The sequence below is a fragment of the Burkholderia sp. ABCPW 11 genome (genome assembly GCF_001523445.1).
Taxonomy (GTDB): domain Bacteria; phylum Pseudomonadota; class Gammaproteobacteria; order Burkholderiales; family Burkholderiaceae; genus Burkholderia.
Window position 1 is genome coordinate 284,649 of record NZ_LOVM01000002.1, and the last position, 109,726, is coordinate 394,374.

Annotated in this window: 93 protein-coding genes, 5 tRNA genes and 1 pseudogene (1 of these 99 running past the window's edge); 35 read left to right on the plus strand and 64 right to left on the minus strand. The window is 65.1% G+C overall.

Features of this window, described 5'->3' with window-relative positions; translation table 11 throughout:
• A protein-coding gene (locus tag WS61_RS02015; RefSeq protein ID WP_006484207.1) for an amino acid ABC transporter permease crosses the window boundary here: on the plus strand, nt 1-127 show its final stretch. The gene continues 566 nt to the left of window position 1, outside the view; 127 of the gene's 693 nt are visible here — the last part of the coding sequence; the start codon falls outside the window, past its left edge; its stop codon occupies nt 125-127.
• A 52-nt stretch (nt 128-179) separates the two neighbouring features.
• Here WS61_RS02015 and WS61_RS02020 read toward each other — a convergent pair whose 3' ends face one another.
• The 6 genes from WS61_RS02020 to rnr form a co-directional block, all read right to left on the minus strand.
• Nucleotides 180-1,166, minus strand: a complete 987-nt coding sequence (locus WS61_RS02020) for a Gfo/Idh/MocA family protein (protein ID WP_059499008.1) — start codon at nt 1,164-1,166, stop codon at nt 180-182.
• 98 nt (nt 1,167-1,264) lie between these two features.
• Nucleotides 1,265-1,981 (minus strand): FadR/GntR family transcriptional regulator, encoded by a 717-nt coding sequence (locus tag WS61_RS02025; protein ID WP_059499009.1) that lies wholly within the window; start codon nt 1,979-1,981, stop codon nt 1,265-1,267.
• A gap of 280 nt (nt 1,982-2,261) precedes the next feature.
• Complete coding sequence (gene rpiA, locus WS61_RS02030; protein ID WP_059499010.1) at nt 2,262-2,957, minus strand: ribose-5-phosphate isomerase RpiA; 696 nt, start codon at nt 2,955-2,957, stop codon at nt 2,262-2,264.
• 92 nt (nt 2,958-3,049) lie between these two features.
• Entirely contained in the window at nt 3,050-3,922 is an 873-nt protein-coding gene (locus WS61_RS02035) for an N-acetylmuramoyl-L-alanine amidase (RefSeq protein WP_059499011.1), read from the minus strand.
• Between the two features lie 109 nt (nt 3,923-4,031).
• Nucleotides 4,032-4,775: a 23S rRNA (guanosine(2251)-2'-O)-methyltransferase RlmB gene (rlmB, locus tag WS61_RS02040; RefSeq protein WP_059499012.1), complete on the minus strand. Its 744-nt coding sequence runs from the start codon at nt 4,773-4,775 to the stop codon at nt 4,032-4,034.
• A gap of 148 nt (nt 4,776-4,923) precedes the next feature.
• A complete protein-coding gene (gene rnr, locus WS61_RS02045) occupies nt 4,924-7,395 on the minus strand; it encodes a ribonuclease R (protein WP_059499013.1) in 2,472 nt (823 codons plus the stop codon).
• A gap of 252 nt (nt 7,396-7,647) precedes the next feature.
• On the opposite strand from rnr, the gene WS61_RS02050 reads away from it, so the two are divergent.
• Nucleotides 7,648-7,734, plus strand: a tRNA-Leu gene (locus tag WS61_RS02050).
• Nucleotides 7,735-7,962: 228 nt separating this feature from the next.
• Here WS61_RS02050 and WS61_RS02055 read toward each other — a convergent pair.
• Complete coding sequence (locus WS61_RS02055) at nt 7,963-8,535, minus strand: bacterioferritin (protein ID WP_034207163.1); 573 nt, start codon at nt 8,533-8,535, stop codon at nt 7,963-7,965.
• A 181-nt stretch (nt 8,536-8,716) separates the two neighbouring features.
• Here WS61_RS02055 and WS61_RS02060 point away from each other — a divergent pair, with 181 nt between their 5' ends.
• Nucleotides 8,717-11,074 (plus strand): AsmA family protein, encoded by a 2,358-nt coding sequence (locus WS61_RS02060; RefSeq protein ID WP_059499014.1) that lies wholly within the window; start codon nt 8,717-8,719, stop codon nt 11,072-11,074.
• A 373-nt stretch (nt 11,075-11,447) separates the two neighbouring features.
• Here the strand turns inward: WS61_RS02060 and WS61_RS02065 are convergent, their stop codons facing one another.
• Nucleotides 11,448-13,226 (minus strand): SulP family inorganic anion transporter, encoded by a 1,779-nt coding sequence (locus WS61_RS02065; RefSeq protein WP_059499015.1) that lies wholly within the window; start codon nt 13,224-13,226, stop codon nt 11,448-11,450.
• A 545-nt stretch (nt 13,227-13,771) separates the two neighbouring features.
• Here WS61_RS02065 and WS61_RS02070 point away from each other — a divergent pair.
• Nucleotides 13,772-15,304: a CYTH and CHAD domain-containing protein gene (locus WS61_RS02070; RefSeq protein WP_059499016.1), complete on the plus strand. Its 1,533-nt coding sequence runs from the start codon at nt 13,772-13,774 to the stop codon at nt 15,302-15,304.
• Nucleotides 15,305-15,473: 169 nt separating this feature from the next.
• On the opposite strand, the gene WS61_RS02075 is transcribed toward WS61_RS02070, so the two are convergent.
• The gene (locus WS61_RS02075) at nt 15,474-15,995 is read right to left on the minus strand and encodes a DUF6496 domain-containing protein (protein ID WP_059499017.1); all 522 of its coding nucleotides are present in this window, start codon (nt 15,993-15,995) and stop codon (nt 15,474-15,476) included.
• 290 nt (nt 15,996-16,285) lie between these two features.
• On the opposite strand from WS61_RS02075, the gene WS61_RS02080 reads away from it, so the two are divergent.
• The 8 genes from WS61_RS02080 to WS61_RS02115 all read left to right on the plus strand — a co-directional run bounded on the left by WS61_RS02080 (nt 16,286) and on the right by WS61_RS02115 (nt 23,967).
• A complete protein-coding gene (locus WS61_RS02080; protein WP_059499018.1) occupies nt 16,286-17,275 on the plus strand; it encodes an aliphatic sulfonate ABC transporter substrate-binding protein in 990 nt (329 codons plus the stop codon).
• Nucleotides 17,276-17,392: 117 nt separating this feature from the next.
• A tRNA-Leu gene (locus WS61_RS02085) sits at nt 17,393-17,479 on the plus strand.
• Between the two features lie 190 nt (nt 17,480-17,669).
• Nucleotides 17,670-17,756: transfer RNA gene (locus WS61_RS02090), tRNA-Leu, on the plus strand.
• Between the two features lie 241 nt (nt 17,757-17,997).
• On the plus strand, nt 17,998-19,245 hold the full coding sequence (locus WS61_RS02095) for an ROK family protein (protein ID WP_034207157.1): 1,248 nt from the start codon (nt 17,998-18,000) through the stop codon (nt 19,243-19,245).
• Nucleotides 19,232-20,785, plus strand: a complete 1,554-nt coding sequence (locus WS61_RS02100) for a sugar ABC transporter ATP-binding protein (protein WP_059499019.1) — start codon at nt 19,232-19,234, stop codon at nt 20,783-20,785. The genes WS61_RS02095 and WS61_RS02100 overlap by 14 nt, the downstream gene beginning before the upstream one ends.
• A gap of 40 nt (nt 20,786-20,825) precedes the next feature.
• On the plus strand, nt 20,826-21,863 hold the full coding sequence (locus tag WS61_RS02105) for a ribose ABC transporter permease (RefSeq protein WP_034207155.1): 1,038 nt from the start codon (nt 20,826-20,828) through the stop codon (nt 21,861-21,863).
• Nucleotides 21,864-21,950: 87 nt separating this feature from the next.
• Nucleotides 21,951-22,895, plus strand: coding sequence for an ABC transporter substrate-binding protein (locus WS61_RS02110; RefSeq protein WP_059499020.1), 945 nt, complete (start codon nt 21,951-21,953; stop codon nt 22,893-22,895).
• Between the two features lie 133 nt (nt 22,896-23,028).
• Nucleotides 23,029-23,967 (plus strand): carbohydrate kinase, encoded by a 939-nt coding sequence (locus WS61_RS02115; protein ID WP_059499021.1) that lies wholly within the window; start codon nt 23,029-23,031, stop codon nt 23,965-23,967.
• Nucleotides 23,968-23,989: 22 nt separating this feature from the next.
• Here WS61_RS02115 and WS61_RS02120 read toward each other — a convergent pair whose 3' ends face one another.
• The 3 genes from WS61_RS02120 to WS61_RS02130 form a co-directional block, all read right to left on the minus strand.
• Nucleotides 23,990-25,720 (minus strand): SulP family inorganic anion transporter, encoded by a 1,731-nt coding sequence (locus WS61_RS02120; protein WP_059499022.1) that lies wholly within the window; start codon nt 25,718-25,720, stop codon nt 23,990-23,992.
• Between the two features lie 17 nt (nt 25,721-25,737).
• Complete coding sequence (locus WS61_RS02125; protein WP_059499023.1) at nt 25,738-26,364, minus strand: ParB-like protein; 627 nt, start codon at nt 26,362-26,364, stop codon at nt 25,738-25,740.
• 136 nt (nt 26,365-26,500) lie between these two features.
• Nucleotides 26,501-27,043: a GNAT family N-acetyltransferase gene (locus WS61_RS02130; RefSeq protein ID WP_059499024.1), complete on the minus strand. Its 543-nt coding sequence runs from the start codon at nt 27,041-27,043 to the stop codon at nt 26,501-26,503.
• A 281-nt stretch (nt 27,044-27,324) separates the two neighbouring features.
• On the opposite strand from WS61_RS02130, the gene WS61_RS02135 reads away from it, so the two are divergent.
• The 4 genes from WS61_RS02135 (at nt 27,325) to WS61_RS02150 (ending at nt 32,441) form a co-directional block, all read left to right on the plus strand.
• Nucleotides 27,325-28,545 (plus strand): MFS transporter, encoded by a 1,221-nt coding sequence (locus WS61_RS02135; protein ID WP_059499025.1) that lies wholly within the window; start codon nt 27,325-27,327, stop codon nt 28,543-28,545.
• A 215-nt stretch (nt 28,546-28,760) separates the two neighbouring features.
• Entirely contained in the window at nt 28,761-29,582 is an 822-nt protein-coding gene (locus tag WS61_RS02140; protein WP_059499026.1) for a TetR/AcrR family transcriptional regulator, read from the plus strand.
• A gap of 157 nt (nt 29,583-29,739) precedes the next feature.
• Nucleotides 29,740-31,494, plus strand: coding sequence for an AMP-binding protein (locus tag WS61_RS02145; protein ID WP_059499027.1), 1,755 nt, complete (start codon nt 29,740-29,742; stop codon nt 31,492-31,494).
• 29 nt (nt 31,495-31,523) lie between these two features.
• The gene (locus tag WS61_RS02150; protein ID WP_059499028.1) at nt 31,524-32,441 is read left to right on the plus strand and encodes a DUF1571 domain-containing protein; all 918 of its coding nucleotides are present in this window, start codon (nt 31,524-31,526) and stop codon (nt 32,439-32,441) included.
• A 27-nt stretch (nt 32,442-32,468) separates the two neighbouring features.
• Here WS61_RS02150 and WS61_RS02155 read toward each other — a convergent pair whose 3' ends face one another.
• Nucleotides 32,469-32,753, minus strand: a complete 285-nt coding sequence (locus tag WS61_RS02155) for a hypothetical protein (protein WP_059499029.1) — start codon at nt 32,751-32,753, stop codon at nt 32,469-32,471.
• A 295-nt stretch (nt 32,754-33,048) separates the two neighbouring features.
• Here WS61_RS02155 and hfq point away from each other — a divergent pair, with 295 nt between their 5' ends.
• Complete coding sequence (gene hfq, locus WS61_RS02160; RefSeq protein WP_059499030.1) at nt 33,049-33,588, plus strand: RNA chaperone Hfq; 540 nt, start codon at nt 33,049-33,051, stop codon at nt 33,586-33,588.
• Nucleotides 33,589-33,669: 81 nt separating this feature from the next.
• Here the strand turns inward: hfq and WS61_RS02165 are convergent, their stop codons facing one another.
• The 14 genes from WS61_RS02165 to WS61_RS02225 form a co-directional block, all read right to left on the minus strand.
• Nucleotides 33,670-34,395 (minus strand): DUF2968 domain-containing protein, encoded by a 726-nt coding sequence (locus WS61_RS02165; protein WP_059499031.1) that lies wholly within the window; start codon nt 34,393-34,395, stop codon nt 33,670-33,672.
• A 54-nt stretch (nt 34,396-34,449) separates the two neighbouring features.
• Complete coding sequence (locus WS61_RS02170) at nt 34,450-35,841, minus strand: sigma 54-interacting transcriptional regulator (RefSeq protein ID WP_059499032.1); 1,392 nt, start codon at nt 35,839-35,841, stop codon at nt 34,450-34,452.
• A gap of 108 nt (nt 35,842-35,949) precedes the next feature.
• The gene (locus WS61_RS32425) at nt 35,950-37,971 is read right to left on the minus strand and encodes a pilus assembly protein TadG-related protein (protein ID WP_257126227.1); all 2,022 of its coding nucleotides are present in this window, start codon (nt 37,969-37,971) and stop codon (nt 35,950-35,952) included.
• Nucleotides 37,972-37,982: 11 nt separating this feature from the next.
• Nucleotides 37,983-38,309 carry a DUF3613 domain-containing protein gene (locus tag WS61_RS02175; protein WP_059499033.1) on the minus strand — a complete coding sequence of 109 codons (327 nt, stop codon included), beginning with the start codon at nt 38,307-38,309 and terminating at the stop codon, nt 37,983-37,985.
• Between the two features lie 20 nt (nt 38,310-38,329).
• On the minus strand, nt 38,330-39,175 hold the full coding sequence (locus WS61_RS02180) for a tetratricopeptide repeat protein (protein WP_059499034.1): 846 nt from the start codon (nt 39,173-39,175) through the stop codon (nt 38,330-38,332).
• A 17-nt stretch (nt 39,176-39,192) separates the two neighbouring features.
• Nucleotides 39,193-40,188 (minus strand): type II secretion system F family protein, encoded by a 996-nt coding sequence (locus WS61_RS02185; RefSeq protein WP_059499035.1) that lies wholly within the window; start codon nt 40,186-40,188, stop codon nt 39,193-39,195.
• A gap of 4 nt (nt 40,189-40,192) precedes the next feature.
• Nucleotides 40,193-41,188 (minus strand): type II secretion system F family protein, encoded by a 996-nt coding sequence (locus WS61_RS02190; protein WP_059499036.1) that lies wholly within the window; start codon nt 41,186-41,188, stop codon nt 40,193-40,195.
• Entirely contained in the window at nt 41,181-42,551 is a 1,371-nt protein-coding gene (locus WS61_RS02195) for a CpaF family protein (protein ID WP_059499037.1), read from the minus strand. Before WS61_RS02195 ends, WS61_RS02190 begins: the two co-directional genes overlap by 8 nt.
• 3 nt (nt 42,552-42,554) lie before the next feature.
• Nucleotides 42,555-43,829, minus strand: a complete 1,275-nt coding sequence (locus WS61_RS02200) for a fimbrial protein (protein WP_059499100.1) — start codon at nt 43,827-43,829, stop codon at nt 42,555-42,557.
• Between the two features lie 54 nt (nt 43,830-43,883).
• On the minus strand, nt 43,884-45,212 hold the full coding sequence (locus WS61_RS02205; protein ID WP_059499101.1) for a type II and III secretion system protein family protein: 1,329 nt from the start codon (nt 45,210-45,212) through the stop codon (nt 43,884-43,886).
• Between the two features lie 65 nt (nt 45,213-45,277).
• Nucleotides 45,278-46,204, minus strand: coding sequence for a Flp pilus assembly protein CpaB (cpaB, locus tag WS61_RS02210; RefSeq protein ID WP_059499038.1), 927 nt, complete (start codon nt 46,202-46,204; stop codon nt 45,278-45,280).
• An 86-nt stretch (nt 46,205-46,290) separates the two neighbouring features.
• A complete protein-coding gene (locus WS61_RS02215) occupies nt 46,291-46,737 on the minus strand; it encodes a TadE/TadG family type IV pilus assembly protein (protein ID WP_059499039.1) in 447 nt (148 codons plus the stop codon).
• Nucleotides 46,734-47,234: a prepilin peptidase gene (locus WS61_RS02220; RefSeq protein WP_059499040.1), complete on the minus strand. Its 501-nt coding sequence runs from the start codon at nt 47,232-47,234 to the stop codon at nt 46,734-46,736. Before WS61_RS02220 ends, WS61_RS02215 begins: the two co-directional genes overlap by 4 nt.
• 115 nt (nt 47,235-47,349) lie before the next feature.
• The gene (locus WS61_RS02225) at nt 47,350-47,559 is read right to left on the minus strand and encodes a Flp family type IVb pilin (protein WP_059499041.1); all 210 of its coding nucleotides are present in this window, start codon (nt 47,557-47,559) and stop codon (nt 47,350-47,352) included.
• 677 nt (nt 47,560-48,236) lie between these two features.
• Between WS61_RS02225 and WS61_RS02230 the strand changes: the two genes are divergently transcribed.
• The 4 genes from WS61_RS02230 (at nt 48,237) to WS61_RS02245 (ending at nt 53,781) form a co-directional block, all read left to right on the plus strand.
• Entirely contained in the window at nt 48,237-49,925 is a 1,689-nt protein-coding gene (locus tag WS61_RS02230; RefSeq protein ID WP_059499042.1) for a collagen-like triple helix repeat-containing protein, read from the plus strand.
• Nucleotides 49,926-49,965: 40 nt separating this feature from the next.
• The gene (locus tag WS61_RS02235; protein WP_059499043.1) at nt 49,966-51,315 is read left to right on the plus strand and encodes a collagen-like triple helix repeat-containing protein; all 1,350 of its coding nucleotides are present in this window, start codon (nt 49,966-49,968) and stop codon (nt 51,313-51,315) included.
• A 144-nt stretch (nt 51,316-51,459) separates the two neighbouring features.
• Nucleotides 51,460-53,145, plus strand: a complete 1,686-nt coding sequence (locus tag WS61_RS02240) for a ShlB/FhaC/HecB family hemolysin secretion/activation protein (protein WP_059499044.1) — start codon at nt 51,460-51,462, stop codon at nt 53,143-53,145.
• A 174-nt stretch (nt 53,146-53,319) separates the two neighbouring features.
• Complete coding sequence (locus WS61_RS02245; protein WP_059499045.1) at nt 53,320-53,781, plus strand: DUF2147 domain-containing protein; 462 nt, start codon at nt 53,320-53,322, stop codon at nt 53,779-53,781.
• A 102-nt stretch (nt 53,782-53,883) separates the two neighbouring features.
• On the opposite strand, the gene WS61_RS02250 is transcribed toward WS61_RS02245, so the two are convergent.
• The 6 genes from WS61_RS02250 to typA all read right to left on the minus strand — a co-directional run bounded on the left by WS61_RS02250 (nt 53,884) and on the right by typA (nt 63,570).
• Entirely contained in the window at nt 53,884-54,327 is a 444-nt protein-coding gene (locus WS61_RS02250) for a transposase (RefSeq protein WP_156440514.1), read from the minus strand.
• A gap of 116 nt (nt 54,328-54,443) precedes the next feature.
• Nucleotides 54,444-55,541, minus strand: coding sequence for a cell division protein ZapE (zapE, locus tag WS61_RS02255; RefSeq protein ID WP_059499047.1), 1,098 nt, complete (start codon nt 55,539-55,541; stop codon nt 54,444-54,446).
• A 98-nt stretch (nt 55,542-55,639) separates the two neighbouring features.
• On the minus strand, nt 55,640-57,070 hold the full coding sequence (gene lpdA / locus WS61_RS02260; RefSeq protein WP_059499048.1) for a dihydrolipoyl dehydrogenase: 1,431 nt from the start codon (nt 57,068-57,070) through the stop codon (nt 55,640-55,642).
• A gap of 80 nt (nt 57,071-57,150) precedes the next feature.
• Nucleotides 57,151-58,428: a 2-oxoglutarate dehydrogenase complex dihydrolipoyllysine-residue succinyltransferase gene (odhB, locus tag WS61_RS02265; RefSeq protein ID WP_059499049.1), complete on the minus strand. Its 1,278-nt coding sequence runs from the start codon at nt 58,426-58,428 to the stop codon at nt 57,151-57,153.
• Between the two features lie 136 nt (nt 58,429-58,564).
• Nucleotides 58,565-61,429 carry a 2-oxoglutarate dehydrogenase E1 component gene (locus WS61_RS02270; RefSeq protein ID WP_059499050.1) on the minus strand — a complete coding sequence of 955 codons (2,865 nt, stop codon included), beginning with the start codon at nt 61,427-61,429 and terminating at the stop codon, nt 58,565-58,567.
• A 314-nt stretch (nt 61,430-61,743) separates the two neighbouring features.
• Nucleotides 61,744-63,570 (minus strand): translational GTPase TypA, encoded by a 1,827-nt coding sequence (typA, locus tag WS61_RS02275; RefSeq protein WP_059499051.1) that lies wholly within the window; start codon nt 63,568-63,570, stop codon nt 61,744-61,746.
• A 329-nt stretch (nt 63,571-63,899) separates the two neighbouring features.
• Between typA and WS61_RS02280 the strand changes: the two genes are divergently transcribed.
• The 4 genes from WS61_RS02280 (at nt 63,900) to WS61_RS02295 (ending at nt 68,830) form a co-directional block, all read left to right on the plus strand.
• Nucleotides 63,900-64,391 carry a MarR family winged helix-turn-helix transcriptional regulator gene (locus WS61_RS02280; RefSeq protein ID WP_059499052.1) on the plus strand — a complete coding sequence of 164 codons (492 nt, stop codon included), beginning with the start codon at nt 63,900-63,902 and terminating at the stop codon, nt 64,389-64,391.
• An 87-nt stretch (nt 64,392-64,478) separates the two neighbouring features.
• Nucleotides 64,479-65,975, plus strand: a complete 1,497-nt coding sequence (locus tag WS61_RS02285) for an efflux transporter outer membrane subunit (RefSeq protein ID WP_059499053.1) — start codon at nt 64,479-64,481, stop codon at nt 65,973-65,975.
• A 52-nt stretch (nt 65,976-66,027) separates the two neighbouring features.
• On the plus strand, nt 66,028-67,242 hold the full coding sequence (locus WS61_RS02290; protein ID WP_059499054.1) for an HlyD family secretion protein: 1,215 nt from the start codon (nt 66,028-66,030) through the stop codon (nt 67,240-67,242).
• A 28-nt stretch (nt 67,243-67,270) separates the two neighbouring features.
• A complete protein-coding gene (locus WS61_RS02295) occupies nt 67,271-68,830 on the plus strand; it encodes a DHA2 family efflux MFS transporter permease subunit (RefSeq protein ID WP_059499055.1) in 1,560 nt (519 codons plus the stop codon).
• Between the two features lie 108 nt (nt 68,831-68,938).
• Here WS61_RS02295 and truB read toward each other — a convergent pair whose 3' ends face one another.
• The 9 genes from truB to WS61_RS02340 all read right to left on the minus strand — a co-directional run bounded on the left by truB (nt 68,939) and on the right by WS61_RS02340 (nt 81,082).
• The gene (gene truB, locus WS61_RS02300; protein ID WP_059499056.1) at nt 68,939-69,871 is read right to left on the minus strand and encodes a tRNA pseudouridine(55) synthase TruB; all 933 of its coding nucleotides are present in this window, start codon (nt 69,869-69,871) and stop codon (nt 68,939-68,941) included.
• Nucleotides 69,872-69,884: 13 nt separating this feature from the next.
• Nucleotides 69,885-70,283, minus strand: a complete 399-nt coding sequence (rbfA, locus tag WS61_RS02305; RefSeq protein WP_053525271.1) for a 30S ribosome-binding factor RbfA — start codon at nt 70,281-70,283, stop codon at nt 69,885-69,887.
• Between the two features lie 114 nt (nt 70,284-70,397).
• Nucleotides 70,398-73,319, minus strand: a complete 2,922-nt coding sequence (gene infB, locus WS61_RS02310) for a translation initiation factor IF-2 (protein ID WP_059499057.1) — start codon at nt 73,317-73,319, stop codon at nt 70,398-70,400.
• A gap of 91 nt (nt 73,320-73,410) precedes the next feature.
• Nucleotides 73,411-74,886 (minus strand): transcription termination factor NusA, encoded by a 1,476-nt coding sequence (gene nusA, locus WS61_RS02315; protein WP_059499058.1) that lies wholly within the window; start codon nt 74,884-74,886, stop codon nt 73,411-73,413.
• On the minus strand, nt 74,886-75,344 hold the full coding sequence (gene rimP, locus WS61_RS02320; RefSeq protein ID WP_059499059.1) for a ribosome maturation factor RimP: 459 nt from the start codon (nt 75,342-75,344) through the stop codon (nt 74,886-74,888). Before rimP ends, nusA begins: the two co-directional genes overlap by 1 nt.
• 456 nt (nt 75,345-75,800) lie before the next feature.
• The gene (gene rluB, locus WS61_RS02325) at nt 75,801-77,552 is read right to left on the minus strand and encodes a 23S rRNA pseudouridine(2605) synthase RluB (RefSeq protein WP_059499060.1); all 1,752 of its coding nucleotides are present in this window, start codon (nt 77,550-77,552) and stop codon (nt 75,801-75,803) included.
• 60 nt (nt 77,553-77,612) lie between these two features.
• Nucleotides 77,613-78,638, minus strand: a complete 1,026-nt coding sequence (gene scpB, locus WS61_RS02330; protein WP_059499061.1) for an SMC-Scp complex subunit ScpB — start codon at nt 78,636-78,638, stop codon at nt 77,613-77,615.
• 271 nt (nt 78,639-78,909) lie between these two features.
• Entirely contained in the window at nt 78,910-80,112 is a 1,203-nt protein-coding gene (locus WS61_RS02335; RefSeq protein WP_059499062.1) for a pyridoxal phosphate-dependent aminotransferase, read from the minus strand.
• Between the two features lie 67 nt (nt 80,113-80,179).
• On the minus strand, nt 80,180-81,082 hold the full coding sequence (locus WS61_RS02340; protein ID WP_059499063.1) for a LysR family transcriptional regulator: 903 nt from the start codon (nt 81,080-81,082) through the stop codon (nt 80,180-80,182).
• 430 nt (nt 81,083-81,512) lie between these two features.
• Between WS61_RS02340 and WS61_RS02345 the strand changes: the two are divergent.
• Nucleotides 81,513-81,908, plus strand: a pseudogene (locus WS61_RS02345) (transposase); the annotation flags it as partial.
• Nucleotides 81,909-82,109: 201 nt separating this feature from the next.
• Entirely contained in the window at nt 82,110-82,361 is a 252-nt protein-coding gene (locus tag WS61_RS35515) for a hypothetical protein (RefSeq protein ID WP_027784266.1), read from the plus strand.
• A 194-nt stretch (nt 82,362-82,555) separates the two neighbouring features.
• On the opposite strand, the gene WS61_RS02350 is transcribed toward WS61_RS35515, so the two are convergent.
• Nucleotides 82,556-82,873 (minus strand): hypothetical protein, encoded by a 318-nt coding sequence (locus tag WS61_RS02350; RefSeq protein ID WP_006495354.1) that lies wholly within the window; start codon nt 82,871-82,873, stop codon nt 82,556-82,558.
• Nucleotides 82,874-83,033: 160 nt separating this feature from the next.
• Here WS61_RS02350 and WS61_RS02355 point away from each other — a divergent pair, with 160 nt between their 5' ends.
• The 3 genes from WS61_RS02355 to WS61_RS02365 all read left to right on the plus strand — a co-directional run bounded on the left by WS61_RS02355 (nt 83,034) and on the right by WS61_RS02365 (nt 84,625).
• Nucleotides 83,034-83,750: a YdcF family protein gene (locus tag WS61_RS02355; RefSeq protein ID WP_059499064.1), complete on the plus strand. Its 717-nt coding sequence runs from the start codon at nt 83,034-83,036 to the stop codon at nt 83,748-83,750.
• A gap of 208 nt (nt 83,751-83,958) precedes the next feature.
• Nucleotides 83,959-84,231 carry a hypothetical protein gene (locus WS61_RS02360; protein ID WP_034207109.1) on the plus strand — a complete coding sequence of 91 codons (273 nt, stop codon included), beginning with the start codon at nt 83,959-83,961 and terminating at the stop codon, nt 84,229-84,231.
• A gap of 136 nt (nt 84,232-84,367) precedes the next feature.
• Nucleotides 84,368-84,625: a hypothetical protein gene (locus WS61_RS02365; RefSeq protein ID WP_059499065.1), complete on the plus strand. Its 258-nt coding sequence runs from the start codon at nt 84,368-84,370 to the stop codon at nt 84,623-84,625.
• 46 nt (nt 84,626-84,671) lie between these two features.
• On the opposite strand, the gene WS61_RS02370 is transcribed toward WS61_RS02365, so the two are convergent.
• The 4 genes from WS61_RS02370 to WS61_RS02385 form a co-directional block, all read right to left on the minus strand.
• Nucleotides 84,672-84,962 carry a putative quinol monooxygenase gene (locus tag WS61_RS02370; protein ID WP_059499066.1) on the minus strand — a complete coding sequence of 97 codons (291 nt, stop codon included), beginning with the start codon at nt 84,960-84,962 and terminating at the stop codon, nt 84,672-84,674.
• A 531-nt stretch (nt 84,963-85,493) separates the two neighbouring features.
• A complete protein-coding gene (gene bamC / locus WS61_RS02375) occupies nt 85,494-86,702 on the minus strand; it encodes an outer membrane protein assembly factor BamC (protein WP_059499067.1) in 1,209 nt (402 codons plus the stop codon).
• A gap of 140 nt (nt 86,703-86,842) precedes the next feature.
• Nucleotides 86,843-86,919, minus strand: a tRNA-Pro gene (locus tag WS61_RS02380).
• A gap of 131 nt (nt 86,920-87,050) precedes the next feature.
• The gene (locus WS61_RS02385) at nt 87,051-87,764 is read right to left on the minus strand and encodes a bifunctional 2-polyprenyl-6-hydroxyphenol methylase/3-demethylubiquinol 3-O-methyltransferase UbiG (protein ID WP_059499068.1); all 714 of its coding nucleotides are present in this window, start codon (nt 87,762-87,764) and stop codon (nt 87,051-87,053) included.
• 386 nt (nt 87,765-88,150) lie between these two features.
• Here WS61_RS02385 and WS61_RS02390 point away from each other — a divergent pair, with 386 nt between their 5' ends.
• Entirely contained in the window at nt 88,151-90,361 is a 2,211-nt protein-coding gene (locus WS61_RS02390) for a hypothetical protein (RefSeq protein ID WP_059499069.1), read from the plus strand.
• A gap of 81 nt (nt 90,362-90,442) precedes the next feature.
• Here the strand turns inward: WS61_RS02390 and WS61_RS02395 are convergent, their stop codons facing one another.
• The 13 genes from WS61_RS02395 to WS61_RS02455 all read right to left on the minus strand — a co-directional run bounded on the left by WS61_RS02395 (nt 90,443) and on the right by WS61_RS02455 (nt 103,396).
• Nucleotides 90,443-90,856, minus strand: a complete 414-nt coding sequence (locus tag WS61_RS02395; protein WP_059499070.1) for a MerR family transcriptional regulator — start codon at nt 90,854-90,856, stop codon at nt 90,443-90,445.
• Between the two features lie 58 nt (nt 90,857-90,914).
• Nucleotides 90,915-91,301 carry an integration host factor subunit alpha gene (locus tag WS61_RS02400; protein WP_006486093.1) on the minus strand — a complete coding sequence of 129 codons (387 nt, stop codon included), beginning with the start codon at nt 91,299-91,301 and terminating at the stop codon, nt 90,915-90,917.
• 73 nt (nt 91,302-91,374) lie between these two features.
• Entirely contained in the window at nt 91,375-93,804 is a 2,430-nt protein-coding gene (pheT, locus tag WS61_RS02405; protein ID WP_059499071.1) for a phenylalanine--tRNA ligase subunit beta, read from the minus strand.
• Nucleotides 93,805-93,900: 96 nt separating this feature from the next.
• Nucleotides 93,901-94,914, minus strand: coding sequence for a phenylalanine--tRNA ligase subunit alpha (pheS, locus tag WS61_RS02410; protein WP_006486107.1), 1,014 nt, complete (start codon nt 94,912-94,914; stop codon nt 93,901-93,903).
• Nucleotides 94,915-95,062: 148 nt separating this feature from the next.
• Nucleotides 95,063-95,422, minus strand: coding sequence for a 50S ribosomal protein L20 (gene rplT / locus WS61_RS02415; protein ID WP_004192938.1), 360 nt, complete (start codon nt 95,420-95,422; stop codon nt 95,063-95,065).
• 29 nt (nt 95,423-95,451) lie between these two features.
• On the minus strand, nt 95,452-95,649 hold the full coding sequence (gene rpmI, locus WS61_RS02420) for a 50S ribosomal protein L35 (RefSeq protein ID WP_004191477.1): 198 nt from the start codon (nt 95,647-95,649) through the stop codon (nt 95,452-95,454).
• Between the two features lie 190 nt (nt 95,650-95,839).
• Nucleotides 95,840-96,364, minus strand: a complete 525-nt coding sequence (infC, locus tag WS61_RS02425; protein ID WP_071734130.1) for a translation initiation factor IF-3 — start codon at nt 96,362-96,364, stop codon at nt 95,840-95,842.
• Nucleotides 96,365-96,413: 49 nt separating this feature from the next.
• On the minus strand, nt 96,414-98,321 hold the full coding sequence (gene thrS / locus WS61_RS02430) for a threonine--tRNA ligase (RefSeq protein ID WP_059499072.1): 1,908 nt from the start codon (nt 98,319-98,321) through the stop codon (nt 96,414-96,416).
• 268 nt (nt 98,322-98,589) lie between these two features.
• Nucleotides 98,590-98,666, minus strand: a tRNA-Val gene (locus WS61_RS02435).
• 84 nt (nt 98,667-98,750) lie between these two features.
• The gene (locus tag WS61_RS02440; protein WP_059499073.1) at nt 98,751-100,985 is read right to left on the minus strand and encodes a bifunctional (p)ppGpp synthetase/guanosine-3',5'-bis(diphosphate) 3'-pyrophosphohydrolase; all 2,235 of its coding nucleotides are present in this window, start codon (nt 100,983-100,985) and stop codon (nt 98,751-98,753) included.
• 39 nt (nt 100,986-101,024) lie between these two features.
• On the minus strand, nt 101,025-101,378 hold the full coding sequence (locus WS61_RS02445; RefSeq protein WP_027784253.1) for a RidA family protein: 354 nt from the start codon (nt 101,376-101,378) through the stop codon (nt 101,025-101,027).
• 76 nt (nt 101,379-101,454) lie between these two features.
• Entirely contained in the window at nt 101,455-102,351 is an 897-nt protein-coding gene (locus WS61_RS02450; RefSeq protein WP_059499074.1) for an alpha/beta fold hydrolase, read from the minus strand.
• Between the two features lie 154 nt (nt 102,352-102,505).
• The gene (locus WS61_RS02455) at nt 102,506-103,396 is read right to left on the minus strand and encodes a LysR family transcriptional regulator (RefSeq protein WP_059499075.1); all 891 of its coding nucleotides are present in this window, start codon (nt 103,394-103,396) and stop codon (nt 102,506-102,508) included.
• A 138-nt stretch (nt 103,397-103,534) separates the two neighbouring features.
• Here WS61_RS02455 and WS61_RS02460 point away from each other — a divergent pair, with 138 nt between their 5' ends.
• The 3 genes from WS61_RS02460 to WS61_RS02470 are packed head-to-tail and all read left to right on the plus strand — an operon-like array spanning nt 103,535 to nt 105,868.
• Nucleotides 103,535-104,092: an ester cyclase gene (locus WS61_RS02460; protein WP_059499076.1), complete on the plus strand. Its 558-nt coding sequence runs from the start codon at nt 103,535-103,537 to the stop codon at nt 104,090-104,092.
• Nucleotides 104,089-105,117, plus strand: a complete 1,029-nt coding sequence (locus WS61_RS02465) for a polysaccharide deacetylase family protein (protein WP_059499077.1) — start codon at nt 104,089-104,091, stop codon at nt 105,115-105,117. The genes WS61_RS02460 and WS61_RS02465 overlap by 4 nt, the downstream gene beginning before the upstream one ends.
• Nucleotides 105,118-105,154: 37 nt before the next feature.
• A complete protein-coding gene (locus tag WS61_RS02470; RefSeq protein ID WP_059499078.1) occupies nt 105,155-105,868 on the plus strand; it encodes an SDR family oxidoreductase in 714 nt (237 codons plus the stop codon).
• Between the two features lie 84 nt (nt 105,869-105,952).
• Here WS61_RS02470 and WS61_RS02475 read toward each other — a convergent pair whose 3' ends face one another.
• On the minus strand, nt 105,953-106,594 hold the full coding sequence (locus WS61_RS02475; RefSeq protein ID WP_040144027.1) for a CoA transferase subunit B: 642 nt from the start codon (nt 106,592-106,594) through the stop codon (nt 105,953-105,955).
• Nucleotide 106,595: 1 nt separating this feature from the next.
• Nucleotides 106,596-107,300 (minus strand): CoA transferase subunit A, encoded by a 705-nt coding sequence (locus tag WS61_RS02480; protein WP_012363722.1) that lies wholly within the window; start codon nt 107,298-107,300, stop codon nt 106,596-106,598.
• Between the two features lie 220 nt (nt 107,301-107,520).
• On the opposite strand from WS61_RS02480, the gene WS61_RS02485 reads away from it, so the two are divergent.
• Nucleotides 107,521-108,066 carry a LuxR C-terminal-related transcriptional regulator gene (locus WS61_RS02485; RefSeq protein ID WP_012328362.1) on the plus strand — a complete coding sequence of 182 codons (546 nt, stop codon included), beginning with the start codon at nt 107,521-107,523 and terminating at the stop codon, nt 108,064-108,066.
• A gap of 125 nt (nt 108,067-108,191) precedes the next feature.
• On the opposite strand, the gene WS61_RS02490 is transcribed toward WS61_RS02485, so the two are convergent.
• Both WS61_RS02490 and WS61_RS02495 read right to left on the minus strand, forming a co-directional pair.
• Nucleotides 108,192-108,632, minus strand: a complete 441-nt coding sequence (locus tag WS61_RS02490; protein ID WP_034207097.1) for a thioesterase family protein — start codon at nt 108,630-108,632, stop codon at nt 108,192-108,194.
• Nucleotides 108,633-108,664: 32 nt separating this feature from the next.
• The gene (locus tag WS61_RS02495; RefSeq protein ID WP_011545236.1) at nt 108,665-109,447 is read right to left on the minus strand and encodes an SDR family oxidoreductase; all 783 of its coding nucleotides are present in this window, start codon (nt 109,445-109,447) and stop codon (nt 108,665-108,667) included.
• Between the last annotated feature and the right edge of the window lie 279 nt (nt 109,448-109,726).

The following is a 109,726-nucleotide window of genomic DNA, read 5'->3' on the forward strand; positions in this document are numbered from 1 at the left end:
CGCGGCCACCTATCAGCCGCTGCCGCTCTATCTCGCCGCCGCGGCCGTGTACTGGATCCTGTGCCAGATCCTCGAATGGGTGCAGCGCTGGTACGAAAAGCGCCTGTCGCTGCCGTCGCGGCACTGAGCCACGCAGTTGCGCCGGGCCACGCTCGCGGGCCCGGCACCCTTCTTCCCGCTTACTCGCCCGAATAACGCACGCCGAGCACGGCGCGCGCCGCGTCGGTCATCGCGATCATCTGCCGCGAATGGTCGTGCGTCATGATCGGGCTTTCGGTCTCGCCCGCGCGCAGCAGGTCGCAGAAATGCGCGGTTTCGTAGTTCAGCCCACCGCCGTCGACCGGCGCGTCGAGTTCGACGGTGCGCCCGTCCGCGTAGCGGATCGTCGCACGCGCGGGGTTCCACCACTTCTCGTGAATCGTCACGTGGCCGCCCGCCGCGGCAATGAGCGCGTCGCCGCGCCCCATCACGTCGAGACCGCAAAAGAGCTGCGCGATCCCGCCGTTCTCATGCACGCTGTTCAGGCTCGCGAACAGGTCGACACCCGTCGCGCCGACGCGGCCGAGCGTCTGCACGTCGCGCGCCGCGCCGAGCCAGTCGACGGCAAGGAACGCCTCGTAGATGCCGATATCGAGCAGCGCGCCGCCCGCGCAATCGAGCCGATAGACGGAATGGTCCCCCGGCACCGACGACGACGCGCAGCCGGCTCGCACGAGCCGGATCTCGCCGATCGGATCGTCACGCAGGTGCGCGCGCAACTGACGGTACAGCGGGAAGAACGGCGGCTTCATCGCCTCCATGAAGAGCAGCCCGGCATCGCGCGCCGCGTGCAGCACCGTGTCGAGTTGCACGGCGTTCAGCGCCGCGGGTTTCTCGCACAGCACGGCCTTGCCGGCAGCCAATGCGGCCAGCGTGTACTGCGCGTGACTGTCATGGAGCGTCGCGATGTAGACCGCGTCGATATCGCTCGCGAGGAGCGCATCGAGGCGCGCGGCAGGCGCGCCGCCGTAAGTCTCGCAGAAGGCGGCCGCTGCATCGGCGCGGCGGGCCCAGACGCCGGCGAGCGTGGCGCCCGGCACGTGCGCGAGGCTTTGCGCGAAGCGGCGCGCAATGCTGCCTGCACCGACGATGCCGAAGCGCACCGGGCGATGGTCGTTGTCGTTCATCCTGATCTTCCGTGTCGGTCGTATGACGGTTGCCGGCACGCTGCCGGCCGGCCGTCATGATAAACGGCCCGGCACACGGATGAGCGATACGCGCAACGTCAGGCACGCACCGGCACGTCGACCGAGAAATCGCGCGAAATCTCGTCCGCGCTGAAATCGATCAGCGCGAGCGAGGCCGCTTCGGCTTCGCGCGGGTCGCGCCGTTCGATCGCATCGACGACGCGCGCATGCGCCTTCACCGCGATGTCGTGCGCGCCTTCCTTCTGCACGACGCGCGGATTCACGAGACGCACCGCCCCGCGCACGATCGCCGCCATCTGCTGGAAGAACTGATTGCCGCTCGCCTGGACGATCCGTGTATGCAGCAGCTCGTCCGCCGTGTCGTAGCCGGGGTCGCCCGGCTGCAGCACCTTGAACGCATCGAACGCTTCGCGAATGCCCGCGATGTCGGCCGCCGTCGCACGCACCGCCGCCTGCGCGGTCGCGCGTGGTTCGATCAGCATCCGGAAATCGATGACGTCGCGCATGAACTGCGGATCGGGCTTTGCCCGGAATCGCCAACTCACGACGTCTTCGTCGATCATCCGCCAGTCGCGCATCGGCCGCACGCGCGTACCGACTTTCGGACGCACGTCGAGCATGTCGCGCGCAAGCAACATCGACAACGCTTCCCGCATCACCGTGCGGCTCACGTCGAACTCTTTCGACAGCACGTCCTGTGGCGGCAAGATGCCGCCGTACTTGTCTTCGACGATACCCGCGACAAGCCCATCCATCACTTTGGCGACCAGTGACCGGTCTTTGCCCTGCTCCATGACACCTCCCCGTGCGTCGATTTGCGAACACCTGCTCCGCAGTTCCGCCGGCCCTGGTTACTACTGTTCTTATGATCTATAAGTTGATGAGTTCGACGATATTTCGCTATCTGGTAAACACCTGACAGGGTTATCCCTCTTTTGAACGAGGTGATTTATACGGCTAAAAAAAAGGCCCGGGAAGCGCGCCGCGCCTGCCGGACCCCGGTTTCCACAAGATTTATATATCCAATCCGTGACGGCAGATAGCGCGCCGTTACGGACTGCTTCTCATTCAGATTCAGCCAGCCGGATAAACGATCGTTTCAACGCCGTTTTCCGTGCCGAGCAAGCACAGATTCGCGCCGCGCTCGGCGAACAGGCCGACCGTCACGACGCCCGGCCACGCGTTCACCTGCGCTTCGAAACCGCGCGGATCGGCGATCTGCAGGCCCTTCACGTCGATGATCTCGTTACCGTTGTCCGTGATGTAGGGCGCGCCGTCCTTCGTCACGCGCAGCACGGGCACGCCGCCGAGCGCGGTCACGCGCCGGCCGATCGCCGTGCGCGCCATCGGCACGACTTCGATCGGCAGCGGGAAGGCGCCGAGCACCGGCACGCGCTTGCTGGCGTCCGCGATGCACACAAACGTGTCGGCAACCGACGCGACGATCTTCTCGCGCGTCAGCGCGCCGCCGCCGCCCTTGATCATCGCACCGCTCGCGTCGATCTCGTCGGCGCCGTCGACGTACACCTGAAGCGACTCGATCTCGTTCAGGTCGAACACCTTGATGCCGTGCGATTTCAGGCGTTCGGTCGTGGCGACCGAGCTCGACACGGCGCCGCGATAGCGCGATTTGACGGCGGCGAGCGCGTCGATGAAGCAGTTGGCGGTCGAGCCGGTGCCGACACCGATCACCGCACCTTCGGGTACGTTCTGGATCACGTAATCGGCGGCGGCCTGGCCGACGAGGCGTTTGAGTTCGTCTTGAGTCATGGCGTGGTAATGCTGCGGGATTGCGGAAAACCGCCAGTTTACCGGAGTCGGCGGACCGCCCTGCGTTTTTCGGCGGCCGATGCGCCGCGTATTCAGCGCGTGTCGGCGGCCGGCGCGGGGTCCGCCGCTTGCGTGCCGGGGAAGTACTTGTCGAGCAGCGCCTGCGCGATCGCGTCGCTTTCCGCGTCCGGGTTGCCCGCGTAGTCGGACGGCCGGAAATGCATCTGGAACGCGGCGAACACGCGCCGCGTGCGCGTGTCGAGCACGCCGTCGGTCGGCACGTCGTAGCCGTAGCGTGCGAGCTTGATCTGCAGTTCCCGCACGTCGACCGGCGCGTGCGGATCGCGGCCGCCGAGCCGTGCCGCGACGGTCGCGTCGTCCGGCCATGCGCCGACGCCGGCTTGCGCGAGCGCATGCCACGGGAACAGCGGCCCGGGATCGATCTTGCGTTGCGGCGCGATGTCGCTGTGCCCGACCACGCGCGTCGGCGCAATCCCGTAGCGCGCGACGATGTCCTTCGACAGGCGGATCAGCGCGTCGACCTGTTCGGGCGGATACGGCTGCCAGGTGCGTTGCTGCGGATCGAGCGGGCCGCGGTTCACGTTCTCGATGCCGATCGACACCGCGTTCAGCTCGGTCGTGCCCTGCCATCCGCTGATACCCGCGTGCCACGCGCGCCGTGCTTCCGGAACGAGCTGGTAGACGACGGGCATCCCGCGCTCGGTGCGCGGCTGCGGCGGGATGACGTAATGCACGCTGACCGACTCGCCGGTCAGCGTGCGCAGCGATTTCGCCTCGTCGCTTTCGGTGTAATGCATCACGAGAAAGCGGATCCGCGAATCGGCACCGCGCGCATGCAGGCTCGTGTCGGCGTAGTAGGTGTCGCGATCGACGAGCGTCGGCGACGTGCAGGCAGCCAGCAGGCCGAGCACGGCGCAGGAAACGCCGACACGGAACGGGGTCATCGGTCTCGGATTCCGGAGAGCTTGCATCGGGGCACGCGTCGTTCGGGTCATTCGATGCCCGCGCGTCGCGCGCGGGACGGGCCGGCCCTCGGTCGGGTCAGCCTCGGGGTCAGCCCTTCGCGCGTCGCTGGCGCACGGCTTCGTACAGGCACACGCCGCTCGCGACCGACACGTTCAGGCTTTCCACGCTGCCGGCCATCGGGATGCTCATCACTTCGTCGCAGGTGTCGCGCGTGAGCCGGCGCATGCCTTCGCCTTCCGCGCCCATCACGAGCGCGACCGGGCCGTCGAGCTTCGTCTCGTAGAGCGTCGCCGGCGCCTCGTCCGACGTGCCGATGATCCACACGCCGGCTTCCTTCAGCTCGCGCAGCGCGCGGGCCAGGTTCGTCACCGTGATGTACGGCACCGTATCGGCCGCGCCGCTCGCCACCTTGGCCGCGGTCGCGTTCAGGCCGACCGCCCGGTCGCGCGGCGCGATCACCGCGTGCGCGCCGGCCGAATCGGCGACCCGCAGGCACGCGCCGAGGTTGTGCGGATCGGTGACGCCGTCGAGCACGAGCAGCAGCGCGGGCCCGTTGATGCCGTCGAGCAGCTCGGACAGGTTCTGCGCGAGCGGCATGTCCTCGACGCGCGCGACGACGCCCTGGTGGCGCTCGGTATGCGCGAGGCCCCACAGGCGCGTTTCGTCGGCCGCGATCAGCCGCACGCCCGCTTCTTTCGCGGCGTGCAGGAACTCCTGCATGCGGCGGTCGCGGCGCGTCTGGTCGTACAGCACCTCCGCCACCGTCGATGCATCGTGCCGCATACGTGCGGTCACCGCATGAAAACCGTAAAGAACCTTCAGACGTGACATGACTGGAACAACCTTCGATCAAACGTGCGGCCGCGCGACATGCGCAGCCGCGATCCATGGAAAAGGAAAGCGCCGCGTGGCCGGCCGATGACCGGTGACGCGGCGTCTCTCGATACTGCAGGGCGTGCGCTTGCGCCGCCCCGAACGCTCAATACTTCTTGCGGGCGCGGGCCTTCTTCGCGGCCGGCTTCGCCGACGCACCGCCGCCACCACCCTTCTTCTTCGCGGCGCCACGCGCGGCGCGCGCTTCCTTCACCGCGACGCTCGGCGCGCTCGCGGCCGTCTTGCGGCGCGGCACGGTTTCCTCCGCCGGCGGCAGCGCACGCACGCGCGGGCCGCTGCCGTTGCGATCGACGCCGGCGGCCGGTGCTGGCGACGGACGCGGCGCCTTCACCGGCGTATCGCGCACGAGCCGGAAATCGATCTTGCGCGCATCGAGATCGACGCGGCTCACCTGGACGCGCACGCGATCCGACAGGCGATAGCGGATGCCCGTGCGTTCGCCGCGCAGCTCGTTCTTGATCTCGTCGTACTGGAAGTAGTCCGAGCCGAGCTCCGTCACGTGCACGAGCCCTTCGATGAACAGCGTGTCGAGCTGCACGAAGATGCCGAACGACGTCACGCCGTTCACCATCCCGCCGTACTCCTCGCCGAGCTTGTCGCGCATGAAGTAGCACTTGAGCCACGCTTCGACGTCGCGCGACGCTTCGTCCGCACGGCGTTCGTTCGCCGAGCAGTGCAGGCCGAGCTCTTCCCAGATCGCCGTGTTCGAACGCGAGCGGCCGCGCGCTTCGTCGTCGGCCTGCTGCATCGCGCGGGCGCGCGGCGACAGCGCGGTGTTCAGCTCGAAGCCTTCCGGCGCCTTCGGCACGTACTTCTTGCCCGACAGGATCGCGTAGATCGCGCGGTGCGTGAGCAGGTCGGGATAGCGGCGGATCGGGCTCGTGAAGTGCGCGTATGCCTCGTACGCGAGACCGAAGTGGCCGATGTTGTCCGGGCTGTAGACGGCCTGCTGCATCGAGCGCAGCAGCATCGGCTGCAGCATCTGCGCGTCCGGCCGGTCGCGGATCTGCGCCATCAGCGCCGCGTAGTCGCTCGCATGCGGCTTGTCGCCGCCGCCGAGCGTCAGACCCATGCCGCGCAGGAACGCGCGCAGGTTCTCGAGCTTTTCCGGCGTCGGCCCCGCGTGCACGCGGTACAGGCCCGGATGCTTGTTGCGCTTCAGGAAATCGGCCGCGCAGACGTTCGCGGCCAGCATGCATTCCTCGATCAGCTTGTGCGCGTCGTTGCGCTGACGCGGCACGATCTGCTCGATCTTGCCCTGCGAGTTGCAGACGATGTAGGTCTCGGTCGTGTCGAAGTCGATCGCACCGCGCTTTTGCCGCGCGGCGAACAGCGACTTGTAGACGCCGTACAGATCCTGCAGGTGCGGCAGCAGATCGGCGCGGCGCGCAGCCTCCGGCCCCTTCGTGTTCGACAGCACGGCCGCGACTTCGGTATACGTCAGGCGCGCCGCCGAATGGATCACGGCCGGATAGAACTGGTATGCCTTGATCTCGCCGCGCGCGGTGATCACCATGTCGCACGCGAGCACGCAGCGGTCGACCTGCGGATTCAGCGAACAGAGGCCGTTCGACAGCTTCTCCGGCAGCATCGGGATCACGCGGCGCGGGAAGTAGACCGACGTGCTGCGCTCGAGCGCGTCGGCATCGAGCCCGCTACCCGGCTGGACGTAGTGCGACACGTCGGCGATCGCGACGATCAGCCGGAAGCCGTCGCCGCGGCCGACCTTGACCGGCTCGCAGTAGACGGCGTCGTCGAAGTCGCGGGCGTCCTCGCCGTCGATCGTCACGAGCGGCACGTCGCGCAGGTCGACGCGAAAACGCAGGTCGGCCGGCCGCACCTTGTCGGGCAGCGCGGCGGCTTCGTCGAGCGCCGGCTGGCTGAATTCGTGCGGCACGCCGTACTTGCGCACCGCGATTTCGATTTCCATGCCCGGATCGTCGATATCGCCGAGCACTTCGACGACACGGCCGAGCGGCTGCGAATGGCGGCTCGGGAAATCGGTCAGTTCGACGACGACGACCTGCCCGACCTTCGCCTTCTTCACGTTCTGCGTGATCAGGATGTCGTGGCCGATACGCTTGTCTTCCGGCGCGACGATCAGTGCGCCGTTCTCGTTCAGCAGGCGGCCGATGACGCGCTTGTTCGCGCGCTCGGTGACTTCGACGACATGACCCTCCGGCCGGCCGCGGCGATCGTAGCCGACGATCCGCGCGAGCACGCGGTCGTTGTGCATCACCTTCTGCATTTCGCCGTTCGGCAGAAACAGATCGTCCTGGCCGTCGTCGCGGATCACGAACCCGTAGCCGTCGCGATGCCCCTGCACACGCCCCGCGACGAAATTCGACGGATGGGTCAACTGGTAGTGGCCGCGCTTGTCGAGGCGGATCTGGCCGTCGCGCTCCATCGCGGCGACACGCCGGAAGAACCCCTCGCGCTCCTGACGCTTGATCGACAGGGCTTCGGCGATGTCGTTGGCGGCCAGCGGCGCGTCGCTCGTACGCAGCACGCCGAGAATCTCTTCACGGCTCGGAATGGGGTACGGATATTTGCTCAAGGGTTTGTCGATGATTGTTCTCGTTGCGTTGACCGATGGTGCACGGCATCAACATAGAGGTGTCCGTCCGAGACAGTTCTATATTGACGGCGGCGGGTCATTCTATCACCCGCCCGTGTCGCCAAATGACGGGGAATGCCGCGGCCGCGCACGGTGGCGGCCGGTTTGCGATGCGCCGCAAAAAGATGTTGACAGGAATAATTGGGGCGCTATAATTTCGCTTCTTTGCAGCAAGCAGCTACTGCAAAACGTGCCCAGGTGGCGGAATTGGTAGACGCACTAGGTTCAGGTCCTAGCGGTGGCAACATCGTGGAGGTTCGAGTCCTCTCCTGGGCACCATCTGTTTTTTAAAAAGGTCGGCTTTCAGCCGACCTTTTTTCATTTCAAGCTCGGGAAACACCGCGCCCGCATACTTGTACGAAGGCGCGCAGGCCTCGCGCTTCCCGGCGCGTCCGTGGGCTGAAGCATTCTCCCGGAACGCACGGCCCGGCCGGACGCCTTTCCCGCGCTACCGCCCGGCCTCGCAAGCGCCTTGCCCGACTTCTCCGCCATTACGCCTTCAACGGACTATCCACGCCCCTGGAGCAGATCGGCCATATCGTCGGCATGTTCTTCCTCGACCGCGAGAATCTCCTCGAACAGCCGGCGCGTCGTGACATCCTTCTCGCCGAGGTAGCGGATGATCTCCCGATACGTGTCGATGGCGATCCGCTCGGCGACCAGATTCTCGCCGATCATGCTGGTCAGGTCCGTGCCTTCCCGGTACTCCGAATGCGCACGCGTTTTCAAGCCGTCCGGCGCGAAATCGGGTTCGCCGCCGAGCTGCACGATGCGCTCGGCGATCCGGTCGGCGTGCTCCTGCTCTTCGGTCGCATGCTGCGCGAATTCCTGCGCCACGGCTTCGGAATTGATGCCTCTGGCCATGAAGTAATGCCGCTTGTAACGCAGCGTGCAGACGATCTCGGTCGCCAGCGCGTCGTTGAGCAGCTTCAGCACCTTGGTGCGGTCCGCGCCGTACGTTTGCGTGACCGGGCCGTCCGACATGTGCTTGCGCGCGTCTTCGCGAATTTTCTTGAGGTCCAGCACGAACGGGTCGCTGGATTCAGGTACCGCGTCATGGGTTGCAGGTGATTTCGTCATCGATCTGCTCCTTTATCCGGTAAGAAAATCTGCTGCCCGCCTTGGACAGCAAAATCGATACCTGCCCGGTACTGCTCGACCATCCCGCAGCGGACAGGCCCGCCCGCGGTACGGCAATTGCTGCCTTCCTGCCGAAGGCCGGCCCGTGAGGGGCCGGACCGCAAATCTCAAGACCTTCGCCATGGCCTTACCGAACGCGTCCGGAATGACGATCGCCAGAATGGCAGGCAAAGTCGTTGCATGGCTCGTCGCAGTACTGATCATTCTGATCGCGGCGATCGCGCTGTTCATTTTCACGTTCGACTGGAATCGGGCGCGGCCCATGGTCGACGACAAGGTGAGCGCCGCAATCGGTCGTACGTTCACGATCAACGGCGACCTGACCGTGAGCTGGCATCGCGCCAGCGGCGAAACCGGCTGGCGTGCGTGGGTCCTCTGGCCTACCTTTGCGGCGCGAAACATCACGATCGCGAACCCGGACTGGACGAAACAGCGGTACTTCGCCACGCTCGACGAAATCGACTTCCAGGTGAAGCTGCTTCCGCTGATCACGCACGACATCGTCATTCCGGTCATCCATCTGGTGAGTCCTTCCATCGACCTCGAACGCGTCGCCGACGGACGAAACAACTGGACCTTCAAGCTCAAGTCCTCCGCGCACCCGCTCGAGTGGAAACTCGACCTGCACGACATCCGGCTCGACCAGGGCAGCATCGCGCTGTCCGACCAGCAAAAAGACGTGGCGATGCAGGCGACGGTCAACACGCTCGGCCATGCGATCCCGATCGGCGAAGTCCTGAAACAGCAGGAAAACAAGTCGCGCAGTGCGTCGGCCGAAGTGGTCGGCAAGCGAGGCGCGCAAAAGCTGAGCACGCAAGCGCAAGCGGCGGCATCTGCGGCGTCGGCAGCATCCGGTGTATCGGCAGCGCCGACCACGCCCGGAAGCCCCGCTTCGGCTGCCCAGCCGCCCGCAAGCGGAACGGCTGCCGCCGTCACGCAACAGACGAGCGAGCCGCAATACGGCATCGGCTGGACAGCGACAGGCAGCTACAAGCATTCGGCGTTGTCGGGTAACGGCAAGCTCGGCGGCGTGCTCGCGCTGCAGGATGCGTCGCGGCCCGTCCCGGTACAGGCCGACGTCAAGGCCGGCGACCTGCATGTTTCACTGGTCGGTACCGTCACCGACCCCGCCCATCTGGCTGCCGTCGATTTGCGCCTGTGGCTGCAAGGCTCAAGCCTCGATCGCCTGTATCAATTGACGGGCATCACGCTTCCCAAGACCCCGCCCTACGCCACGGAGGGTCATCTGACGGGCAACATCAAACCCGGCGGCAGCGTGTTCCGTTATGAAAAATTTTCAAGCCGCGTGGGCGGCAGCGATCTCGACGGCACGCTGATCTATACGCAACGCGCACCGCGGCCGCTGCTCACGGGCGAGGTGGTCTCGAATCTGCTGCAGTTCAAGGATCTGGCACCGGTGGTCGGCGCGGACAGCAACGCGAGCAAAGCCAGGCGCGGCGACAGCGCGCGTCAGCCGCCGAACAAGGCCCTGCCTGTCGAAGGCTTCCGGACCGAGCGCTGGAAGGCGATCGATGCCGACGTGAAATTCACGGGCCGCCGCATCATCAAGGATCCGGCGCTGCCCATTACGGATCTGTACACGCACATCGTGATGACCGATGGCGTGCTGTCGCTGGAGCCGCTCAAGTTCGGCGTCGCGGGTGGCTCGATCGCGTCGGACCTTCATCTCGACGGCCGCGAGCGGCCGCTCAAGGCACGCGCGTCGACGCGCGTGCGCCATCTCAAGCTGAAGCAGCTGCTGCCGACCGTGAAGACGATGCAGAGCGCGCTCGGTGAAGTCAATGGCGACGCGCAGTTGTCCGCGACCGGCAACACGCCGGCGGCGCTCGCAGCCAGCTCCAACGGCGAGGTGAAGCTGCTCGTCACCGACGGCGTGCTGAGCCGACTGCTCATGGAAGCCACGGGCCTGAACGTCGCGAACGTCGTCTACGAAAAGCTGTATGGAGATCGCACCGTGCACATCAACTGCGCGGCCGCCGATTTCGTGGTCACCGATGGCGTGCTCGATTCGCATGCGTTCGCACTCGACACGGACGACGCCGTCATCAACATCGACGGCAAGGTGAACATGAAGAACGAAACGATGGATCTCGGCGTACACCCGCACACGAAGGGCTTCCGCATTTTCACACTGCGCTCGCCGCTCTACGTCAGGGGCACCTTCAAGAATCCGCACGTCGGCGTGAATCCGACCGCGCTCGCGCTACGCGGCGGCGCGATGGTCGGCCTCGGCATCGTCAATCCGTTCGCCGCGCTGATTCCGTTGATCGCGCCGAGCAACCACAAACCGCTGCCGTGCCGGCAACTGATCGCGGCGATGCAATCGCAGCAACCGACCGCGCCGCCGCCGGGCCAACGCAAGAAGGCCAAAGGACTGCGCCTGCCGCCGGGCACGCCGGTCGGGGACGCAACTCATTCCTCCGTCCTCGGCATGCCGTTGCCCAAGACAACTCGCTGATTCTCGTCGTTGTACCGGCGATCGTTCCGCCCGAACGCGGAACGGCTGACGATCCGCCGCCGGGCACGAGCTTCGCGCGTTGGGGGAATTCGATGCCGCCCATTGCCGGCTGCCGCAACGAGGCGGCTGGAGCGGCGATCGCCCGGCCTGACACAGCGGCGAGGCAGGAACCGACCGATACCGCGCGCCGTCGGTACTGTGCATTGCGGGCCGCGGCGACCGTGGCGATCTTGTTGCCACCCTCGCGGTGAGCCCGCCCCGCCGGCGCGGGCTGCGTGCGAACAGTACTGGCTACGCGCACTTCGCGAGGGACGGCTTTCGCGACGCGCGTCGCGCTGCCTCCACTACGTCGTCGTCGCCCAGACGCGGTACATCATCCTTCGCCTTCCCAATCGTGCCACTCGACCGAATGGGATTTCAGATACGCCGACACGGTTTCGCCGATCGTCGGCATGAAGTGGTCTTCGCCGATCCGCTCGTACAATCCGTATCGCTTCAGGCTGTCCTTGACCGGCCCCTTGAGTTCCGCGAAGCATAGCTGCATGTCCGCATCGTCGAGTTCGTCGTCGAGCCTCGCCAGCATGTCGGCGGCTGTGACGTCGATATCCGTCACGGGCTCGGCCGCGATGGCGACCCAACGGGTACGGGTGGGCGCATCGCGCGCCGCGGTCATCACGCGCTCGTGAAAGATTTCCGCGTTGGCGAAGAACAGCGGCGCATCCCAGCGCAGCAGAACCAGCCCGGGGATGCGCCGCGCGTCCGGATGACGCGCGATATCGTGATAGCCCTTCACGCCGTCGCGCCGGCCGAGCACGGCCGAATACGGGCGCCACGCCCGCCAGAGGAAAGCCAGCACGGCAAGCCCGAGGGCGATACCGACGCCGGCCACCACGCCCGACAGCACGACCCCGGCAAAGCATGCGAGGGACTGCACGAATTCCGGACGGCGCAACCGATAAAGCCGCCGCAGGCCGGCGATTTCGATCAACGAAAACGATGCGGCGACGACCACGGCCCCGAGGGTGGCTTGCGGCGTATCACGGAGCGCCTGCGGGGCAAAAACCAGCAACGCCGCCACGATGAGTGCGGCAATCAGGCCGCAGGCCTGGCTCTTCGCACCGGCCCCCTCGGCGACCGGCGTGCGCGATCCGCTGGCCGCGACCGAAAAGCCCTGGAACAGCCCTGCTGCAATATTTGCGATCCCGAGCGCGACGAATTCGCGATTGCGGTCGACACCGTCCCCGCTGCGCAGCCCGTAAATCTGCGACAGCATGCTGATGTCCGTAAACGACACCAGTGCGATCGCGGCGGCACTTGCCGATAGTGCGAGCCATTCGCTCGGCGCAAGCGCCGGAAAGTCCGGCAGCGGTAGGCCGCGAGGCAACGTGCCCACTACGCTGATGCCCGTCCGGGCCGCCAGATCGAAATATGCAGCCCCGACGGTGGCGACGGCCACGGCCACCAGCACCCCCGGCAGTTTCGGTGCCCAGCGTCTGAATGCCAGGATAACGGCGAGCGACAGCACACCGATCGACAAGGCCGCGAAGTTCGTTTTTCCGGCGGCAATGGCGCTCGCCAGCGCGCGCAACTGTTGCAGAATCGACGCTTCGTGCACGGTCAGACCGAGCAGCTTCGGTAACTGACTGACGATGATCGTGACGATGATGCCGTTCAGATAGCCGTAGCGGATCGGCGTGGACAGCAGATCGGTGATGAAGCCCAGCCGGAACAGGCCGACCGCCAGACAAAGGGCGCCGGACAGCAACGCAAGCGCGCCCGCGAGCGCCGCCGCATGCGCGAGGTTGCCGTGCGCGAGCGGCACGATGCTTGCCGCGATCAGCGCAATGAGCGCCGAATCGGGCCCGAGCACGAGGATGCGGCTCGGCCCGACCGCCGCATAGGTGACCAGCGCGGCAATCGACGCATAGAGCCCCGACGCGGCGGACAGGCCGGACGCGATCGCGTAAGCCATGCCGGCGGGCACCAGCACGGCGCTCAGCGTCACGCCTGCGGTGGCGTCACCCGGCAGCCAGGCCATCCGGTACGTGCTGAGCCACGCGATACCGGGCACGCGGCGGGCGATTTCCTTCAATCGTCGTACGATGCTATCGCTGACCACACGTGTCGCTCCCGCGTGTCTTGGCCGGGTCATGAACTTTCGGATCGCGTGGTTCCATGACGAGCCCTCTCCCAACCGTTCACCGGCGCTGGCGGCACACTGCCGCTGTCGTGACAAGCCCGGTCGACGCTGTCTGCAGGCTGCCGCGAACGCCGGCGTTTGCGCAACGCCTTCGGATCCATTGCACTGCGCCTGTTCCGACGCGTCAGGCGGCGCAACGGAAACGCCACGCGTCGGTTCGGGTGCCCGTTCGCAGCAAGCCTCGTACCCGGCACCGGCACGCAACCGGTTGAACCACTTCGATTCGTATGGCCCCTTCTCGATTACGAGCAGTCGCTTTGTACGTTTTACCTGGCTCGCGCAAATTCCGTGTCCGGACCGCGGCGCATGACGGGGAAGAGGCAGATGGATGGGAGCCCGTCGGGTATGTCGGCATGTCGGCATGTCGGGCGCTACCAGCGTGACACTCGAAGCGGCCGCCGGAGGGTGCAAAAAATGCTCGCCTGCATCAGACGGCGAAGCTTCGCCGCCGAACGGCGCGCGAGCTGACCGGCCGATGACGAGAGCAAAGGAGTGCAATGGAAAGGGAACTGAAACTGCTGGTAGACCGCGAGCACGTGGGTAGAATCCGCGAGTCGCCGCTGTTCGCGGAAAGCAAGAACACAGTGTCGTCTGACACAACGCTCGTCAGCACCTACTACGACACACCGGAACTCGCATTTCGTCGGTGCAATGCGTCGCTGCGCGTGCGCGATCACGGCGACAAGACGGTCCAGACCATCAAGCTTGACGGCTCGGCGCAGGCAGGCGTGTACGAGCGCGACGAATTCGAAATGCCGGTCGACGGCCGCACACCCGATCTGAGCTTGTTCACCGATTCGATCCCCGCCGACAGCAGTCTAGGAAAGCTGATTCGCGATAAACGCACCGCGTCGAATCTCGAAGCGCGCTTCGTCACAAGGATTCGCCGCACGGTGCTGCCATTACACCTGCCGTCCGACGAAGAAGTCGAGTTTGCGATCGATGAAGGCACCATCGAAACCGACACGGCTTCGACTCCCATCGTCGCAGTCGAGATGGAATTGAAGCGCGGCCGGCCCGACCGTCTCTATCAGATTGCGCTCGATCTGCTCGCGACGGTTCCGCTTCGCTTCGACCGCCTGAGCAAGGCCGATCGCGGCTATGAAATGCTTCTGCAACAACATCAGACGCCCGTGAAAGCGAAGCCGGTAACGCTTCACAAACGGGACAGCATCGAAGACGCATTCCGCCAGATCGCACACAATTGCCTCGAGCACATTCACGCGAACGAACGCGGCGTCGTGTCCGGTCACGACCCATCGAGCGTGCATCAGATGCGCGTCGGCCTGCGGCGTCTGCGCTCGGCGCTCGATCTGTTCGACAAGGTCATTCCCGCCTATCCGGGGCTTCAGGACGAATTGCGCTGGATCGCATCGGAGCTCGGAGAGGCGCGCGACTGGGAGGTACTCGTTCGCTCGACACTCGGCCAGGCACTCGAGCAGACGGAGAAGAAGCTGGAACGCCGGGCAGTGGAACGCGCGTGCCAGCGGGTGGCAACGGAAAAGCGCGCCAACGCAGCCGCTGCCGCGGAGTCCGTCCGTTACACGCGTCTGATGCTGCAACTGACGCGATGGCTAAACGGTGCACGCTGGCGTGACGGCATGTCGACGAAGACGTCCGAAGCCATACGAAATCCGGCGAAGCGGCTTGCATCCAACATATTGCGTCGCAGGCACAACAAGTTGCTCAAGCGCGGCCGCGGGCTGGCCGGGCTCGATGATCGCCGCCGGCATCGGGCGCGGATCGCCGCGAAGAAACTTCGGTATGCGACGGAATTCTTTGCTTCGTTGTTTCGGAAGTCGGCCGTGAAGCATTATGTGGCGACATTGAGTACGCTTCAGGACGACCTGGGCTGGCGCAACGACGCAGTGGTCGCGGACCGTCTGCTGGATTCGCTTCCCCGCACCCACGCCGATACCGCTTCGGGCGCAGCTTTCGTTCGAGGGTTCTGGGCTTCGCGCGTGGCCGCCGATTACGCTCAAATGAAAAAGTTATGGAAGCGCTTCAAGCGGCTGTCTCCACCTCGATAGAGACCGGTGCCGGCCACGCCGTATCGAGCCCGGCATAGTCGCCGCAACGGCTGCGGCAGCGGGCACCCGCGCAGCGGCCCCTTCCGCGCGAGCGCGCGGGGTTCTGCCCGTGCTGCCGACATTTCGCCGGCTCCGCGATCCGAGCGCGCGTTGCCGATCGGCCAACGCGTTAGTGATGATGCGAACGGGCCGCCCGCGTCTGTGCTGCCTTCTTGGCCGCTGCCGAGCGGCCTGCCGCGCCTTTGGTCTGCGCCGCCTTCTTGGCCGCTGCGGAGCGGCTCGCGGCCGGACGGCGCGCGGCAGCGCTCTTCGCCTGCCTCGACATCGCGGTCGACGACGCCCCCTCCTTACTCTCGCGCTTCAACACGGCAGTCGTGGTGCGCGAGCGTTTCGCTTTCGATTCGGTGCTCGGGCTCGCCTTTTTCCTGCCCTGTCCCGCAGCGGTGTCCTGCGCCGCCTTCTTGCGGGTCGCTTCGCTCGTCTTGCCCTTCGCGGGCGGCTTGAGATCGACACCCGCACGCCGCGCCTGCGACAGACCGATGGCGATTGCCTGCTTGGCGGAGCGTACGCCATGCTTGCCGCTGCGTACGCGGTCGATCTCTTCCTTGACGAACTCGCCTGCCTGGGTGCTCGACGACTTGCCGCTGCGTTTGTCGGCGCGGGCTCGCTGGATCGCTCTCTGTTCGGGCATGATCACTCTCCTTGATAAAGGCGTACGCACTTTTTCGAGCAACGGGCGTGCCCAGTGCACCTCGAAGCGCGCACCGCGCGCGGCGACTGCTCCGCACAATCCGGATCGCACCGTGCGCCGCCGAAAATCAGGACTCCCCGACACCAAGCGAACGCATCCGAATCAGTGAGCGCCCCGCTTATGCCGGCTGGTTGGATCGATAGCAGAATTTATCGGTTATCGGCCGCCCTCGGCGTTGGTACGTTAGCCGGCTCGCCTCACCGCAACCCACCCACCGAGGAACACGCTTGATGACGTCGATGAACCGCCGCGCGTTTGCGCGCACGATACTGGCTGCGGGCCTCGCTGCCGCGGGCATCCGCACGCATGCGGAGAACACGCCTGCCGCGCTGCGCATCGGCTACCAGAAATCGTCGACGCTGATCACGCTGCTCAAGGCGCACGGCACGCTCGAGCAGGCGCTTGCGCCGCTCGGGCTGCGCGTGTCGTGGCATGAATTCGCGAGCGGATTGCCGCTGACCGAGGCGCTCAACGTCGGCGCCGTCGATTTCAGCGCCGACGTCGCCGACACGGTCCCGGTCTTCGCGCAGGCCGCCCATGCGCGTTTCGTGTATGTCGCGCAGGAAGCGCCGTCGCCGAAGGCACAGGCGATCATCGTGAAGAAGGACAGCGCATTGCGCACCCTCGCCGACCTGAAGGGCAAGCGCATCGCGGTCACCAAGGCCGCCGGCAGCCACTATCTGTTGCTCGTCGCGCTCGCACGCGCGCGGCTCGCGCCCGCCGATACGGCGATCCATTACCTGACGCCCGCGGACGGCCGCGCGGCGTTCGAGCGCGACAGCGTGGACGCCTGGATCACGTGGGATCCCTATATCGCGTCGGTCGACCAGCATCCCGATGTGCGGATTCTCGCCGACGGCAGCGGACTCGCATCGTATCAGCGCTACTACCTCGCATCGAGCGGCTTCGCTGCCGCCCACCCGGACGCCGTGCGGATCCTGTTCGACCAGTTGTCGCAGACGGGCACGTGGCTGCGCGATCACCAGCAGGAAGCCGCGAACACGCTTGCGCCGATCTGGGGCCTCGACGCCGCGACGATCGCACGTGCGAATGCGCGACGCAGCTACCTCGTGCGGCCGGTGATCGTGCAAAACTTCGGCGAACAGCAGCAGATCGCCGACACGTTCTTCGCGGCCGGGGTATTGCCGACCCGAGTCGACACGAAAGAAGCGCAGCGCTGGAATTTCACGGCGAATCGCGCGGAGCCGGTCGGCGTGTGAAAGGCCGGGCCGCCCCGCCAGGGCGGCAAAATATTTTTATGTGGCCGGATGAAATTGTATTGACAGACTTTCCCGGCACGCTACAATAGCGGTCTTCGCATCGCAGCAAGCGAACGTGCCCAGGTGGCGGAATTGGTAGACGCACTAGGTTCAGGTCCTAGCGGTGGCAACATCGTGGAGGTTCGAGTCCTCTCCTGGGCACCATCTGTTTTTTAAAAAGGTCGGCTTTCAGCCGACCTTTTTTCATTTCGAGCCTCCGAATCGATGCGCATGTTCGGCACGGGTTTCGGCTCCACCAAGGTGCCCGTTATTTTGGTTCGCGTCCTAAAATTATGTTGACAGCCCGTGAAGACACGCTAGAATAGCGGTCTTCGCATCGCAGCAAGCGAAACGTGCCCAGGTGGCGGAATTGGTAGACGCACTAGGTTCAGGTCCTAGCGGTGGCAACACCGTGGAGGTTCGAGTCCTCTCCTGGGCACCATCTGTTTTTGAAAAGGTCGGCTTTTAGCCGGCCTTTTTTCATTTCCGGCCCCGGAATCATCGCAGGCCATCTGCAATCCCTCCCCGATTTCGGGTGTCCGAGCCCGCCCCCCCCTTCCCCCGCCCTTCACGAAACAGAACCGGGATTTCCCTAGGCTGACAGGTCCTCGCTCCCGCGGTTAAATAAATCAACGTGATTTATTTAATGCGCCGCCGAGCGGTGCGACATGGAAGGAGACGCCATGAGAAGCCCGCACTTCGGCCAGGGAAGCAATTCGGCCAACGTGCGCCGTTACAACGAGCGCCTGTTGCTGAAGACGCTGCGCCGCGCGGGCAGCGCATCGAAGGCCGATCTCGCCCGTCTCGCGAGCATGACGGGTACGGCGGTCGGCAGCATCATCGCGTCGCTCGCCGACGCGAAGCTGATCGAATTCGCCGGCCGCACCGAAGGCCAGCGCGGCCAGCCGGCTTCGCTGATCCGGCTCGATCCGCGCGGCGCGTTCGGCATCGGCGTCCATCTCGACCGGATGCGCATCGAGACGGCGCTCGTCAATTTCGCGGGTGACGTGCTCGGCCGCCGCTCGCACGACACGCTGCTTCCCCCGCCCGCCGACGTGCTCGAGATCGTGCGTCACGACATCGATGCGATGCAGGCCCTGCTCCCCGACCATGAACGCGCCCGCCTGACCGGCATCGGCGTCGCGCAACCGTACAACCTCGGCGCGTGGATGCGCGAGCTCGGCCTCGCGCCCGACACGTTCCGCGCGTGGGAAGACGTCGATTTCGCGGCCGACCTCGGTCGCACGCTGTCGCTGCCCGTCTTCGGCGAAAACGACGGCAACGCAGCGGCGATCGCCGAACTGTTCTACGGGTACGGCCGGCAGTGCGACGACTTCGTCTACCTGTTCATCGGGCCGGCGATCGGCGGCGGGATCGCGATCGACGGCGACTGCCTGCGCGGCGTGACCGGCAACGCGGGGGACATCGCGGTGATTCCGGTGCCGCCGAGCCGGCTGGCGTCCGCGCCGCCGCCGCGCGGCCAATGGGACATCCTGCTCGCGCGCGCCTCGCTGCATGCGCTCGTGCGCCACCTGCGCCATCGCGGCGAGACGGTCGAGAACCGCGCCGATCTCGAAGCATGCATCGCCCGTGGCCTGCCGGCCGTCGACGAATGGATCGACGATTGCGTCGACGCGCTCGCGCCGGCGTTGCGCGCGGTGCTGTGCGTGATCGACGCGCCGGTGGTCGTGATCGACGCCGACACCGACGCGGGCCTGCTCGACGCAGTCACGACCCGCCTGCGCGCGGCACTCGTGGCCACCGCGCCCGAGGCACGCGGTACACCCGTGCTCGTGCGCGGCACGTTCGGCGCCGACGCCGGCGCGATCGGCGCCGCCACGCTGCCGATGTTTTTCAACTTCTCCCCGCGGGCCGGCATCCTCAAGGGCGCCCGCACCGACTCGCAGGAGGTCAACCATGTCGCGATCTGAGTCGCCCCGTCCGTTGCTCGAGATGCGCGGAATCAGCAAGACGTTCCCGGCCGTGCGCGCGCTCGACAACGTCAGCCTGACCGTCTATCCGGGCGAGATCCATTCGCTGATGGGCGAGAACGGCGCGGGCAAATCGACGCTGATGAAGATCCTGTCGGGCGCCTATCGCGCCGACGCCGGCGGCGAAATCCTGATCGACGGCCAACGCATCGACATCGACGGCCCGCTCGCCGCGCGCGATGCCGGCGTCGCGGTGATCTACCAGGAGCTGTGCCTGTCGCCGAACCTGACCGTCGCGGAAAACATCTACGTCGGCCGCGAACTGCGCCGCGGCAACCGGCGCTGGGGCACCATCGACCGCGCGGCGATGGCGCGCGGCTGCCAGGACGTGCTCGCGCGCCTGGGCGCCCCGTTCGGGCCCGACACGCTCGTCGACACGCTGTCGATCGCCGAACAGCAGCTCGTCGAAATCGCACGCGCCGTGCACACCCGCGCCCGCATCCTCGTGATGGACGAGCCGACCACGCCGTTGTCGTCGCGCGAAACCGAACACCTGTTCCGCCTGATCCGCCAGTTGCGTGAGGAAGGCCTCGCGATCATCTACATCAGCCACCGGATGGCGGAGATCTACGAACTGTCCGACCGCGTGTCGGTGCTGCGCGACGGCGCGTACGTCGGCACGCTGGAGCGCGCGGCGCTGTCGGCCGAGCGGCTCGTCGCGATGATGGTCGGCCGCGACATCTCCGGCTTCTACAAGAAGGAACATGCGCCCTACGACCCCGGCCACCTGCTGCTGTCGGTCCGCGACATCGCCGACGGCACGCGCGTGCGCGGCTGCAGCCTCGACCTGCATGCGGGCGAGGTGCTCGGCATTGCGGGCCTCGTCGGCGCGGGCCGCACCGAGCTCGCACGGCTGATCTTCGGCGCCGAGCCGCGCGTGCGCGGCGACGTGAAGCTGGGCGAGCGCACGTTCGGCGCGCACTCGCCGCGCGACGCGATCGACGCGGGCCTCGTCTACCTGACCGAGGACCGCAAACGCCAAGGCCTGTTCCTCGACATGAGCGTGCGCGACAACATCAACATCTCGGTGTGCAACCGCGATGCCCGGCTGGGCGCGCTCGATCTCGCCCGCGGCGCCGAACGCGCGCGCGACGCGATCGCATCGCTGTCGATCCGCGTACCGCACGCGAACGTCAACGTCGGCGCGCTGTCGGGCGGCAACCAGCAAAAAGTGCTGCTGTCGCGCCTGCTCGAAACGAAGCCGCGCGTGCTGATCCTCGACGAACCGACGCGCGGCGTCGACATCGGCGCGAAATCCGAGATCTACCGGATCATCAACGAACTGGCCCGTGCCGGTGTGGGCGTGATCGTGATTTCGAGCGAGCTGCCGGAAATCATCGGCGTCGCCGACCGCGTGCTCGTGATGCGCGAAGGCGAGATCGCGGGCGAACTCGGCGGCCACACGCAGACGCCGATCACGCAGGAAGCGATCATCGCGCTCGCCACGGGCTCGCAGGCCGAACTGGCCGACGCGCATTGACCACGGCCCCTTCATTTCCCTCTTCTTTCAAGGTACCGACATGATCAACCCGACCAAGCAGCGGAACCTCGCTTCCGCGACCGCCCATCCGGTCGCCAACCGCACGCCCCTGATGCGCGGCGCCGATCATCGCGCCCGCATGCAATCGCTGATCCGCACGGCCGGCATGCTGCCGGTGCTGCTGGTCCTGTGCGTCGGCTTCGGCTTCCTGACCGACGGCTTCTTCACGCTGCAGAACCTGTCGATCGTCACGCAGCAGGCGTCGATCAACATCGTGCTCGCCGCCGGCATGACCTTCGTTATCCTGACGGGCGGCATCGATCTGTCGGTCGGCTCGGTGCTCGCCGCCGCGGCCGTCGCGGCGCTGCTCGCGTCGACCATTCCCGGCTGGGGCTGGCTCGGCGTGCCGTTCGCGCTCGCCGTCGGCCTCGTGTTCGGCGCGATCAACGGCGGGCTGATCTCGTTCCTGCGCCTGCCGCCGTTCATCGTCACGCTCGGCGCGATGACGGCCGTGCGCGGCGTCGCGCGCCTGATCGGCAACGACACGACGGTGTTCAATCCGCAACTGCCGTTCGCGTTCATCGGCAACGGCTCGATCCTCGGCGTGCCGTGGCTCGTCGTGATCGCATGCGCGGTGATCGCGATCTCGTGGTTCATCCTGCGCCGCACGGTGCTCGGGATGCGGATTTATTCGGTCGGCGGCAACCCGGAAGCCGCGCGCCTGTCCGGCATCAACGTGCGGGCGATCCAGATGTTCGTGTATGCGGCGTCGGGCCTGCTCGCGGGCCTCGGCGCGGTAATGTCGGCCGCGCGCCTGTATGCGGCCAACGGCCTGCAGCTCGGCCAGTCGTACGAGCTCGACGCGATCGCCGCGGTGATCCTCGGCGGCACGAGCTTCGTCGGCGGCGTCGGTTCGATCGTCGGCACGTTGATCGGCGCGCTGATCATCGCGGTGCTGACCAACGGCCTCGTGCTGCTCGGCGTGTCCGACATCTGGCAGTACATCATCAAGGGGCTGGTGATCATCGGTGCGGTCGCGCTCGACCGCTATCGCCAGCGCGACTCGGCCCGGACCTGACAACCCCTTCCTCATCGCTCAACCATCGGCGCGCAGGCAGGTGCTCCTGCGCCCGTTCGCCAACAGACCTCACGGAGACACAACGACATGTTCAAGCACACCGCTGCCCTGACCGCCGCCGCCTGCGCACTCGCCTTCGGCGCCGGCGCCGCCCATGCAGCCGACAAGCCGCTGAAATCGATCGGCGTCACGGTCGGGTCGCTCGGCAACCCGTACTTCGTCACGATCGTGAAGGGCGCCGAAGCGCGCGCGAAGCAGCTCAACCCCAATGCGAAGATCACGGCCGTATCGGCCGACTACGACCTGAACAAGCAGTTCACGCAGATCGACAACTTCATCTCCGCGCACGTCGACATGATCCTGCTCAACGCGACCGATCCGAAGGCGATCGAGCCGGCGGTGAAGAAGGCGCAGGCAGCCGGCATCACGGTCGTCGCGGTGGACGTCGCGGCGGCCGGCGCGAACGCGACCGTGCAGACCAACAACGTGAAGGCCGGCGAACTCGCGTGCGACTACCTCGCGAAGAAGCTGAACGGCAAGGGCAACGTGATCATCGAGAATGGCCCGCAGGTGTCGGCCGTGATCGATCGCGTGAACGGCTGCAAGGCCGTGCTCGCGAAGAATCCCGGCATCAAGCTGCTGTCGAGCGACCAGGACGGCAAGGGCTCGCGCGAAGGCGGGATGAACGCGATGCAGGGCTACCTGACGCGCTTTCCGAAGCTCGACGGCGTGTTCACGATCAACGACCCGCAGGCGATCGGCAGCGATCTCGCGGCGAAACAGCTGAACCGCCCGAACATCGTGATCACGTCGGTCGACGGCGCGCCCGACATCGAGGCGGCGCTGAAGTCGAACACGCTCGTGCAGGCGTCGTCGAGCCAGGATCCGTGGGCGATGGCGCAGCAGGCCGTCAACGTCGGCTATGGAATCATGAACGGCCAGAAACCGGCCAACCCGATGATCCTGATCGAGCCGACGCTCATCACGCGCGACAACGTGAAGACCTACAAGGGCTGGAGTTCCCCGCGCTGATCGCGGCGACCCACCCGCGAGGCCGGGCGGTGCCGGGCCGCGTCGCCGCGCGACGCGCCGGCACTGCCCGCCTGTTCAGATTCAGATCAACTGCCGTACGGCCGCATGCGACGCCGCGGCACGAGGTTTCAACATGACGACGACGTTTCCCCGCCTGATCGTTTTCGGCGAAGCGCTGACCGATTTCATCCGCGACGACGCACGGCACTGGCACAGCATCGCCGGCGGCTCGTGCTGGAACGTCGCGCGCGTCGCGGCGCGACTCGGCGCGCCGACGGCCTTCGCCGGCACGGTGAGCCGCGACATCTTCGGCGACGAACTGATGCGCAAGAGCGCCGACGCCGGGCTCGACATGCGTTTCATCCGGCAGGTCGACCGCGCACCGCTGCTCGCGATGGTCGTATCGAAGCAGCCGCCCCACTATTTCTTCATCGGCGAAAACAGCGCCGATCTCGCGTTCGATCCGGCCGACTTGCCCGCCGGCGCCTTCGACGCGGCCGACATCGTGCACGTCGGCTCGCTCGGTGTCGTGCGCGAGCCGCTCGCGTCGCGCCTGATCGCGCTCGCGCAGGCCGCGCGCGCGGCCGGCAAGCGAATCTCGTTCGACCCGAACTTCCGCGCGCCGATGGCCGCGCCGTCGTATCGCGACACGCTACGCCGGCTGACCGCGCTCGCCGACTGGATCAAGGTATCCGACGAGGATCTGCGCGGGCTGTTTCCGGAACTCGACGAAGCGGCCGCGCTCGCGCAGCTGCGCGCGTGGGCGCCCGACGCGACGATGCTCGTCACGCGCGGCGCAGCCGGCATGCAACTGCTGCATCGCGATACCGTGCTGTTCCAGCCCGCGTTCCCGACCGAAGTTGCCGACACGGTCGGCTGCGGCGACGCGAGCATCGGCGGCTGGCTCGCGAGCCAGCTTGCACGGCCCGAAGCGTCGGCCGCCGAGCATCTGCGCTACGCGGCCGCGTGTGCGGCCGTCGCCTGTGCACATGCGGGCGCCTATGCGCCGACGGCCGCGGAAGTGACCGACATGATCGAGCGCACCGCCGCCGGCGCCGCGCTTTCGCGATAGACGGCGCCGACGCGCCGCGCCGTCACGCGGCAGGCGTGCCGTCGTTGCCGTTCGGCGGACTGCCGGCCTGCAACAGTTGCAGGCTCTCGTCGACGCTCAGTTCCGACATCGCAACGTCGTGCAGCGTGTCGTCCGCCGCGCGGCGCAGCGCATGCAGCGCGTGCACCTTGAGCCGCACGAGCGCGAGCCGCAGCCCGCGCGCTACGCATTCGGCCGCGAACGTGCGCAACGATTCGATCGTCGTGCCGTCGACATCCGGTGTTTCCTCGAGACTCAACATCACGGTCCGTGCGTCCGGCGCGGCCTTCATCAGCGCACGCACGCGATTGAGCATCCGGTCCGCATTCGCGAAGAACAACTGCGCCTCGGGCCGCACGATCAGCACGCCCGGCACCGGCTTCGCGTCGGCATGGCTCGCGACGTCGACGAAATCGTGGCTGTCGCGCAGCCGGCCGAGCACGCTGACGTTCGGTTCGGACAGCTTGCGCAGCGTCAGCAGCAGGCTCACGCCGATGGCCGCGAGCAGCCCGTGCAGCACGCCGAGCGCGAGCACCGCGAGCAGCGACGCGATCACGACGAGCCGGTCGCGATGCCAGGCCCAGTACGGCCGGAACACGGACGGATGCAGCGAGTGGCTGACCGCGAAGATCACGATCGCCGCGAGCACGGGCTCGGGCGTACGCGCGAGCTGCGGCAGCAGCAGCCAGACGATCAGCGCGACCACGGCAGCCGCGCACAGGCCGGCCACGCGCGACTGCGCACCGGCCGCCTCGTTCGCCGAGGTCGCCGAATAGCCTGCGCCGACCGGCATCCCGTGCAGCAGGCCCGACACGAGGTTCGCACAACCGAGCGCGACGAGGTCGCGGTTCGGCGACACGGTATCGCCGTGCTTCAGCGCGAAATTGCGGATCGATCCGTACGACTCCGCATACAGGATCAGCATCAGCGCGAATGCGAGCTCGACCGTCTGCATCCATGCGTTGCGGTCGAGATACGGCAAGCCGAATTCGAGGTGCCGGAAATCGATATGGCCGACGACCGCGATTCCGTACCGCTGCCAGTCGATCGCGTAACCCGCCGCGATCGACAGCACGATCACGACGAGCGTCGCAGGCACGCGCGAGCCGCGGCCGAGTACGAACAGCAACGCGAGCGCCGTCGCGCCGAGCACCGCGCTCGCGAGATTCGCGTGCGGCGCGCCGGCGAGCAGGTCGAGCGCGACGTGCGGCGCATCGCCGTGCTGCACGGCAATCGCGAGAATCTTCGGGAGCTGCTTGATGACGATCGTCAGTGCGAGACCGAACGTGAAGCCGCGCAGCACGGGCCGCGCGACGAAATCCGACATGCCGCCGAGCCGCGCGACGCCGGCCAGGACGAACAGCACGCCCGTCATCGCGACGAGCGCCGCCGCGAGCGCAAGCTGCGCGTCCAGCGCCATTCCCGATTCGGCGAGCACGGTCGCGGCGAGCACCGCGGCCGACGACGACGTCGACGACACGATCGCAAAGCGGCTGCTGCCCGTCAGCGCATAGACGACGAGCCCCGATAGCAGCGCGATGAGGCCGGCCTGCGGCGGCAGGTTGGCGAGCCCCGCATATGCGACCGCCTCGGGAATCAGCAGGCCGGCAATCGACAGGCCGGCCAGCGCATCGAGGCCGACGCGCCGCGTGCGCGGTGCGGGCGGCGCGTCGAGCGCCGCGAAATGGTCCGGACGCTGCGGGCCGGCGTCGGGGCGGATCGGGGCGGTCGTCATGAGGCGGTCGGCGCCGGTCAGGGTTTGACGGCAATCACGCCCGACCAGCCGGGCAGATAGCGCGCGTCCTGGTCGTGCGCGCGCTGCAGCGCGATATCAAGCGCCTTCGCGAAGTTCTTGCGGATCTGGTCGAGCGATACGTGCTGGCGCAGATAGTCGGCCCACAGGAATTCGCTGAACGGCGTCGCGTCCTTCGCATAGCCGCCCGCCGTGCGCAGCTCGCCGGCGAGGCTGCGGTACGGATCGTCCTCGAGCCCCGTCAGCGCCTTCGGCAAATGCGCATAGCCGCGCCGCGAACCGTCCGGGCCGAACGGATGCACCCACTGGTTGTGTTCCATCATCCGCCAGAAGATCGTGTCGTCGAGCCACGACAGATCCTTCAGCAGCATCGCGTTCACGCGCGCCTCGCCCTCCTCGATCAGCGCGAGGCCGAGATGGTGGTGATCGGTGATGTAGTGCAACCCGTCCGGACCGAGGACGGCCGGGAACCAGTGCGATTCGATCGCGGCCTTGCGCGCGCGCTTGTTCAGCGCCTTCCAGTGTTTGCGCTTCGCCTTGACTTCGCGATAGCCGACCGTCATCTGGGTCGGACGCAGCGCGTCGAGCCTGACGGGAATGAGATGAACGTCGTTGCCGAGTGCCATGGTCGTACCCCATGTTGCGAATTTCCGGCAACGATACTCCTGATCGCGCAAGCCGTTAATCCCTCATGGCCGCGACGCGCGTCCGGTTGACGATCTCCGACACCTGCCCGCGCGCACGACGCCGCACGACGTCGCACTACGCGCGCAAATCGTTGCGTTCGAGACGATGACGAATGTAAGGAATGCCGTCGTGCACGACGCTGACACGCCGCATGCCGAGCTTGCGCGCCACGTTCAGCGAGCCATGATTGGCCTGCGCGATATCGGCGATCACGCGCGGCAGGCGCACGGTGTCGAACGCATGCCGCACGACGGCCGCCGCGGCCTCGCTCGCGAGGCCGCGGCCCCACGTCGCCCGCACGAGCCGCCAGCCGATTTCGACGTCGCGCGCCCCGTCCTGATAGTCGGGAATCAGCAGGATCCAGCCGATGAACGCCTCGGGCGCGGCCTTCTCGAAGATCGACCAGTAGCCGAGGCCCGGCGGATAGTCGCGCGTGATCCGGTGCGTGACGAAGCGCCGATGCTCGTCGGGGTCATGCCACGGGCCCGCGATGTGGCGCGTGACCTCGGGATCGCGATCCATCTCGATGCATGCATCGAGATCGGCCAGCACGCGCGGCCGCAGCCACAGCCTCGCGGTTTCGAGCACGGGCAACGTGTCGGCGGAACGGTCATTCATCGGGACTCCTGATGCGGTGGCGTTGCGCATCGAGCGCATTACAGAACTGATACAAAAATCCTTCCGAAAGGATACAGATACCTGTGGCGTGCGTCGCGCGTTTCCGTTTCCGTTTCCGAAACAGTGCATTTCGTAGGGATTATTCCCGATTCGCGGTTATCGCGCTCCACTTCGCGCAGCGCGCAAGCCTACACTCGATCAGTGCCCCCGCGCCGCGCGCGAGCCGGGCCGGCATCCGCATGCAAATCGCGAGCGCGCAAGCCAACGAGGAGACCCCGGACATGAGCTGGACCCGCGAGCAACGCAACGTCACGATCGCCGCCTACCTGGGCTGGACGCTCGATGCATTCGATTTCTTCCTGATGGTTTTCGTGCTGAAGGACATCGCCGCGGAATTCTCGTCGACGATTCCCGCCGTCGCGTTCGCGCTCACGCTGACGCTCGCGATGCGCCCGCTCGGCGCATTGATCTTCGGCCGACTTGCCGACCGCTTCGGTCGCCGCCCGACGCTGATGGTCAACATCGCGTGCTATTCGCTGCTCGAACTGGCGTCGGGTTTCGCGCCGAGCCTGACCGCGCTGCTCGTGCTGCGCGCGCTGTTCGGCATCGCGATGGGCGGCGAATGGGGCGTCGGCTCAGCGCTGACGATGGAAACCGTGCCGACCCACGCGCGCGGCTTCGTGTCGGGGCTGCTGCAGGCCGGCTATCCGAGCGGCTATCTGCTCGCATCCGTCGTGTTCGGCCTGTTCTACCAATACATCGGCTGGCGCGGGATGTTCATGGTCGGCGTGCTGCCCGCGCTGCTCGTGCTGTACGTGCGGGCGCACGTGCCCGAATCGCCGGCATGGAAACAGATGGAGAAGCGCCCGCGCCCGAGCCTCGGCGCCACGCTGAAGCAGAACTGGAAGCTCACGATCTACGCGATCGTGCTGATGACCGCGTTCAACTTCTTCTCGCACGGCACGCAGGATCTCTATCCGACGTTCCTGCGCGAGCAGCATCGCTTCGATCCGCATACCGTATCGTGGATCACGATCGTGCTGAACATCGGCGCGATCGTCGGCGGCCTGTCGTTCGGCACGATCTCGGAGCGGATCGGCCGACGCCGCGCGATCTTCATCGCCGCGCTGATCGCGCTGCCCGTGCTGCCGCTGTGGGCGTTCTCGAGCGGCGCGATCGCGCTCGCCGCCGGCGCGTTCCTGATGCAGATCTCGGTACAGGGCGCGTGGGGCGTGATACCGGTTCACCTGAACGAGATCTCGCCCGACGAGATCCGCGCGACCTTCCCCGGCGTCGTCTACCAGCTCGGCAACCTGCTCGCGTCGGGCAACGCGACGATGCAGGCGTCGCTCGCCGTGTCGAACCACAACGATTACGGCTTCGCGCTCGCGCTCGTGGCCGGCATCGTCGCCGTCGCGATCGCCGTGCTGATCCTGTTCAGCCGCGAGCGGCGCGGTATCGACATGACGCAATCGGTCAATACGCGTACCACCGCCGTGTGAACCCGCACGTTGCGGCATCGCATCATCGCGCGCGCCCCGCCCTGCCGGGAGCGGGTGCAGCGCTTTCCGCACCTGCACATCGAACTAGAGGAATTGGTCCAGATTCCGCGCTTGCCCGGTCCGCCCGCGTTTTTTTATCTTAATGAAAACGACTGTTTGAATCAGATAATCAAATCACCTGTTCGCGGCCGGGCAACCGGCATGGGAGGCGGAACATGGCAGTAAGTCAGGAGGGGCGGCCATCTGCGGGACGGTCGTCCGGGGCGCGGTCATCCGGCACGCGGCAGACCGGCGGGACGAAGGCGCGCATTCTCGATGCGGCCGAGGATCTGTTCATCGAACATGGCTTCGAAGCGATGTCGATGCGGCAGATCACCTCGCGCGCGGCGGTCAATCTCGCCGCGGTCAACTACCACTTCGGCAGCAAGGAAGCGCTCATCCACGCGATGCTGTCGCGCCGGCTCGACCAGTTGAACCAGGAGCGCCTCGGCATCCTCGACCGCTTCGATGCGCAGCTCGGCACGCACATTACCTGCGAGCACGTGCTCGGCGCGATGTTCATTCCGGCGCTCAAAGCATCGCGCGATCCCGAACGCGGCGGGCCGGGGTTTCTGCGGCTGATCGGCCGCGCCTACACCGACCCTTCGCCGTTCGTGCGCAACTTCCTGACCGCGCACTACGCGAGCGTCGCGGGCCGCTTCTTCGACGCCTTTCAGCGCGCGCTGCCGCACCTGCCGCGCACCGAGCTCGGCTGGCGGCTGCACTTCGCGATCGGCGCGCTGTCCGGCGCGCTCGCGGGCGCCGAAACGGAAAGCCTGATCGACGAATTCTCGCAAGGCCGCACGATGAACGACGTGCAGATGATCGCGCGGCTGTCGTCGCTGATCGTCGCCGCGCTGAAGGCGCCGATGCCCGACAGCGCGCAACTGTCGATCTTCGCGGCGGTGCTCGACGACGCCGGCGCAAGCGAAGCATTCGGACTGCCGCAGTCAGGCCCGACCGCCGCCGAGACGGCGCCGCTGCATTCCACGAACTGAGCGCGCGAGGCCACGCGCGGCTTCCTGTTCACGATTTGATTGATACGCGCGGTCGTGCGCGGCGTCGAGGCGCCCGCGTCAACCGGCCGCGAAGCACGGGGCATGGGCTGGCGCTGGCGCGCCGACCCTCGCCGAGCGCCAAGACCGGAGACACGTCATGTCATCTTCCGCAGCACCCACCTCGGCCCACATTCCGCCGAACACCGATGCCATCTGGTACGCGTCGTACCCGCCCGGCGTCCCGCACGAGATCGACGTCACGCAATACGCGTCGCTCGTGCAGTTCTTCGACGAATGCACGACCCGCTTCGCCGACCGCGTCGCCTACGTGAGCGCCGGCGCATCGATGACCTACCGCACGCTCGCGCGCAAAGTCGACGCGTTCGCGTCGTATCTGCAAAGCCTCGGCGTGAAGCCCGGCGACCGCGTCGCGATCATGCTGCCGAACACGTTCCAGTATCCGGTCGCGCTGTTCGGCACGCTGAAGGCCGGCGCGATCGTCGTCAACGTGAATCCGCTCTACACCGTGCGCGAACTCGCTCACCAGTTGAAGGACAGCGGCGCGCAGACGATCGTCGTGTTCGAGAACTTCGCGCGCACGCTGCAGGACGCGCTGCCGGAAACGCAGGTGAAACACATCGTCGTCACCGCGCTCGGCGACTTGCTCTCCGACGGTTTCAACGCGAAAGGACGCCTGATCAATTTCGTGCTGAAGCACGTGAAGAAGCTCGTGCCGGCCTATCACCTGCCGCAGGCGATCCGGCTGCGCTCCGCCCTCGCGCTCGGCGCGCGCGGCAAGCCGCAACCGGTGCAGACCACGCGCGACGATCTCGCGTTCCTGCAGTACACGGGCGGCACGACCGGCGTCGCGAAAGGCGCGATGCTCACGCACGGCAACCTGATCGCGAACCTGCTGCAGGCGAAGGCCTGGATCGCCGACCAGGTGTCGGGCGACGTCGAAACCGTGCTCACGCCGCTGCCGCTCTATCACATCTATTCGCTGACGGTGAACGCGTTCATCTTCATGGGACTCGGCGGGCGCAACATCCTGATCGCGAACCCGCGCGACATGAAGATAGTGATGAAGATCATCCGCCACGAGACGTTCACGGGGATCACCGGCATCAACACGCTGTACAACGCGTTCCTCGACAACGACGAATTCCGCAAGCGCGACTTCTCGAAGCTCAAGCTCGCGATGGCGGGCGGGATGGCGATGCAGCGCGCGGTCGCCGAGCGCTTCCAGCAGGTGACGGGCCGCCCGGTGGTCGAAGGCTACGGCCTCACCGAGTGTTCGCCGATCGTCACGATGAATCCCGTGGACCTGAACGACATGGCCGCGTTCAGCGGTTCGATCGGCCTGCCCGCGCCGTCGACCGTCGTGCGCTTTCGTCGCGAGGACGGCACCTGGGCCGCGATCGGCGAGCCCGGCGAGCTGTGCGTGCGCGGCCCGCAGGTGATGCGCGGCTACTGGCAGCGCCCCGACGAGACGGCCAAGGTGATCGACGCCGACGGCTGGCTCGCCACCGGCGACATCGGCGTAATGGACGAGCGCGGCTTCATCCGCCTCATCGATCGCAAGAAGGACATGATCCTCGTGTCGGGCTTCAACGTATATCCGAACGAGATCGAGGAAGTGCTCGTGATGCATCCCGGCATCAGCGAAGCCGCGGCGATCGGCATTCCGGACGAGGTGCAGGGCGAACGGATCAAGGTGTTCGTCGTGCGTCGCGACCCGTCGTTGACGGCCGAGGATGTACTCGCGCACTGCCGCAAGAACCTGACCGGCTACAAGATGCCGAAATTCGTCGAGTTCCGCGACGCACTGCCGCAGACGAACGTCGGCAAGATCCTGCGCCGCGCGCTGCGCGACGAGGAACTCGCCAAAATCCAGGCGGCGAAGCAAGACTGAACGCCCCCTCGCTCCGGGAGACGCCATCGATGAAAGAAGGAACGAAGCGCCGCGCGCGACATGCCGCCGCGGCAGCCGTCGCATGCGTGCTGTCGCTCGCGCAGGCGGGCTTGCATGCACAGGAACAGGCCGGCGCCGCGAGCGCGGCACCGGCCGCCGCGCTCCCTGCGGATCTCGCGAAGGTCACGCACGAGCCGCTCGCGCAGCAGGCGCGCTGGCTGCGCACGGCGGCCCAGCGCGGCACGCTCGCGCAACTCGACGATGCGACGCTCACGGTGCTCTTCAAGGCGCTCGATCCGCTGGCCGTGCCGCTCTATATCCGTAACGGCCCCAGCGGTTATCCGTCTTACCGGTTCACGATGGTGCGCCAGGAGCGCATCAACGGGAAATGGTCCGACACGCCCGATCGCATGCTCGTGAAGACGACCCGCGAGCCGCTGCGCGTGTATGCGAAATGGCTGCCGGGCGGCGCACATGCCGGACAGGAGACGATCTACGACACGACGCAGCGCAAGGACGAGATGTACGGCCATCTCGGCGGCCTGCTCGGCAAGATTCCGTTATGGACGGCGATCGACGGCGCGCTCGCGCGCGCCCAGTCGAATCACCAGGTGAAGGATCTCGGCACCGAGTTCATCGCGAACCTGTACCTGACCGAAGGGAAGAAATACCTGGAAGCCGGCGTGCAGCGGCCGACCGACGTGGAAGCCAGAACGATCGGCGGCGTGCGCGTCGTCGCGCTGACCTACGAAACGCCGACCGGCCGGCCACAGTTCTATGCGAAAAAGGAGGTGCTTGGGCTCGACCTGCACGCACCCTATTTTCGGACCGTCGAATCCTATGACAACGACGGCAAGATCTTCGAGCGGATCGTCATCGAGAAAATCACACCGACGCCGCTCGACGACACCGCATTCGACCCGAAAAACCCCGAGTACGCGTTCTGATGCGCGTCGGCCGGGGCCAGCACGGGCTCAATCGTCATCGTCGTCGCCGTGGTGCCGATGCCAGTGCTTGTAATAGTGCTTGCGCCACTTGCGATAGCGATCGTCGTCGTCATCGCCGTAATAGCCGTATCCGTAGCCCGGATAGGCGACGACGGCGGGCTGCGGCGCCACATAGACCGGCGCCGGCTCGACATAGACCGGCGCGACCGGTACGCCGATGCCGACCGACAGATCCACGTGCCCCGCCATTGCACTACCGGAAGCGAGCAACGCCATGCTCCCGATCATTCCTGCCACTTGCCTCTTGTTCATGCTCCGGATCCCTGATAAGCCGGCCCGCCCGGCTCACGCGATTAATGTAAGCGCGGCGCCTGCACCGAGGTGATACGGGGCTGCGAGAGTCGTAACGCGACGTAACGAAACGACTTTGGCCGTTCGGCCTAATCGCGAAAATGCGCCGGAACGTCTATAGTGGGTTACGGTTCGACACAATCACGACTGCGCGCTTCCCTATCGAACAAGGTAGAATTCCGCCAAACGCCTTGTGGACGAACACGCCACACACACGCACAACATATTCTCTGACGCAGGCTCCTGCCGCACCTCAATGGCCAATCCCGCAGAATCCCATCCGCAAAACGACTTCATCAATTCGGCACGCAAGGAACGTAAGCGTGTTGAAATCTATCTCGTCAACGGCATTCGTCTGACGGGGTGTATCGAGTCGTTCGACCAGTATCTGGTGATGCTGCGCACCCCCGTGGGTCTGCAAGGCATCTACAAGCGTGCGATTTCCACGATCCAGCTCGACACCGGCGGCTCCCGCCCCGGCGGCGGCCCCCGCGGCCCGCGCACCGGTGGTCGCCCCGGCGGCCGCGAAGGCGGCGGTCACAGCCCGTACGGCTCGCATGGCGGCCCGCGCGAATCGCGCGGCGACGGCGGCTACGGCTCCCGCGAGCCGCGTGAAGGCTACGGTTCGCGTGAGCCGCGCGAAGGCTACGGCGCACCGCGCGAGCCGCGTGAAAGCTACGGCGCGCCGCGCGACACCGGCGATGCCTCCGGCAACGCCGCGCCGTCGGATTCCCGCGGCGGCAATGGGCCAGTCATCGTGACGCGCCGCCGGCGAATCGTGCCGGACGGCCAGTAAAACAAAAAGGGCAAGCCATCCGGCTTGCCCTTTTCACTGGTACGACCGATGCGGCGCGTCGCCGCGCCGCCGTCACCGGGTTCAGCGGGCCGTCGTCGGCAAGCCCGCGTCGGCCTCGCGCTGCAGCGAACGCACCTGCTGCTGCAACGCCCGCAGTTGCGACTGCAGCTGAGCCTGTTGCGCCTGCAGCGCCGCCGTTTCGCTCCGCACGCTCTTCTGCCGATCCGCCACCGCCGCCTGCTGCTGGCGGGCGATCGAGATATCCGCCTGCAAACGCCGCGCGCGGTCCTGCGTAACTTCGATCTGCTTGTCCATCTGCGCCTTCTGCGATTCCAGCTTCGCCGCCCGCAGTTCGTTGACGGCCAGCCGCTCCGCCTGATGCGAGAAATCGCGATAGATCGCTTCCGCTCGCGTTTCGTCGTAAGTCTTGATCACGCGCCAGAACGCCTTCTGCTGGAACAACGCGATGAAGTACGCACCGTCCTTGACGTTGAACAGCAGGCTGGCGCCGTAGCTGCCGTTGTAGCTCGTGCGCATTTCCGTCAGCGAATGCGCCTGGATCTGACGCTGCAAATCGTCGACCGTGCTCGGCCCCGTCGTCTCGCCGGCCTGCGGCTGCACCGGCGTCTGCGCCTGCGAATCGATCACCGGAATCGCGGCCACCGGCGCCGACGCCTGCTGCACCGCCGGCGCCTGCTGCACCGTCGACGAATCGCTGCCTGCCAGCCCCTGCGCGAACGCGCCTTGCATACCTCCCATCATGGCGAGCAACACGCTCACCCGCCCCAACCCCGTCATATGGCTCATGAAATTTTATTCCCGCCCGAGTCGTTGTAATTCACCGCGATTTTATCTCATTAATTACTCGCTTTCGCGGGTCTCGGGCTCTTCGTCGAAGATCTGATATTTGCGCATTTTTTCCCACAATACCTTGCGGCTGATACCGAGCTGCTGGGCCGTGTCCTGACGACGCCAACCGTTTGCGTCGAGCGCCGCGATCACGCGGCTGCGCTCGTTCATGTCCCACTTGCTGCGATCGACGAACACCTCGGCCGCGCTCTCCGCCGGCACCGGCTGGGCCGAGCTGCGTGCATGCGCGATCAGTCGCTGCAGCCGCGCGGCATCCCAGCCGCCCGTCTGCCGCACCGTCACGCCGACGCGCTCGGCGAGGTTGCGCAGTTCGCGCACGTTGCCGGGGAAATAGCTGTCCGCGACCGAATCCGTGAGCCAGTACGGCAGATCGGAGAGCTCGGCGAGCCGCTCCTCGCCGACCACCTCGGCAACGAACGACTTGAACAGCGCGATCTTGTCCACCGCGCCGCGCTCCTCCAGCGACGGGATGTTCAGCTCGATCACCGCGAGCCGGTAGTAGAGATCGGCCCGGAACAGCCCGTCCTTCACGAGCTGCGGCAGCTTCTTGTTGCTCGCCGCGACCAGACGGAAATCCACCTTCACCGGCGCCGTCGCGCCGACCCGCAGCACCGCGCCGTCCTCGAGCACCCGCAGCAGCTTGACCTGCTGATACAGCGGCAGATCGCCGACTTCGTCGAGGAACAGCGTGCCGCCGGCCGCCTGCTCGAAATAGCCTTTATGCGCAACAACCGCGCCCGTAAACGATCCTTTCGCATGGCCGAAGAACAGCGATTCGAACAGGCCGTCCGGAATCGCGCCGCAGTTCACCGGCACGAATTCACCGTGCCGGTAGCGCGAATGCTTTTCGTGCAGCAGTTGCGCGATGCGCTCCTTGCCGACGCCGGTTTCGCCGTGCAGCAGCACGTTGGTGTCGCAGTCGGCGAACGTATCGACTTCGTGCAGCAGCGCCTGCATCGATTCGGAGTGCGCGACGAGTTCGGATGGCTGCAACGTTTCGGCTGCGTGCGCACGCAGTTGCGTGACGAGCTTGCCGATCATGCCGCGCAATTCCGCACACGTGAAATCGAGCGGCAGGATGTGCGAATACTCGGGCGGGTACTGCGACGCGTCGTGGTCGCGCGCCGCGCCGACCCACACCACCGGCATGCCGATGTTGGCCTGCCAGTCGCGCAGGAATGCCGCGCCGCCTTCGATCATCGTCACGCTGATGATCGCCAGCGACCGCCGCATCGCGGCGCGCTCGGGCGAGACCGCCGCGTTGTCGGCGCGGATCACTTCGACGTCGAAGCTTGCCATGCATCGGGCGACGCGGTCGACGATGTCCGCCTTGCCTTCCCAGACGTACAGGTCGAGCTCTTCGATTGCGGGCGTGGTTCTCATGTTTCGGATGCGGCTTCAGTAATTGACGGGTTGCTTGGCGTTGCGGATCGGTGGCCATTTGCGAGCGGAAGCGAAACCGCCCGCTTCGGCAACACGATGTTCAGGCATTTATTGAACCAGTATGGGATTGCCGCATTTAATCCAATCCGGTGCGTTCGTGACAGAGGCATTCCCCAGGCTTAATCCAAGCAGGCCTGTGACCGCAGTCAAGAGCGAATCGATCGGTTGCAGGAGCAGTGGAACGAGCGTACTTCCGAGCGCATTTAGAAGCGGCCCAGTCAGGATATTCAGCACAGGACTCAAGATACCTGCCAGAACCTGCGCCAAGCCACCTTCCGCCGACAATGAGAACGATAGGCCACTATTGGCTATTCCCTGAACAGCAGGCGCCAGAAACTGAGTCGTCGGCGTACTGAGTGTGTACGGCGGCCCCGGATTGGGTGAACCGGACGACCCAGGTCCAGGATACTGAAATGTCAGCGTGGTTTGCCCTTGATTGGCGACAGGGATCGTCACCTGCCCCGGCTGTATGTTGATGTTGACCGTAATCTGATTCAGGTTGATGAGTCCCAGAGTCAGAACCTTGAGCGCATTCGTCACGACACCAAGGCCCAGCAGGTCGAGTAGACTCTGCAGGTTGACGGATACCAGTGGAATCGGGGCGGCGCTGCTGTCGGGCATATATCCGGACGGCGCGCTGAGGTTGAAGGTACTCCGTGAACCACCAATATACACGGCAGCCACACCCGTCTGCACATTCACTATCGCGCTTTTCATACCGTCCGCAGAACACGTGACGGATGCCAGGCCAGCCACCGCTGGCGCCACAGACGCGGCGATCGGCAATTGAACGCCGGCAAGCGGCGTCGGACTACCCGACGGGCAACTGCCGCCCGAAAAAACTAACCCGCCGGTGGGGCAGCTCGACAGCAGCGATATCGACGTATTGAGGAAGATGGTTCCCTGCTGGGTCGATGCGGTGGTCGTGCAATTGGACGTCCCGCAATTCGGCGGCCCAGGAGGACCGCTCGCGGTAGACGGCGGAGTAGCTCCCAGCTTGACGGAACCCGACACGGTCACATTCAGTAACGGTGCGAGCGGCGCAGGCGTCTGAACCTTGACTGTGGGAATGCTGACCGAACTCGTACCGTTCGCGATCTGCAATGCCGTCGACAGTAATCCGAGTGCATTAACGCTGGCATCGACTGCAGAGCTACCGTTAGCGGTTGCAGCGGAAACCAACGGGCCGAGTGCGATTTGCGGCCCACTGCAGACACTGCCGGAACAAAGCGCAGCGACAATCGCGTTCAGGACATTCAAGTTCACGCCGACCAAGTTCTGCTGTGTCGCCGCCTGCACCGCGGCGTTGGCCAACTGGCCTAACGTCACGGTACCGTCCAATACACCCGTGGTCGTGCCAACCGGCAGATTGGCGAGAATGCCGCCCAGTTTCAAGTTGACTTGTGCGAGCCCCTTATAGTCGACAAGCTGGAGATTGAGCGGATTTTTCGCTCCTGTCAGCGCCTGGAGCAGTTGATTGGCCACTCCACCATCCAGCGATCCAACCGACGTGGTCAGCGCAAACGTATCGGTCGGCACGCTCTTGGCGATGGCCGACGCGCTGATCGTCGCGTCATTGATAAAGATTCCGCTCACATGCTCGGAGACCGTGACGCAAACGGCGTTGACCGATTGACCGGTGCTAAAGGCACCGCCCGACAGGCCAGCACATTGGTTATTGGGGGGCAGCGGGGCTCCCGAGGTACGCGTAAACTGCGCGCTGGCGCCGCTGGTCGGCGGCGGGCTCCAGATGCCGCACGTCACGGTAGCCGTCGATGTTCCCGACAGTAAGCTTGCCGGCACGTTCGTAACCTGCTTGACCGCGGTCGTTGCTGCCGTGCAAGTGGCGTCGCTGGCGGCCTGCGTAACAGCAGAAAGCGCGGCCAAATCGGCAGCCGACTGCATATGTCGTCGTTCGGCATAGTAGCGTCCGATATCCGTCGCACCCAGCACAATGACCGCTATCGCCAGGAATATCGTCGCCATGATCCCGGCACCGCCGCGCTGGCGACGTCTGTGCAAGCAGCTGGCACGGCGCCGGCGGACCGCGTGTGGTTGAATCGTGCGCATCGCCGTCTCGCCTACTGCGCAGCTTGCCCGCCACCCGACATGCCGCCGGCAGAACCGAGCTGCGAATTCATCGTGTCCGGAATCTTGTTCTTGAACGAGTCGAGATAGCGCTGATAGACGAGTGACGCAACATCACCAAGCACCGGTTGCGTGGGCGCCGCCGCGCGATTGTCGCGCTGCATCGCGAGCCATTCTCTCGCCGAGCGTTCGACGTCGGACGCGTGCGGGCCATCAACATTTTGCGCAGACGCGACAACCGGGCTCGCTGCCATCCAGACGATCGCGGCCACCACCATGATCCGTCCGACATACATGTTTCGGTGATGTTGGTTGTTCATGTCGCTCCCCGAATATCTGTTCATTGTGCAAAGCGTTGCAACAGCGGTACGGTCTGGTCGTAGCCGAAATTGTTCGCCATCGGTGTAATCGGTGTCGTGATGGCGCGACGCGATACCACCGGCGGCGTCGCGATTGCCCGCTGCTGCGCGTGTACCGCAGCCATCACTTTCGCAGCGTCGCCATTGATGTCCTTACGGATATCCGCCGGCAAATGCTGTTGGTTCATCAACCGTTGTGCATCCTGTGCACGCCCCGCCGCAATCAGATAAAGCGCAAGATTGCTGACGATCTTGGGATTGCGCTGATCCAGTTCGGCCGCTTTCATCAGCGGCACACGTGCCCCGACGACGTCACCGCTGCGCAACTTCGCATACGCAAGATCGGATAGCAGCGACGCATCGGTCGGCGCTAGGTCCGACGCTTGCGCGAGTGCCTGCGCGGCCTGGTCGAAATTCCCTGCCGCACCCGCGATCAAGCCGAGCCCGCGATAGCCGCGCGCGGCAAGCGGTGTTTTCAGCAATTGCGAATAGGCGGCCGAGCTCGCAGCCGGCTGGTCGGTCATTCGCAGTGCGTCTGCGCGCAACAGGATCGATTCCGGAATCGCACCATATGTCTTGTCGTAGGAGTCGATATGTGCGAGCGACGCAAAGTAGAGCCCCTGCGTCTGCATGCGCTGGATCAGGCCCAGATACATCCCTGGCGTATCGGGCACGGACTGCTTCTGATCGGCCGCCTGCATCAACGCCGCACGTTCCGTCTGTGCGCTGACACCGTACCCGTTGTCCTTGATCGCGCATGCACCGAGCAACAGCGTCGCTGCCGCCGCCACACCCGTTCGTACCACCCTTTCGCTGATCAGTTTCATCGTCTTTCCTTCCGCCCTCAATGACGCGACGATAGTGCATGCGTCACCGCCAGCAAACCCGGCCCTGCCGTCACGATCAGCAATGCAGGCAACAACGTCAGCACCATCACCCCCGTCATCTTCACGGTCAATCGGCCGATCCGTTCACGCAACATCGCACGACGCGTCTCTCGCAACCGGTCGCCGAACTGCTTGAGCGGTTCCTGCACCGCGCCGCCATGCTTGTCGACCTGCACCATCAAGCGCACGATCGCGCGCAGATCTTCGTTGTCGAATCCGTTGGTCAGGCGCTGCAACGACTGCTCGCGGGTTCGGCCCGCCGCAAACTGCCGCTGTGCAATTCCCATTTCCGACGACAGCACCGGCATCATTCCGCGGAAATCATTCGTCACGACCTGCAGGCTCTGATCGAGCGACAACCCGACGCCCTGCAGCAGACGCAGCATATCGACGAGCAACGGCAGTTCGTCGATCACGCTTTGCCGCCGCCTTGCTGCGCGGCGTTGCACGTACAACTTCGGCAACATGAAGCCGAGCCCGAAAGCCGCAAACATGCCGACCATCCACATACCGCCCTTCATCCGCCCACTCGCAAAAATCGCGAACAACAGCGGCAGCCCGATTCCAAACGCGATCCGAGCGCTCAGAAACAGCCCGCGCGTTCTGGTATCGACGTAACCGCATTGCTCGAGCAGGCGCCGATCCTCTTCCGCGACAGCATATTTACCGAACCCGGTGTCGAGCCAACGCACGCCAACCGCCGACAGACGATCAAGAATGCGCTCGACAGGCTGTCCCCGGCGTACGTCGGGTTTCGCCGGCGCCTCGTCGCCGGCCGGCTCGGCCCGCGCTCGCGCTGCTTCGAGCGTCGCCATGCGTCGGTCAAGCGCATCGACAAGTGCGCGCTCGGCACGCGTCGCGGCATTCGCGCGCAGCAAGGCCATCATGCCGAACAGCAGCACGCCGAGCGCGCCGAGCGCCACGGCAATTGCTCCAATCTGAGTAGCTGTCATCGCATCACCTGAGCCGAGCCATTCGATACAGCCAGACGCTGCCGGCCAATTGCAACAGGAACGCGAGCATGAGAAGCGTGCGCCCGCTCGGATCGTTCCACATCCCGTACAGATACTTAGGATTGTTCAGAACGATAAAGCTGCCGATCCCGATCGGTAACATCACCAGTACGAACGCTGACAACCGCGTCTCCGCCGACATCGCAGTCAACTCGCGTTCCGCCTGTTCGAGATCGCGCATGAATACAGCCATGCGTTCGAGCATCACGTCCGCACGCCCACCATACTTGACCGACAATCGAAGCACGGAGCCGACGAGTTCGAACTCCTCGGTCCGGTAAATTTTCGCGATGTGGACCATTGCGCGATCGATTTCGACGCCGCCACGCAGCATCCTCGACACGTGGTCGAGACAGCCGCGAAGCGGCTCTTCGGTCGTCAGCAGCGCTGACTGGAATGCCGCCGGCACGCTGTTGCCGAGCGTCACGAGACGAACGATCCCGTCGAGGAACGACGGGATCTGCCGGACGATCTTCAGCCTGCGCCGCTGAATCCTCGACGCGATCCAGACGCCCAGTATGGAGCCGCCGCATGCCAGCGCCGCAAAGCATGCAAGTGCACCGCCGCGACTGCCCGCGAATGCGGCGACAGCCACCATCACGACGAGCGCGGCGAACGCCTTGCCACGCGCATCCGCGATCCCCGCGCGACTCGCGAGATTCGATAGATACTCGGATGCCGTCGCGTACCAGTGCGCCCACAATGCGTCGGGCGATACATTTCGCACTGCGGGCTGCGGCATGGCGCGCGCGGCGCTTGTCGGCGTCGGCCGCACTGTCTGCGCAGCGGCACCGGCACGTGCACCCGGCTCGAGCCGACTGTCGATGAAGCGCTTTGCGTCGGTCCGTACGCGCCGTGTCTCTGCGTGACGCCACAGCATCATCGCAGCCGCGACGCATAGCATCGCGATCGCCAGCATCCATACCATCGCGCTATACATTGAAGCCCCCGCCGCCTCGGCCGAACCCGCCACCGCCAAAGCCGCCGCCGAATCCGCCATCGCCGAACCCGCCGCTCGTCAACGTCTGACGGAAGCGGGCGAGCTTCGGCGAATGCGGATGAATGCCGAGCGTCTCCCAGTGGTCGACTTCCTCGCCCTCCGGCGTCACGCGCGCTTCGTAGCGGTAAAGCTCCTGCGTCGCGATGATGTTGTCGGACAGCCCGGTCACTTCGGTGATCGACAGGATCCGACGCCGCCCGTTCGACAGGCGCCCGATCTGCACGATGAAGTCGATCGCATTCGCGATCTGCCGGCGCAGGCTCGATTCGGTACCTTGGAAGCCAGCAAAACCCGCTAGCATCTCGAGACGGTACAGACACTCGCGCGGCGAACTCGCATGCACGGTACCCATCGAGCCGTCGTGCCCCGTGTTCATGGCCTGCAGCATTTCAAGCACCTCGCCGCCGCGCACTTCGCCGACGATGATCCGGTCCGGACGCATCCGCAACGTATTGCGCAGCAAGTCGCGGATCGACACGACGCCGGTACCGTCGAACCCGCCAGGTCGGCTCTCGAGCCGCACGACATGCGGGTGGTTCAGCGACAACTCGGCCGTATCCTCGATCGTCACGACACGCTCGATCTCCGGAATATGGAACGCGAGCGCATTGAGCAGCGATGTCTTGCCGGAACTCGTACCGCCCGATACGAGAATGTTGCAACGCGCTTCGACTGCCGCCTGAAGCAACGTGTTGATCTCTTCGTTGAACGTTCCGTTGCCAAGCAAGTCGGACGGTTTCAGCGGATCCTTACGGAACTTCCGGATCGATACGACTGGGCCGTCGATCGACAGCGGTTCAATCACAACGTTCACGCGGCCGCCGTCGGGCAATCGCGCGTCGACCATCGGGTTCGACTCGTCGAGACGGCGGCCGATGGGCGCGAGAATTCGGCGCACGATCCGCAGCAGGTGCGCGTTGTCGGTGAAGCGCACGGGCAGCTTTGCGAGGATCCCGTGACGGGACACGTACACGTCGTTGTAGCCGTTTATCAGGATGTCTTCGACGGCCGGATCCGCAAGCAGGTCCTCGATCGGCCCGAAGCCCGCAAGTTCCTTCGTCAGGGCCTCGGCGATCGTCCGCACCTCGTTCTCGTTGAGCGGAATGCGACGAAGGCGCACGAAGCTGTCGATCTCGAGGTCGACGAACTGATTGATCGCCTGTCGGGACCATCGACCGAACTCGGCACCCAGCTCTTCGATGCGCGTCAGCAAATGTTCATGCGCGGCATTCTTGATGTCATGAAATTGCTGCGTCTGGGAGAACGGCGCTGCGCCGTCGGCAAATTGAATGTCGTGTGCCATCGCTTACGACCGCTTGGACGAGGGTTGAATGAAGCGCTTCAGCGCGGACAGACCGGCCGCCGAACGCGGACTGGTCGATCTGACCGACACGCCTGGCAGCCCCGCGGCAAGCAACTCAAGCGCGCGCACGTATGGGTCGCGCTCTGCCGTGTCGACGATGAGTCGCCCCCGGTTCGCCGCATGACCGATCGCAACACGGCGCGACGGCAAGGTACCGACCAGCGACAAGCCGAGGCGCTCCGCGATCTGGGCGGGCGACAGGTCGAGCGCCGGGTCGTACTGGTTGACGACGAGCCGTACGCGATCGGTATTGACACCCGCGTCGCGCAGCCCGGTGAGCAAATCGGCCGCCGATACGATCGACGCGACACCCTGATCGCAAACAAGCCACGCTTCGTCAGCCGAGTTCGTGATCTGCGCCACAAATTCGCGATTCGAGAAACCGCCAAGATCGATGATCTGCTGATCGAAGAATGCGCGAAAACGGTTCAGCAAACCGGCACACGACGCGTACGAGACATCGCGCAGCCCGCCGAGATCGGCTGGCAGCGTCGTCAACGCCACGCCGCTCTCGTGTCGACTCAGCGCGGTATTCACAAAAGTCCGATCGATGCGGCGCAGGTTGTGCACCGCATCGATGAAATGGAATTCGCAGCGAGTATTCAGGAACAGGGCGCCATCGCCTGCCGGTAGCCCTAAGTCGACGAGAGCGGTCTGGCGACCGGCCGGCGTACCGCCATTCGGCACACCATCCACTCCCGAGCCCGCCGCGCGCTTCTGTAGCCATACGGCGAGATTCGCCGCGAGCGTGCTTACCCCCATGCCAGCACGTGCGCCCAGCAATGCGAGGAGCTTGCCGTGTCGGCTCGCTGGTTCACCGACATTCGCGAGCAGCCCACGCGTCGTCCGCAATGCATCCTCGGCCGGCGCCGATACGTCGATGAAATCCCGAACGCCAGCACGCAATGCGGCGAGCGTGCTCTCCGGCTGCGCGAGCGAACCGAGCGCGACGATCGGCAATCCGGGATGCGTGGCACGAACCGAGGCGGCGGCAATGCTCGCTGCGGGCTTACCGTCCGAGAAATCGATGAAGACGAGCGCCGGATTGAGGCCCGTGATGCGCTGGGCAAGCACGCCCGGTTCGAGCGATGCGGCATCGACCGCACCGGCCGACACAAGCGCATCGGCTAACCATCGAACATGCGCTTCCTGTTGCGATGCGCAAACGAAATAGTCGGTCACGGCGGGTTCACACAATGATTGAATTCGCGCGTTCATGTTGAACACCCCCGATTGAGCAAGGCGTACCGAAGCACCCACGATGCCTCGCACTCATTTCGAAAACCCCGGTGCGGCGTCAGGCGATGCAGCGCCGCCCAGATACGACTGCCAGACCGGCCCATTACGCTGCTCGGACAGTTCCCCAGGCGTAGCAGGCAGCACCGCACCCTTCGCTATCGGCGCAACGAGATGCGGCGTCACGATGAACAGCAACTCCTTGTCGTTTTGCTGATAGTTCAGATTCTTGAAGAACGTGCCGATGATCGGCAAATCACCGAGTAGCGGCACCTTGTTCACGTTCGACATCGTCTGGCGATCGATCAGGCCGCCAATCACGAAGCTTTCGCCGTCGCCGAGTTCGACCGTCGTGTCGGCACGACGCGTCGTGATCCCTGGCACCGCAACGCCGCTGATCGTCACGCTGTTCACGTAATCGAGCTGGCTCGATTCGGGTGCAACCTTCAACGCAATCCGCTGCGGGCTCAGTACTGTGGGCGTCAGCGATAGTCCGACACCGTACTGCTTCCACTGGATCGCGGTCGAGCCGAGCCCTTGCGGCGACGGCACCGGAATCTCGCCGCCGGCGAGGAAGCTCGCACTTTGGCCGGACAACGCGACAAGCGTCGGTTCCGCGAGCACACGGGCGAGATTGTTGGCCTCGAGCAGCGAGAGGTCGGCAAAGATTCCGCGGCCCGCGGCATTCACGACTAGATTGAACGCTGACGAAACCGGCGAGCCGAGTGTGGGAAGGTACCCCGCGGTACCAGGCGACCCACCGCTATACGATTGCACGCCTCCCGGCGAGAACGATCCGAACGAAAAGCCGTTGCTCTGCTTGAAGAAATTGAATCCGACCTGCTTGAGCACCGAGCGGCTGAATTCGACGACCCGCACGTCGACCTGCACGACACTCTTGCCCCCCAACGTCGAGCGATCGATCACGGCGCCCTTCCCGCTCATGTTCTTGGCGACCGCGGCTGCACGCGCATGCGCATCGAGCGATGCCGACGAGCCCTGAAGCACGGCGGTGCCGCCATATGCATTCACTCGCGGTGTAGAGCCGTCGAGCACCGCCTTCGCAGCCGCGTCGACGACCTCGACGTTCCAGACCGTCGGTTCGTCGTGACCGCGCTCCCACAACATCACATTCGTCGCGCCAGGCGCTTTCGCCGTCAGCAGTACGGAACCCGACCGGCTGCCCTTCATGATCAGCACGTCGGCGATTGCCGGATCGCCGACCGCAACGCGTTGCAGTGTCCGGCCCGCGGAAAGCTGCCGCTGCGCGCCGACCGCGAGCTCGATCGTGCCGTTCGCGCTAGCAAACGATGCGAAAGCCATGGTGCAGATAGCAATCCCGAATGCAGTCAGTGTGTTTTTCATTGTTTGGTAGACCGTCACGCGGCCCTGTACTTGTCGTCGCTGATATCGATGGCCGTCGATGTCGTTCAATAGGCAACCGTTTCCGCTCGGCCGCCACGGATCACTTCGATGCCGCCGCCTCCGCCCGGCCGCACCGCCGGCGACAGGCGCGATGGCAGCGGCGGCACGTTCATATTGGCCATCGGTGTTTTCGGCGTGCCGGACAGTTGCTGCAGCGAGACGCCTGCGGCGGCGAGCGCCGACGGCGACAGCTTGTTGTCCGTACGCACCGCGACCGTCTGCATCGCAAGCTCGTCGTCGCGCGGGTTGCGTAACGCTAAAGTCAGACGTCCACTCGCCTCGCCGAGCGTCAGCGCATCGACTTGCGCGGTCGGCACGGCAAGGACCGCGATGCGGACAGCAGACGGTTGCCCGTTATTGCCGTTGGCGGTGTTGCCGCTGTCTCGATCGGGTGTCGCGTCGCCGAACGACAGCACGCGCACCTTCGACAAGAGCAGTCGCGCTTGCGTCTGCGATACTTCGCCGTCAAGCATCGTGCCGCCGCCTTCGCGCTTCAGGTTCAGAAATACGTCGACGAAATTACCGGGCCGCAGCCGGTTGCCGACCGCATTGGTTTCGTCTACCCGTACGGCGACCGCACGCTCGCCCGGCTGAACATCCTCTGCAAGCCCTGACACCAGCGCCCCCGCGACAACCGGCGACGAAGCCGGAATATCCGCAGCCGGCACCCGACCGACGAGCACGGACGGGTCGGCAAATGCGCCCGTCGGCACCGGTGTGGTCTGTTGGATTTTCAGTGCGTCGGCCGTGATCGGCTGGCCGGCGGGCAACACGCGCGTCGCGACCACGACCGAAACCGGGCTTGCTGCGACGGGTCGCTGGACTGGCGGAGCATTCTGCGTACTGCGTCCGAGCATCCACGCGTAGATTCCGAGCAATACCGCGATTGCAATCAGCAGCCCCGCGATGATCTTCGTTAAATTGTTGGCCATGTTGTTGTGTGGATGCCGAAATGAAAGTCCGATAGGTTTCTGCCGAAATCGCGTGTCAGCATGCCCGTCGCGTCACGATACGTACCTCAAAGGATCGACTGCGGAATTTGCACGACCGCCGTACTCGTCAGCGGTTGACTCAGTATGCTTCCCAGGAACGGCATGGTCGTGATCCAGTCCTTGGGCGTGTAATTCACCGTGACCGACAGGCAGTACAACGAAGGTGGAACCGACTGGTCGTAACTGCACTGCGGCGCCACGACTTGTGGCGTACCGACATTCAGCCACGCCACGACGCTCTGTGCAGTCGTTTGGGCGTTCGTAATGCGTGCAGCAAGACTCGGCGCATAAGCCAACCCGGCCCGCGCCCCTTCGCTGGCAGCAAACGTCAGGCTCTGTTGAATGGTGAAGATCATCCCGAAACTGACGATGCCGTAGAAAATCGCGAACAACAACGGAAACACGATCGCAAACTCGACCGCCGTCGCACCGCGCTGCCGGCGGCGTCCACGTAGCGACATCTGCCGTTTCATCGCACGCCCCCCGTGGCGACAAGAAAGACAACCCATGCGGCTGCCGGTGCCGCGAGGCATGCCGCATAAGGTGTTGCCCGGAATTTGCCAAGCGCCATCGCTGGCCGGCCTCGTTGCCACAACGCGCCGATCGACGTGCGCGACAGTAGCATCAGCATCAATGCATGAATACCGGCGGCAAGACTGGCGGCAATCCAGATCCACAGCAGCGCATGTGCGCCAGACCACACGCCGATCACGGCAAAGATCTTGACATCCGCCGCGCCCATGGCGCGCAGCAAAAAAAGCGGAAAAAATGCGGCCAACCCGACCAGCAAACCGATCATCGCCTGCTTCGGGAGAATACCGAACGGGCTGACGTTCAAATACGCGCCGCCCAGGCCGCAAACCAACCCTGCCAAGGCGAGCGAATTCGAAACGCGCCGAAAACGGATGTCACTGGTTGCGACGAGCGCAGCCCAGACCAGGAATATCCCGCTGAAAATGAAATGTGCCATCGCACCGCAACCTGCGATAAATGTCGCGGAGGGGCAGACTGCCAAGGGCAATCCTCCCTCCGCAACACCAAGACGACTCAATGCTCCGAGGTCGTGCTAATTAACGTCAGGTCGGTTACTTAAAGATGGTGGCCGCCGTGCAGTTCGCGGCCGTCGCCGGAGCACTGATACATGACCCGAGATTCGAGAACATATTACCGAGACTCGTGCCGATCGACGAAGCACCCGCCAGAATCGCGACAGCGATCAGACCCGCGATCAGCCCGTACTCGATCGCGGTAACCCCGTCGTTTTCCTTAAGGAAACGCTTGATGATTGCTTTCATTTTATTCCTCGTGCCTGTATTTACGTTTTCTGGCCTTTTATACGTATACGTCCCCGCATATCTGGCCGTTTGCCCCAGCCGTTCGCCACATCTGCTGCAACGACAACCGGGTGCGCTTTCTTTATAGGTCGCCCCGAAGGGCATTGCTCACGATTTGATGCAAGTTAACATTCGCGATAGTGGCCCTCCTCGAACGTAGTGTACCGAACCGTACATTTGCTTACATCTGCTCCGGATTCTATATCTGATCCGATTTAACTTCCAACTCCTTTTTTACCAACCTGGATCGAAAAAATGACCGAAGCGCAACATATTTGTACGGCGTTTCGGTACGACTTACACATAGGATTTACGATAGGTTAGATGTGCACACCTAATCCACCAGTAAAACCGTTGCCTCGTCCACCAAGCCTGGGTGAGCCCCACGTTACGCCGCACGCGTAACGCCAATGTTGTGACGTTACGTTACGAAACGACCGAAACCGTTCTCATTCACCCGCACTTAAACAGATTCAACAATCTTTCGACTCCCCTAATTTCCTTCTCCGACAAGGAATTGCCTCGTTTAAAACCCGCTGCCGCCCCATCGGGTATCGAAATGGCACGACAGTTGCAGAGTAGTCCTCGCACCACTCAACACAATGCAGCTCACAACACATTTTTAATGCGAGGAAGAAATGGACATTAAGGTTATCCCTCATGGCGTGTTCCGGACGACTCTGATCGCGGCCACCGTTGCAGCCATGCTTTCCCTCTCCGCGTGCGGCGGCTCCGGCTCCATCAGCCAGGGTCTCGGCGGCGGCGGCTCCAGCTCGGGCGGCGGTGACACGATCTCCACGTCGGGCGGCAACGGCTCGAGCGGCACCTCGGGTACGAGCGGCACCTCCGGCACGAGCGGGTCCTCGGGCACGAGCGGCACCTCCGGCACCTCCGGCACCAGCGGAACCTCGGGCACGAGCGGCACCTCCGGTACCAGCGGAACCTCGGGCACGAGCGGTACGTCCGGCACCTCCGGTGTGTCGGCGAACCCGGTGGGAAATGTCCTCGCAAGCGGCAGCAACATCATCACGAATGCCGGCAGCACCGTCTCCGGTCTCGGCTCCGTCATCGGCAGCCAGACGCTGCCGGGCGTCAATCCGGCCACCACGCAAGCCGCGGGCGGCATCGTGCAAAGCGTAGGCGGCGCGGTCACCGCGCTGGGCAACGGCCTCGGCAGCGGGCTCGGCCAACTCGGCGCGACGAAGGATCCGGTCGGCACCACGGTCGCCAGCACGGGCGGCGTGGTCAATCAGCTCGGCGGCGCAGTCACGCAAACGGGCAACCTCGTCACGAGCCTCGGCAGCGGCCCGCTGTCGCCGCTCGCGCCGGTCACGGGCGCGGTCGGCGGCCTTGTATCGACGCTCGGCGGCGCCGTGTCGAACGGCGGCACCACGCTCACCAACGCACTGTCGACGGGTCCGATTCAGCAGGTCACGCAAACGGTCAGCTCAGCCATCACGCCGATCACGACGATGGTCGGCCAGACGACCCAGACGATCGGCACGGCAACCGGCCTCGGCGCGCCGGTCAACACGCTGCTCGGCACGGTCGGCAACGGGCTGAACCAGGCCGGCGCCCTGCTCGCATCGACGGGCGGCAACCCGGTCACCACCGGCCTCGGCAACACCGTCTCGTCGACGGGCAACACCGTGAAGGCCGTCGGCGGCCTGCTCACGGGCGGCACCGGCGGCGTGACCAACCCGCTCGCACCGCTCACCGGTCTCGTCTCGACGGTCACCGGCACACTCGGCGGCGCAACGGGTGGCGGCAGCGGCCCGCTCGCACCGGTCACCGGCCTCGTCTCGACCGTCACGGGCGCACTCGGCGGCGCAGCAGGCGGCAGCGGCGGCCCGCTCGCGCCGGTCACCGGCCTCGTCTCGACGGTTACCGGCGCGCTCGGCGGCGCAGCAGGCGGCAGCGGCGGCCCGCTCGCACCGGTCACCGGCCTCGTCTCGACGGTCACCGGCGCGCTCGGCGGCGCGGCAGGTGGCAGCGGCGGCCCGCTCGCACCGGTCACGGGCCTCGTCTCGACGGTCACCGGCGCGCTCGGTGGCGCAACGGGCGGTACCAGCGGCGGCCCGCTCGCACCGGTCACCGGTCTGCTCGGCGCAGTCACGGGCGCACTCGGCGGCGCGACGGTTGGCGCAGGCGGCAGCAGCCCGCTCGCCCCGGTGACGAATGCCGTCTCCACGGTCACGAGCACGGTCGGCGTACCGGCACTGAGCGGCGGCACGGGTGCCGTCACGAACTCGGGCTCGTCGTCGAATCTGCTTGCACCCGTCACGTCGCTGATCGGCGGCCTGCTCGGCGGCACGCACGGCAAGTAATCCGACACCCATTCATCGAAAAGACAGCGAGGAGTCCATTATGTCCCAGCAACGTTCCATCACGACGGTCGCCCTGCGCCACTGGCGCGTGCCCCTCACCGCCTTCGCCGCAGCGTGCCTGCTGGCCGCCTGCGGCGGTGGCGGCGTCAGCTCGCCGCCGACCAGCAGCAACGACAACAACAACCCGAGCACGAGCGGCACGCCCGGCACGAGCGGCACCAGCGGCTCGCCGACCGGCACCAAGGGCGTCATCAGCACGGTCGGCCAGACGGCTACCGACCTCGGCAGCACGGTCGGCAACATCAGCCTGCCGGGCCTCGGCGACGGTGTGACGAAGGGCGTCGGCAGCACGCTGTCCAGCACCGGCACGATCGTCGGCGCGGCCGCCGATGCGGTGAGCAACGGGCTGGGGCAGATCGGCTCGACGAAGGACCCGGTCGGCACCACGGTTGCCGGTCTCGGCAACGTCGTCGGCGCGACCAGCAACACGGTGTCCGGCCTGAGCTCGACGGTCAAGGCGCTGGGCACCGGCCCGCTGGCACCGCTCGCGCCGGTCACGACGCCGGTCGGCACCGTGCTCGATACGGTTGCCAACGGCCTGACGGCCGCCGGCACGACGATCGGCTCGACGCTGTCGTCGGGCGCCGTCCAGCAGGTCACGCAACCGATCAGCTCGGCGATCACGCCGCTCGTGATCACCGCCGGCCAGGTCACGCAGCAGGTCGGCACGACGACCGGCCTCGGCCAACCCGTCTCGGGCCTGCTCGGCCAGATCGGCGGCGCAATCAGCTCGGCCGGCAAACAGGTCGGCGGCACGTCGAGCCAGCCGCTCGTCGGCGACGTCGGCCAGCTCGTTACCGCGGTCGGCAATACCGTGACCAACGCGGGCGGCCTCGTCAATCCGAACGGCCCGAACGGCGCAGCACCGATCCCCGGCCTGATTACGAGCCTCGTCGGCGGCTCGACGGCAACCGTCCAGAACGGCTCGTCGTCGGGTTCCGGTTCGACGAACCCGCTCGGCGGCCTGCTGTCGGGTCTCGGCTCGACGCCGCTCGGCTCGCTCACGGGTGCGCTCGGCGGTGCAACGGGCGGCTCGGGCAGCGGCCCGCTCGCGCCCGTCACGAATCTCGTGTCGACGGTCACCGGCACGCTCGGCGGCGCAACGGGTGGCGCAGGCGGTGCAAACCCTCTCGCGCCCGTCACCGGTTTGCTGAATACTGTCACCGGAGCGGTTGGCGGTGCAGCAGGGTCCGGGGGCTCGAGCCCGCTCGCGCCGGTCACGTCGCTGGTCGGCAGCGTGTCGGGTACGGCGTCGTCGGGCAGCGGTTCGACCGGCCTGCTGGCACCGGTCACGGGGTTGCTGGGTACGTTGGGTAGCGTTGGCAAGTAAGGAGGACGGTCGCGTCATCGCAGCCGGAGCGAATGACGCGGCCGTACAAACACAACCGGCATTGCGGCACGCGGCGCGCGACACCCTGGTGTCGTGCGCCGGCATTACCAAGAAGACGAAAAGCAAGGCCTACGAGGAAGAACAATGAAATCCAGACTCGACAGATGGATGATGCTGCTCGCCATCGCGGCAGCAGGCACGGCACAGGCACAAACGCGCGTCGGCGGCAATCCGCTCGACTCCCTTCCCCAGATCAACGCACCGAAGACGGGCCCGAACGTCACCGTTCAGGTCGCACCGCAGGCGCCGCAATTGCAGGAGTTGCTGTCGCGACACCTGACGCCGACGACGTTCCAGGTCGAAGGCGTGAAGTCGGTGCCGTTCGAGGAAATCACGCGCCGCTTCACACCGCTCGTCGGCAAGGACATCACGATCGGCGAGCTGATCGAAACCGCCAACGGCGTGACGAAGCTGTACCAGGAACGCGGCTACGCGCTGTCGTTCGCGTTCGTTCCCGCGCAGACGTTCGAGAACGGTGTCGTGCGCATCACGGTGGTCGAAGGCTACGTGGCGGACGTCAAGGTCACCGGCAAACCCGGCGCGATGGAACCGAAGATTCGCGCGATCGCCGCGCACATCACGGCCGACCGACCGCTGCGCCGCGCGACGTTCGAGCGCTACGTGAACACGTTCGGCCTGCTGCCCGGCCTTACGGTGAAAGCGAATGTCCCGCCGCCGCAAACCACCGACGGCGCGACGACGCTCGAACTTGCGGTGGATCGCAAGCCGTTCAACGTCAGCACGGGTATCGACTTCAACCACCCGGGCGTCCAGGGCCTCATCACCGCAACCGAAAACGGCCTGACGCGGTTCGGCGAGCAACTGAGCATCTCGGCGCTCGCGCCGCCGGGACGCGACAAGCAGACCTACTTCGCGTTCAGCGGCGCGGTGCCCGTCGGCAGCAGCGGCCTGATCACGCGCCTCGATGCCAGCACGTATCGCGGCAAACCGACCGATAACCCGGGGTTGCCGTCGACCGTCGAGCGCACCGTCAAGAACGAGAAACTCGGTCTTTCGGCATCCTATCCGATACTGCTGAACAACCAGCGCAGCCTGCTCGGTACCGTGTCGGGCTATGCGTCGCACAACGAAGACCGCTATCAGAGCAAGCTCAACGGCAACAGTATCGACACGCGCTCGCAGGTCCGCGTGCTGCAAATGCAGCTCGACTACACGAGTGTCCAGCCGAAACAGGTACAGAAGCTGAGCGTCAACGTTGCAAAGGGCTTCAACATCCTCGGCGCGTCGAAAGCGCAAGACATCACCGTCGGCACGGCGACGACCTCGATAGACAGCCCGATCTCGCTGACCTTCGTCCGCACCGGCGCAACCTTCACGCAGACGAACGAATGGCCGTTCCGGATCGGCACGTCGGTTTCGCTGACCGGGCAATACAGTCCCGACTCGCTGCCGACATCCGAACAGATCTCGTTCGGCTCGACCCGTTACGCGCTCGGCTACCAGCCGGGCGAAACGTCGGGCGACTCGGGCTGGGGGATGTCGCTCGAAGTCAATCGCGGTTTCACACCGGGCTGGACGTATCTGAAATCGATCACGCCGTACATCGCCTACGACATGGCGCGCGTGTATCTGCACTCGGGCACGCCATCGCCGAACCGCATGTCGTCGGTCGGCATCGGCGTGCGGCTCACGGACAGCCGCTACTACAGTCTCGACCTGAACGTCGCCAAACCGGTGGGCGACGCACCGGTCGAAAGCGCGTCACGCAGCCCGCGCATCAACGCCGCGTTCTCGTATCAGCTCAACTGATCGGTCACCAAAGCCGCCTCACAGCCCGCGTCACGCGGGCTGTTTCGATTAGAGTCCCCTCTATCAAACGTGGCGCACGGTTTCACGTATTCTGGCGAAGCTCGCAACAGGCCCGCCCCATGTAGACGGTCGTGCGGGCCAATCGAACAGACATGCAAAACAAGGAGGATGACAATGATTCAACTGACCCGCCCGTTGCGTGCGATCGCCATTGCCGGCGCCCTGCTCGCGTGTGCAGCTCCCACGTTCGCGCAAGCCGACAGCCCCGTCGGCATGTGGCAGACGATCGACGACAACACCCATCAACCGAAGGCACTCGTGCAGATCGCCGAGGACGGCGACGGCTCGCTGACGGGCAAGGTCGTCAAGGGCCTCGGTGCGAACGATACGCCCGATCGCCGCTGCACCGCGTGCACGGACGAGCGCAAGGACCAGCTCATCAAGGGCATGACGATCATCAAGGCGATGAAGAAGGACGGCGACCACTGGGACGGCGGCAACATTCTCGACCCGGAGAACGGCAAGGTCTACAAGTGCAAGATGACGCTTGAAGACGGCGGCCAGAAGCTCGTGGTGCGCGGGTACATCGGCGTGTCGCTGCTGGGCCGGTCGCAGACGTGGGTGCGCCAGCAATAACGCAGCACGCGCCGAAACGCGCGGCTCAATAAAAAAATCGGCCTGCGACGACGTCGTCAGGCCGATTTCCTTTGGGGCGTGCGCAACGAAAACCGATGGACTTCACGCCGCGTGCTTCATCGTATCCGATGCATAGCTACCCGGTGCACGATACGCGGGCGCCGCGTTGCTACGCGCCTCTGCCGCCTTCGATTGCGTATGCTTGCGCATCCGCGCGGACAGTTCGTTGCACAGATTCATGCCGGCGTCGCCGTAAAGCTCACGCATCACGTTCATCAGCGTGCCCGTTTCGTGCCACACCTTGAAGCGGCGATGGCATGTCTGATACGACGGGTAACGGCGCGGCATGGCCGACCATGTTGCGCCACTGTAGATCACCCAAAGCACACCGTTCAGCACGGCCCGCGTATTGGCTAACGGCCGGCCGCGCAATTCGGTGCGTGGCTGCATTTCGGGCAGAAGCGGCGCGACGCAGCGCCATTCGTGGTCGGTCAAATCGCGATACGGTGTCATGGACATCTCCAGCCTTAATAACCATGACACCACAATATCGGCTCACCTCAACGATGAATATAAGACAAATCCGAAAATACCCGAAGATTGCCTGAATCTAACCGAAATTGACGTTTAAATTACGCCGGTTGCGAGCACCCGCCACCCGCTCAGGTCAACGACGTATCGACGATGCGGCGCGGCGTTTCGAGATACTCCTTCGACTGCATCTCGACGATGCGCGAGACCGTACGCGCGAATTCGTTGGCCATCGGGCCTTCGACGTACAACGCTTCGGCCGGCACCGCCGCGGACATCAGCAGCTTGACCTTGTGATCGTAGAGCACGTCGATGAGCCATGTGAAGCGGCGCGCTTCGGACGCCATCCGCGGCGACATCTGCGGCACCTCGGACAGCACGATCGCATGAAAACGGCTCGCCAGTTCGAGGTAGTCGTTCTGAGAACGCGGGCCGCCGCACAGCGTCGCGAAATCGAACCACACGACGCCGTCCGCCTTGCGCAGCGCCTTCAGTTCGCGCTTCTCGATATGCAGGATCGGGCTCTCGTCGGGCACGGCCGCCAGCTTGCCGAATGCATGGCGCAGTTCGCGATCGGCTTCCGCGCCGAGCGGCGTGTGATACATCTTCACCTGCGCGAGCGTGCGCTGGCGATAGTCGACCCCTGCGTCGACGTTGAGCACGTCGAGCTTTTCCTTGATCAGCGCGATCGCCGGCAGCATGCGGTCGCGATGCAGGCCGTCCGGGTACAGGTCGTCGGGATCGTAATTGGACGTCATCACGAACTGCACGCCGTTGTTGAACAGGCGATCGAGCAAGCGATACAGGATCATCGCGTCGGCGATGTCCGACACGTGGAACTCGTCGAAGCAGATCAGCCGGTAACGCTTCGCGATGCGTCGCGCGAGTTCGTCGAGCGGATCGGCCTGCCCTTTCAGTTCCTCGAGCTCGCGGTGCACTTCGCGCATGAATTCGTGGAAATGCAGGCGCGTCTTGCGCTGCACGGGTACGACTGCGTAGAAGCTGTCCATCAGGAAGCTCTTGCCGCGACCGACACCGCCCCACATGTAGACGCCGCGCGGGAGATCCGGGTGATTGATGAGCTTCTTGAAAGCGTTCGAGCGGCGCGCCTTGTAGTCGACCCATTCGTCGAAACAGCGCTGCAGGCGATCGACGGCCGCGCGCTGAGCGGGATCGGACTGATAGCCGCGCGTGGTCAGTTCGCGCGTGTAGTATTCGGTGACGTTCATCGGGCAAACCGGAAAGAACGAAGGCGAGCGGGAAACCCCGCCCGCCTTCGTCATGAGACGGCTGCGCCGGCCGACGGCCGGCAGGCGCTACACCGTGCTCAGCTGTTCAGCGAGCGCTTGTCGACCGCGAGCGCCGCTTCGCGCATCACTTCCGACATCGACGGGTGCGGATGGCAGATGCGGGCGATGTCTTCCGACGCCGCCTTGAACTCCATCGCCACCACGGCCTCCGCGATCAGGTCCGACGCGTTCGCGGCGATCACGTGCACGCCGAGCAGTTCGTCGGTCTTCGCGTCCGCGATCATCTTCACGAAACCGTCCGGCGCATTCATGCCGAGCGCGCGGCCGTTGATCGAGAACGGGAACTTGCCCGTCTTGATCTCGCGGCCCTCGGCCTTCAGCTGCTGCTCCGTCTTGCCGACCCATGCGATTTCCGGGTACGTATAGATCACCCACGGAATGCAGTTGTAGTCGATGTGCGGCTTCTGCCCGTCGATCACTTCCGCGACCAGCACGCCTTCGTCTTCCGCCTTGTGCGCGAGCATCGGGCCGCGCACCACGTCGCCGATCGCGTACACGTTCGGCACTGCGGTGCGGCAGTGGTCGTCCACGTCGATGAAGCCGCGCTCGTTCGCCTTCAGGCCGATGGCCTCGAGGCCGAGGTTGTCGGTGTTCGGCACGCGGCCGACCGACACGATCAGGCGGTCGGCGTCGAGCGTCTGCGCGTTGCCGTCCTTGTCCGTGTAAGCGATCGACACGCCGTTCGCGGTCGTCTTCACGTCGCCGATCTTCACGCCGAGATGGATGTCGAGGCCCTGCTTCTTGAACAGCTTCGCCGCTTCCTTCGCAAGCGCTTCGTCGGCTGCGCCGAGGAATGCCGGCAGCGCTTCGAGCACCGTCACGTCGGCGCCGAGGCGGCGCCACACCGAGCCGAGCTCGAGGCCGATCACGCCCGCGCCGATCACGGCGAGCTTCTTCGGCACCGAGTCGAACGTCAACGCACCTTCGTTGTCCGACACGATCTTGTTGTCGACCGGGATGTTCGGCAAGTGACGCGCCTTCGAACCCGTCGCGATGATCACGTTCTTCGCGGTGACGACTTCCGTTTCACCCTCGCCGCTCACTTCGATCTGCACGCCGGCATCGGTCTTGCCGGTGAACTTGCCATGGCCCTTCAGCCAGGTGATCTTGTTCTTCTTGAACAGGAACTCGATCCCGCTCGTCATCTTCTCGACGATCGCGTCTTTGCGGCCGAGCATCTTCGCGACGTCGATCTTCACGCCGTCGACCGTGATGCCGTGGTCGGCCAGGTGATGCGACGTGTTCTCGAACTCTTCCGACGACGCGAGCAGCGCCTTCGACGGGATGCAGCCGACGTTCAGGCAGGTGCCGCCGAGCTTCAGCGCGCCGGCCGGGTTCTTCCACTTCTCGATACAGGCAACGGTCTTGCCGAGCTGCGCAGCGCGAATCGCGGCAATGTAGCCGCCGGGGCCGGCGCCGATCACGACGACGTCAAATTCCTTGGACATGACAATCCTTTCTACTTGTACGCCCGCAGGTTCACGCGTGCGCGCGAACCTGCGAACGGGTCGATGCAGTGAGGCTCGGCTTACAGGTCGAGCAGCAGGCGTGCCGGATCTTCCAGCGCATCCTTCATCGCGACGAGCGACAGCACGGCTTCGCGGCCGTCGATGATGCGGTGGTCGTACGACAGCGCCAAGTAGTTGATCGGGCGGATCACGATCTGGCCGTTTTCGACGACCGGGCGCTCCTTCGTCGCGTGCACGCCGAGAATGGCCGACTGCGGCGGGTTGATGATCGGGGTCGACAGCATCGAACCGAACACGCCGCCGTTCGAGATCGAGAACGTACCGCCCGTCATTTCCTCGATCGACAGCTTGCCGTCCTTCGCCTTCTGGCCGAATTCGGCAATCTTCTTCTCGATTTCGGCGAGGCTCAGCTGATCCGCGTTGCGCAGGATCGGCACGACCAGGCCGCGCGGCGAACCGACCGCGATACCGATGTCGAAGTAGCCGTGGTAGACGATGTCGTTACCGTCGATCGACGCGTTCACGAGCGGGAACTTCTTCAGCGCATGGACGGCCGCCTTCACGAAGAACGACATGAAGCCGAGCTTCACGCCGTGTTCCTTCTCGAACTTGTCCTTGTACTTGTTGCGCAGTTCCATGACCGGAGCCATGTTCACTTCGTTGAACGTCGTCAGGATCGCGTTGGTCTGCTGCGATTCGAGCAGGCGCTCGGCGATACGCGCACGCAGGCGCGACATCGGCACGCGCTGCTCCGGACGGTCGTTCAGCCACGTCGCCGCCGACGCCGGCACCTTCACTTCCGGCAGCGCCGGCTTCGCAGCGGCGGTCTTCGCCGGCGTGGCGGCCGGAGCGGCCTTCGGTGCGCTGCCTGCGGCCAGCGCGTCGCCCTTCGTGACGCGGCCATCGCGGCCCGAACCTGCGACGTCGCCCGTCGACAGGCCCTTCTCGGCCAGCAGCTTCGCTGCGGCCGGCGATGCGGCGGCCGAGCTCGATGCGGTCGCGGCGGCCGGCTGTGCGGCCGGTGCGGCTGCAGCAGGCGCTGCCGCCGGCTTGACTTCGGCGGCACCTGCCGCTGCTTCGGCAGCACCTGCCTTCGCTTCGGTGTCGATCGTCGCGATCACCTGATCGGCGACCACCGTGTCACCGTCGTTCTGCAGCACTTGCGCGAGCACGCCCGCGGCCGGCGCCGGCACTTCGAGGACGACCTTGTCGGTCTCGAGTTCGATCAGGATTTCGTCCTGCGCGACTGCTTCGCCCGGCTTCTTCTTCCACTGCAGCATGGTGGCTTCCGACACCGACTCCGAAAGCTGGGGGACTTTGACTTCTACGATAGCCATGTGATTTTCCTGGATGCTTAATCTGGGGTATGACGAGGTTCGTGCGATTCCTTCGGCCGGTGCGGCGCGCGACGCGCCCGGCAGGCCAAAAGGAACGGGAAAGCGCCGCGCACCTTCCCGTTTCGCTTGACGTCGATTATTTCGCGATCGATGCGCTCTTCAGGCGGCCGAATGCACCTTCGATCAGGGCCTTCTGCTGCTCGTAGTGCTTCGCGTAGTAGCCAACCGCCGGCGAGGCCGAAGCCGGACGGCCGCTGTATGCCAGCTTCTGCCCTTCCTTCATGCCTTCCTTCAGGTGGTGCTCGACGTAGAACCAGGGGCCCTGGTTCTGCGGCTCGTCCTGCACCCAGACCACTTCAGTCGCGTTCTCGTACTTCTTCATTTCGGCTTCGAACTGCTTGTGCGCGAACGGATACAGCTGCTCGATACGGATGATCGCGACGTCGTTCGCCTTCGCTTCGCGGCGATGCGCGACGAGGTCGTAATACACGCGGCCCGAGCACACCAGCACGCGCTTGACCTTCTTCGCGTCGATGCCGCCGTCGGTTTCGCCCAGTACCGGCTGGAACGAACCCTTCGCGAGTTCCGACAAGTCCGACACCGCTTCCTTGTGGCGCAGCAGCGACTTCGGCGTGGCGACGATCAGCGGCTTGCGGAACAGGCGGATCATCTGGCGACGCAGCAGGTGAAAGATCTGCGCCGGCGTCGTCGGCTGGACGACCTGCATGTTGTGGTCGGCACACAGTTGCAGGAAACGCTCGATACGCGTGGACGAGTGTTCCGGACCCTGGCCTTCGTAGCCGTGCGGCAGCAGCATCGTGAGGCCCGACACGCGGCCCCACTTCACTTCGCCCGACGAGATGAACTGGTCGATCACGACCTGCGCGCCGTTGACGAAGTCGCCGAACTGCGCTTCCCACAGCACGAGCGTGTTCGGCTCGGCAGTCGAGTAACCGTATTCGAAGCCCAGCACCGCTTCTTCCGACAGCACCGAGTCGATCACCGTGAACTTCGCCTGACCTTCGGCGATGTTCTGCAGCGGCACGTACGTGCCGTCGTTCCAGCGCTCGCGGTTCTGGTCGTGCAGCACCGCGTGACGGTGCGTGAACGTGCCGCGACCCGAGTCCTGGCCCGTCAGGCGCACCGAGTAGCCCGATGCGACGAGCGACGCGAATGCGAGGTGTTCGCCCATGCCCCAGTCGAGCGGCTGGTCGCCGCGCGCCATGTTGCGGCGGTCGTTGATCACGCGCTCGACGAGCGGGTGAACCTTGAAGTTTTCCGGGACCGTCGTGATGCGTTCGCCCAGGCGCTTCAGTTCGGCGAGCGGCACGGCCGTGTCGGCTGCGTCCGTCCACTTGCGGTTCAGGAACGGCACCCAGTCGACCGCGTACTTGCTCTTGTAGTTCGACAGCACCGGATCGACGGTGTGGTGGCCGTCGTCCATCGCCTTGCGGTACGCCTTCACGTAGTTGTCGGCGTCTTCCGCGGTGATCACGCCCTGCTGCACGAGCTTCTCGGCATACAGCGCACGGGTGCCCGGGTGCTGCGCGATCTTCTTGTACATCAGCGGCTGCGTGACGGCCGGCGTGTCCTGCTCGTTGTGACCCAGCTTGCGGAAGCAGACGATGTCGATCACGACATCCTTGTGGAACTGCATCCGGTAGTCGATCGCGATCTGGATCGCGAGCACGACGGCTTCCGGATCGTCGCCGTTCACGTGCAGCACCGGCGCTTCGATCATCTTGACGACGTCGGTACAGTACAGCGTCGAGCGCGCGTCGCGCGGGTCGGACGTCGTGAAGCCGATCTGGTTGTTGATGACGATGTGCAGCGTGCCGTGCGTGCCGTAACCGCGCGTCTGCGCGAGGTTCAGCGTTTCCATCACGACGCCCTGGCCGGCGAACGCCGCGTCGCCGTGGATCTGCACCGGCAGCACTTGCAGGCCGTCTTCGTCGCCGCGACGGTCCATCCGCGCCTTCGCGGAACCTTCGACCACCGGGTTCACGATTTCGAGGTGCGACGGGTTGAACGCGAGCGACAGGTGGACCGGGCCGCCTTCCGTCGACACGTCCGACGAGAAGCCCTTGTGGTATTTCACGTCGCCGGCCGGCAGGTCGTCGACGTGCTTGCCTTCGAATTCGGCGAACAGGTCGGCCGGCATCTTGCCCAGCGTATTGACCAGCACGTTCAGGCGGCCGCGGTGAGCCATGCCGATGATGATTTCCTGCACGCCGCGCTTGCCCGCGTGCTGGACGACTTCGTCCATCGCCGCGATGAAGCTTTCGCCGCCTTCGAGCGAGAAGCGCTTCTGGCCGACGTACTTGGTGTGCAGGTAGCGCTCGAGGCCTTCGGCGGCCGTCAGGCGATTCAGAATGTGTTTCTTCTTGTCGGCCGAGAAGGCCGGCGTCGCGCGGGTCGATTCCAGGCGCTCCTGCCACCAGCGCTTCTGCTCCGGATCGCTGATGTACATGTACTCGGCGCCGATCGTGCCGCAGTACGTGTCGCGCAAGCCCTTGACGATGTCGCGCAGCGAAGCCTGGTCGAAACCGAAGTACAGGTTGCTTGCGCTGTACGTCTGGTCGAGGTCGCCTTCGGAGAAATCGTAGAACGCGGGTTCGAGCTCGGGAATGGCCGGACGCTCGCGACGCTTCAGCGGATCGAGGTTGGCCCATTGCGAGCCGAGGAAGCGATAGGCGCTGATGAGCGACTGGACGTGCACCTGCTTGCGTGCGGTCGCGAGATTGCTGGTGCTTTCGCGCGGAATGAAGGCATTGGCCTTCGCACGCTCGGCGAACGATTCGACGATCGGGAAGTGAGCGACGTCATTGGCATTCGAGCCGTCCGTCGCAGGCACGTTCTGCAGCGCGTCGAAATACTCTCGCCAGTTCTCCGGCACCGATGCCGGATTGTTGAGGTATGCATCGTACAGTTCTTCAACGTACGAAGCATTGCCGCCGAACAGATAGGAGTTCAGCTGAAACTGCTTCATTACATCTGACATTTTACGCTCACCTTTCTTCGAGCTTCTCGAGAAATAGCGGGTTACTCAACCTTCCGCGACACGGCCTGACCGTTTAGCGGATTGCGAATCAAGTCTTGCTTGGAAGGACCTAAAACTTGCGTGCGCGCAGCATATCACAGAACCGATACCGGAGTTCACGGCGCAATGCGCGTGAAAGCACCGCGCGACGGGGTTTTGCCGGATTGCCACGGCCTGCGGGAACAGTGTTTTGCAACGGCCCGGTTGCCGGTCGCGCGAATGCAAAAAAGGCCGCCCGAAGGCGGCCTTTTCCGTGATGCGGGAACGATCGATGCTTAGTCGACCGCGCCTTCGCGGCTCGCGCGGCGACGCTCGTGCTCCTTCAGGAAGCGCTTGCGCAGGCGGATCGACTGCGGCGTCACTTCGACGAGCTCGTCGTCGTCGATGAATTCGACCGCGTATTCCAGCGACATCTGGACCGGCGGCACGAGACGCACGGCTTCGTCGGTACCCGACGCGCGCACGTTGGTCAATTGCTTGCCCTTGATCGGGTTCACGACGAGGTCGTTGTCGCGGCTATGGATGCCGATGATCATGCCCTCATACAGCGCGTCGCCCGGCTTCACGAACATGCGGCCGCGATCCTGCAGCTTCCACAGCGCGTACGCCACCGCGGCGCCATCGTCCTGCGAGATCAGCACGCCGTTGCGGCGCTCGAAGACCGAACCGTCCTTGACCGGTGCGTACGAGTCGAAGATGTGGCTCATCAGGCCCGTGCCGCGCGTGAGCGTCAGGAATTCGCTCTGGAAGCCGATCAGGCCACGCGCCGAGATCCTGTACTCCAGACGCGTGCGGCCGCGGCCGTCCGACGCCATGTCGAGCATCTCACCCTTGCGGCGGCCCAGCTCTTCCATCACGCCGCCCTGGTGTTCGTCCTCGACGTCCACCGTCAGCAGCTCGTACGGCTCGTGACGCACGCCGTCGATCTCCTGCATCACGACGCGCGGACGCGACACGGCCAGTTCGTAGCCTTCGCGACGCATGTTCTCGACGAGAATCGTCAGATGCAGTTCGCCGCGCCCCGACACTTCGAACACCGTTTCGTCGCCGGTATCCTTCACGCGCAGTGCGACGTTGTGGTTCAGTTCCTTCATCAGGCGGTCGCGGATCTGGCGGCTCGTCACGAACTTGCCTTCGCGGCCGGCGAGCGGCGACGAGTTGACGAGGAAGTTCATCGTCAGCGTCGGCTCGTCGACGGTGATCATCGGCAGCGCTTCCGGCGTGTCGACCGCGCAGATCGTCGCGCCGATGCCGACGTCTTCAATACCGTTGATCAGCACGATGTCGCCCGCCTCGGCCGACTCGACCTGCACGCGCTCCAGCCCCTTGAACGACAGCACCTGGTTGATCTTGCGGTTCAGCACGTCGCCTTCCGGGCCGAAACGCATCGCGACCGGCTGGCCCGGCTTGATGCGGCCGCGCGTGATGCGACCGACGCCGATCCGGCCGACGTACGTCGAATAGTCGAGCGACGTGATCTGGAGCTGCAGCGGCGCTTCCGGATCGGCCGGGCGAACCGGCACGTGCGCGAGGATCGCCTCGAACAGCGGGCGCATGTCGCCTTCGCGAGCAGCCGGGTCAAGCGACGCGTAGCCGTTCAGACCCGATGCGTACACGATCGGGAAGTCGAGCTGCTCTTCGGTCGCGCCGAGCTTGTCGAACAGGTCGAAGGTCTGGTTGATGACCCAGTCGATCCGCGCGCCCGGACGATCGATCTTGTTGACGACGACGATCGGCTTCAGGCCGAGCGCGAGCGCCTTCTTCGTGACGAAGCGCGTTTGCGGCATGGGGCCTTCGACCGCATCGACGAGCAGCAGCACCGAGTCGACCATCGACAGCACGCGCTCGACTTCGCCGCCGAAGTCCGCGTGCCCCGGCGTGTCGACGATGTTGATGTGCGTGCCTTCGTATTCGACCGCGCAGTTCTTCGCGAGAATCGTGATCCCGCGCTCTTTTTCGATGTCGTTCGAGTCCATCACCCGCTCCGCAATCTGCTGGTTCTCGCGGAAGGTGCCGGACTGGCGGAGCAGTTGGTCGACGAGCGTGGTTTTGCCGTGGTCGACGTGGGCGATGATGGCGATATTGCGAAGGGCGCGGGTCATAGAAACCTGGAAATCGTTTGAACGCGCAAACGCGCGCGCTCGTTTTTCACGGGCGCGCGCGTTGCAGCTTGGAAAGCCTCAAATTATAGCACGTGCGAGTGTCGAGAGCCGACCCGTGCATTGCAATGCAGCAAAACGGGCGGCTCCGCCTTCCTCTGCCGAACAGACGAACCCGCTTCCTCACCCTTGCCGGCCGGCCCCAAAAACCTTATCGAGATAAGGGATTCTCGCGATACACAGCGCGGGTTTTGCCGTTCGATTAACATTTGCCGCGGCAAGCAATTGTGCCTATACTGCTGCCTAGTCAACTATTGCAGCCTCAGGGTTTTATGTCGGATTCTCCTACTCCTCCGCCCGTTTCGCAGTTGTCTTCGTATCAGATGAACGACAGCGTCGGTTATCTGATGTCGCGCGTGAAGTCGGTGATGACCAACCTCGTCACGCAGCGCACGCAGGAAGAACTCGGCATCACGGGCACACAGGCGAGCATGCTGTTCATGATCGCGGTCGGCAAGTGCTCGACGGCCGCCGAACTCGCGCGCGAATACGGGATCGACGCAAGCGCGGTCACGCGCTTGCTCGACCGGGTCGAGAAACGCGGCCTGCTGTCGCGCGTGCGCAGCATCGAGGACCGACGCGTCGTGCGCCTCGAGCTCACCGACGAAGGCCGGGCGCTGGCCGAACGGCTCCCGCCCATTTTTCGCAGCGTGCTCGACCAGGTGCTGGACGGGTTTACGCCGGAAGAAGTCGGGTTCCTGAAGAGCATGCTGCGCCGCATTCTCAGCAACTATTGCGAGACGGCCGGCGGTAGCATCACGTAATAGTTGCCATAACAATTACTTTTGACAGATTAATGTAAGGAAATCCTTGCAGTGTCCATCATTCATTCCGAGTCAGGGGTTAGCGCGATGAAATCCTCCCCGTTGTCCGTGCGCGCCGGGTCGTGCCGCGCCGCCATCGCTGCCGCGGTCGCCGCGCTGGCGCTGGCGGGCTGCGCGAATTACATCGGCATCAAGAGCGACAAGCAGATCGCCCCCGCGTCGCAATTCGAATCCGCCCAGAGCCTGCCGGCCCAGGGTGGCCAATGGCCGGCACTCGACTGGGCCAGCCAGTTCGGCGATCCGCAATTGCCGAAGCTGATCGACGAAGCGCTGCAGGGCAACCCGTCGATCGCGCAGGCGCAGGCGCGCATCGCGAAAGCGTCGTCGTATATCGAATCGTCGCGCTCGAACCTGATGCCGAAGGCCGAAGCCAGCTATTCGTGGACGCGTGAACTGTATTCGTCGAACGGCCTGTTCCCGCCCCCGTACGGCGGCCAGTGGTACAGCGAAAACAACGCGCTGGCGAGCGCCTCGTGGGAACTCGACCTGTGGGGCAAGAACCGCGAGCGCCTGCACACGGCCGTGTCGCAGGAAAAGGCCGCCGAAGCCGACATGCAACAGGCGCGCATCACGCTCGCGTCGTCGGTCGCACGCACCTACAACTCGCTCGCACAGCTCTATGCGCTGCGCGACATCGCGCAACGCGAGATCACCAACCGCGAGACGGTCGGCAAGATCACCGACGGCCGCGTATCGGCCGGCCTCGATACCAACGTCGAACGCCAGACGGCCCGCGGCAACATCGCGACCACCCAGGCCTCTCTGTCGGACCTCGACGGCCAGATCACGACGGTGCGCTACCAGCTCGCCGCGCTGCTCGGCAAGGGTCCGGATCGCGGGCTGCAGATCGCGGCGCCCGTGATGAACCCGAGCGGCAACGTCACGCTGCCCGGCAACCTGCCGGCCGATCTCGTGTCGCGCCGCCCCGACATCGTCGCCGCGCGCTGGCAGGTCGAAGCCGCGATGCACGACGTGAAGGAAGCGAAGGCCGAGTTCTTCCCGGACGTGAACCTCGCGGCCGGGTTCGGCTTCGATGCGTTCGGCTGGGGCAAATTCCTGAACTTCGCGAGTCGCCAGGCCCAATTCGGCCCCGCGATCCACCTGCCGATCTTCGATGCCGGCGCGCTGCGCGCCCAGCTCAAGGGCCGCTACGCCGACTTCGACCTGTCGGTCGCGAACTACAACCAGACGCTGATCAGCGCGCTGAACGACGTCGCGACGCAAGTCGCGTCGATCCGCGCGATCGATCGCCAGATGGGCGACGCCCAGCGTGCGCTCGACGCCTCGACGCGTGCGTACGATCTCGCGGTCATCCGCTACAAGGCCGGCCTGTCGCCGCAACTGCAGGTGCTGACGGCGGACAGCAACCGCCTCGCATCGGAACAGACGGTGACCAACCTGAAAATGCGCCGGCGCGACATGCAGCTTGCCCTGATCAAGGCGCTCGGCGGCGGGTTCGACGCGACCGGCACGCCGCTCGCCGCGCCCGATGCGGCCACGCCGACCAAACAGGCCGCCAACTGATCCGGCGCCACCACTACGCAGACACTCGAAATAAAGGACGGAGAAAATCGCCATGAGCGACCAACAAAACGCCGCCAGCGTGCAGCCGCAGAACAACGGCAAGCGCAAACGAATGATGACGCTGCTCGTCGCGGTCATCGTGATCGCGGCCATCGCATACGGCCTGTACTACTTCCTCGTCGCCCGCTTCCATGAAGACACCGACGATGCGTACGTAAACGGCAACGTCGTGCAGATCACGCCGCAGGTCACCGGCACCGTGATCGCCGTGAAGGCGGACGACACGCAAACGGTCAAGGCCGGCGATCCGCTCGTCGTGCTCGATCCGGCCGATTCGCAAGTCGCGCTGCAGCAGGCGGAAGCCAACCTCGCGCAGACGGTGCGCCAGGTGCGCGGCCTGTTCGTCAACGACGACCAGTACCGCGCGCAAGTCGCGCTGCGCCAGTCGGACCTGTCGAAGGCCCAGGACGACCTGCGTCGCCGCCTGGCCGTCGCGCAGACGGGCGCCGTATCGCAGGAAGAAATCTCGCACGCCCGCGACGCGGTGAAGGCCGCGCAGGCATCGGTCGACGCCGCACAACAGCAGCTCGCATCGAATCGCGCATTGACCGCGAACACGACGATCGCATCGCACCCGAACGTGATGGCCGCCGCCGCGAAGGTGCGCGACGCGTACCTCGCGAACGCGCGTAACGTGCTGCCGGCGCCGGTCACCGGCTACGTCGCGAAGCGCTCGGTGCAGGTCGGCCAGCGCGTGTCGCCCGGCAACCCGCTGATGTCGGTGGTCCCGCTCAATGCCGTGTGGGTCGACGCGAACTTCAAGGAAGTCCAGTTGAAGCACATGCGCATCGGCCAGCCGGTCGAGATGACGGCCGACATCTACGGCTCGTCGGTCACGTACCACGGCAAGGTCGTCGGCTTCTCGGCCGGCACGGGCTCGGCGTTCTCGCTCTTGCCCGCGCAGAACGCGACCGGCAACTGGATCAAGGTCGTGCAGCGCCTGCCCGTGCGGATCGAGCTCGACCCGAAGGATCTCGAGAAGCACCCGCTGCGCATCGGCCTGTCGATGCAGGTCGACGTGGACATCAAGGACGAACGCGGCGACCAGCTCGTCAACGCACCGAACACCGTCTACGAGACCAACGTGTTCGCGAAATACGGCGACGAAGCCGATGCCGAAATCGCGCGCATCATCGCCGAAAACGCAGGCGGCAACGCGTCGGCGCCGGTCGCGGCGAAGCAGAGCAGCGCCGCGAAAATGATGTAACCGTTCCGACTCCGGAAAGACAACCGACATGGCACAGGCTCCTGTCTCCCATCCGCCCCTGCAGGGCGGACAACTTCTGCTCGGGACGATCGCGGTATCGCTCGCGGTGTTCATGAACGTGCTCGACACGTCCATCGCGAACGTCGCGATCCCGACCATCTCGGGCGACCTCGGCGTGTCGTCCGATCAGGGCACGTGGGTCATCACGTCGTTCGCGGTCGCGAACGCAATCTCGGTGCCGCTGACCGGCTGGCTGACCGAGCGTTTCGGGCAAGTCCGCCTGTTCCTCGCGTCGATCATCCTGTTCGTCATCTCGTCGTGGATGTGCGGGCTGGCGCCGAGCCTGCCATTCCTGCTCGCGTCGCGCGTGCTCCAGGGTGCCGTCGCGGGCCCGATGATTCCGCTGTCGCAAGCGCTCCTGCTGTCGAGCTATCCACGCGCGAAAGCGCCGATGGCGCTCGCACTATGGGCGATGACGACGCTGATCGCACCCGTCGCGGGCCCGATTCTCGGCGGCTGGATCTCGGACAACTATTCGTGGCCGTGGATCTTCTACGTCAACATCCCGGTCGGCATCGCCGCCGCCGCCGCGACGTGGGTGATCTACCGGAATCGGGAGTCGGCCGTGCGCCGTGCGCCGATCGACGGCGTGGGCCTCGCGCTGCTGGTCGTCTGGGTCGGCTCGCTGCAGATCATGCTCGACAAGGGCAAGGATCTGGACTGGTTCGCGTCGACGACGATCGTCGTGCTCGCGCTGACCGCCGTCATCGCGTTCGCGTTCTTCGTGATCTGGGAGCTGACCGCCGAGCACCCGGTCGTCGACCTGTCGCTGTTCCGCATACGAAACTTCACCGGCGGCACGGTCGCGCTGTCGATCGGCTACGGCCTGTACTTCGGCAATCTCGTGCTGTTACCGCTGTGGTTGCAGACGCAAATCGGCTACACCGCGACCGACGCCGGCCTCGTGATGGCGCCGGTCGGGTTGTTCGCCATCCTGTTGTCGCCACTCACCGGGAAGTACCTGCCGCGCACCGATCCGCGCTTCATCTCGACGGCGTCATTCCTCACGTTCGCGCTGTGCTTCTGGATGCGTTCGCGCTACACGACCGGCGTCGACGAATGGTCGCTGACGCTGCCGACGCTCGTGCAGGGTATCGCGATGGCGGGCTTCTTCATCCCGCTCGTCTCGATCACGTTGTCCGGGCTACCCGGCCACCGCATTCCAGCGGCGTCCGGCCTGTCGAACTTCGTGCGGATCATGTGCGGCGGCATCGGTACGTCGATCTTCCAGACCGCGTGGGATCATCGGAACAACTTCCACCACGCGCAACTGGTCGAACAGACGAATCCGTACAACCCGACGTTCAATCAGGCCGTCACTCAGATGGGTAATCTCGGGCTCACGCAGGAACAGGCACACGGCCTGATCAACAACATGGCCACGCAGCAGGCTGCGCAGCTCGGCGTAAACGATCTGTTCTACATTTCCGCCGCGATCTTCGTGCTGCTGATCGGATTGATCTGGATCACCAAGCCCGAACGCGCGGGCGGCGGCGATGCCGGTGCGGCGGCGTCGGCGGCGCACTGAGCGCCACCCGGCAGCAGCATCACGGCGCGATCACGCCAAACAAAAGGCCCGGTCGAAAATGACCGGGCCTTTTTCATTCCGCTGCGTACACGTGCGTGCGTCGCTGCATCATTGCGCCGTCACGACGAGCCGTTCCGGTGCGAGCACGCCATTCGCCTTGCGTGCCACGCCGAGCAATCGCGTTGCGTCGTACACCCGCACGCGCTCGCCTTCGGCCGCGTCGATCGGCTCGAGCGCCGACAGCGGCAGGCGCTGGCCGTGCAGGAACCGCTTCGCGGACGCGTCGTCGAGCCGAATGGCCGGAAACGTCGACAGCAACGCGTCGACCGGCTGAAGCCATGCATCGCGCGCCGATTCGGCAGCGTCCGACAGTGCATCGAGCGTCACCGCGTGCTCGAGCGTCAGCGCACCGACGCCCGTGCGACGCAGCATCGTCAGATGCGCGCCGCAACCCAGCGCCTCGCCGATATCCTCCGCCAGCGTGCGCACATACGTGCCCTTGCTGCAGGTCACGCGAAACGTCACGTCGGGCAGCTCGCAGGCTAGCAGTTCCAGCGCGTGGATCGTCACGTTGCGGCCTTCCCGCTCGACGGTCTGGCCGGCCCGCGCATATTCGTACAGCGGCTTGCCGTCGCGCTTGAGCGCCGAATACATCGGCGGTACCTGCACGATGTCGCCGGTGAAGCGCACGAGCGCGGCTTCCACCGCCGCACGATCGCATTCGACGGGGCGTGTGTCGATCACGTCACCTTCGGCGTCGCCGGTGGCCGTGCGCTGGCCGAGACGCATCGTCGCTTCGTAGGTCTTGTCGGCGTCGAGCAAGTCCTGCGAGAACTTGGTCGCTTCGCCGAAACACAGCGGCAGCAGGCCCGAGGCCAACGGATCGAGCGTGCCGGTGTGACCGGCCTTCTTCGCGAGAAGCAGGCGCTTCGCACGAATCAGCGCATCGTTGCTCGACAGGCCGACCGGCTTGTCGAGCAGAAGAACGCCGTCCAGCACGCGCCGGGGCACGCGCGGACGTTGGGGTGCAGCATTCGTCATAGGCCGGTCGAGCTCAGTCGTCCTTGGCAGGCACGTCGGCCTCGTCGTCGTCCTTCGCGCGCGTGGAGTTCGCTTCCTTGATCAGGCGCGACATTTCGACGGCCTTCTCGATCGTCTGGTCATAATGGAAATGCAGCGTCGGCACCGTATGAATGTGCAGGCGCTTGAACAGCAGGTTGTGCAGGTGACCCGACGCATGGTTCAGCGCCTCCTGCGTCTTCTCCGGATCGCCGGTGAGCGCCGTGAAGTAGACCTTCGCGTGCGCATAGTCCGGCGTGAGTTCCACGCTCTGGATGGTCACGATGCCGATGCGCGGATCTTTGACCTCGCGCATGATGAGTTCGGACAGATCGCGCTGAATCTGATCGGCGATCTGAACGTTGCGATTGGGGGAAGTACGTTTCCTGGACATGATCGATCCGTGATCCGTTTATCAGGATGAAGCGGCGGCCATTTTCGGCACGCCACCATGAAAATGGGCGGGGCAAGCCCAAGCCTGCCCCGCCCATGAGCCGATACGCGACGATTACAGCGTACGTGCGACTTCGGTCACTTCGAAGACTTCGAACTGGTCGCCTTCGATGATGTCGTTGAAGTTCTTTACCGACATACCGCACTCGAAGCCTTGCTTCACTTCCTTCACGTCGTCCTTGAAGCGCTTCAGCGATTCGAGTTCGCCCGTGAAGATCACGACGTTGTTGCGCAGCACGCGCACCGACGACGAGCGCTTGACGATGCCGTCAGTGACCATACAGCCTGCGACCGTGCCGACCTTCGGTACCTTGAAGACCTGGCGCACCTCGACCATGCCGGTGACGACTTCGCGCTTCTCCGGCGCCAGCATGCCCGACATCGCCGCCTTCACCTCGTCCACTGCGTCGTAGATGATGTTGTAGTAGCGGATATCGATGCCGTTCGCCTCGGCCAGCTTGCGTGCCTGAGCATCCGCACGCGTGTTGAAGCCGATGATGACCGCCTTCGATGCCGTCGCGAGGTTGACGTCGTTTTCGCTGATGCCGCCCACCGCGCTGTGCACGATCTGCACGCGCACTTCGTCGGTCGACAGCTTGAGCAGCGACTGCACGAGCGCTTCCTGCGAACCCTGCACGTCTGCCTTGATGATGAGCGGCAGGTTCTGCACTTCGCCTTCGCCCATCTGCTCGAGCATGCTTTCGAGCTTCGCGGCCTGCTGCTTCGCGAGCTTCACGTCGCGGAACTTGCCCTGACGGAACAGCGCGATTTCACGCGCCTTGCGCTCGTCCGGCAGCACGATCACTTCCTCGCCCGCACCCGGCACTTCCGACAGACCCTGGATTTCGACCGGGATCGACGGGCCGGCTTCCTTCGTCGGCTTGCCGTTCTCGTCGAGCATCGCACGGACGCGGCCGTAGGCCGTACCCGCCAGCACGATGTCACCGCGGTTCAGCGTACCGGACTGCACGAGGATCGTCGCGACCGGGCCTTTACCCTTGTCGAGCTTCGCTTCGATCACGATGCCCTTGGCCGGTGCTTCGACCGGCGCCTTCAGTTCCAGCACTTCGGCCTGCAGCAGCACGTTCTCGAGCAGATCGTCGATACCTGCGCCCGTCTTTGCCGACACCGGCACGAACGGCGAATCGCCACCGTATTCTTCCGGCACGACGCCTTCCGCGACCAGTTCCTGCTTGACGCGATCGGGGTTCGCTTCCGGCTTGTCGATCTTGTTGATCGCGACGACGATCGGCACGCCACCCGCCTTCGCGTGGGCGATGGCTTCCTTCGTCTGCGGCATCACGCCGTCGTCGGCCGCCACCACCAGCACGACGATGTCGGTCGCCTTCGCGCCGCGCGCACGCATTGCCGTGAACGCTTCGTGACCCGGCGTGTCGAGGAACGTGATGACGCCACGCGGCGTGTCGACGTGATACGCGCCGATGTGCTGCGTAATGCCGCCCGCTTCGCCCGCGGCAACCTTCGCGCGGCGGATGTGGTCGAGCAACGAGGTCTTGCCGTGGTCGACGTGACCCATCACCGTGACGACCGGCGGACGCGGCAGTTGCTCCGCATCGGTACCGGTTTCGCCTTCGACGAGCAGCGCTTCCGGATCGTCCAGCTTCGCGGCAACCGCGCGGTGGCCCAGCTCCTCGACGATGATCATCGCCGTTTCCTGGTCCAGCACCTGGTTGATCGTGACCATCTGGCCCATCTTCATCATCACCTTGATGACTTCGGAGGCCTTGATCGACATCTTGTGCGCGAGATCCGCAACCGACACGGTTTCCGGCACGTGCACTTCACGGACGATCGGTTCGGTCGGCGCCTGGAACGACGATGCGCTGTCCTGGTGACGGCCGCGACCCTTCGGGCCACCGCGCCAGCCGCGGTCGACACCGCCGCTCGAGTCGCCGCGCGTCTTGATGCCGCGACGCTTCGATGCGTCATCCTGCCAGCCGCCCTTGCCTGCGCCCGGCTTCTTGTTGCGGTCGCCCGCGCCTGCCGGCGCCTGCGTCGTGGCCGGTGCCGCGGCACCGACCGGCTTCTTCACGGCCGGACGCGCCTGCGCACCCTCCGGCTTCGCCGGCTTGTGCAGCGTGCCCTTCGCTTCGGCCGGCTTCGGCGCCTCGACCGGCTTCGGCGGTTCGGGTGCCTTGACCACGGCCTTGCGCGGCGTGTTCATCATTTCGCGAATCGCGCGTGCTTCGGCTTCCGCCGCCGCGCGACGCTTGCTGATCTCTTCCTGCTCGGCGCGCGCCTTGTCGGCCGCCTCGCGGGCAGCATCCTCGGCCTTCTTCGCCGCTTCGCGCTGCGCCGCACGTTCGGCGGCCGCGCGCGCTTCGTCCTGCGCGGACTGCGCACTCGGTGCTTCCGACTCGGCTGCGGCGGCCTGTTGCGCGGCCGCCTGCTGCCGTGCCGCAGCGGCTTCCGCCGCGGCACGCTTCGCCGCCGCTTCTTCCTCGGCGCGACGGCGCTCGGCTTCCGCCGCTTCCTCGCGGGCGCGACGTTCGGCTTCCTCGCGCTCGAGGCGCTCCTGACGCTCGCGCAGCTCCTGCGCCTGCTTCTCGAGCAACTCGGCCTCGCGGCGCGCTTCTTCCTCGCGACGCTTCAGTTCCGCATCGTCGTCCGCTTCGGCGACCTGCGCCTGACCCTGTTCCGCACCTTCGCTCACGTCGTCGCGCTTGACGAACGTACGCTTCTTGCGAACCTCGACCTGAATGGTGCGAGCCTTGCCCGTCGCGTCAGATTGCTTGATCTCCGACGTATGCTTGCGGGTCAGCGTGATCTTGCGCTTGTCGCCGTCGGTTGCGCCGTGCGACTTGCGCAAATGATCGAGCAGACGCGCCTTGTCCGTTTCGGACAGCGCATCGTCTTCACTCGCTTTCTGGACGCCCGCTGCCTGCAGCTGCTCGAGCAGCACACCAGCAGGCATTTTCAGTTCCGCGGCAAATTGGGCTACGTTGTTACTCGCCATTCATTCCTCTTAGTGCAAGGACCGATTCCTTGCGGTTAGCATCGGGTCAGGCCATACGGCCGCCATCAAATCAGTGCGCCATGGTCATTTCTCACTGGAACCAATGTTCACGTGCTTTCATGATCAACGCCTTAGCGGCATCCTCTTCCATCCCGGTCATGTCGACCAGTTCATCTACAGCCAGCTCGGCGAGATCGTCGCGCGTCTGCACGCCGTGTTCGGCCAGCTTCGCGAGCAGCTCCGGCGTGATGCCGTCGAGGCTCTTGAGATCCAGCGCTGCGTTCTCGACCTTTTCTTCGTTCGCGATGGCCATCGTCAACAGCGCGTCGCGTGCGCGGTTGCGCAGTTCGTGCACGGTGTCCTCGTCGAACGCTTCGATTTCGAGCATTTCGTTGAGCGGCACGTACGCGATCTCTTCGAGGCTCGTGAAGCCTTCGTCGATCAGGATGTCGGCAACTTCCTCGTCGACGTCGAGACGCGCCATGAACAGTGCACGCAGCCGGTCGCGCTCTTCGCCCTGCTTCAGGGCGGATTCGTCCGGCGTCATGATGTTGATCTGCCAGCCGGTCAGCTCGCCGGCAAGGCGAACGTTCTGACCGCTGCGGCCGATCGCGACAGCCAGTTCGTTTTCGTCGACGACGACGTCCATCGAATGCTTTTCTTCATCGACGACGATCGACTGGACGGCAGCCGGCGCGAGCGCGCCGATCACGAACTGGGCGGGATCTTCCGACCATAGCACGATGTCGATGTTTTCGCCACCGAGCTCATTGCGCACGGCCTGCACGCGCGAGCCGCGGATGCCGACGCAGGTGCCGATCGGATCGATCCGCTTGTCGTATGCGATGACGCCGATCTTCGCGCGCACGCCCGGATCGCGGGCAGCCGCCTTGATCTCGAGCAGGCCCTGCTCGATTTCCGGCACTTCCATCTCGAACAGCTTCATCAGAAATTCGGGCGCCGTGCGCGACAGCTCGATCTGCGGGCCGCGCGCGGTGCGGTCGACCTTCGCGATGTAGGCGCGCACGCGGTCGCCCACGCGCAGGTTTTCCTTCGGGATCAGTTGATCGCGGCGCAGCAGTGCCTCGACACGGCCCGATTCGACGATGAAGTTGCCCTTGTCGAGGCGTTTCACCGTACCCGTCATGATCTTTTCGCCACGCTCGAGGTAGTCGTTCAGGATCTGCTCGCGCTCCGCGTCGCGCACCTTCTGCAGGATCACCTGCTTCGCGGCCTGCGCGCCGATGCGACCGAACTCGATCGACGGAACGGGTTCCTCGACATACTCGCCGACTTCGACGTCGGGGTTCTGCTCACGAGCCTCGAACAGCAGGATCTCGCGATCCGGCTCCTGCAAGCCTGCCTCGTCGGGCACGACGAGCCAGCGACGGAAGGTTTCGTGCTCGCCGCTTTCGCGATCGATATGGACGCGGATTTCGGCGCCTTCGTCGAACAGCTTCTTGGAAGCGGACGCGAGCGCAGCCTCGAGGGCGCCCAGCACCACATCCTTGTCGACGTTTTTCTCGCGCGCCAGCGCATCCACCAGCATCAACACTTCGCGACTCATTATTTGCGGCTCCTAAAGTCAACTTGCGGAATCAGGCGGGCTTTGTCGATATCGGCCAGCGTGAAATCCAGCATGGCTGCCTCGCCCTTCTTCCCCTCAAATTCCAAACCGATCGTTTCGCCATTCGGCGCGTGCAGAATGCCCCGGTACGTCTTGCGCCCGTCCAGCGGCTTTTTCAAGGTCACGGAAACTTCGCTGCCGGCGAAGCGCTCGAAGTCGGCCAGCTTCTTCAACGGGCGGTCGAGCCCCGGGGACGAGACTTCGAGCCGTTCGTAATCGATGTTTTCGACCGTCAAGACGTGCTGGAGCTGACGCGTGACATTTTCGCAATCTTCGAGCGAGATGCCGGCAGGCTGATCGATATAGATGCAAAGCATGCCGCGCCCGGTGCGCTCGAGATCCACCAGCTCGTAGCCGAGCCCGGTGACCGTGGTTTCTATCAGTTCCGTCAGTTGCACAGTGTCCTCTCAGGTGTTCGCGCCCGCCGCTCGCGATTCACCCGCGGGCGCGCGCCTTAGCCGGCGCAGGAAGCGCTACCCGAGATGCCTAACCGTTTCAGCAAAAAAAAATGGGCGGAACGCCCATCTTCTTACTGGTGGTCGCACCTGAGCCGCACATTGAATCCGTACGCCCAGCGACTCTGCGATTATAGCGATTTTTGGCGCAAACGCCAAGCCAGCCGGTAAAAGCAGCGCGCCGGCCGCCTTTACGGACCGAAAATGCGAAATCGGGCTGCCCGATCGACCGAAACCAACTATCGAACCGGTGATCGCCGTTGTCGCGGTACGCGACATCATAGATGCAGCCGAAATCCATCAATGCAATGCGTCGCGTCGACAAAACCGGCCGAACGCCGGTCGGACCGGCGAGCCGGCAGCCTCGCGCCGCCGCACGCCAATCCAGTCAATAGACGCTTAGCGGCTACGCGTACGACTGCGCTGCGGACGCTGACCGCCGCGCGGGCCGCCGCCGTTGCCGCCGTCGGCGCGATTGCCGTTCGGATTGCGATTGCCGCCACCCTTGCTGCCGCCGCGCTTGCCGCCCGCGCCATCGCGCTTGGGGCCGGCGCCATACGACATGCGATTGCCGTCGACATCGCGACCGCCGCCGGTGCGATTGCCGTCGCGCCCGCCACCTACGCGATTGCCATCGCGGCCGCCGCCCGGACGACTACCGTAGCCCGACGGCGCAACCGGCAGGCTACCGTAGCCGCTCAAGCCCGGCAGGCCCGGCCCGCCGCGTCGGCCACCGCCGCGACGCGGCTGGTCGAGTTGCCCGTGCGTCGTCAGCACCGGCTCGCGGCTGATGAAGCCCATCGACGTCTGCATCGGATCGGGCTGGCGACGCTCGGTCGGACCGGCGCCGCCGCGCTTGCCCTTCTCCTCGGACGGCGCCTTCAGGCCGACGGTCGCCATCAGCTTGCGCACCTGCGCGTCGTCGAGCTCTTCCCAACGGCCACGCTTCAGGCCGCGCGGCAGCGGAATCGGGCCGTGACGCGTACGGATCAGCCGGCTTACCATCAGGCCGACCGCCTCGAACATCCGGCGCACTTCGCGGTTGCGGCCTTCGGCCAGCGCGACGTGATACCAGTGGTTCGTGCCTTCGCCGCCGCCATCGCGGATGCGCAGGAAATTCGCCGGACCGTCGTCGAGCTCGACGCCGTGCAGCAGCTTCTGCCGCATCCCTTCGGACAGCTCGCCGACGACGCGCACCGCGTACTCGCGCTCGACGCTGTAGCGCGGATGCATGAAGCGGTTCGCGAGGTCGCCGGAGGTCGTCAGCATCAGCAGACCTTCGGTATTGAAGTCGAGACGGCCCACCGCAAGCCATTTCGCCGTCTTCATCGGCGGCAGACGGTCGAACACCGACGGACGGCCTTCCGGATCCGCGTGGCTGACGATTTCGCCCGTCGGCTTGTGATACAGCAGCACGCGCGGCGGCTTGTTCGGCAGCTTGCGCTTGACCGGCTTGCCGTTGATCCGCACCTGGTCGGTCGGCATGATCCGCTGGCCGATGTGCGCGGGTTCGCCGTTCACCGACACGCGGCCGGCGACGATCAGTTCTTCCATTTCCCGGCGCGAACCCATGCCGGCTTCCGCCAGCACCTTGTGGAGCTTCGGCGCATCGTCGTCCGGCGACAGCACACGCTTGTTCGCAGGCTGATTGCGGCCACGGCGCAGCATCGGCGCTCGCACGCCGCTACCGCCCGCGGAGTTGTCCGCGTCGAACGCGGGCGACGTCACGTACGCGAACAGTTCGTCCTCGGACGCATCGCCTTCCATGGCTTTCGCCAAGCCACCTTCGGCCTTCGATGCACCGCGACGGCCCTGGCCGCCCTGGCCACCCTTGGCCGCGCCTTCACGCTTGCCGGCCGGCTTGCGGCCGCCCTTGGCCGCGCCTTCCTTGCGCGGCGCACGCGCCGGCTGCGCGTCGGCAGCGTCGGCCGGCTGCGCATCCGCGCCCTCGGCGCCCTGCTGCTCGCCTTCGGCGCCCTTCGACTTGGCCGCCGCGCGACGCCGCGCGATCAGGCTGCGCGGGCCGCGCCGCAGACCGCGGCGGGGACGCTCGTCGCCACCCGCGGCCGAAGCATCCTGCTCCGGCGCATCGTCGGCACGCGCTGCCTGCACGGCAGGCGCGGACGATTCAATATCGTGGATATCTGTCAAAACAACCTCAAAATGTCAGGTCTCGCGCCCGGCGCGGGCGCGGCAAGAAGTTGGCCGCGATCAGGCGCGACGCTGTTTGGGTTCTGCTTCGTCGTCCGGCAGCGCGTCGGCGCCGATGGGCGCACTGGCGCTTCGTACGGCATCCGCGAGACTGTCGGACGTGTCGTCCAGCGTCTCGTCGTCCGCGGGACCGGAACGGGAGGCGTCGGCCCGATCGGCCTCGCCGGGCATGTCGCCGGCCGCTTCCGCTCCGTCTCCGGCAGCCGCTTCGGCGGCCGGCTTGCGATCTTCCTCGCTCCAATCCGCACGCTGCGGCTCGGGCTGCACACCGGTCGGCACTGCTTCGGCGCCGACCTGCTCCGTATGTTCCGTTTGCCCGCGATCGGCGTCGAGCGTATCGCGACTCGGAATTTCGTGCGTCGACGCGACGTCGGCCGGCACCTCGGCCGACTGGCCGTCGGGCGCTTCATCCGTGAGCGCCTGCGGCATGTCGGCCGCCGTATCGCTGGCCACCGGCATGTCACCGTCGAAATCCATCGCCTGCTGCGCGAGCAGCGCGGCCTCGATGTTCGCGGCCGGCTCTTCGAGCGCCGGCAGGTCGTCGAGCGCCTTCAGGCCGAGATCGTCGAGAAACTGCTTGGTCGTCGCATACAGCGCCGGACGCCCCGGCACGTCGCGATGACCGATCACCTCGATCCAGCCGCGATCCTCGAGCTGCTTGACCACCTGCGTGTTGACCGTGACGCCGCGAATCTCCTCGATGTCGCCGCGCGTGACGGGCTGCCGGTACGCAATGATCGCGAGCGTTTCGAGCACCGCGCGCGAATATTTCGGCGGCTTCTCGGGATGCAGGCGATCCAGATAATGACGCATCGCCGGCTTGCTCTGAAAGCGCCATCCGGTCGCCAGCGCCACCAGTTCGACACCGCGACCGGACCAATCCTGTTTCAGATCTTCGAGCAACGTGCGGACCGTGTCAGCCGACACGCCGTCGGCAAAGAGCTTGCGCAAATCGCCGAGCTTCAGCGGTTCCTGCGCACAGATCAAAGCAGTCTCGAGGACGATCTTCGCCTCTTGGGTATTCATGCAGCTAGGCCAGACCCTGTGGTCAAACGAACCGGATCAACAAACAGACGAAAGGAACGGAAGACGCGCTCGCCCGATTCTGATCGGTCATATTGATGGGAGCACGAACCGGGGGCGGCGAACCAACTTCAGGCCAGGCCCAAACCGGACGGAACAGCACGGCTCAACGACGGAACCGCGTGACTGAACGCCATATTACGCAAAATTGCCCGGTGCGTAAAGATGAGCGGAACAGGCCGCCGCACGGCGCGGCGCCCGCTCCGTCCCCGCTTCAGCGGGCGCCCGCGCCGTGCGCAAGGAACCGGCGTAGCCGCTCGACGCCCGCGTCGAGCCGCGCCGGATCGCACGCATAACACCAGCGCACGAACCCCTCTCCCTCCGGGCCGAACGCACGACCGGGCGCAAGGCCGAGCCCCGCGTCGCGCACCAGCGTCTTGCAGAACGCCAGGCTGTCGGCCGCGCCCGGCAGTCGCAGGAACAGGTACATCGCGCCCGGCGGAGGCGGCACGTCGACGCCCGGCAGCGTCCGCAGCGCGGCGACCAGGTGATCGCGCGCGTCGCGCAGCGCCGTGACGAACGACCGCACGAACGGCTCGCCGTCTCGCAACGCGACCTCGGCCGCAGCCTGAACGAAGCCCGGCGCACACGACGTGTTGTATTCGACGAGCTTCGACAGGTCGGCCATCACCGATGCCGGCGCAACCAGCCATCCGAGCCGCCAGCCCGTCATCGCCCACGCCTTCGAGAATGAATTCACGACCACGACGCGCTCGTCGCGAGACGCGATATCGAGGAACGACGGCGCGCCGCCCTCGTCGAATGCAAGCCGCTCGTACACCTCGTCGGCGACCAGCCAGATGCCGTGACGACGGCAATGGGCGAGCACGGCCCGCTGATCGTCGCGCGACATCGTCCAGCCGGTCGGGTTGTTCGGCGAATTGATCAGCAGCATCCGCGTATCGGGCGTCAGCGCCGCGAGCAGCCGGCCGACATCGAGTTGCCAACCCGCGTCGCCATAGCCGAGCGGCACGCACTCGACCTGCGCGCCGAGGATCTTCGGAATCTCGACGAGATTCGGCCACAGCGGCGTGACCGCGACGACACGCTCGCCCGGCCCGACCAGCATCTGGGCAGTCAGCATCAGCGCACTCACGCCCGAACTCGTCACGGCCACCGTATCGGCCGCCGTCGCACCGTGACGCGCGCCGACATAGGCGGCGATCGCGTCGCGCAGCGCCGCCGTGCCGAGATTGTGCGTGTAGAAGGTCGCGCCGTCGCGCAGCGCCGCCGCCGCGGCGTCGCGGATGAAGTCCGGTGTCACGCGGTCGGATTCGCCGAACCAGAACGGCAGCATGTCCGGCACGCCGAAACCGGCGTTTGCGACCTCGCGGATCAGCGACGGACGCAGCGCGTGCACCGTGGCACGCGCCGCCGGCTCATCGTTCGCCGGGAAAAAACCTGCGGAATGCGTCATCGAGAACCATCGCCCCAGGAACACGGTCCGCGTAGTGTACCGGCCGGCAAGCCGGACCGGCGCAACGTCAGTCGAGATCCTCGGCCCTCGCCGGCATCTGCCGCACGAGCTCCCAGATCGCTTGCGCGGCGGGCGACAACGACCGGTCGCGGCGGCGCACCAGTTCGACGGTGCGTTCGGTACGCGGCGTGAGCGGCCGCGCGACGAGCGTCGAGCCGGCCGGCAGCGGCAGCGACAGCCACGGCTGCACGCTCACGCCGACACCGGCCTCGACCAGCCCGAACACGGTCGCCGAATGCCCGAGTTCCTGCATGACCGTCGCGTTGACGCGATGCGTGGCCAGCGCCGCATCGATCAGCGGCCGGCTGCCCGATGCGTGATCGAGCAATACGAGGCGCTCGCCGTCCAGCGCAGTCCACGGCACCTCGGCCCGTGCCGCGAGCGGATGGTCGGCGCGCGCGACAAGGCAGAACGAATCGGTCATCAGCGGCTCGCAGACGAGATCGGCGACCGTCAGCGGCCCGATCACGACGCCGAAGTCGACTTCGCTCGATTTCACCTTGCGCAGCACGTCGCTCTGCACGTCGTCGCGCAGGCCGAGCGTGACGAACGGGAACTGGCGCTCGCACGACGCCACCACGCGCGGCATCAGCCTGCATGCGATCGTCGGGCTTGCCGCGACGACCACGCGCCCGCGGCGCTGCTCGCCGATCTCGCGAATCTCGCGCAGCGTGTCGTCGAGATCGTCGAGCAAGCGCGACACGCTCGCGATCAGGTTCGCACCGACGTCGGTCAGTTGCACGTCGCGCGTCGTGCGGTCGATCAGCTTCAGCCCGAGTTCGGCCTCGAGCTCTCGCACGCAACGGCTGACGGCGGACTGGGTGAGCCCGATCTCGTCACCCGCCCGGCTGAAGCTCTTGAGCCGCGCGACTTCGATGAATACGCGAAGCTGGCGCAGCGTAACGTTCATGTCCCGACCTCATCAATCATCGATATCGATGCGGGATTCTAATGTGCGAAACCGGCTTCGGCGAACGAATCGGCACCCGCCGCCCATGTTTCGCTGCGGTGCAATACATTCGCAAACGCACGTGACATGGGCGAATTGCACAAGATTGGTGATTGTCCCGATTTGCTCACGGGTTATTTTGGCGTCTTATACGCCCCTAGCTGACTTAGCCGTTAGCTCGCTGCCAAGCGGCTCTCGAGGGATTCACCTCCGACATGGCACGCTTCGTGCATTACCTTGCGCACAGGGTGCAGGTTTCGTCGGACGGAAGAGCAGAAACGCCGCTGCCGGCCAACCGGACGCCCCCACCCGGCACTCGACGATCGAGTGCTTGAAGAGTGCGCGGCGCAGGGCAGCGCACCGGAGTTAGCTTCGCTGAGGTGAGGACATGATGCTGTTCGACGATTTGAGAGATAACGAATGGGCGCTGGTCGAGGGTTTGTTTTGCTCGGAGCCCGCACGGAGTGAGCGGCGCGGCCGTCCCCGCGTGGAAGCCCGCTCGGTGGTCAACGCCGTGCTGTGGGTGCTGTCGACGGGGGAAGGCTGGTCGAAACTGCCGGGCCGCTATCCGTCCCCGCCGACCTGCCGCCGCCGCTTCGACGAATGGCAGGCGGACGGTACGCTCGCCGAAATCGTGAAGCGACTCGGCACGAGCGGCCGGCAGATCTCGCTGCGCGGACGCATCGGCGCAAGCGCGGCGAAGCCGCCCGCCCCGCCGAGCCGCGACCGGCTGCGCGGCGCCTTCTGGACCAACCCGGAATCCTGGCGCGCACCCGTCAAGATGGCGTAACAAATGCTCGATCGGGCGGCTTCGGCCGCCCGGTTTCTTTCTGCGACGCGACCTTTTCGCGACGCATGCCTCGCCGTCGATTACCGTTGTCGTGCCGCGAAACAACTATTTACCAATATTTACAGCAAGCCTGCACTCCCACGCTTACCTTAGCGACATATCAACAGGCCGCACTGACGGCTTGAAGGGAGCCCCGCCATGAAAACAATGTCACTGCTCGTTGCATGCGGCATTGTCGTTTCCGTGGCGCTGAGCACTCCCGTCCATGCCGACGATCGCGCGAAGCCACCCCACCGCCAGCAGGATCACAGGAACACCTTTCGACAGCCGCCGTCCGCGAACCCGTCCAGCCGGCAAACCGTGCCGCGCGGCGACTTGCGCGGCGACATAGCCAGCAATGCGCGGGCGCGAATCGGCTCACAGCCGCCGGGCGTGCCGCGTCATCCTTAGCCCTGCCGATTTCGAGATTTCGCCAAAGAAAATGCCCGCATCCGGGAACTGCGCCGCATGCGACGAGTCACATCGTTGCCATGAGCACAGCGTGGCAGCAGCAAAAGTATCCGGTACGCCCGTATCCTCGCGATACGGGCTTTTTTTTGCATCGCCGTCCCGTGCGGCGATGCACGGAACGGGATGGAGAGCCGCTAAAGACGACTTTCAAGAATCGCCACGGCGCTCGCTTCGCTCAATGCGTAGTCGTCCATGCGGCGATCAGTCCAGGAAAGTAATTTCTCGTCGCGCTCGAGGCGCGAGAATTCGGCGCGGCCGCTGTCGGTCAGTACGGCGATGTCGACCGGTGCATGAAAGCCCGGTGCGGGGGCAACGGTTTTCTGCCTGACCGTGTCCATCAGGCCGAGCGAACGGAGATACTCGAACACGCCCGGGCGGCGTGCCCACGGTACCTGGCGGTACTGCACTCGTCTCAATGCGTCGAGCACCGCTTCGTTGGAATACGTGGCCATCTCGATTCTTTCTTAAAGTGCAGCGACAATGCGAAGCGGCGAGCCGGGCGGGGTCTCCGCCCGCCGAAACCGCCACCGATTCTGGAGGCCGACGTTGTTCGGCGTCGCGTCAGGGCCGTATCGTCAGCCGTCCATAAAAAGACACCATACCCCAATCAAATTGATTCTGTTCGATTCATTTGTACTTCTCTTCATCGGTTTCATGCTCTGCCGCAAGCAGCGTCGAACCATTTCCATCGCCGCCGCCGCGCTGTTCTGGCTACTGGCGACGGGCTGGCTCGCGGCGCCGCTCATCGCCTGGACCGAGGCGGGCGTCACGCCGGTCGAGCACCCCGACATGCACGGGCGAACCACGCTGATCCTCCTTGGCGCCGGCACGCGCCGCACCGACTCGGGATTGCAGCCGCCGCCCGACGGCGTCGCGCGCATCCACAAGGTTGCTGCGCTCTATCGCACGTGCCGGCAGCAGGCCGAACGCTGCACCGTGGTGATGTCGGGCGGCGACCCACAGCATCACGGCGACACCGAGGCGGCCGTCTACGGGCGCCAGCTCGTCGCACAGGGCGTGGCGCCGGCCGACCTCGTGCTCGAACCGAACAGCCGCACAACCTACGAAAACGCGAAATTCACTGCATCTATACTACGCTCACAGTATGACGACGCGCGCGTTCTCGTCACGTCGTCGTATCAGATGCGCCGGGCGCTGCTCGATTTCCGCCGTTTCGGCATCGATCCGCAGCCCGTTTATGCGAACCTCCGACGTGCGCAAACGGGCTGGTTGCCGCGCTGGCGCAATGTGGCGAACGCCGAGCAGGCGCTGCACGAGCTGGTCGGAATCTCGCAATTCCACGTGTATCGCTGGCTCGGCTGGTTCTGACGATACCGCGAAAATCGCTGCACCACCCCGCATGGCAGATGCGTGACGCAGTGCGCGAAGTGTTGCGCGACTTCAACGGGGCCTTGCGTCGTGCGCCGATCCGATGCACATTGATCCGTCACTTTTGTTACACTCGACACGCACTCGATTGCAGTCGCCAGACAAAACGGCACACTCGGGTTCATCACCACTTAGCGGAGGTAAAGCAATGAAGAAGACGTCCCTGGCTATCCTGGTAGCGATGTCGGCGCTGACTGGCGCAGCGTATGCGCAAGAGAGCACGCAGATCCAGACCATCACCGATCCGGCCAAGATCGCCGAGATCGAGCAGCGTGCACAAGCGCTGCAACAGCAGCAAGCGGCCGAAGCGGCTCAGCCGGCGGCGCAGGAAGAGCATCACCACGGCAAGAAGGCTGCGCATCACAAGGCAGCGAAGAAGGCCGGCAAGAAGGCGAAGGCTGCAGACGCTGCCAGCCAGTAAGTTCGGCGGCACCGTACCAGCGACAAGCCGAATCCGGGCAACCGGGTTCGGCTTTTTTGGTTGCGGCACCCGCGCGCTGTGCTAAAGTCGCGCACCGAAATTTTCCACCCGTGCGCACCCCGGTGCGGAGGACAGCATGAGTAACATTCAACTCGACATCGAGTGGACCGAAGCCGCCACTCGCCGGATCAAGCAACTGATGCCCCGCGGCTCGGACGACGCGTTTCTCGCGCTGCCGCCGATCGAGTGCCTGCCGATGGAGGGCGACGTGCTGTTCCTCGGCCCGCAAGGCAAGCAGCAACCGTTCATCGTTGCCGAGCGCCAGTATCACCATGACGGCGACGCCGACTGGACGATCATCCTGATCCTCGACGTACCCAGCGCGTCGCACTGACGCGCGGCCGCGACCGGACACGTCCGGTCGCTCCACCCGGCTCGACTCAGACGAGCTTCGACAGCACGCGGATTTCGGAACGTTCGATCCAGTCCGCGGCCGCTTCGCGATAAGCGAGAATATGCGCGGAACGCGCATGCGCGGCCAGCGCCTCCTCGCTCTCCCAACGCTCGATGAATACGAACCGCGCGGGCTCCTTCAGATCCCTGTGCAGGTCGTACTGCAATGCGCCGGCTTCGTTGCGGGTCGGCTCGACGATTCCCTCGAGCGCGGCGCGCAGTTTTTCCTCGGCGCCGGGCTTCGCCACGATCAGCGCCACGACTGCAATTTCCGCCATTCCCGCCTTCTTCCGAAAAAATCCGAGAATACGCGAATCTCGCGCCGCGCATCGGCTACGCCGAGACGGCATGACGACGGCACCAAAAAAATAGCCCGCGCTTCAGAGAAGCGCGGGCGAAACCGTCGCCCTACGAGGATAGGCGACGGGGCCATCGAGATCCGCACGCTGGCGCGGATCGTCATCTGTTGTGCCGACGCTTGTCGCGTCGGCATGTGAAGGCGTCGAGACCGTTGTTCGGGCGCTCGCGGCGCATTCCCCGGGCTCTGACGCCATCCTCCCTGTTCTAACGATTCCAACCTATAAAGCAGGTTGCGTGCCAGGCGTCGAACACCCGACATTCCGTTGATTTATAAGGACAATTTTTTAGATCGGCGACAATGTGACACTTGTTTTGTCGTCGTAACGCCCGGATGTTACGTAACGTCACGAGGCGGGGTCGAACCACGCTCCCGCCGCACGCGCCAGCGAGCGACCATGAAAAAAGCCCGCCGGAAGGCGGGCTTTTCAAGGGTGCGGGAAACGCCGGGATCAGCGGAGCTGATTCACGAGCAACCCCATGATCTGCCGAGCCGGCGACGACGTATCGATCGCGCCCGAATCGTCGACGACCGCGACGCGCGTCTGATCGGCCGTGAGCGCCTTCACGTTGACGCGATACTGCTTCGCCTGCTTTTCCTTCTTGCCGTGGAACAGCTGGCTCCAGAAACCCTGCTCCGCCGAGCTCAAATCCTTCGGATCGACGTAGCGCACGAAATACAGGCCCTTCGAGCGATCGCGATCGTCGACCGTGAAGTTCGCGCGATCGAGCGCGAGACCGACATGCAGCCACGACCGGTCGTACGGCTCGCCGAGCGTGACTTCGGACGGCACGGCCGCTTCGGCCGCGTCATTGCCTTGCGCCGACGTGCGCGAGACGTTCTGCGCAGCGATCGCCGCGGCAGCCTTCGACGACGCGTCGGCATCGGCCTTCTTGTCGTTCGGGACCGCGTTGTCCTTGATGTTCGCGATCGGCGGTTCGCCGTTCTTCGCGCGTTGCTCGTTCTGCGCGAGCACGGCCATCAGCCGCTTCAGGTATTCCGTCTCGAGCGCGGGATCGTTCGGCTTCGGTTCCCATTTGCTCGAATCGTTGTTCGCGCCGGTGATCGCCTCGCGCATCCCCTTCTGGCTGATGAACACGTAAGTGCCGCCGTTCGGCGCCGAATCGAGACGCGTGCGGTACTTGTTGCGCTCGGCCGTCACGTACGAATTGCCCATCGCCTTCGAGATCACGCTGCGGATCAGGCCGTCGTTGATCTGCGGATGGGTTTCGTTCCAGTCGGTTTCCATCACGCCCTTGTCGCGCTGGTCGACGACGAGCAGGAAGCCCTGCTCCTGCCAGAAACGGCGAACCTGCGGCCAGATCGCGGCCGGCTGCTTGCCGTCGATCACGAGCCAGCTTTCGGTGCCGTCGCGCTGGATATGCATGCCGGCCACGGCCGGCGCGACGGTGTCCAGCGCGGGCGCAGCCTGCTGGACCTGCTTGAGCGCGGACAGGGAAGTCGCGCCGCCCTGGGGCGGCAGCGAACGCTGATCGGCCGTCTCGTCGAGCATGTTGGGCGGCACTGCGAGCGACGCTTCCTTCGATTTCGAATCGCTCTTGTAGTCCACTTTCGTGGGCGACGACGTACCGCAACCGGCGACGAGCGCGCCGGTGGCGAGCACTGCAGCGAACCGCATGGTAAGACGAAGATCAGTCATGTTCGGGGAATCCTCTTCCGCTAAATCACGGCGCTTTCCGTGGATCAACCTTGCATTTTACCGGGGCCGCGCCGCGATGTGCAAAAAAGCGACCGCCAAGAAAAAACCCGCGTCAGCCTGAGCTGACGCGGGTTCTTGTCTGGTCGGGGCGAGAGGATTTGAACCTCCGACCACCTGCACCCCATGCAGGTACGCTACCAGGCTGCGCTACGCCCCGAAAGAAAAAAATTATAACAGACAGTTCCTCGATTTAGAACGGGTCGCATGCATTTTGTGAATGTTCTCGTGAAATTTTTTGGCGCGATGGTGCCGATGCAAGCAATCTGCGGCGCCGGTTCCCCACCTGCGTCACCGCTTGCGTGCGACGCAGATGACCGTCAGGCCGGCGACGCGATTGAAGCGGAACATCGGCAACTCGATGCGGCAGATCGTCTTGAGCAAGCCGTTGACGAACGGATGATGACGACGCAATTGCGACGCAGGCACGCGCGGATGCGAACGCGCGCGCTCGCCCAGCCGCAACGCGGCCGCGAGCGGAAACGTGAGACCGAAATAATAGGCGCCGTGCTCGACGTCGAGCCCTGCACGCCGGGTCACGTCCTCGAGGCCGCCGAGCGTATATCTGCGCCTGTGCTCGAGGAAATCGTCGTGGCCGCTCCACAGGAACTGGAACGCCGGCACCGTGATCAGGAACCGGCTGCCCGGAGGCGCACCCTTCACATACTGCATCAGCAGCCCGACATCGTCGTCGACATGTTCGAGCACGTCCATCAGCAACACGAGATCGGCATCGAATCGATCGACAGACCGCCGAAAGTGGATGGGCTTGCCGGCCGCCTCGCCGTCGCTGTCGTCGGCGTAGCTCGTATCGACGCACCATGCTTCCGTCGCCTGCGTGCGCTCGAGCAGATGCTGCGAGAAAAAGCCGGAACCCGCACCGACGTCGAGTATGCGGTTCGCGCCCGACGCACCCAGGAACCGGCGAATTGCGCTCGCCTTCGACGCGTAGTACCAGTGGTCGCCCACCCCCGCACCCAGTACGTCGACTTCCTTCAGGTCCATGGCGCTTCCCCGTGATGGCTGCCGTGTTGTGACACCAGCCATTGATGCCGATCTTACCTCGCCGCCAGCGTCGATCGTATCCGTCGATGCCCGGGGGCCGCGCCGCTCGGGCATCGGGTGAAACCCGCGCCGGCCAAGGCCGGTCGCGGGTTTTCAGGGCCGCTTCGACAGACGCCGACCGCCGCGCCGGACAAACCAAACGACCGTTTGAACCAGCCGTCCATCCCCCGCGAATCCGTTGTCTGGCCGCCCGCCGGCGCGCCGCACCGGTATGCCCGTTGTTTGGTAACGCCGCTCTAGCACGCTATGACACACTGCACGGCATCGACGCCCGCGCCGTGCAATAGCGCGTCGCCGTCGATCAAGACAAGACATGGAGACAGACGATGCGGAATGCGGTCCGGCGCGGCCATCGCTCGCCTTTGGCAATTTTCGACTGGGTTTCCGGCCTGCGACGCACGGCCGCCGCGGGGTCGCGCACGACATCCCGCGTGTTCGGCTGCAGCGCGCTGGCGCTCGCGCTGCTTTGCACCGGCTGCGCGGAATCGGCCGCGCAACGCGACAGCAATACATCCATCGCGTCGACGAAGATCGAGCGCACCAAGGCCGAGCGGCTCGCGCACGAGCAGCAGATCGCGCGTACCGTGCCGTCGCTCGCATCGATCAGCCTCACGCAACCGCGCCCGTTCACGCTGCGCGACTCGGGCCAGAACGGCGCGATGACGTTCCTGCGCGACGTCGATTTCCGCGTCGTCAACAACCTCGGCTTCTTCATCCATCAGTTGTCCGCCACGCTCGTACCGACGCAGGCCGGCGCGCCGATCGTGTTCGACGACCCGACGAGCTTCGAGATCGACGTGCACGAAGGCACGGTCACGCTCGACAACGCGAAGCTGACCGCCCTCTTCAACACCTACATCTTCGGCTATCGCAACGCGCCGCTGCGCAAGCTCGCGGTGTCGGCCGGCGACGGCGTGATCCATCTGCAAGGCGAGATGCAGCGCGACGGCTGGGTACCGTTCTCGCTGACCGGCACGCTCGCGATCCGCGACGGCAGCCAGCTCGTGTTCCACCCGACCGGCGTGCGCGTGTCGGGCATCGACGCCCAGCCGGTGATGCGCGCGGCCAACGTGAAAATGGCCGACCTGCTGAAGGTGCAGACACCGATCGCGCAACTCGCCGGCGACGATCTCGTGATGGCGGTCGACAAGCTGATGCCGCCGCCGCGCCTGAAACTCACGATCACCGCCGTGCGCGTGACGCCGGCGGGCCTTGACCTGAAGCTCGACGACGGCACGCGTGCCGGCTTCGCGATGCCCGCGAATGCCCCGCAGCAGGCGATGTATATCCGCGGCGGCGACGTGAAATTCATGCGCTCGATGCCGATGAACGCGGATATCCTGATCGGTCCGATCGACTCGTCGAGGCGCGACCAGACGTTCGTGTTCGACCTGTATCACTATCGAGACCAGGTGTCGGCCGGCTACTTCAACTTCGACGAAAGCGGCGCGATGGCGATCCGGATGCCATCGTATACGGGCCCGGCGAGCGGCGCGCTGCTCGGCAACGCCGCGGCGCGCCTGAACGACAGCTTCCTCGCCGCGCAGCAGAATACGCTGCGCGACGTGCGGCAGCACTGGGAAGCGTACGCGCTCGCGGCGGACGCGGCGCGGCCCGGCATGCAGAAGGTCGCGATGCGGCGCACGTCGACGACGCCGTTCAACGAACGGCACGTGTCGAACCGCAACCCGACGATCCACCTGCGCAACGTCGACTTCAACCTGTCCGGAGATATCGGCTTTCATGTCGAAGATCTCGACGTGGAGCTCGTGTCGAAGCGCCCGGGCGAACCCGTCGATCTCGACGATCCCAACCAGTACGACATCCGCATTCTCGGCGGCACGGTCGTCGAGTCGTGGAAGGCGATGTCGGCGCTCTTCAACGACTATCTGCTCGACTATTCGCCGCGTTCGCTGAACGACCTGCAATTGAGCGCGGACGGCCAGAACCTGCGCGTCCGGGGCGGCATCAAGCTGTGGAATCATGTGCCGGGCGTCTGGCTGCCGACCGACATGAAGGGCTCGCTGACGGTGCTCGACGACCGCCACCTCGCATTCAAGCCGTCGCAGGTGTCGGTGCTCGGCATCCCGCAGGCGACGCTGCTGCGCTCGCTCGGCATCGAGCTCGCGTCGCTGACGCCGTTGCAGCGGCGCGGCGCGGAACTGCGCGGCGACACGCTCGTGCTCGACCAGTACACGGTGTTCCCTCCGCCCGTGCTGAACGGCAAGCTCGGCCAGGCAACGGTCGAGCGCGACGGATTGCGGCTCACGTTCCGGCGCGCCGCAAGTGCACCCGCGCCGAAGCGGCCGCAGATCGACGCGCCGAGCTACATGTGGATGGAAGGCGGCGACATGAAGATGTTCAACGTGCTCGAACTGAACGTGCGCGCGCTGATCCGGAATTCGGCCGAGGCCGGCCCGATGCGGTTCGACCTGTACGGGTATCGCAGCCAGGTCGCGCAAGGCTCGGTGCGGATGCTGCCGGACGGCACGCTGGTCGTCGACATGGGGCAGAAGAATCCGCTCGCGTCGCGCTGATCCGCGTGCAGGGCACGCATGAAAAAAGCCCGGTGGCAGGTCGCCAACCGGGCTTTCCAATGCATCTTGCGCGCCGTGCGCTCAATCGCGTTTCAGTCCGTCGATCACGTCCAGCAACGCCTGCCGCAACGCGATGACGTCGACGGTCGCGCCCGGCTTGATCGCCCCGCGCGCATCGACGGCCCGCGCATCGGGTTCGACCGGCTCCGCCGCGGCCCGCTCGCTGCCCGGCGAATCGAGCCGGTTGCGCGCACCGTTGATCGTGAAGCCCTGCTCGTACAGCAACTCGCGAATCCGCCGGATCAGCAGCACTTCGTGATGCTGGTAATACCGACGATTGCCGCGCCGCTTCACCGGCCGCAACTGAGTGAACTCCTGTTCCCAGTAACGCAGCACATGTGGTTTGACCCCGCACAGTTCGCTAACTTCGCCGATCGTGAAGTAGCGCTTCGCGGGAATCGGAGGCAAGACGACTTTCTCAACCGTGGTGGTCATCGTCGGTTAACCGTCGGTAAAGGGTGCGCGGCGGCCGCGCGGGGCGTGGGCGCGCGTATTACTCCGCGCCGTTTTCGACCAGCGCCTTCAGCTTCTGGCTCGCGTGGAAGGTTACCACCCGGCGGGCCGCGATCGGAATCGCCTCGCCCGTCTTCGGATTGCGGCCCGGACGCTGCGGCTTGTCGCGCAACTGGAAATTGCCGAACCCCGACAGCTTGACGCTTTCGCCGTTTTCGAGCGCGTCGCGGATCACTTCGAAAAACGCCTCGACCATGTCCTTCGCTTCACGCTTGTTCAGCCCGACGCTGTCGAACAGCAGCTCCGCCAGCTCCGCCTTCGTCAGCGTCGGCGTCTCGGTGGACGCCGGCGCCGAAGCGTCGCGGTTCATCGCGCTGCGTTGCGCCGTCAGGAGGGCTTCGAATTCACTCGAGGTCATGTCGTTCATATCTGCCATACAGCGCGTTGAATCAAAACTTACGATGGAAACAAGCCGCCCGCGAACGGGCCGGCCCCTCTCCTCAGCCGCGCAGGCGCGCGCCGGCACGAGCCATCCGCTCGACCAGCGTCTGGATCGCCTGATCGACGATCTCGTCCTGCAGCGTGCCAGCCGCGTCCTGCAGCGTCACGCGGAAGGCAAGGCTCTTCTCGTTCGCGGCAAGACCACCGGAAGTGTTTGATTTTGCACGAAATTCGTCGAAGAGTACAACCTTCTGAACGAATCGGCAGGCCTCTTCGGCAAGCGCCTTCTTCATTTCGTCGAAAAGTGCCTGAACCTCGACCGCCTGATCGACGACGACGGCGATATCGCGACGGACCGGCGGGAATTTCGACACGTCGGTCGGCGCGGGCAGCGCACGCGTAGTCAGCGCGTCGGCATCGATCTCGAACATCACCGGCGCGTGCGGCAGCTCGTACTTCTGCATCAGGCGCGGATGCAGCTCACCGATCCAGCCGACCGCGCGGCCATCGACCTCGATGCGTGCGCTGCGGCCCGGATGAAGGGCCGGATGCTCGGCCTTCACGAAGCGTGCAACCGCCGGCGCGAGCAGCGCTTCGAGATCGCCCTTCACGTCGAAGAAATCGACCGCGCGGGTCGCCGCACCCCATTGCTCGTCGAGTGCCGGACCATACGCCAGCGCGCCGACGCGCTTCGGCTGCGCGTGACCTTCGACCGCCAGCTCGCCGGCCTTCACCGACGGATCGGCGACGAACACGCGCCCCGATTCGAACACGCGCACGCGATCGGCGCGGCGGTTCAGGTTGTGACGCAGCACGGCGATCAGGCTGCCGAACAGCGTCGTGCGCATCACCGAAAGCTGGCTCGCGATCGGGTTCAGCAGCCGGATCGGGTTGTCGTTGCCCGCGAAATCGTGCTCCCACTCCGCATCGACGAAGCTGAAGTTGACGGTTTCCGCGTAGTCGCGCGCGGCGAGCGCGTGACGGATATCGTGGATCGAACGCCGCGTCTCGTTGGTCGCGCGCATTTCGCTCGTCGCGACCGGCGGCCGCGCCGGGATCTTCTCGAAGCCGTAGATGCGCGCCACTTCCTCGATCAGGTCTTCCTCGATCTCGATGTCGAAGCGGTGCGACGGCGGCGTGACGAGGAACGCGTCGTCTTCACGCTCGAACGGCAGGCCGAGACGCGTGAAGATGTTCGCGATCTCGTCGGCGTCGATCTTCACGCCGATGATGCGGTTCGCGCGCGACACGCGCATCTTCACCGGCGCGCGCTGCGGCAGGTTCACCTCCTGATCGTCGACCGGGCCGGCCTTGCCGCCGCAGATCTCGAGGATCAGTTGCGTGATGCGCTCGACGTGCTCGACGGTCGTCGCGTAATCGACGCCGCGCTCGAAGCGATGGGCCGCATCGGTCGAGAAGTTGTACTTGCGCGCGCGGCCGCGGATGCTGTCCGGCCACCAGAACGCGGCTTCCAGGTAGATGTTGGTCGTATCGAGCGTGACGGCCGTGCTGTCGCCGCCCATGATGCCGGCCAGGCTTTCGACCTGGGCGGCGTCCGCAATCACGCCGACCGTTTCGTCGAGTTCGACCGTGTTTCCGTTGAGCAACTTCAGCGATTCGCCGCGCTTGCCCCAACGCACTTCGATGCCGCCGTGGATCTTGTCGAGATCGAACACGTGCGACGGGCGGCCGAGTTCGAACATCACGTAGTTCGAGATGTCGACGAGCGCGGACACGCTGCGCTGGCCCGCGCGCTCGAGGCGCTCGACCATCCATTGCGGCGTCTTTGCGCGCGCGTTCACGCCGCGGATCACGCGGCCCGAGAAGCGGCCGCACAGATCGGGCGCGGCAATGCGCACCGGCAGCGTTTCGTCGAGCTCGACATGCACCGGGCGAATATCGACCGGCGTCAGCGGCGCGCCGGTGATCGCGGCCGTCTCGCGGGCGATACCGAACACCGACAGGCAGTCGGCCTTGTTCGGCGTCAGCTTGATTTCGAAGATCGTGTCGTCGAGATTGAGGGTTTCGCGGATGTCCTGGCCGACCGGCGTGTCTTCCGGCAGGATCAGCAGCCCGCTGTGATCCTCGGACAATTTCAGCTCGCGCGCCGAGCACAGCATCCCCTGGCTTTCCACGCCGCGCAGCTTCGACAGCTTGATCGCGAACGGCTTGCCGCCCTCTTCCGCCGGCGGCAGTTCCGCGCCGACCAGCGCGACCGGCACCTTGATGCCCGGCGCCACGTTCGGCGCGCCGCAGACGATGTTCAGCGTCGCGCCGGTGCCGGCGTCGACCTGGCAGACATTGAGCTTGTCCGCATCCGGATGCTTGACGACTTCGAGCACGCGGCCGACGACGATCTTCGACGTCGGCCGCGCAGCCTTGCTCAGCGATTCGACTTCGAGCCCCGCCATCGTCAGCGCGTGCGACAGTTCGTCGGTCGTCAGCTGCGGGTCGACAAAGGTTCTCAACCAGGATTCAGGGAATTGCATGGATGTCTACGTTCGAAACAGGTTAGATCGACGCCCGGGCCCCTCGGAAACGTCCGTCGGGGCGTGCGCGGGCACAGGTCGGCGCGGCGAGCGGCGTTATGCGAACTGGCGCAGGAAACGCAGGTCGTTCTCGAAGAACAGCCGCAGATCCTGGACGCCGTAACGCAGCATCGTCAGGCGCTCGAGGCCGCTGCCGAACGCGAAACCGATGTAGCGCTCGGGGTCGAGGCCCATGTTGCGGATCACGGTCGGATGCACCTGCCCGGAGCCGGAAATTTCGAGCCACTTGCCGGCGTTCTTGCCTTGCTCGAACATCATGTCGATCTCGGCCGACGGTTCCGTGAACGGGAAATACGACGGACGGAAGCGCACGAGGATGTCGTCGCGCTCGAAGAATTTTTTCAGGAAGTCGGTATAGACGCCCTTGAGATCGGCGAAGCTGATGTTTTCGTCGATCCACAGCCCCTCGACCTGATTGAACATCGGCGAGTGGGTCGCATCGCTGTCGACGCGATACGTGCGCCCCGGCGCGATCACCTTGATCGGCGGACGGTTCATGCGCGCATAACGCACCTGCATCGGGCTCGTGTGCGTGCGCAGCAGCAGCTGGCGGCCGTCGGCATCCTTGCCTTCGACGTAGAAGGTGTCCTGCATCGAACGCGCCGGATGGTTCTCCGGGCTGTTCAGCGACGTGAAGTTGTACCAGTCGGTCTCGATTTCGGGGCCGTCGGCCACGTCGAAACCGATCGAGCCGAAAATCTGTTCGACACGCTCCCACGTGCGCATCACCGGGTGCAGGCTGCCGGCGCCGGCGCCACGGCCCGGCAACGTCACGTCGATCGCTTCGGCGGTGAGGCGCTGATTCAGCAGCGCGTCGGCCAGTGCCTGGCGACGAGCGGTGAGCGCGGCTTCGACCTGCTGCTTCGCGACGTTGATGCGTGCGCCTTCGGTCTTGCGTGCTTCGGGATCGAGCTTGCCGAGGCCCTTCAGCAACTCGGTCAGCGCACCCGATTTACCGAGAAATCGCGCTTTCTCGTTTTCGAGCGTGGTGATGTCGGCAGCCTGTTCGAAGGACTGCTGCGCGTCGGCGACAATCTGGTCCAGATCCATAGATCCCATCATTTCCAACGTCATTCGGTCTTGGCGAGCGAAACCGCCCACCAAACAAAAAAGGGGCTCGGAAGAGCCCCGTTTTCGCTGCAGCGGCCGAGACTACCGGAACCTCGCTGCAACTAACCACGCAGTGCTAATTTCGCAATTAGGCTGCAACGGCGGCTTTCACCTGCTTGACGATCGCAGCAAAAGCAGCCTTGTCGAACACCGCCATGTCGGCCAGCACCTTACGGTCGAGTTCGATCGACGCCTTCTTCAGGCCGTTGATGAACACGCTGTAGGTCATGTCGTGCTGGCGAACTGCCGCGTTGATACGCGTGATCCACAGTGCGCGGAACACACGCTTCTTGTTGCGGCGATCGCGGTACGCGTACTGACCAGCGCGCATCACCGCCTGCTTGGCGATGCGGTAGACGTTATTGCGGCGGCCGCGATAACCCTTGGCCAGGTTGATGATCTTCTTATGGCGGGCCCGTGCGGTTACCCCACGTTTGACTCGAGGCATGTTTCTCTCCTTGGAGTATCAGTTGAGGGTTACGCGAACGGGAGCATCGCGCGGACGGAGTTCAGATCGGAATCGTGAACTGCCGTTGCACCGCGCAGATGGCGCTTGTTCTTCGTGGTTTTCTTGGTCAGGATGTGGCGCTTGAAGGCTTGACCGCGCTTGACGGTACCGCCCGGACGCACCACGAAGCGCTTTGCAGCGCTCTTCTTGGTCTTCATCTTAGGCATGACGAACAACTCCAGTTTATTAGATGGCGATGGGTGTGCGGTTGGCTTGCGCCCTTGACCCGCCCTTCGAAACCCAGTCCACTTGTGTACGGCGACCCGCTTGCGCAGCCGCCGTCGTTGTTGGCACGCCGCCCCGATCGGGCAGCGCGCCGAACCACTGTCGAACCTGCGCGCGATGCGCGCGGGCTCGTTACTTCTTTTTCTTCGGCGAGAGCACCATGATCATCTGGCGCCCTTCCATCTTCGGCATCTGCTCGACCTGGCCGACTTCCTCGAGATCCGTGCGCAGACGCTCGAGCATCCGCATACCGATTTCCTGGTGAGCCATTTCGCGGCCGCGGAAACGCAACGTGATCTTCGTCTTGTCGCCCTCTTCGAGGAAGCGCACGAGATTGCGGAGCTTGACGTTGTAATCCCCGTCATCGGTACCCGGGCGGAACTTGACTTCCTTCACCTGGATGACCTTCTGCTTCAGCTTCGCTTCGTGCTGCTTCTTCGATTCCTGGTACTTGAACTTGCCGTAATCCATCAGACGGCAAACCGGCGGCACCGCTTGCGGCGCGATTTCCACCAGGTCAACATCCAGTTCTTCCGATTTACGGAAAGCATCAGCGAGTTTTACGATACCGAGCGGTTCGTTCTCGATCCCGACCAGGCGCACTTCCGGCGCAGTGATTTCACCGTTGATGCGGTGCGACGACTTATCAGTAGCGATGTTACGTTTCCTCTAAAAATTAAAAAAACGAGCCGCGCTGCCAGGGCGGTTACTTGAACGAGCGCAGGTCTTCCTGCAGACGCTCAACGAAGGCTTCGACCGGCATTACGCCAAGATCGACGCCGCCACGGGCACGCACGGCTACCGTTTGCACATCACGCTCCTTATCGCCCACGACGAGGAGATAAGGCACCTTTTCCAGCGTGTGCTCGCGTATTTTATAGCTAATCTTCTCGTTGCGCAAATCGGCCGCCACTCTAACCCCTTGTTTTTGCAACGATTGGGCCAGGGACTGCGCATATTCGGCCTGACTTTCGGCGATATTGAGCACAATTGCCTGGTACGGCGCGAGCCAGACCGGCATTGCACCAGCATGGTGCTCGATCAAAATGCCGAGGAACCGCTCCATCGACCCGACGATCGCGCGATGCAGCATCACCGGCCGGCGGCGGCTGTTGTCTTCCGCCACGTACTCGGCGCCGAGGCGCTCCGGCAGCACCATGTCGAGCTGCAGCGTGCCGCATTGCCACGAGCGGCCGAGCGCGTCCTTGATGTGGTACTCGATCTTCGGGCCATAGAACGCGCCCTCGCCCGGCAGTTCCTCCCAGGACAGACCGCACGCCGTGAGCGCGTCGCGCAAGCCCTGCTCGGCGCGATCCCACGTTTCGTCGGTGCCCGCACGCTGTTCGGGGCGCAGCGATAGCTTGATGTCGATGTGCTCGAACCCGAAATCCTTGTACACGCTCATCGCCAGCGTGTTGAACGCGATCGACTCGGCGATGAACTGCTCTTCCGTACAGAAGATGTGCGCATCGTCCTGCACGAAGCCGCGCACGCGCATCAGGCCGTGCAGCGCGCCCGATGCCTCGTTGCGGTGGCACGAACCGAATTCCGCGTAACGCAGCGGCAGGTCGCGGTACGAGCGCAGGCCATGCTTGAACACCTGGACGTGGCCCGGGCAGTTCATCGGCTTGATCGCGTAGTCGCGCTTCTCCGACTCCGTCGTGAACATGTTTTCGCGATAGTTCTGCCAGTGGCCCGACGCCTCCCACAGCGAACGGTCCATGATCATCGGCGTCTTGATCTCGAGATAGCCGGCTTCGTTGACGCGGCGGCGCATGTACTGCTCGACCTGCTGCCACAGCGCCCAGCCCTTCGGATGCCAGAACACCATGCCCGGCGACTCTTCCTGCATGTGGAACAGGTCGAGCTGCTTGCCCAGCTTGCGGTGGTCGCGCTTTTCCGCTTCCTCGAGCATGTGCAGGTACTGATCCTGGTCTTCCTTCTTCGTCCAGGCCGTGCCGTAGATGCGCTGCAGCTGCTCGTTCTTCGAATCGCCGCGCCAGTACGCGCCCGCGACCTTCATCAACTTGAAGACCTTCAGCTTGCCGGTGGACGGCACGTGCGGGCCGCGGCACAGATCGGTGAAGCCGCCGTGCGAGTACAGCTTGATTTCGTCGCTTTGCGGAATCGATTCGATGATCTCGGCCTTGTACTTCTCGCCGATGCTGCGGAAGTAACCGGCGGCCTCGTCGCGCGACACGACACGGCGCGTGACCGGCTCGTCCTTCTTCGCGAGTTCCTGCATGCGCTTTTCGATCTTTTCCAGATCTTCCGGCGTAAACGGGCGGTTGTACGAGAAGTCGTAATAGAAACCGTTGTCGATCACCGGGCCGATCGTCACCTGCGCGTCCGGATACAGTTCCTTCACCGCGTATGCGAGCAAGTGGGCGGTCGAGTGACGGATGATGTCGAGGCCGTCGGCATCCTTGTCCGTGACGATCGCGAGCGACGCGTCGCGATCGATCACCGTCGACGTATCGACGAGCTCGCCGTCGAGCTTGCCGCCCAGCGCAGCCTTCGCCAAGCCGGGACCGATGGAGGCCGCAACCTCGGCAACTGTCACCGGATGCTCGTATTGTCGAACTGAGCCGTCAGGCAAGCGTATCGAAACCATAGCAATCTCCGTGATGCCGACAGTGGGCGGCAGACCAGGTACGCGAGTCAAACTCACGCGGGAAAATTCGCGACAAAAAAAATGCGGCCCCGCTTTCGAGGGGCCGCATTCGATACTTCACTCAACTGAAAGGGCGAAAACGTTCCTCGACTAGCGTCGCTCCGAAGTGGTTTCGGTCAACGTTCGCGGTGTCATAACCGTATTCGCCTTGTTCGCGTTGAGTTGTGTACTGCATCGAACGCCCGGAGGCCGGGCATTCTCAATTCGTTGGTAGGCTCGATTGGACTCGAACCAACGACCCCCACCATGTCAAGGTGGTGCTCTAACCAGCTGAGCTACGAGCCTAGAGAAGCCAAGATTATATGGAGTTGCTACCGGCTTGGCAAGCGTTTTATGCGGTTGCAGCAAAATAACGCTGTTCCAACCCCATCACGATTTTCGTCCTGCCCGCACGACGCCCTGCACCTCGCCGAGCAGTGTGCATGCGCGCTGCACCTGCGCCGAATTCGATACCTCGACCGTGAACTGCATGAATGCCGCATTGCGGCGGCTCTGCGTCTTCACGCCCACGACGTTGATCTTTTCCCGCGCGAACACTTCGGAGATATCGCGCAGCAACCCTTGCCGGTCGCTCGCCTCGATCATCAGGTCGACCGGATAGACGGACGCGCCGCGCCCGCCCAGCACGTCGGCCGACCAGGTCGTCTGCAGCACGCGCTCCGGCGCGCGCTCGACCATCCGGCGAAACGTCGGGCAGTCGGTGCGGTGGATCGACATCCCCTTGCCGCGCGTGACGAAACCGCTGATCGGATCGGGCGGCGCCGGACGGCAGCAACGCGCCAGTTGCGTCAGCAGTGCGTCGACGCCCACCACCAGCACGCCGGTCGACGCGCCATGCGCGACGCTCGCGCCGCTGCTGCGCTTCTCGAAATCGGCCGGGGCCTCGGGCGCCGGTTCCGGCGGCGGCGCATCGGACAGCGCGTGCTCGACGTTGCGCAGGCTGAATTCTTCCTTGCCGACGACCGAGAACAGCTCCTCGGGCGACTTGAAGCCGAGCTTCGCGGCGAGATGGTCCAGATTGACCGACGTCTTGCCCTCGCGCTGCAGCGTCTTTTCGACGAGCGCGCGGCCGTGCGCGACGTTTTCTTCCTGCTCGATCGAGTTGAACCACGCACGCACCTTCTGCCGCGCGCGCGAGCTCTTCAGGTAACCGAGCTGGAGGTTCAGCCAGTCGCGCGACGGCCCGCCTTCCTTCACCGCGACGATCTCGACCGTCTGGCCGTTCGCGAGCGACGTGTTCAGCGGCACCATCACGCCGTCGACGCGCGCGCCACGGCAGCGATGGCCGAGCTCGCTGTGCAGGTGATACGCGAAATCGACCGGCGTCGCGCCCTGCGGCAGCGCGATCACGCGCGCCTGCGGCGTCAGCACGTAGATGTGGTCGTCGTCGAGCGACGTTTCGCGCAGTTGCGCCCACGCCTGGTCGCCCGACACTTCGGCGCCGTCCTCGACGTCGTCCTTCCACGCGAGCAACTGGCGCAGCCATGCGATCTTCTCGTCGTACTTGTCGCTCGCCGAGAACTGGCCGCCATAGCCGCGCGCGCCGGCCTCCTTGTAGCGCCAGTGTGCCGCGACGCCATACTCGGCGAAACGATGCATCTCCTGCGTGCGGATCTGCACTTCGAACGCACGGCCGTCGTCGCCGATCACGACCGTATGCAGCGACTTGTAGCCGTTCGGCTTCGGCCGCGAGATGTAGTCGTCGAACTCCTTCGGCACCGGCTGCCACAGGTGATGCACGATGCCGAGCACCGCGTAGCAATCCTTGATGTCCGGCACGATCACGCGAAACGCGCGCACGTCGTACAGCTCGGAGAAATCGAGCTCCTTGCCGCGCATCTTGCGCCAGATACTGTAGATATGCTTCGGCCGGCCGCTGACGTCGGCCTGGATGTTCGCCTCCGCGAGCTCGTGCTGCAGCCGCGCGATCGCCTGCGTGACGTACGCCTCGCGCTCGATGCGCTTCTCGTCGAGCAGCTTCGCGATCCGCTTGTAGGTGACGGGATCCTCGAAGCGGAACGCGAGATCCTCGAGCTCCCACTTCAGTTGCCAGATACCGAGACGATTCGCGAGCGGCGCATAGATCTCGAGCGTCTCGCGCGCAACGTCCGGCGGCGGGTCGATCTTCGCGGCCGCATAGTGGCGCAGCGACTGCAACCGCGACGCGAGCCGGATCAGCACCACGCGGATGTCCTGCGCGAATGCGAGCAGCATCTTGCGCAGCGCCTCGATCTGCGTACGCCGCTCCTGCGCCGCGTCGCGCCCGGCGTCGGGCTTCGCGTTCTGCGCGACGCGCAGGCTGACGGTGCCGAGCCGCAACAGCTTGCGCACGTCGAATACGAGCCGCGCGACTTCGTCGCCGAAACGCTCGGTCAGCTCGCGTTCGGGGTCGCTCAGGTGCGGCGTCAGCACGAACAGCGCGGCGGCCTGCATCGCGGACGGATCGACGTTCAGCGTGCGCATGATCGCCGCCGTGCCCGCCGAGTGATCGGCGAGCAACTCGCCGGACGACAGGCGCGCATCGCCGGCCCGCTCGCGCACGAACGCGAGCACGTCGTCGAACGACGGCGCCGCGACGGAGGATGCGGAAACGGATTCGGTCATTGCACGGCCTGCCGGAATACGATCATCGTCGGATAACGCTCAGCTCCGCTGCGCGGCGACGACGACGATCTCGACGAGCAGCGCCGGATCCGCGAGCTTCGCCTCGACGGTGGCGCGCGGCGGCGTGTTGCCCTGCGCGACCCATGCGTCCCACTCCGCATTCATGCCTTCGAAATTCGCGAGATCCGAGATGTAGATCTGCACCGACAGCAGATGCGCCTTGTCGCTGTTCGCTTCGGCAAGCAGACGGTCGATGTGGCCGAGCACTTCGCGCGTCTGGCCGCGGATGTCCTGCGTGGTGTCTTCGGCGATCTGGCCGGCCAGATACACGGTGCCGTTGTGGATCGCGGTTTCGGAGAGACGGGCCCCGACGTGGTGACGAATGACTGCCATGAAATGTTCCGGTCGTGATGAGTGAGGAATCGGGCGGCACGGCCCGCGTGCCGCCGAACCGCATATTATGACGCGTTTAGGCGCCGCCTTCGACGAAAAACCGCCGCGCGAGCGCAATCTGGTCGGCGCTGACGAACGCCGGCGCGTGGCCCGCCCCCGGGATCTCGACCTGCGTCACATGCCGGCCGCGACGGACCATTTCAGCCGCCGTCTCGCGCGACAGCAAGTCGGACGTCTCGCCGCGCACGACGAGCAGCGTCGCATCCGTCGTCTCGATCGCGCGCCACAGCGCGGCCTCGCCGAGCGCGGCCAGCTCCGGCGTCGTCGCCTTGAACGGCTCGGCGATGCGCGGATCGTAGCGCATCGTCCAGTCGCCTTCGGGCAGTTGGTGCAGCAGCGGCCCGTTGATCTCGCGCCACTCGTCGGCGCTCAGCGCACCGAACGGCAGCGACAGCGACGTCAGATAGTCGATCCCCTCCTGCTCGGTCGCAAAGCGCGGCTGCACGCCGAGATACTCGCCGATGCGCGTCAGCGAATCGGGCTCGATGCGCGGGCCGACGTCGTTGACGATCATCCGCCGCAGCGGCGAACCGGGCAGCCCGGCGAGCGCCATGCCGATCAGGCCGCCCATCGACGTACCGAACCAGTCGACCGATTCCACGTCGAGCCGTGCGATCAACGTCACCATGTCGGCCACGTACTGCGGAATCGCGTAGAGCCGCGGATCGGCCAGCCGGTCGGAGCGGCCACGCCCGGCGACATCGGGGCAGACGACGCGATACGTATCGGACAGCGCGGCGGCCAGCCGGTCGAAATCGCGCCCCGAGCGCGTCAGGCCGTGCACGCAGACCAGCACGCGCGGATTCGCGGGATCGCCCCATTCCGTATAGGCAACGTGGTGAAGGCCGGCGGCGCTCGCACACTGCACGCGTCGCTGACGGGGAACCGGGGAATTCGCTGAAGTCGTTGGCATCGTTGGCATCCTGTGGAACGGCGGCGGCGCAGCGGGCCGCGCTTGCAACCGACGAGCCGCCTAGTGCAAACGATTGTAAACCGCTTCGTAACGGCGAGGCGCCACACGCCCACGGCTCTCCAACGCATCGTTCGCGGCGACTCGCATCGCGGTACTACGTACCGCGCAGCTGCTCGCGCAGAAAATCGACGAATGCCCGCACGCGCAGCGGCACATGGCGGCCGCCGGGATAGACCGCGTGCAGCGGTGCCGCCGGCGCCGCGAATGCCGGTAGCACGCGCACGAGCCGGCCGGCATCGAGATCCTCGACGACGTCCCAGATCGACTTCAGTGCGATGCCCGCCCCCTCGAGCGCCAGCGTACGCGCCGCACCGCCGTCGTTCGTCAGCAATGCCGCTGTCACGCCGACGGCAACCGTACCGTCGGCACCGTCGAACCGCCACTCGGTACGGGGTTGATCACCCAGCACAATGCACTGGTGCGCGCAAAGCTCGGCCGGATGAGCCGGCTGCCCGTGCGCGGCCAGGTAGCGCGGCGATGCGCACAGCACGCGATGATTCGGCGCCAACTCGCGCGCGATCATCGTCGAATCGGCGAGGCTACCGATCCGCACGGCGACGTCGATGTCCTGCGCGAGCAGATCGACGATCGTATCGGTCAGCATCAGATGCACGACCAACTCCGGATGTCGCCGCCGAAACGCCGCGACGAGCGGCGCGATCCGCAGCCGGCCCAACTCGCCCGGGGCCGTCACCCGCAGCACGCCGCCGACCGTACCGCGGCGATCGCTCATCAGCGTTTCGGCGCGCTCGACCTCCGCCAGGATGCGAAGCACCTGCGCATGAAACTGTGCACCGTCGTCGGTCAGCGTCTGCTGCCGGGTTGTCCGGTGCAGCAGTCGCACGCCCAGGCGCGACTCGAGATGCGCGAGCCGTTTGCTCACGACGGACAGCGACAGGTCCAGCTCACGCGCCGCCGCCGACAGGCTGCCGGCCGACACGATCCTCGCGAAGGTATCGAGCGCGGCGAGATCGTCGATCAGCATCGCAGCGCTCGGCTCAGCTCGATCTTTCCTTTTTTCGAATAATCCATTCGATTTTTCCCCGTATTTATATCAAGAACAGAAACCTACCATACCTGTTCCGCGTCGTCCCACGATGCCCCTTACAGGACCCTCCAAACCATGTCGATTCGTCTTTCTTCAATCGCTCGCCCGATCGCCCGCATGATCGCCGCGGCGGCATGCGTGGCCGCGCTTTCGCCCGCCGCATCGCGCGCTACCGAACTCGTCGAGCCTCACGGCCTGACCGTCGCGACCGATGTGCCGGCCGCGCAGGCCCGTGAGCAGATTCTCGCCGCGCGCCGTTACGGCACGTTCTGGGATACCGGCGATGCCGCGCTCGCGCGCGCGGCGCTCGCGCCAGACTTCATCGATCGGACCTTGCCGGCGGGTCGCGCACAAGGCGTATCGGGGCCAATCGCGGCATCCGAAGCGATGCGTGCTGCCGTCCCGGACCTGCGTTGCGACATCGAACAAATGATCGTCGCCGGCAACCGGGTCGTCGTGCATCTGCACTTTCGGGGCCATTTCATCGGCATGTTCAATGGCACGGCCGGACACGGGCAGATGGTCGATTTCATCGCGACCGACATCTATCGAATCGATCACGGCCGGATAGCGGAAAACTGGCATATCGAGGACAACCTGACGCTGATGCGTCAGCTTGGACTCGTCGGATGACGGAGGGAACGATGACTTTCAGCGACAACGATTCGTCCGCGATGCAGCCGGGCCGCCGCACCTTTCTTGCGCAAGCCGGCGCCGGCGTGGCTGCCGGCATCGCGATGGCCGCGGGCGCATCGCGCACGGCGGTCGCCGCGCCGATACCGGGCGCCGCCGCGACGGACATCGGCGGGTTCTGGCCGGACGATACGCGGCTCGCGATCTCGATCTCGATGCAGTTCGAGGCCGGCGGACAGCCGCCGAAGGGCGCGGACAGTCCGTTTCCGCCTGTCCAATTCCCGGCGTCGGTGCCGGTCGATCCGGCGTCGGCCACGTGGTTCGCGTACGGCTACCGTGAAGGCATTCCGCGCCTGCTCGACCTGTGGGACCGGCACGGCGTGAAAGTGACGTCGCACATGATCGGGGAAGCCGCCCGCCGGCATCCCGAACTGGCACGCGAGATCGTGTCGCGCGGCCATGAAGCGGCCGCGCACGGGCCGACATGGCGATCGCAATTCGCGATGAACCGTGACGACGAGCGCCGCTTCCTCACGGAAGCCCGCGACATGGTCGAGGCGGTGACGGGGCAGCGCCCGATCGGCTACAACTGCAACTGGTTGCGGCGTGGCCCGCACACGCTGTCGCTGCTGCAGGAACTCGGTTACGTGTACCACATCGATGACGTCAGTCGCGACGAGCCGTTCGTCGAGACCGTCGGCGGCCGCGATTTCGTGGTCGTGCCATACACGCTGCGCAACAACGACATCCTGCTGATCGAGGGCCGCAACTACTCGCCGACGATGTTCCTCGAACAGATCAAGCTCGATTTCGACCAGTTGTACGCGGAGGCCGGGCAGCGGCGCAGATTGATGTCGATCAGCGCGCACGACCGGATCAGCGGCACGCCGCAGATGGTCCGCGCATGGGACGCATTTCTGCGCTACGCCCGCTCGCATCCGGGCGTCGCGTTCATGCGCAAGGACGACATCGCACGCTTTGCGTTGCGCAGCCGGTCGACGCTACGCGAAACCGAAGCGCTCTGACCGGATTCCACTCACTTCCTCACTTCGGAAAACCATCATGAATGATTCGCTACACGGAAAGAAAGTACTGGTCGTCGGCGGCAGCTCCGGTATCGGCGCCGCGGCCGCGACAGCATTCGCGCAGCGTGGCGCCGTCGTGACGATCGCGTCGCGCGATCCGGCGAGGGCCGGCTCGGATCTCGCGCGAAGCGGGCACGTGCGTACCGAAGCGCTCGACATCACCGATACGGCGGCCGTCGATGCATTCTGCGCGCGTGCCGGTCAGTTCGACCATGTCGTGATCTCGGCCGCGAAGACCGCCACCGGCCCGCTCCGCTCGCTGCCGCTCGCGGACGCCCAGGCCGCGATGGACAGCAAGTTCTGGGGCGCATACCGTGTCGCCCGCGCGATCGACATCGCATCCGGCGGATCGCTGACGTTCGTATCGGGTTATCTCAGCGTGCGACCGAGCGCGTCGTCGGTACTGCAGAGCGCGATCAATGCGGCGCTGGAAGCGCTGGCGCGCGGCCTTGCGCTGGAACTGGCGCCCGTACGCGTGAATACCGTTTCGCCGGGCCTGATCGCGACGCCGCTGTGGGACAAGCTTGCCGCCGACGCCCGCGAAACGATGTATGCGAACGCCGCCCAGCGCCTCCCGGCGCGCCGGGTGGGCCGGCCGGAAGACGTCGCGAATGCGATCGTGTATCTGGCGACGACTGGTTATGCAACCGGTTCGACGGTGTTGATCGACGGCGGCGGCGCAATCGCGTGACGCACGGTCATCGCAATCATGACAAAACGCCCCGCGTTCCATGAGGAACGCGGGGCGTCGAGGGTCGTGCAGAGAAGTCGGCGCTTACGCGACCGCGCTCAGGTCGAGCGGCGCGCCCGTCTTCGCCTGGATCTCTTCCGCGCTCACGCCGTCGGCGAGTTCGAGCACCTTCAGCCCGTCCGGCGTCACTTCGATCACGCCGAGGTCGGTGATGATCAGATCGACCACGCCGACACCCGTCAGCGGCAGGTTGCATTCGTCGAGAATCTTGTGCTGGTCGCCCTTCGCGACGTGCTCCATCAGCACGACGACGCGCTTCACGCCCGCGACGAGGTCCATCGCGCCGCCCATCCCCTTGATCATCTTGCCCGGGATCATCCAGTTCGCGAGGTCGCCCTTCTTGCTGACCTGCATCGCGCCGAGGATCGCGAGATTGATGTGGCCGCCGCGAATCATCGCGAACGAATCGGCCGACGAGAAGATCGACGAACCCGGCAGCGTCGTGACGGTCTGCTTGCCGGCGTTGATGAGATCGGCGTCGACTTCGTCTTCGGTCGGCGACGGCCCGATGCCGAGCAGGCCGTTCTCCGACTGCAGCCACACCTCGACGCCTGCCGGCACGTGGTTCGCGACGAGCGTCGGCAGGCCGATGCCGAGGTTCACGTAGAAGCCGTCCTGCAGTTCCTTCGCCGCGCGCGCGGCCATCTGGTCACGATTCCAGGCCATGTCAGTCTCCTTTCGCGCGTACGACGCGTTGTTCGATGCGTTTTTCAGGCGTCGCGTTCAGCACGATGCGCTGCACGAAGATCCCCGGCGTATGAACCTGGTCCGGATCGAGCGTGCCGTTCTCGACGATCTCCTCGACCTCCGCCACGGTGATCTTGCCGGCCATCGCGCACATCGGGTTGAAGTTGCGCGCGGTGCGGCGGTAGATGAGGTTGCCCGACTTGTCGGCCTTCCACGCCTTGACGAGCGCGACGTCGGCCGTCAGCGACGGCTCGAGCACGTAGTGGCGATCACCGAACTGGCGCGTTTCCTTGCCTTCCGCGATCACGGTGCCGTAGCCGGTATTCGTGAAGAACGCGGGGATGCCCGCGCCGCCCGCGCGCAGCTTTTCGGCGAGCGTGCCCTGCGGCGTGAATTCGAGCTCGAGTTCGCCGGCCAGGTATTGGCGCTCGAACTCCTTGTTCTCGCCGACGTACGACGAGATCATCTTCTTGATCTGGCGCGTTTCCAGCAGCAGGCCGAGGCCGAAACCGTCGACGCCCGCGTTGTTGCTGATGCAGGTGATGCCCTTGACCGCCGAATCGCGCAACGCCGCGATCAGCGCCTCGGGAATCCCGCACAGGCCGAAGCCGCCCACCGCGAAGGTCTGTCCGTCGCGGACGATCCCCTCCAGCGCGGCAGCCGCGCTTGGATAGACTTTGTTCATCAGTTGTCCCTTCCTCTATGGAAACCAGCAAAACCGGTTCACGCGCCACGTGGCGCAAGCCCGCCGCACCATTCTATGCATGTGCGGCAATGCCTGCGTCGGGGCACGCTGTTTTTATGTCGCGACACACCGCCGCGAGATGCCTGAAAGGGTACGATGTGACGCCGATGCGGCACAATACGCAAAAATACATAAGCATTTGCCTCCGCCTGCCCGCGCCATGCCCGATCTCGATTACCAGACCGCCTTCCACCTCGCGCCGCTCGGCCTCGTGCTGTCGCGCGATCGTGTGATCGAGGACTGCAACGACGCGCTCGCGTCGATCTTCCGCTGCGCGCGGGCCGACCTGATCGGGAAGTCGTACGCGGTGCTCTACCCGTCGACGGACGAATTCCAGCGAATCGGCGAGCGCATTGCACGCGTGATGGTCGCGAACGGCGTCTACTCGGATGACAGAATCATGAAACGCGCGGACGGCGAGCTGTTCTGGTGCCACGTGACGGGACGCGCACTCGACCGCACCGCGCCGCTCGCGGCCGGCGTCTGGACCTTCGAGGATTTGAGCGCGACGCGCCGCGTCGCGGTCGAGCTGACCCCGCGCGAGCGCGAGATCGCCGCCCAGCTCGCGACCGGCAAGACCAGCAAGCAGATCGGGCGCGTGCTCGACATCAGCTCGCGCACGGTCGACATCTACCGCGCGCGGCTGATGCGCAAATACGGGACGAACAATACGCCGGAGCTGCTGCAGCGCCTGCTCGGGCAGTGAACGCGCATCGCGTGACGGCGCTCGGATGACGATCGGCCGCGCATGGCGGCCGATCGGGGGGAACATCGGAAAACCGGGCACGGCACGCCACCGGCGATCCGGTGCCGGCCTGCCGGCAGCCGCGCTCAGCCGACTTTCGTCGCGAGCGCCTGCTCGATCGTGTCGCGCAGCAGTTGCGGCAGCGGCACCGACTTGCCAAGCGCGTAGTCGACCCACACGCAGCGCGCGTTGCCGCGTGCATAGACATGCCGCGGATCGTCCGCGCGCGTGAGCTCGAAACCGGTGTCGAAACTGCTTCGGCCCGGCTTCGCGGCCGACATCTTCGCGATCACGTCGCCCGGATAGTGCAGTTGCTTGAGGAATTCCATCGACGCGGTGACGATGACGGGCCCCTGCCCCTCGCCGTTGCCGCCGGCGATGCCGAGCGCTTCGAACCACGAAATCCGCGCCTGCTCCATGTAGCGGAAATAGACCGTGTTGTTCACATGGCCGAACGCGTCCATGTCGCCCCAGCGGATCGGCATCGACATCTCAAAAACGGGTGAGTAATCGCTTGTTGCGCTCATTGCAGTCTTCTTTGTTGCGGAATGTCATCCGCTCACGCGAGGCCGAAACCGTCATCGGCGGAGATAATCGAGCCATTGATGAACTGCGACTCGTCGGCCGCGAGCAGCAACAACAGCCCGTCGAGATCCTGCGGCTTGCCGACGCGCCGGCGCGGCAGCATCGACTGCAGCTTCTGGCCCTGCTCGGTTTCCCACAGGTAATGATTGATTTCGGTATCGATATAGCCCGGACAGATCGCGTTCACGTTGATCCCGTGGCGGCCCCACTCCAGCGCCATCGCGCGCGTCATCTGCACGACCGCGGCCTTGCTCATCGCGTACAGCCCGATCTGCGGGAACACGCGCAACCCGGCCACCGACGCGATGTTGATGATCCGGCACGGCGGCTTGCCGTTGCCGCCACCGTTCGCGCGCATGATCATCCGCTTCGCGACTTCCTGCGCGACGAAAAATGCGCCGCGCGTGTTCGTATCGAACACGAACTCGAAATCCGCCGGCGTCACGTCGACGAGCTTCTGCATCGTCGACACGCCGGAATTGTTCACGAGGATGTCGATCGTGCCGGCTTCCGTCTCCGCATGCGCGACGGCCGCCTTGATGCTCTGCACGTCGGTCACGTCGAGCGACACGACGTGCGCGGCACCGCCCGCCGCCTCGATCTCCGCGCGCAGCTCCTTCAGGCGTTCGACGCGGCGGCTCGCGAGCACGACCTTCGCGCCGGCCTGCGACAGCACTTGCGCAAAACGCTGCCCCAGGCCGCTCGACGCGCCCGTGACCAGCGCAACCTTGCCTTCCAGATTGATCGATCGACCCATTTGCCCATCCCCTTTCGATGTCGTTTCGCCAGCCCGGGCGGCACAGCCCGGGCGGCATTACCCTATCACAAAAAATAGAACGATCGTGCTAATCTACCTGCATGTTGTTGCGGCAAGCGTTTCGTTTCGCAGACAATACGCTCCCGAATAAAAGCATTCTAACGGTTAGAGGAACGCCAATGACCCCCGCAAGCCTCATCGAGCAATACGGCCCGCGCGAATCGATGGAATACGACGTCGTGATCGTCGGCGGCGGCCCCGCCGGGCTGTCGGCGGCGA

Excerpts from the sequence above, each read along its gene's own strand:
- WS61_RS02020 (WP_059499008.1), bottom strand. The coding sequence starts at position 1,166 with ATGAACGACAACGACCATCGCCCGGTGCGCTTCGGCATCGTCGGTGCA.
- WS61_RS02025 (WP_059499009.1), bottom strand. The coding sequence starts at position 1,981 with ATGGAGCAGGGCAAAGACCGGTCACTGGTCGCCAAAGTGATGGATGGG.
- rpiA (WP_059499010.1), bottom strand. The coding sequence starts at position 2,957 with ATGACTCAAGACGAACTCAAACGCCTCGTCGGCCAGGCCGCCGCCGAT.
- WS61_RS02035 (WP_059499011.1), bottom strand. The coding sequence starts at position 3,922 with ATGACCCCGTTCCGTGTCGGCGTTTCCTGCGCCGTGCTCGGCCTGCTG.
- rlmB (WP_059499012.1), bottom strand. The coding sequence starts at position 4,775 with ATGTCACGTCTGAAGGTTCTTTACGGTTTTCATGCGGTGACCGCACGT.
- WS61_RS02055 (WP_034207163.1), bottom strand. The coding sequence starts at position 8,535 with ATGACGAAATCACCTGCAACCCATGACGCGGTACCTGAATCCAGCGAC.
- WS61_RS02060 (WP_059499014.1), top strand. The coding sequence starts at position 8,717 with ATGGCCTTACCGAACGCGTCCGGAATGACGATCGCCAGAATGGCAGGC.
- WS61_RS02065 (WP_059499015.1), bottom strand. The coding sequence starts at position 13,226 with ATGACCCGGCCAAGACACGCGGGAGCGACACGTGTGGTCAGCGATAGC.
- WS61_RS02070 (WP_059499016.1), top strand. The coding sequence starts at position 13,772 with ATGGAAAGGGAACTGAAACTGCTGGTAGACCGCGAGCACGTGGGTAGA.
- WS61_RS02075 (WP_059499017.1), bottom strand. The coding sequence starts at position 15,995 with ATGCCCGAACAGAGAGCGATCCAGCGAGCCCGCGCCGACAAACGCAGC.
- WS61_RS02080 (WP_059499018.1), top strand. The coding sequence starts at position 16,286 with ATGACGTCGATGAACCGCCGCGCGTTTGCGCGCACGATACTGGCTGCG.
- WS61_RS02095 (WP_034207157.1), top strand. The coding sequence starts at position 17,998 with ATGAGAAGCCCGCACTTCGGCCAGGGAAGCAATTCGGCCAACGTGCGC.
- WS61_RS02100 (WP_059499019.1), top strand. The coding sequence starts at position 19,232 with ATGTCGCGATCTGAGTCGCCCCGTCCGTTGCTCGAGATGCGCGGAATC.
- WS61_RS02105 (WP_034207155.1), top strand. The coding sequence starts at position 20,826 with ATGATCAACCCGACCAAGCAGCGGAACCTCGCTTCCGCGACCGCCCAT.
- WS61_RS02110 (WP_059499020.1), top strand. The coding sequence starts at position 21,951 with ATGTTCAAGCACACCGCTGCCCTGACCGCCGCCGCCTGCGCACTCGCC.
- WS61_RS02115 (WP_059499021.1), top strand. The coding sequence starts at position 23,029 with ATGACGACGACGTTTCCCCGCCTGATCGTTTTCGGCGAAGCGCTGACC.
- WS61_RS02120 (WP_059499022.1), bottom strand. The coding sequence starts at position 25,720 with ATGACGACCGCCCCGATCCGCCCCGACGCCGGCCCGCAGCGTCCGGAC.
- WS61_RS02125 (WP_059499023.1), bottom strand. The coding sequence starts at position 26,364 with ATGGCACTCGGCAACGACGTTCATCTCATTCCCGTCAGGCTCGACGCG.
- WS61_RS02130 (WP_059499024.1), bottom strand. The coding sequence starts at position 27,043 with ATGAATGACCGTTCCGCCGACACGTTGCCCGTGCTCGAAACCGCGAGG.
- WS61_RS02135 (WP_059499025.1), top strand. The coding sequence starts at position 27,325 with ATGAGCTGGACCCGCGAGCAACGCAACGTCACGATCGCCGCCTACCTG.
- WS61_RS02140 (WP_059499026.1), top strand. The coding sequence starts at position 28,761 with ATGGCAGTAAGTCAGGAGGGGCGGCCATCTGCGGGACGGTCGTCCGGG.
- WS61_RS02145 (WP_059499027.1), top strand. The coding sequence starts at position 29,740 with ATGTCATCTTCCGCAGCACCCACCTCGGCCCACATTCCGCCGAACACC.
- WS61_RS02150 (WP_059499028.1), top strand. The coding sequence starts at position 31,524 with ATGAAAGAAGGAACGAAGCGCCGCGCGCGACATGCCGCCGCGGCAGCC.
- WS61_RS02155 (WP_059499029.1), bottom strand. The coding sequence starts at position 32,753 with ATGAACAAGAGGCAAGTGGCAGGAATGATCGGGAGCATGGCGTTGCTC.
- hfq (WP_059499030.1), top strand. The coding sequence starts at position 33,049 with ATGGCCAATCCCGCAGAATCCCATCCGCAAAACGACTTCATCAATTCG.
- WS61_RS02165 (WP_059499031.1), bottom strand. The coding sequence starts at position 34,395 with ATGAGCCATATGACGGGGTTGGGGCGGGTGAGCGTGTTGCTCGCCATG.
- WS61_RS02170 (WP_059499032.1), bottom strand. The coding sequence starts at position 35,841 with ATGAGAACCACGCCCGCAATCGAAGAGCTCGACCTGTACGTCTGGGAA.
- WS61_RS32425 (WP_257126227.1), bottom strand. The coding sequence starts at position 37,971 with ATGCGCACGATTCAACCACACGCGGTCCGCCGGCGCCGTGCCAGCTGC.
- WS61_RS02175 (WP_059499033.1), bottom strand. The coding sequence starts at position 38,309 with ATGAACAACCAACATCACCGAAACATGTATGTCGGACGGATCATGGTG.
- WS61_RS02180 (WP_059499034.1), bottom strand. The coding sequence starts at position 39,175 with ATGAAACTGATCAGCGAAAGGGTGGTACGAACGGGTGTGGCGGCGGCA.
- WS61_RS02185 (WP_059499035.1), bottom strand. The coding sequence starts at position 40,188 with ATGACAGCTACTCAGATTGGAGCAATTGCCGTGGCGCTCGGCGCGCTC.
- WS61_RS02190 (WP_059499036.1), bottom strand. The coding sequence starts at position 41,188 with ATGTATAGCGCGATGGTATGGATGCTGGCGATCGCGATGCTATGCGTC.
- WS61_RS02195 (WP_059499037.1), bottom strand. The coding sequence starts at position 42,551 with ATGGCACACGACATTCAATTTGCCGACGGCGCAGCGCCGTTCTCCCAG.
- WS61_RS02200 (WP_059499100.1), bottom strand. The coding sequence starts at position 43,829 with ATGAACGCGCGAATTCAATCATTGTGTGAACCCGCCGTGACCGACTAT.
- WS61_RS02205 (WP_059499101.1), bottom strand. The coding sequence starts at position 45,212 with ATGAAAAACACACTGACTGCATTCGGGATTGCTATCTGCACCATGGCT.
- cpaB (WP_059499038.1), bottom strand. The coding sequence starts at position 46,204 with ATGGCCAACAATTTAACGAAGATCATCGCGGGGCTGCTGATTGCAATC.
- WS61_RS02215 (WP_059499039.1), bottom strand. The coding sequence starts at position 46,737 with ATGAAACGGCAGATGTCGCTACGTGGACGCCGCCGGCAGCGCGGTGCG.
- WS61_RS02220 (WP_059499040.1), bottom strand. The coding sequence starts at position 47,234 with ATGGCACATTTCATTTTCAGCGGGATATTCCTGGTCTGGGCTGCGCTC.
- WS61_RS02225 (WP_059499041.1), bottom strand. The coding sequence starts at position 47,559 with ATGAAAGCAATCATCAAGCGTTTCCTTAAGGAAAACGACGGGGTTACC.
- WS61_RS02230 (WP_059499042.1), top strand. The coding sequence starts at position 48,237 with ATGGACATTAAGGTTATCCCTCATGGCGTGTTCCGGACGACTCTGATC.
- WS61_RS02235 (WP_059499043.1), top strand. The coding sequence starts at position 49,966 with ATGTCCCAGCAACGTTCCATCACGACGGTCGCCCTGCGCCACTGGCGC.
- WS61_RS02240 (WP_059499044.1), top strand. The coding sequence starts at position 51,460 with ATGAAATCCAGACTCGACAGATGGATGATGCTGCTCGCCATCGCGGCA.
- WS61_RS02245 (WP_059499045.1), top strand. The coding sequence starts at position 53,320 with ATGATTCAACTGACCCGCCCGTTGCGTGCGATCGCCATTGCCGGCGCC.
- zapE (WP_059499047.1), bottom strand. The coding sequence starts at position 55,541 with ATGAACGTCACCGAATACTACACGCGCGAACTGACCACGCGCGGCTAT.
- lpdA (WP_059499048.1), bottom strand. The coding sequence starts at position 57,070 with ATGTCCAAGGAATTTGACGTCGTCGTGATCGGCGCCGGCCCCGGCGGC.
- odhB (WP_059499049.1), bottom strand. The coding sequence starts at position 58,428 with ATGGCTATCGTAGAAGTCAAAGTCCCCCAGCTTTCGGAGTCGGTGTCG.
- WS61_RS02270 (WP_059499050.1), bottom strand. The coding sequence starts at position 61,429 with ATGTCAGATGTAATGAAGCAGTTTCAGCTGAACTCCTATCTGTTCGGC.
- typA (WP_059499051.1), bottom strand. The coding sequence starts at position 63,570 with ATGACCCGCGCCCTTCGCAATATCGCCATCATCGCCCACGTCGACCAC.
- WS61_RS02280 (WP_059499052.1), top strand. The coding sequence starts at position 63,900 with ATGTCGGATTCTCCTACTCCTCCGCCCGTTTCGCAGTTGTCTTCGTAT.
- WS61_RS02285 (WP_059499053.1), top strand. The coding sequence starts at position 64,479 with ATGAAATCCTCCCCGTTGTCCGTGCGCGCCGGGTCGTGCCGCGCCGCC.
- WS61_RS02290 (WP_059499054.1), top strand. The coding sequence starts at position 66,028 with ATGAGCGACCAACAAAACGCCGCCAGCGTGCAGCCGCAGAACAACGGC.
- WS61_RS02295 (WP_059499055.1), top strand. The coding sequence starts at position 67,271 with ATGGCACAGGCTCCTGTCTCCCATCCGCCCCTGCAGGGCGGACAACTT.
- truB (WP_059499056.1), bottom strand. The coding sequence starts at position 69,871 with ATGACGAATGCTGCACCCCAACGTCCGCGCGTGCCCCGGCGCGTGCTG.
- rbfA (WP_053525271.1), bottom strand. The coding sequence starts at position 70,283 with ATGTCCAGGAAACGTACTTCCCCCAATCGCAACGTTCAGATCGCCGAT.
- infB (WP_059499057.1), bottom strand. The coding sequence starts at position 73,319 with ATGGCGAGTAACAACGTAGCCCAATTTGCCGCGGAACTGAAAATGCCT.
- nusA (WP_059499058.1), bottom strand. The coding sequence starts at position 74,886 with ATGAGTCGCGAAGTGTTGATGCTGGTGGATGCGCTGGCGCGCGAGAAA.
- scpB (WP_059499061.1), bottom strand. The coding sequence starts at position 78,638 with ATGAATACCCAAGAGGCGAAGATCGTCCTCGAGACTGCTTTGATCTGT.
- WS61_RS02335 (WP_059499062.1), bottom strand. The coding sequence starts at position 80,112 with ATGACGCATTCCGCAGGTTTTTTCCCGGCGAACGATGAGCCGGCGGCG.
- WS61_RS02340 (WP_059499063.1), bottom strand. The coding sequence starts at position 81,082 with ATGAACGTTACGCTGCGCCAGCTTCGCGTATTCATCGAAGTCGCGCGG.
- WS61_RS35515 (WP_027784266.1), top strand. The coding sequence starts at position 82,110 with ATGAAAACAATGTCACTGCTCGTTGCATGCGGCATTGTCGTTTCCGTG.
- WS61_RS02350 (WP_006495354.1), bottom strand. The coding sequence starts at position 82,873 with ATGGCCACGTATTCCAACGAAGCGGTGCTCGACGCATTGAGACGAGTG.
- WS61_RS02360 (WP_034207109.1), top strand. The coding sequence starts at position 83,959 with ATGAAGAAGACGTCCCTGGCTATCCTGGTAGCGATGTCGGCGCTGACT.
- WS61_RS02365 (WP_059499065.1), top strand. The coding sequence starts at position 84,368 with ATGAGTAACATTCAACTCGACATCGAGTGGACCGAAGCCGCCACTCGC.
- WS61_RS02370 (WP_059499066.1), bottom strand. The coding sequence starts at position 84,962 with ATGGCGGAAATTGCAGTCGTGGCGCTGATCGTGGCGAAGCCCGGCGCC.
- bamC (WP_059499067.1), bottom strand. The coding sequence starts at position 86,702 with ATGACTGATCTTCGTCTTACCATGCGGTTCGCTGCAGTGCTCGCCACC.
- WS61_RS02385 (WP_059499068.1), bottom strand. The coding sequence starts at position 87,764 with ATGGACCTGAAGGAAGTCGACGTACTGGGTGCGGGGGTGGGCGACCAC.
- WS61_RS02390 (WP_059499069.1), top strand. The coding sequence starts at position 88,151 with ATGCGGAATGCGGTCCGGCGCGGCCATCGCTCGCCTTTGGCAATTTTC.
- WS61_RS02395 (WP_059499070.1), bottom strand. The coding sequence starts at position 90,856 with ATGACCACCACGGTTGAGAAAGTCGTCTTGCCTCCGATTCCCGCGAAG.
- WS61_RS02400 (WP_006486093.1), bottom strand. The coding sequence starts at position 91,301 with ATGAACGACATGACCTCGAGTGAATTCGAAGCCCTCCTGACGGCGCAA.
- pheT (WP_059499071.1), bottom strand. The coding sequence starts at position 93,804 with ATGCAATTCCCTGAATCCTGGTTGAGAACCTTTGTCGACCCGCAGCTG.
- pheS (WP_006486107.1), bottom strand. The coding sequence starts at position 94,914 with ATGGATCTGGACCAGATTGTCGCCGACGCGCAGCAGTCCTTCGAACAG.
- rplT (WP_004192938.1), bottom strand. The coding sequence starts at position 95,422 with ATGCCTCGAGTCAAACGTGGGGTAACCGCACGGGCCCGCCATAAGAAG.
- rpmI (WP_004191477.1), bottom strand. The coding sequence starts at position 95,649 with ATGCCTAAGATGAAGACCAAGAAGAGCGCTGCAAAGCGCTTCGTGGTG.
- thrS (WP_059499072.1), bottom strand. The coding sequence starts at position 98,321 with ATGGTTTCGATACGCTTGCCTGACGGCTCAGTTCGACAATACGAGCAT.
- WS61_RS02440 (WP_059499073.1), bottom strand. The coding sequence starts at position 100,985 with ATGACCGAATCCGTTTCCGCATCCTCCGTCGCGGCGCCGTCGTTCGAC.
- WS61_RS02445 (WP_027784253.1), bottom strand. The coding sequence starts at position 101,378 with ATGGCAGTCATTCGTCACCACGTCGGGGCCCGTCTCTCCGAAACCGCG.
- WS61_RS02450 (WP_059499074.1), bottom strand. The coding sequence starts at position 102,351 with ATGCCAACGACTTCAGCGAATTCCCCGGTTCCCCGTCAGCGACGCGTG.
- WS61_RS02455 (WP_059499075.1), bottom strand. The coding sequence starts at position 103,396 with ATGCTGATCGACGATCTCGCCGCGCTCGATACCTTCGCGAGGATCGTG.
- WS61_RS02460 (WP_059499076.1), top strand. The coding sequence starts at position 103,535 with ATGTCGATTCGTCTTTCTTCAATCGCTCGCCCGATCGCCCGCATGATC.
- WS61_RS02465 (WP_059499077.1), top strand. The coding sequence starts at position 104,089 with ATGACGGAGGGAACGATGACTTTCAGCGACAACGATTCGTCCGCGATG.
- WS61_RS02470 (WP_059499078.1), top strand. The coding sequence starts at position 105,155 with ATGAATGATTCGCTACACGGAAAGAAAGTACTGGTCGTCGGCGGCAGC.
- WS61_RS02475 (WP_040144027.1), bottom strand. The coding sequence starts at position 106,594 with ATGGCCTGGAATCGTGACCAGATGGCCGCGCGCGCGGCGAAGGAACTG.
- WS61_RS02480 (WP_012363722.1), bottom strand. The coding sequence starts at position 107,300 with ATGAACAAAGTCTATCCAAGCGCGGCTGCCGCGCTGGAGGGGATCGTC.
- WS61_RS02485 (WP_012328362.1), top strand. The coding sequence starts at position 107,521 with ATGCCCGATCTCGATTACCAGACCGCCTTCCACCTCGCGCCGCTCGGC.
- WS61_RS02490 (WP_034207097.1), bottom strand. The coding sequence starts at position 108,632 with ATGAGCGCAACAAGCGATTACTCACCCGTTTTTGAGATGTCGATGCCG.
- WS61_RS02495 (WP_011545236.1), bottom strand. The coding sequence starts at position 109,447 with ATGGGTCGATCGATCAATCTGGAAGGCAAGGTTGCGCTGGTCACGGGC.